Origin of the sequence: Psychrobacillus sp. PGGUH221 (assembly GCF_042055255.1) — a bacterium.
Lineage (GTDB): Bacteria > Bacillota > Bacilli > Bacillales_A > Planococcaceae > Psychrobacillus.
Genome location: NZ_JAQMHQ010000009.1, coordinates 173015 through 267335, shown reverse-complemented (window position 1 = coordinate 267335; position 94321 = coordinate 173015). Strand labels below are relative to the sequence as shown.

Annotated in this window: 97 protein-coding genes, 16 tRNA genes, 2 rRNA genes, 1 pseudogene and 1 other annotated feature (1 of these 117 only partly in view); of the genes and pseudogenes, 84 read left to right on the top strand and 32 right to left on the bottom strand. The window is 35.8% G+C overall.

What is annotated here, in order from left to right:
• The 18 genes from PGC35_RS16680 to PGC35_RS16595 form a co-directional block, all read left to right on the top strand.
• Window positions 1-86, top strand: a 23S ribosomal RNA gene (locus PGC35_RS16680); the annotation flags it as partial.
• A 123-nt stretch (window positions 87-209) separates the two neighbouring features.
• Window positions 210-325 (top strand): 5S ribosomal RNA (gene rrf, locus PGC35_RS16675).
• 10 nt (window positions 326-335) lie between these two features.
• A tRNA-Asn gene (locus PGC35_RS16670) sits at window positions 336-410 on the top strand.
• 5 nt (window positions 411-415) lie between these two features.
• Window positions 416-507: transfer RNA gene (locus PGC35_RS16665), tRNA-Ser, on the top strand.
• 27 nt (window positions 508-534) lie between these two features.
• Window positions 535-609: transfer RNA gene (locus PGC35_RS16660), tRNA-Glu, on the top strand.
• Window positions 610-633: 24 nt separating this feature from the next.
• A tRNA-Val gene (locus PGC35_RS16655) sits at window positions 634-709 on the top strand.
• Between the two features lie 18 nt (window positions 710-727).
• Window positions 728-804, top strand: a tRNA-Met gene (locus tag PGC35_RS16650).
• Window positions 805-807: 3 nt separating this feature from the next.
• Window positions 808-883 (top strand) — tRNA-Asp (locus PGC35_RS16645).
• Window positions 884-1026: 143 nt separating this feature from the next.
• Window positions 1027-1102, top strand: a tRNA-Phe gene (locus PGC35_RS16640).
• An 8-nt stretch (window positions 1103-1110) separates the two neighbouring features.
• Window positions 1111-1186, top strand: a tRNA-Thr gene (locus PGC35_RS16635).
• A gap of 8 nt (window positions 1187-1194) precedes the next feature.
• Window positions 1195-1278: transfer RNA gene (locus PGC35_RS16630), tRNA-Tyr, on the top strand.
• Window positions 1279-1288: 10 nt separating this feature from the next.
• Window positions 1289-1362 (top strand) — tRNA-Trp (locus PGC35_RS16625).
• A 25-nt stretch (window positions 1363-1387) separates the two neighbouring features.
• Window positions 1388-1463, top strand: a tRNA-His gene (locus PGC35_RS16620).
• A gap of 38 nt (window positions 1464-1501) precedes the next feature.
• A tRNA-His gene (locus PGC35_RS16615) sits at window positions 1502-1577 on the top strand.
• 1 nt (window position 1578) lies between these two features.
• Window positions 1579-1650 (top strand) — tRNA-Gln (locus PGC35_RS16610).
• 6 nt (window positions 1651-1656) lie between these two features.
• Window positions 1657-1731 (top strand) — tRNA-Gly (locus tag PGC35_RS16605).
• Window positions 1732-1741: 10 nt separating this feature from the next.
• Window positions 1742-1815, top strand: a tRNA-Cys gene (locus PGC35_RS16600).
• Between the two features lie 32 nt (window positions 1816-1847).
• Window positions 1848-1929, top strand: a tRNA-Leu gene (locus PGC35_RS16595).
• Between the two features lie 564 nt (window positions 1930-2493).
• Here the strand turns inward: PGC35_RS16595 and PGC35_RS16590 are convergent.
• The 3 genes from PGC35_RS16590 to PGC35_RS16580 form a co-directional block, all read right to left on the bottom strand.
• Window positions 2494-3975: an alkaline phosphatase family protein gene (locus PGC35_RS16590; protein ID WP_375219966.1), complete on the bottom strand. Its 1482-nt coding sequence runs from the start codon at window positions 3973-3975 to the stop codon at window positions 2494-2496.
• A gap of 584 nt (window positions 3976-4559) precedes the next feature.
• Entirely contained in the window at window positions 4560-5024 is a 465-nt protein-coding gene (locus PGC35_RS16585) for an ImmA/IrrE family metallo-endopeptidase (protein ID WP_053588293.1), read from the bottom strand.
• Window positions 5025-5038: 14 nt separating this feature from the next.
• Window positions 5039-5374, bottom strand: a complete 336-nt coding sequence (locus PGC35_RS16580; protein ID WP_275783431.1) for a helix-turn-helix domain-containing protein — start codon at window positions 5372-5374, stop codon at window positions 5039-5041.
• Between the two features lie 294 nt (window positions 5375-5668).
• Between PGC35_RS16580 and PGC35_RS16575 the strand changes: the two genes are divergently transcribed.
• The 7 genes from PGC35_RS16575 to PGC35_RS16545 all read left to right on the top strand — a co-directional run bounded on the left by PGC35_RS16575 (window position 5669) and on the right by PGC35_RS16545 (window position 11484).
• Complete coding sequence (locus PGC35_RS16575) at window positions 5669-5929, top strand: phage holin (RefSeq protein ID WP_053588295.1); 261 nt, start codon at window positions 5669-5671, stop codon at window positions 5927-5929.
• Window positions 5930-6031: 102 nt separating this feature from the next.
• Complete coding sequence (locus PGC35_RS16570) at window positions 6032-6721, top strand: N-acetylmuramoyl-L-alanine amidase family protein (RefSeq protein WP_056833464.1); 690 nt, start codon at window positions 6032-6034, stop codon at window positions 6719-6721.
• 187 nt (window positions 6722-6908) lie between these two features.
• Entirely contained in the window at window positions 6909-7055 is a 147-nt protein-coding gene (locus PGC35_RS16565) for a hypothetical protein (protein ID WP_375219965.1), read from the top strand.
• A 201-nt stretch (window positions 7056-7256) separates the two neighbouring features.
• Window positions 7257-8249, top strand: coding sequence for an LLM class flavin-dependent oxidoreductase (locus PGC35_RS16560; protein WP_375219964.1), 993 nt, complete (start codon window positions 7257-7259; stop codon window positions 8247-8249).
• 42 nt (window positions 8250-8291) lie between these two features.
• Window positions 8292-8509: a binding site (T-box leader), on the top strand.
• A gap of 46 nt (window positions 8510-8555) precedes the next feature.
• On the top strand, window positions 8556-9992 hold the full coding sequence (proS, locus tag PGC35_RS16555) for a proline--tRNA ligase (protein ID WP_053588298.1): 1437 nt from the start codon (window positions 8556-8558) through the stop codon (window positions 9990-9992).
• A gap of 117 nt (window positions 9993-10109) precedes the next feature.
• Complete coding sequence (locus PGC35_RS16550) at window positions 10110-10622, top strand: RNA polymerase sigma factor (protein WP_375219963.1); 513 nt, start codon at window positions 10110-10112, stop codon at window positions 10620-10622.
• Complete coding sequence (locus PGC35_RS16545; RefSeq protein ID WP_375219962.1) at window positions 10609-11484, top strand: hypothetical protein; 876 nt, start codon at window positions 10609-10611, stop codon at window positions 11482-11484. The genes PGC35_RS16550 and PGC35_RS16545 overlap by 14 nt, the downstream gene beginning before the upstream one ends.
• A 474-nt stretch (window positions 11485-11958) precedes the next feature.
• Here the strand turns inward: PGC35_RS16545 and PGC35_RS16540 are convergent, their stop codons facing one another.
• Together PGC35_RS16540 and PGC35_RS16535 are read right to left on the bottom strand one after the other, a co-directional pair.
• Window positions 11959-12477 (bottom strand): hypothetical protein, encoded by a 519-nt coding sequence (locus PGC35_RS16540; RefSeq protein WP_053588301.1) that lies wholly within the window; start codon window positions 12475-12477, stop codon window positions 11959-11961.
• Window positions 12478-12479: 2 nt separating this feature from the next.
• The gene (locus tag PGC35_RS16535) at window positions 12480-13169 is read right to left on the bottom strand and encodes a B3/B4 domain-containing protein (RefSeq protein WP_375219961.1); all 690 of its coding nucleotides are present in this window, start codon (window positions 13167-13169) and stop codon (window positions 12480-12482) included.
• Between the two features lie 55 nt (window positions 13170-13224).
• On the opposite strand from PGC35_RS16535, the gene queG reads away from it, so the two are divergent.
• From queG to PGC35_RS16510, 5 genes are all read left to right on the top strand, one after another.
• On the top strand, window positions 13225-14364 hold the full coding sequence (gene queG / locus PGC35_RS16530) for a tRNA epoxyqueuosine(34) reductase QueG (RefSeq protein WP_375219960.1): 1140 nt from the start codon (window positions 13225-13227) through the stop codon (window positions 14362-14364).
• Window positions 14365-14376: 12 nt separating this feature from the next.
• Window positions 14377-14850 (top strand): tRNA (uridine(34)/cytosine(34)/5-carboxymethylaminomethyluridine(34)-2'-O)-methyltransferase TrmL, encoded by a 474-nt coding sequence (gene trmL / locus PGC35_RS16525; RefSeq protein ID WP_275783464.1) that lies wholly within the window; start codon window positions 14377-14379, stop codon window positions 14848-14850.
• 316 nt (window positions 14851-15166) lie between these two features.
• Window positions 15167-15349 carry a hypothetical protein gene (locus PGC35_RS16520; RefSeq protein ID WP_053588305.1) on the top strand — a complete coding sequence of 61 codons (183 nt, stop codon included), beginning with the start codon at window positions 15167-15169 and terminating at the stop codon, window positions 15347-15349.
• Between the two features lie 39 nt (window positions 15350-15388).
• Window positions 15389-16222 (top strand): aldo/keto reductase, encoded by an 834-nt coding sequence (locus PGC35_RS16515; protein ID WP_375219959.1) that lies wholly within the window; start codon window positions 15389-15391, stop codon window positions 16220-16222.
• 318 nt (window positions 16223-16540) lie between these two features.
• Complete coding sequence (locus PGC35_RS16510; protein ID WP_375219958.1) at window positions 16541-17182, top strand: VC0807 family protein; 642 nt, start codon at window positions 16541-16543, stop codon at window positions 17180-17182.
• 73 nt (window positions 17183-17255) lie between these two features.
• On the opposite strand, the gene PGC35_RS16505 is transcribed toward PGC35_RS16510, so the two are convergent.
• From PGC35_RS16505 to PGC35_RS16485, 5 genes are all read right to left on the bottom strand, one after another.
• A complete protein-coding gene (locus PGC35_RS16505) occupies window positions 17256-17735 on the bottom strand; it encodes a hypothetical protein (protein WP_253278940.1) in 480 nt (159 codons plus the stop codon).
• A gap of 264 nt (window positions 17736-17999) precedes the next feature.
• Complete coding sequence (locus tag PGC35_RS16500; protein ID WP_375219957.1) at window positions 18000-18293, bottom strand: HIT family protein; 294 nt, start codon at window positions 18291-18293, stop codon at window positions 18000-18002.
• Between the two features lie 57 nt (window positions 18294-18350).
• Window positions 18351-19202: an RluA family pseudouridine synthase gene (locus PGC35_RS16495; RefSeq protein ID WP_375219956.1), complete on the bottom strand. Its 852-nt coding sequence runs from the start codon at window positions 19200-19202 to the stop codon at window positions 18351-18353.
• 102 nt (window positions 19203-19304) lie between these two features.
• Window positions 19305-19775 (bottom strand): thioredoxin family protein, encoded by a 471-nt coding sequence (locus tag PGC35_RS16490; protein ID WP_056832417.1) that lies wholly within the window; start codon window positions 19773-19775, stop codon window positions 19305-19307.
• A complete protein-coding gene (locus tag PGC35_RS16485; RefSeq protein ID WP_056832419.1) occupies window positions 19772-20203 on the bottom strand; it encodes a disulfide oxidoreductase in 432 nt (143 codons plus the stop codon). The genes PGC35_RS16490 and PGC35_RS16485 overlap by 4 nt, the downstream gene beginning before the upstream one ends.
• Before the next feature lie 131 nt (window positions 20204-20334).
• On the opposite strand from PGC35_RS16485, the gene PGC35_RS16480 reads away from it, so the two are divergent.
• The 4 genes from PGC35_RS16480 to PGC35_RS16465 all read left to right on the top strand — a co-directional run bounded on the left by PGC35_RS16480 (window position 20335) and on the right by PGC35_RS16465 (window position 26379).
• Window positions 20335-21876 (top strand): carbon-nitrogen hydrolase family protein, encoded by a 1542-nt coding sequence (locus PGC35_RS16480; RefSeq protein WP_056832421.1) that lies wholly within the window; start codon window positions 20335-20337, stop codon window positions 21874-21876.
• Window positions 21877-21895: 19 nt separating this feature from the next.
• Entirely contained in the window at window positions 21896-23614 is a 1719-nt protein-coding gene (locus PGC35_RS16475) for a phospho-sugar mutase (RefSeq protein WP_375219955.1), read from the top strand.
• 989 nt (window positions 23615-24603) lie between these two features.
• Window positions 24604-25719 (top strand): GAF domain-containing sensor histidine kinase, encoded by a 1116-nt coding sequence (locus PGC35_RS16470; protein WP_375219954.1) that lies wholly within the window; start codon window positions 24604-24606, stop codon window positions 25717-25719.
• Window positions 25720-25731: 12 nt separating this feature from the next.
• Entirely contained in the window at window positions 25732-26379 is a 648-nt protein-coding gene (locus PGC35_RS16465; protein ID WP_375219953.1) for a response regulator, read from the top strand.
• A gap of 100 nt (window positions 26380-26479) precedes the next feature.
• Here PGC35_RS16465 and PGC35_RS16460 read toward each other — a convergent pair whose 3' ends face one another.
• Entirely contained in the window at window positions 26480-27364 is an 885-nt protein-coding gene (locus PGC35_RS16460; RefSeq protein WP_053588316.1) for a cation diffusion facilitator family transporter, read from the bottom strand.
• Between the two features lie 258 nt (window positions 27365-27622).
• Window positions 27623-28975: a hemolysin family protein gene (locus tag PGC35_RS16455; protein WP_231687510.1), complete on the bottom strand. Its 1353-nt coding sequence runs from the start codon at window positions 28973-28975 to the stop codon at window positions 27623-27625.
• Window positions 28976-29206: 231 nt separating this feature from the next.
• Here PGC35_RS16455 and chrA point away from each other — a divergent pair, with 231 nt between their 5' ends.
• The 4 genes from chrA (at window position 29207) to PGC35_RS16435 (ending at window position 35583) form a co-directional block, all read left to right on the top strand.
• Window positions 29207-30364: a chromate efflux transporter gene (gene chrA / locus PGC35_RS16450; RefSeq protein WP_375219952.1), complete on the top strand. Its 1158-nt coding sequence runs from the start codon at window positions 29207-29209 to the stop codon at window positions 30362-30364.
• Between the two features lie 395 nt (window positions 30365-30759).
• A complete protein-coding gene (locus tag PGC35_RS16445) occupies window positions 30760-32502 on the top strand; it encodes an ABC transporter ATP-binding protein (RefSeq protein WP_375219951.1) in 1743 nt (580 codons plus the stop codon).
• Window positions 32499-34238, top strand: a complete 1740-nt coding sequence (locus PGC35_RS16440; RefSeq protein ID WP_275783372.1) for an ABC transporter ATP-binding protein — start codon at window positions 32499-32501, stop codon at window positions 34236-34238. The genes PGC35_RS16445 and PGC35_RS16440 overlap by 4 nt, the downstream gene beginning before the upstream one ends.
• Window positions 34239-34332: 94 nt before the next feature.
• Window positions 34333-35583, top strand: coding sequence for an MFS transporter (locus tag PGC35_RS16435; protein ID WP_156350822.1), 1251 nt, complete (start codon window positions 34333-34335; stop codon window positions 35581-35583).
• Window positions 35584-35788: 205 nt separating this feature from the next.
• Here PGC35_RS16435 and PGC35_RS16430 read toward each other — a convergent pair whose 3' ends face one another.
• Window positions 35789-35992, bottom strand: a complete 204-nt coding sequence (locus PGC35_RS16430) for a YheE family protein (protein WP_053588321.1) — start codon at window positions 35990-35992, stop codon at window positions 35789-35791.
• Between the two features lie 72 nt (window positions 35993-36064).
• On the opposite strand from PGC35_RS16430, the gene PGC35_RS16425 reads away from it, so the two are divergent.
• The 4 genes from PGC35_RS16425 (at window position 36065) to PGC35_RS16410 (ending at window position 39488) form a co-directional block, all read left to right on the top strand.
• Window positions 36065-36454, top strand: a complete 390-nt coding sequence (locus tag PGC35_RS16425) for a ferritin-like domain-containing protein (protein ID WP_275783364.1) — start codon at window positions 36065-36067, stop codon at window positions 36452-36454.
• A 65-nt stretch (window positions 36455-36519) separates the two neighbouring features.
• Window positions 36520-37662: a DUF445 domain-containing protein gene (locus tag PGC35_RS16420; RefSeq protein ID WP_375219950.1), complete on the top strand. Its 1143-nt coding sequence runs from the start codon at window positions 36520-36522 to the stop codon at window positions 37660-37662.
• Between the two features lie 19 nt (window positions 37663-37681).
• A complete protein-coding gene (locus PGC35_RS16415) occupies window positions 37682-38026 on the top strand; it encodes a YlbF/YmcA family competence regulator (RefSeq protein WP_053588324.1) in 345 nt (114 codons plus the stop codon).
• A 682-nt stretch (window positions 38027-38708) separates the two neighbouring features.
• The gene (locus PGC35_RS16410; RefSeq protein ID WP_375219949.1) at window positions 38709-39488 is read left to right on the top strand and encodes an enoyl-CoA hydratase; all 780 of its coding nucleotides are present in this window, start codon (window positions 38709-38711) and stop codon (window positions 39486-39488) included.
• 153 nt (window positions 39489-39641) lie between these two features.
• On the opposite strand, the gene PGC35_RS16405 is transcribed toward PGC35_RS16410, so the two are convergent.
• Complete coding sequence (locus tag PGC35_RS16405) at window positions 39642-39827, bottom strand: YhzD family protein (RefSeq protein WP_053588328.1); 186 nt, start codon at window positions 39825-39827, stop codon at window positions 39642-39644.
• Window positions 39828-39973: 146 nt separating this feature from the next.
• Here PGC35_RS16405 and PGC35_RS16400 point away from each other — a divergent pair, with 146 nt between their 5' ends.
• From PGC35_RS16400 to yhaM, 6 genes are all read left to right on the top strand, one after another.
• Window positions 39974-40174: a helix-turn-helix transcriptional regulator gene (locus tag PGC35_RS16400; RefSeq protein WP_375219948.1), complete on the top strand. Its 201-nt coding sequence runs from the start codon at window positions 39974-39976 to the stop codon at window positions 40172-40174.
• A gap of 1 nt (window position 40175) precedes the next feature.
• Window positions 40176-40487, top strand: a complete 312-nt coding sequence (locus tag PGC35_RS16395; RefSeq protein WP_056832434.1) for a DUF2178 domain-containing protein — start codon at window positions 40176-40178, stop codon at window positions 40485-40487.
• Window positions 40488-40507: 20 nt separating this feature from the next.
• The gene (locus tag PGC35_RS16390; protein ID WP_053588331.1) at window positions 40508-40705 is read left to right on the top strand and encodes a hypothetical protein; all 198 of its coding nucleotides are present in this window, start codon (window positions 40508-40510) and stop codon (window positions 40703-40705) included.
• Window positions 40706-40798: 93 nt separating this feature from the next.
• Complete coding sequence (locus tag PGC35_RS16385; RefSeq protein WP_375219947.1) at window positions 40799-42007, top strand: metallophosphoesterase family protein; 1209 nt, start codon at window positions 40799-40801, stop codon at window positions 42005-42007.
• Window positions 42008-42009: 2 nt separating this feature from the next.
• A complete protein-coding gene (locus PGC35_RS16380; RefSeq protein ID WP_375219946.1) occupies window positions 42010-44718 on the top strand; it encodes an ATP-binding protein in 2709 nt (902 codons plus the stop codon).
• Window positions 44715-45653, top strand: a complete 939-nt coding sequence (yhaM, locus tag PGC35_RS16375; protein ID WP_053588334.1) for a 3'-5' exoribonuclease YhaM — start codon at window positions 44715-44717, stop codon at window positions 45651-45653. Before PGC35_RS16380 ends, yhaM begins: the two co-directional genes overlap by 4 nt.
• Before the next feature lie 161 nt (window positions 45654-45814).
• On the opposite strand, the gene PGC35_RS16370 is transcribed toward yhaM, so the two are convergent.
• Entirely contained in the window at window positions 45815-46747 is a 933-nt protein-coding gene (locus tag PGC35_RS16370) for a peptidylprolyl isomerase (RefSeq protein ID WP_375219945.1), read from the bottom strand.
• Between the two features lie 137 nt (window positions 46748-46884).
• Here PGC35_RS16370 and PGC35_RS16365 point away from each other — a divergent pair, with 137 nt between their 5' ends.
• A complete protein-coding gene (locus PGC35_RS16365) occupies window positions 46885-46989 on the top strand; it encodes a YjcZ family sporulation protein (protein ID WP_082355134.1) in 105 nt (34 codons plus the stop codon).
• Between the two features lie 259 nt (window positions 46990-47248).
• Here PGC35_RS16365 and PGC35_RS16360 read toward each other — a convergent pair whose 3' ends face one another.
• From PGC35_RS16360 to PGC35_RS16335, 6 genes are all read right to left on the bottom strand, one after another.
• The gene (locus PGC35_RS16360) at window positions 47249-47434 is read right to left on the bottom strand and encodes a hypothetical protein (protein ID WP_053588336.1); all 186 of its coding nucleotides are present in this window, start codon (window positions 47432-47434) and stop codon (window positions 47249-47251) included.
• A gap of 69 nt (window positions 47435-47503) precedes the next feature.
• Complete coding sequence (locus PGC35_RS16355; protein WP_053588337.1) at window positions 47504-48049, bottom strand: DUF3267 domain-containing protein; 546 nt, start codon at window positions 48047-48049, stop codon at window positions 47504-47506.
• Between the two features lie 91 nt (window positions 48050-48140).
• Window positions 48141-48701 (bottom strand): HTH-type transcriptional regulator Hpr, encoded by a 561-nt coding sequence (locus PGC35_RS16350; RefSeq protein WP_375219944.1) that lies wholly within the window; start codon window positions 48699-48701, stop codon window positions 48141-48143.
• A 149-nt stretch (window positions 48702-48850) separates the two neighbouring features.
• Window positions 48851-49225, bottom strand: coding sequence for a YtxH domain-containing protein (locus tag PGC35_RS16345; RefSeq protein WP_375219943.1), 375 nt, complete (start codon window positions 49223-49225; stop codon window positions 48851-48853).
• Window positions 49226-49330: 105 nt separating this feature from the next.
• Window positions 49331-49855 carry a tryptophan transporter gene (locus PGC35_RS16340; RefSeq protein WP_375219942.1) on the bottom strand — a complete coding sequence of 175 codons (525 nt, stop codon included), beginning with the start codon at window positions 49853-49855 and terminating at the stop codon, window positions 49331-49333.
• A 118-nt stretch (window positions 49856-49973) separates the two neighbouring features.
• A complete protein-coding gene (locus PGC35_RS16335; RefSeq protein WP_375219941.1) occupies window positions 49974-50399 on the bottom strand; it encodes an HIT family protein in 426 nt (141 codons plus the stop codon).
• Window positions 50400-50519: 120 nt separating this feature from the next.
• On the opposite strand from PGC35_RS16335, the gene PGC35_RS16330 reads away from it, so the two are divergent.
• Both PGC35_RS16330 and PGC35_RS16325 read left to right on the top strand, forming a co-directional pair.
• Complete coding sequence (locus PGC35_RS16330) at window positions 50520-51269, top strand: ABC transporter ATP-binding protein (protein ID WP_053588342.1); 750 nt, start codon at window positions 50520-50522, stop codon at window positions 51267-51269.
• Window positions 51253-52449: an ABC transporter permease gene (locus tag PGC35_RS16325; RefSeq protein WP_375219940.1), complete on the top strand. Its 1197-nt coding sequence runs from the start codon at window positions 51253-51255 to the stop codon at window positions 52447-52449. The genes PGC35_RS16330 and PGC35_RS16325 overlap by 17 nt, the downstream gene beginning before the upstream one ends.
• Before the next feature lie 32 nt (window positions 52450-52481).
• Here PGC35_RS16325 and PGC35_RS16320 read toward each other — a convergent pair whose 3' ends face one another.
• The gene (locus tag PGC35_RS16320) at window positions 52482-53648 is read right to left on the bottom strand and encodes a M20 metallopeptidase family protein (protein ID WP_375219939.1); all 1167 of its coding nucleotides are present in this window, start codon (window positions 53646-53648) and stop codon (window positions 52482-52484) included.
• Between the two features lie 61 nt (window positions 53649-53709).
• Window positions 53710-54198 (bottom strand): antibiotic biosynthesis monooxygenase family protein, encoded by a 489-nt coding sequence (locus tag PGC35_RS16315; protein WP_375219938.1) that lies wholly within the window; start codon window positions 54196-54198, stop codon window positions 53710-53712.
• Between the two features lie 202 nt (window positions 54199-54400).
• Here PGC35_RS16315 and hemE point away from each other — a divergent pair, with 202 nt between their 5' ends.
• Window positions 54401-55453, top strand: coding sequence for a uroporphyrinogen decarboxylase (gene hemE / locus PGC35_RS16310; protein WP_053588347.1), 1053 nt, complete (start codon window positions 54401-54403; stop codon window positions 55451-55453).
• A 20-nt stretch (window positions 55454-55473) separates the two neighbouring features.
• Entirely contained in the window at window positions 55474-56403 is a 930-nt protein-coding gene (gene hemH, locus PGC35_RS16305; protein ID WP_056832458.1) for a ferrochelatase, read from the top strand.
• Between the two features lie 285 nt (window positions 56404-56688).
• Here hemH and PGC35_RS16300 read toward each other — a convergent pair whose 3' ends face one another.
• A complete protein-coding gene (locus PGC35_RS16300; protein ID WP_375219937.1) occupies window positions 56689-57666 on the bottom strand; it encodes a nuclease-related domain-containing protein in 978 nt (325 codons plus the stop codon).
• Window positions 57667-57773: 107 nt separating this feature from the next.
• Here PGC35_RS16300 and PGC35_RS16295 point away from each other — a divergent pair, with 107 nt between their 5' ends.
• The 6 genes from PGC35_RS16295 to PGC35_RS16270 all read left to right on the top strand — a co-directional run bounded on the left by PGC35_RS16295 (window position 57774) and on the right by PGC35_RS16270 (window position 64149).
• Entirely contained in the window at window positions 57774-58718 is a 945-nt protein-coding gene (locus PGC35_RS16295) for a YncE family protein (protein WP_375219936.1), read from the top strand.
• The gene (locus tag PGC35_RS16290) at window positions 58715-59389 is read left to right on the top strand and encodes a response regulator transcription factor (RefSeq protein ID WP_375219935.1); all 675 of its coding nucleotides are present in this window, start codon (window positions 58715-58717) and stop codon (window positions 59387-59389) included. Before PGC35_RS16295 ends, PGC35_RS16290 begins: the two co-directional genes overlap by 4 nt.
• Window positions 59386-60780, top strand: coding sequence for a sensor histidine kinase (locus PGC35_RS16285; RefSeq protein ID WP_375219934.1), 1395 nt, complete (start codon window positions 59386-59388; stop codon window positions 60778-60780). Before PGC35_RS16290 ends, PGC35_RS16285 begins: the two co-directional genes overlap by 4 nt.
• Window positions 60777-61235: a FixH family protein gene (locus tag PGC35_RS16280; RefSeq protein ID WP_375219933.1), complete on the top strand. Its 459-nt coding sequence runs from the start codon at window positions 60777-60779 to the stop codon at window positions 61233-61235. Before PGC35_RS16285 ends, PGC35_RS16280 begins: the two co-directional genes overlap by 4 nt.
• Window positions 61236-61323: 88 nt before the next feature.
• Window positions 61324-61893 carry a TetR/AcrR family transcriptional regulator gene (locus PGC35_RS16275; RefSeq protein WP_375219932.1) on the top strand — a complete coding sequence of 190 codons (570 nt, stop codon included), beginning with the start codon at window positions 61324-61326 and terminating at the stop codon, window positions 61891-61893.
• A 66-nt stretch (window positions 61894-61959) separates the two neighbouring features.
• The gene (locus PGC35_RS16270; RefSeq protein WP_375219931.1) at window positions 61960-64149 is read left to right on the top strand and encodes a YhgE/Pip family protein; all 2190 of its coding nucleotides are present in this window, start codon (window positions 61960-61962) and stop codon (window positions 64147-64149) included.
• A 462-nt stretch (window positions 64150-64611) separates the two neighbouring features.
• On the opposite strand, the gene yhfH is transcribed toward PGC35_RS16270, so the two are convergent.
• Window positions 64612-64737 carry a protein YhfH gene (gene yhfH, locus PGC35_RS16265; protein WP_082355136.1) on the bottom strand — a complete coding sequence of 42 codons (126 nt, stop codon included), beginning with the start codon at window positions 64735-64737 and terminating at the stop codon, window positions 64612-64614.
• Window positions 64738-64859: 122 nt separating this feature from the next.
• Here yhfH and lplA point away from each other — a divergent pair, with 122 nt between their 5' ends.
• The 7 genes from lplA to PGC35_RS16230 all read left to right on the top strand — a co-directional run bounded on the left by lplA (window position 64860) and on the right by PGC35_RS16230 (window position 74700).
• Window positions 64860-65852, top strand: a complete 993-nt coding sequence (gene lplA / locus PGC35_RS16260) for a lipoate--protein ligase (protein WP_375219930.1) — start codon at window positions 64860-64862, stop codon at window positions 65850-65852.
• Window positions 65853-66523: 671 nt separating this feature from the next.
• Complete coding sequence (locus tag PGC35_RS16255; RefSeq protein WP_375219929.1) at window positions 66524-67228, top strand: response regulator; 705 nt, start codon at window positions 66524-66526, stop codon at window positions 67226-67228.
• Window position 67229: 1 nt separating this feature from the next.
• Window positions 67230-68276, top strand: coding sequence for a sensor histidine kinase (locus PGC35_RS16250; RefSeq protein ID WP_375219928.1), 1047 nt, complete (start codon window positions 67230-67232; stop codon window positions 68274-68276).
• A complete protein-coding gene (locus PGC35_RS16245) occupies window positions 68236-69009 on the top strand; it encodes an ABC transporter ATP-binding protein (protein WP_375219927.1) in 774 nt (257 codons plus the stop codon). The genes PGC35_RS16250 and PGC35_RS16245 overlap by 41 nt, the downstream gene beginning before the upstream one ends.
• Window positions 68981-70918 (top strand): FtsX-like permease family protein, encoded by a 1938-nt coding sequence (locus PGC35_RS16240; RefSeq protein WP_375219926.1) that lies wholly within the window; start codon window positions 68981-68983, stop codon window positions 70916-70918. The genes PGC35_RS16245 and PGC35_RS16240 overlap by 29 nt, the downstream gene beginning before the upstream one ends.
• Window positions 70919-71059: 141 nt before the next feature.
• Complete coding sequence (locus PGC35_RS16235; protein ID WP_375219925.1) at window positions 71060-72610, top strand: fatty acid--CoA ligase family protein; 1551 nt, start codon at window positions 71060-71062, stop codon at window positions 72608-72610.
• Between the two features lie 113 nt (window positions 72611-72723).
• The gene (locus PGC35_RS16230; protein WP_375219924.1) at window positions 72724-74700 is read left to right on the top strand and encodes a S9 family peptidase; all 1977 of its coding nucleotides are present in this window, start codon (window positions 72724-72726) and stop codon (window positions 74698-74700) included.
• Between the two features lie 425 nt (window positions 74701-75125).
• Here PGC35_RS16230 and PGC35_RS16225 read toward each other — a convergent pair whose 3' ends face one another.
• Window positions 75126-76481: an amino acid permease gene (locus PGC35_RS16225; RefSeq protein ID WP_375219923.1), complete on the bottom strand. Its 1356-nt coding sequence runs from the start codon at window positions 76479-76481 to the stop codon at window positions 75126-75128.
• Window positions 76482-76608: 127 nt separating this feature from the next.
• Between PGC35_RS16225 and PGC35_RS16220 the strand changes: the two genes are divergently transcribed.
• Genes PGC35_RS16220 through PGC35_RS16210 form a run of 3 tightly spaced genes read left to right on the top strand, consistent with a single transcriptional unit; the run spans window position 76609 to window position 78276 of the window.
• Window positions 76609-77154, top strand: coding sequence for a GNAT family N-acetyltransferase (locus tag PGC35_RS16220; protein WP_375219922.1), 546 nt, complete (start codon window positions 76609-76611; stop codon window positions 77152-77154).
• Window positions 77138-77476 (top strand): ATP-binding cassette domain-containing protein, encoded by a 339-nt coding sequence (locus PGC35_RS16215; RefSeq protein WP_375219921.1) that lies wholly within the window; start codon window positions 77138-77140, stop codon window positions 77474-77476. Before PGC35_RS16220 ends, PGC35_RS16215 begins: the two co-directional genes overlap by 17 nt.
• A gap of 47 nt (window positions 77477-77523) precedes the next feature.
• Window positions 77524-78276 carry a hypothetical protein gene (locus tag PGC35_RS16210; protein ID WP_375219920.1) on the top strand — a complete coding sequence of 251 codons (753 nt, stop codon included), beginning with the start codon at window positions 77524-77526 and terminating at the stop codon, window positions 78274-78276.
• A gap of 34 nt (window positions 78277-78310) precedes the next feature.
• Here PGC35_RS16210 and PGC35_RS16205 read toward each other — a convergent pair whose 3' ends face one another.
• On the bottom strand, window positions 78311-78871 hold the full coding sequence (locus PGC35_RS16205) for an HAD-IIIA family hydrolase (RefSeq protein ID WP_375219919.1): 561 nt from the start codon (window positions 78869-78871) through the stop codon (window positions 78311-78313).
• Window positions 78859-79860: a S66 family peptidase gene (locus PGC35_RS16200; protein ID WP_375219918.1), complete on the bottom strand. Its 1002-nt coding sequence runs from the start codon at window positions 79858-79860 to the stop codon at window positions 78859-78861. The genes PGC35_RS16205 and PGC35_RS16200 overlap by 13 nt, the downstream gene beginning before the upstream one ends.
• 171 nt (window positions 79861-80031) lie before the next feature.
• On the opposite strand from PGC35_RS16200, the gene PGC35_RS16195 reads away from it, so the two are divergent.
• Entirely contained in the window at window positions 80032-80529 is a 498-nt protein-coding gene (locus PGC35_RS16195; RefSeq protein WP_375219917.1) for a GNAT family N-acetyltransferase, read from the top strand.
• 49 nt (window positions 80530-80578) lie between these two features.
• Here PGC35_RS16195 and PGC35_RS16190 read toward each other — a convergent pair whose 3' ends face one another.
• On the bottom strand, window positions 80579-80821 hold the full coding sequence (locus tag PGC35_RS16190) for a hypothetical protein (RefSeq protein WP_375219916.1): 243 nt from the start codon (window positions 80819-80821) through the stop codon (window positions 80579-80581).
• Between the two features lie 142 nt (window positions 80822-80963).
• On the opposite strand from PGC35_RS16190, the pseudogene PGC35_RS16180 reads away from it, so the two are divergent.
• The 7 genes and pseudogenes from PGC35_RS16180 (at window position 80964) to PGC35_RS16150 (ending at window position 87509) form a co-directional block, all read left to right on the top strand.
• Window positions 80964-82807: pseudogene (locus PGC35_RS16180) on the top strand (SLC13 family permease).
• A 138-nt stretch (window positions 82808-82945) separates the two neighbouring features.
• Window positions 82946-83584, top strand: coding sequence for a class I SAM-dependent DNA methyltransferase (locus tag PGC35_RS16175; protein ID WP_375219913.1), 639 nt, complete (start codon window positions 82946-82948; stop codon window positions 83582-83584).
• A 13-nt stretch (window positions 83585-83597) separates the two neighbouring features.
• On the top strand, window positions 83598-84068 hold the full coding sequence (locus PGC35_RS16170) for an S-ribosylhomocysteine lyase (RefSeq protein ID WP_375219912.1): 471 nt from the start codon (window positions 83598-83600) through the stop codon (window positions 84066-84068).
• The gene (gene cysK / locus PGC35_RS16165) at window positions 84068-85000 is read left to right on the top strand and encodes a cysteine synthase A (RefSeq protein ID WP_375219911.1); all 933 of its coding nucleotides are present in this window, start codon (window positions 84068-84070) and stop codon (window positions 84998-85000) included. The genes PGC35_RS16170 and cysK overlap by 1 nt, the downstream gene beginning before the upstream one ends.
• Before the next feature lie 3 nt (window positions 85001-85003).
• On the top strand, window positions 85004-86137 hold the full coding sequence (locus tag PGC35_RS16160) for a bifunctional cystathionine gamma-lyase/homocysteine desulfhydrase (RefSeq protein ID WP_375219910.1): 1134 nt from the start codon (window positions 85004-85006) through the stop codon (window positions 86135-86137).
• A gap of 233 nt (window positions 86138-86370) precedes the next feature.
• Window positions 86371-87060 (top strand): hypothetical protein, encoded by a 690-nt coding sequence (locus PGC35_RS16155; protein WP_375219909.1) that lies wholly within the window; start codon window positions 86371-86373, stop codon window positions 87058-87060.
• A gap of 89 nt (window positions 87061-87149) precedes the next feature.
• Window positions 87150-87509, top strand: a complete 360-nt coding sequence (locus tag PGC35_RS16150) for a hypothetical protein (RefSeq protein ID WP_375219908.1) — start codon at window positions 87150-87152, stop codon at window positions 87507-87509.
• A 150-nt stretch (window positions 87510-87659) separates the two neighbouring features.
• Here the strand turns inward: PGC35_RS16150 and PGC35_RS16145 are convergent, their stop codons facing one another.
• Window positions 87660-87908 carry a hypothetical protein gene (locus tag PGC35_RS16145; RefSeq protein ID WP_053588377.1) on the bottom strand — a complete coding sequence of 83 codons (249 nt, stop codon included), beginning with the start codon at window positions 87906-87908 and terminating at the stop codon, window positions 87660-87662.
• Between the two features lie 193 nt (window positions 87909-88101).
• Here PGC35_RS16145 and PGC35_RS16140 point away from each other — a divergent pair, with 193 nt between their 5' ends.
• On the top strand, window positions 88102-88941 hold the full coding sequence (locus PGC35_RS16140; protein WP_056832516.1) for a DUF2268 domain-containing putative Zn-dependent protease: 840 nt from the start codon (window positions 88102-88104) through the stop codon (window positions 88939-88941).
• Window positions 88942-88969: 28 nt separating this feature from the next.
• On the opposite strand, the gene PGC35_RS16135 is transcribed toward PGC35_RS16140, so the two are convergent.
• The gene (locus PGC35_RS16135) at window positions 88970-89677 is read right to left on the bottom strand and encodes a class I SAM-dependent methyltransferase (protein WP_375219907.1); all 708 of its coding nucleotides are present in this window, start codon (window positions 89675-89677) and stop codon (window positions 88970-88972) included.
• A 229-nt stretch (window positions 89678-89906) separates the two neighbouring features.
• On the opposite strand from PGC35_RS16135, the gene PGC35_RS16130 reads away from it, so the two are divergent.
• The 4 genes from PGC35_RS16130 (at window position 89907) to PGC35_RS16115 (ending at window position 91618) form a co-directional block, all read left to right on the top strand.
• Window positions 89907-90137: a hypothetical protein gene (locus PGC35_RS16130; protein WP_375219971.1), complete on the top strand. Its 231-nt coding sequence runs from the start codon at window positions 89907-89909 to the stop codon at window positions 90135-90137.
• Window positions 90058-90318: a GNAT family N-acetyltransferase gene (locus PGC35_RS16125; protein WP_375219906.1), complete on the top strand. Its 261-nt coding sequence runs from the start codon at window positions 90058-90060 to the stop codon at window positions 90316-90318. Before PGC35_RS16130 ends, PGC35_RS16125 begins: the two co-directional genes overlap by 80 nt.
• Window positions 90319-90516: 198 nt before the next feature.
• Window positions 90517-91053 carry a DinB family protein gene (locus PGC35_RS16120; protein WP_053588381.1) on the top strand — a complete coding sequence of 179 codons (537 nt, stop codon included), beginning with the start codon at window positions 90517-90519 and terminating at the stop codon, window positions 91051-91053.
• A gap of 43 nt (window positions 91054-91096) precedes the next feature.
• Entirely contained in the window at window positions 91097-91618 is a 522-nt protein-coding gene (locus PGC35_RS16115) for a GNAT family N-acetyltransferase (protein ID WP_375219905.1), read from the top strand.
• 118 nt (window positions 91619-91736) lie between these two features.
• Here PGC35_RS16115 and PGC35_RS16110 read toward each other — a convergent pair whose 3' ends face one another.
• Entirely contained in the window at window positions 91737-92357 is a 621-nt protein-coding gene (locus PGC35_RS16110) for a GntR family transcriptional regulator (protein ID WP_275783240.1), read from the bottom strand.
• 242 nt (window positions 92358-92599) lie between these two features.
• On the opposite strand from PGC35_RS16110, the gene garR reads away from it, so the two are divergent.
• Together garR and PGC35_RS16100 are read left to right on the top strand one after the other, a co-directional pair.
• Window positions 92600-93493, top strand: a complete 894-nt coding sequence (garR, locus tag PGC35_RS16105; protein WP_053588384.1) for a 2-hydroxy-3-oxopropionate reductase — start codon at window positions 92600-92602, stop codon at window positions 93491-93493.
• Window positions 93494-93496: 3 nt separating this feature from the next.
• Window positions 93497-94321, top strand: partial view of a four-carbon acid sugar kinase family protein gene (locus PGC35_RS16100; protein WP_375219904.1) — the 5' portion only. The gene runs 621 nt beyond the window's last position; the window shows 825 of its 1446 coding nt (coding positions 1-825); the start codon lies at window positions 93497-93499; its stop codon lies beyond the right edge, outside the window.

Sequence of the window (94321 nt, the reverse complement as noted above, 5' to 3'; positions counted from 1 at the left end):
CAAAGACGATGAGGTAGATAGGTTCGGGGTGGAAGCGTGGCGACACGTGCAGCTGACGAATACTAATCGATCGAGGACTTAACCAAATATGAATTTGCGAGCATCAATGTCTTTTATCCAGTTTTGAAAGAATATAGAAATTTTATCAAAAAACTATTGAAATAATCTCTAGTTATGGTACAATTAATATTGTCTTTCAAATTAATATGTCTAGTGATGATGGCGAAGAGGCCACACCCGTTCCCATACCGAACACGGAAGTTAAGCTCTTCAGCGCCGATGGTAGTTGGGGGTCTCCCCCTGTGAGAGTAGGACGTCGCTTGGCATAATAATATTCCGAAGTAGCTCAGTGGTAGAGCAATCGGCTGTTAACCGATCGGTCGTAGGTTCGAGTCCTACCTTCGGAGCCATTTCTGGAGAGCTGTCCGAGTGGCCGAAGGAGCACGATTGGAAATCGTGTAGGCGGGTAACCCTGTCTCAAGGGTTCAAATCCCTTGCTCTCCGCCAGATAATTTTCTCTCTACATAATATAATGGCCCCTTGGTCAAGCGGTTAAGACACCGCCCTTTCACGGCGGTAACACGGGTTCGAATCCCGTAGGGGTCACCATTTAAATAATTAACCAGTGTTTTTGGAGGATTAGCTCAGCTGGGAGAGCATCTGCCTTACAAGCAGAGGGTCGGCGGTTCGAGCCCGTCATCCTCCACCATATAAATTATATAGTTGTCGCGGGGTGGAGCAGTTCGGTAGCTCGTCGGGCTCATAACCCGAAGGTCACAGGTTCAAATCCTGTCCCCGCAACCAAATGGTCCCGTGGTGTAGCGGTTAACATGCCTGCCTGTCACGCAGGAGATCGCCGGTTCGATCCCGGTCGGGACCGCCATTTATCAATTAATAAATTAGAGATTTAGGATAAGCAAGCAAATCGAGGAAGCAATCGAACGAAAGAAGGAGCGTACTAAAGTACGTGACTGAATGAGTGAGTGCAGCTGACAAAGAGTTGCGCAGCTTAGCGTAAATCGAAGAGGCTCAGTAGCTCAGTCGGTAGAGCAAAGGACTGAAAATCCTTGTGTCGGCGGTTCGATTCCGTCCTGAGCCACCATTTAAAATGCCGGAATAGCTCAATTGGTAGAGCAACTGACTTGTAATCAGTAGGTTGGGGGTTCAAGTCCTCTTTCCGGCACCACTAATAGTGGAGGGGTAGCGAAGTGGCTAAACGCGGCGGACTGTAAATCCGCTCCTTAGGGTTCGGCGGTTCGAATCCGTCCCCCTCCACCAGTTTTTATATAGGGGCATAGTTTAACGGTAGAATAGAGGTCTCCAAAACCTTTGATGTGGGTTCGATTCCTACTGCCCCTGCCAATTTATAAGTTAACTTTGAATAATGGCGGTTGTGGCGAAGTGGTTAACGCATCGGATTGTGATTCCGACATTCGTGGGTTCAATTCCCATCAGTCGCCCCATATTCCTTTTGAGTTAGCTCTTTTTTTATTTAATAATGGCGATTGTGGCGAAGTGGTTAACGCACCGGATTGTGATTCCGGCATTCGTGGGTTCAATTCCCATCAGTCGCCCCATTGGGGTATAGCCAAGCGGTAAGGCAACGGATTTTGATTCCGTCATGCCCTGGTTCGAATCCAGGTACCCCAGTTTTTTGCGGAAGTAGTTCAGTGGTAGAACACCACCTTGCCAAGGTGGGGGTCGCGAGTTCGAACCTCGTCTTCCGCTCCAACTATAATTCGGCGGCATAGCCAAGTGGTAAGGCACAGGTCTGCAACACCTTTATCACCGGTTCAAATCCGGTTGCCGCCTCCAATTTTTAATTTAACATTTGAAACACTTTATTTGCCGGTGTGGCGGAATTGGCAGACGCGCGGGACTCAAAATCCCGTTCTTTCGAGAGTGTCGGTTCGACCCCGACCACCGGTATCATTAATTAAATTTTGATTTGTTTTAATAAAAATAAAATCCTCGTAAATGTTATTAAATTAACATTTACGAGGATTTTTTTGTTTTTGAGAAAAGGATATTTGTTTTGTTGCTAGAAAGAATAAGTTCCCATTTACATGTTGTATGTAGATAGCATTATTCCTTCTTTTTTATCGATGTTTATCTACAAGAATTTGATTCCCATCTGGATCTTCAATTGTAAAATGTTCCACATTTATTGTTAGATACATACTTATCACCTCGAAGATTAGTATGAAATGTAGAATCGATTTTGTACATAGTTATTTAAGCACTAGTGTACATATTTAAATTATCATTTGTAAATTTGGCTTCCATGTTCATCTTATTCATGCAACAGAAGAACATATCTATATGGCTCATGAAAATAGAAACGAAAAGGAATACATTGTTTCTTAAAGAGGATGTTCAAAAAGTCCGGTAAGAATGACACATCGAATTTGCTTACTATCAAGGGCCAGCCTGGTCTGACCCTTGAATATTTCATCGGTTAACTGGTACTGCATCCATGTCCCTAGTCATCCCTTACTCACCACGTTGTTCGGAGCATAACCGAAGTATAAATTCTTTCATATCGACAACACGTGGGAATGTTGGTCTTGCGGTGGTTCCTGCAATCAATAATGGTACAAGTGTTTCTTGTTTGTGTAATGAACCGTGCGCTGCCCCACTAAGGTGGAATGGTGTGGATTGGGCTTTAAAATCACAACCTGGTTTAGCGTTAACGACAATGAAACGACCCGAATGGGAGTGTAATGCACTATAAATCCTAGCTAACGCATCTGGATAATTCCCGTAAGATAACTCTTTTTCATTTTTTATATGCAAATCCAGAAGTTCGATGTTTCCCTCTATACTCCATGTTTGATTATATTCATCCTTGTATTTACCAGTTGGACAGAAACGCAATATTCCTTGTCTCATGCCAGATGTAATGTTTATATAGTTATTATCCTTCCAGGCAATTATATCGATTCGTCTATCATTCATTAGACGTTCTGCAATAACAGATAGTGGCAGGTTCTTATCCAATATGTAAATATAAGCCATACGCTGATTTACACATAGGACAAGCTGGTCTTTTTTGCGTACGCTGCTCTCAAGTCTGGATATGCGATATTTTTTTAGTATTTTACGTAAATCAATAATAAATTTCCGGTAGTTGGAACCGGTTGGAGAATGGCCGTTATCTCCCATCACCATCCATACATTCCTATTGAGAGCTTCCTCCCAGCTTGGATACATATTCAACGTTTTTTTGATTTCTCGGTCAATTTTTGTAATTCCTTTTAAATCTTTCGGACCCTTGAAATGAAGGCGGGTGTCCATATCTTGAAATATGCAGAATGTAAATCCTGGGAGTTTGTCCTTACGTATTAAATATCTGAGCTCCCGGGCTGTAAATTTATAATTTCCAGCAGCTATTTGCGTTGTGAATCCCCACGGTCGCAATTTAGAAAAGAGACCTAAAGAGAAAATGGATGTGGCGTTGGTTGTCCATTCACCGTCCTTGAAGCGGGTCAGTGTACTGAGTAATCGAGGTACGTGTAACCGATGGGGGGTATTTCCGCGATAGACAAAAGAATTAATAGAAGCGGAAGGAATTCCCTTGTTGGCCAAATCCTCATAAATTGTAGAAACCTCACTACTTAAATGCTCATTATTCAGTCGGTAAAGCATGTTATAGGCGGTACTACGCATTCCTAACCTAAACGTTTCGCGAAAACCAGTCCCGTAGTTAATAATCTCCATTCTGGAATCATCGTACCAAGTTAAGCCAGGAACATGGTGTTCATCAGCATATGTACCTGTCAAGAGAGTGCTATCAATAGTGACAGACATTGTCGGAAATGAACTCACCATATTGGGAATATAACTGCCGTTTTCCATTAGAAATTTTAAGGCAGGAGCTTGTCCGGTTTGGATGGCAATTTCTAGCGGTTCGGGCATCAAAGAATCAATGTTTAGCAAAATTACTGGTTTTAGCGTTTGTGGGTCTTGCTTCATATGGTTTCATCCTCACTACCATTTACTTTTGGAAAGTACACTATTTTATATCTTTTGATTTTTAGAATTTATTATACTACCCACTTTTTTCCTGTAGAGATGAAAAATTGTAAAACGTGCTGGTCCTTCATTTGTTTCATCTGCTTCAGACAGCATTTTGGTTCCTTTTGCTTTAAGCGTAAATGGGAACTTATACTTTCTAGCAACATGACAAATATCCTTTTCTCAAAAACAAAAAATCCTCGTAAATGTTAATTTAACAACATTTACAAGGATTTTATTTTTATTAAAGCAATTCAAAATTTAATTAATGATACCGGTGGACCGAATCCTACTTTATACACACAAACTTTTTGGAAAAGAATTATCTAAGTTAGCTCCGTTATACTAACAGTCTCAATTCCATCAATAATAAATTTGATCTAAGTATAAATGAGGACCATGAAATATACCAACATAATGATAGTAGAACTTTTGAATGCCTGTGAATTTTTATAACTTAATTACATTCATTATCAATTTAAGTATAGAGTTTATATTTTCTTTTTTATCAATAGAAAAACGCCATTGATAATGGCGTGTATTTAAAACTTTATGGTATCTATGGGTTTAATATTCAGCGGATCAAAAGTGATTTCATATCCTTTGTAAACTTTTTTCAGTCCGTATTTATCGACATAATAATCAATCGATTTTTTTAAGTAATCTGCAGTTATTTCGATATGAACACAAACATCCTCTAAGGTAATTTTCCTCAGCTCATAACATTCTATCAGCTTTTCGAGTGATACAACTTTTTCATATCCCCATCTTCTAGCAACGAGTTCTAATTTTTGATTTTGGACTAGATTTAAATCGGTAATGTCCCCGTATGTCGTTTCGTAATGTCCCAATTCTTCTGCAAGAATACCATGTTTTTCATAACTATTTTTTAGCTTATTTATATATATCCTTTTATCTATATATATACCACCGAGACCTTTAGGCATTGTTGGATCTTCAATAATCTTTATATGCGGGTATTCAATTATCAATCGTTCATAATCCACACATTACACCTCATTTAATCTCGTTTGAATTTAATATAGTTAATGTAGTTTTTAATTGCTTCCATTTCTTCATCTGTAACATCATCATCGATGTGGGCAGCAAGGGTTTCAATTTTTGAATAAGACTGTTTAGTGTCTAATCCAAGTATTCTATCCATAGAGACATTAAAGGTTTCTGCAATAGCTCGTAACATCCTTGTTTTAGGTTCAGTAGTATCTGATTCCCATTTGGATACCATACCCTTTGTAATTGAAAGACCTGCTTTTCTATTTATTCTTTCCGCAAATTCTTCCTGAGATAACTTTTCTTCATCTCTAATTTTTTTTAACTCTTTGCCTATTGAATACATCGTTACTACCCCCTATTAATTAATGTAAGTATAATCTAAAGTTTCACTTATGACAACTTATTTTAAAATTTTTATTAAAAAGTTGTTGACTATGAAACTTTTACCTGTTAAAGTCATCTTATAAGTTTCACGAATGAAACTTTAATTCTTAGATTTGAAAGGAGATTAACATTATGAAATATATAATAAGTTAATATTGCTACAAATTTATTATTTTTTTAGCAAAAAAAGTTTCATAAATGAAACTTTGTCTTTTGTAATCTATCCAGAGAAGAAATGGAAGGTGGAACAATTATGAATATTAACTGGAAAGTACGTTTTAAAAACAAGCTCTGGGTGTCGAGTTTTGTTGCCCAATTATTTATTTTAATTGAGTTACTTTTAATTGGTGCCCATGCTATTGGTTGGACGAGTTTTCAGTTAACTGAAGAGATTCAAGATTGGGTATTCGCGGTAGTAAATGTCGTATTTGGATTGTTTGCTACAATCGGAAATATTCAAGATCCAACTACAGAGAATTTTGCTGATAGTCAAAGAGCTATGAACTACAACTAACTAAGTAATTCTTTAAGGAGGTGGTGGTAATGTAGGTAATGTGATAAAACAGAGGTAAGAAGTTGTACATCGTAATACAAAACTAAAATGGGGTGATTAATTATGGTAAAAGTATTTATTGATGCAGGTCATGGTGGGACGGATTCAGGCGCAGTGGGGAATGGGTTACAGGAAAAAAATCTAACATTGCAAATTTCAACTAGAATTAAAGATATTCTGCTTGCTGAGTACAACAATGTAAGTGTGTTAATGAGTCGAACAGGAGATCAATCTTTAACTTTGACGCAGCGTACAAATGCAGCTAACTCATGGGCAGCTGACTTTCTCCTTTCTGTTCACATTAATGCCGGTGGTGGAACAGGCTATGAGGATTATGTTTATCCTGGAGTAGGTGCACCTACTACTACTTATCAGAATACTATTCATGAAGAAATATTAAAGCTTGTAAACTATACTGATCGTGGAAAGAAACAGGAAAACTTCCACATGTTACGTGAATCTAATATGCCAGCCCTTTTGACTGAGAATGGATTTATTGATAATACAAATGATGCTGCTAAGTTGAAAACAGCTTCCTTCATTGAATCTTTAGCTCGAGGTCACGTGAACGGCATAGCTAAATGCTTCAATCTTCCAAAGAAAACTACAGCTGTTTATCATACGGTTGTGAGTGGTGATACTGTATATTCATTAAGTCAAACATATGGTAGCACAGTGCAACAGATTAAAGATTGGAATGGGCTTGATGCGAATTACACTATTTATGTAGGACAAGTGTTAAGAGTGAAATAAAAATGCTCTTTCTATAAAATCTATCAAAAATTTGTCGAAACCTATCTAAGCCCTATTCACTTAAATTGTGTAGGGCTTTTTTATGACTATTTCTAATAGAGCTATTATATTTAAAAGTTTATTTAATAATAATGCGGGTAAATAATAATAAACAAATAATTGGATGATCTGAAGGAGGAAATATAGAATGATAAAAAAATATAATTTTATTATTGAAGGAAAAATTATCGATGTATATGCGAAATCAAAAACAGAAGCACAAGAAAAAGCAAAGAAAATTTATGATGAAATAAGAATAGAAGACAGATCCCATCAAAAGTTACATTGGGTATAAAGGGCTTTTCCATAAGTAATATTCATAACGATAAGCATATAAATGTTGAATTATTAGCATTTATAAGCTTTTTTATTTTGGTTTATATGTCTGATTTAAGAAACGGAAGTATGCTGGTAGTTAGGCATAAAAATTTACATGGAGGTTATTGAAAGTTATCGTAATACATAAGGAACGGTTGAAGTGAAAGGAAGTATTACGATGAGATTAAGCGTACTAGATCAAGCTCCTATAACAAAAGGTAATACAGCAGAAGGAGCCCTAAAAAAAGCAGAAGAGTTAGCTATATTGGCGGATAAGCTAGGATATTATCGAATGTGGATGGCAGAGCATCATGGAACAAAAGCTTTTGCTAGTTCATCACCTGAGATAACAGCCACTCATCTTGCTGCCAAAACGAAAAATATCCGCATTGGAACCGGTGGAGTAATGATGATGCATTATTCTCCGTTAAAACTTGCAGAAGTATTTAAAACGCTAAGTGCTTTTTCACCTGGCCGAATTGATTTTGGAGTTGGCCGAGCTCCAGGTGGGGATAACTATTCTATTTATGCTTTATCTGAGGGGCGCCAGCCGATGTTGAATAATATGTATGAGAAATTTAAAACAGCTCTAAAGCTAATGAACGATGAAGTGCCGGAAGATAGCCTATATAATAAAACAATCGCGACACCTTATAACATAATGTTACCGGAGGCATGGTTACTTGGGTCCAGTGGTAATAGTGCAATTCAGGCAGGACGTATGGGTGTTGGATATTCGTTTGCACAGTTTTTCAATGGTGGAATGAGTAAGGAAATTTTAGAAGCATATAGAAAGAACTTTCAAGCTTCAGCTTTTATGGAGAAACCAGAGATTTCTGTGACTTACTTAGCTACAGTAGCTGAAACAAAAGAAGAAGCAGAGTTTCAAGCACTTCCTCAAGATATTTCTAGACTTTCTTTAATGAGAGGGTCGATAATGCAAACGATGACACCAGAAGAAGCACAAGAGTATCCATTAACTGAAATGGATCGAATGATGATTCAAGAAAATCGTAAGATACATTTAGTTGGAAGTGCAAAAGAAGTTGCAACGATTTTACAAGATGAACAAGAAATGTATGGCTTTGACGAAGCAATGATCTGTAGTATCCCACATTCGCAAGAGAAGCGTTTAGATGTGTATCGATTGTTAGCGGCTGAATTGTTTTAAGTCTCATTGTATTAATTGCGAGTATTTGGTATATTATTAGTAATACAGTCTACGATGTGACCAAGTAAATGAGAATTGTGAAACAGAAAATATAGCAATTGCTGAGAGCTATATCACCGCTTCTTGTTGAAACCTACCACGGAGATGTTATGCAAACATAACCGGTTCGTTGTCGTTAACCAACGTTTGAGATAGTTCGCTAAATTTGCGAACTAATTAAAGGTGGTACCGTGTCTATCCAGTGTAAAGACGCCCTTTTTATAGGGGAGTTTTTACACTTTTTTTATTTTAAAGGAGGAAAAGTAGATGTCTACACAACAGAATGATTTTACAAAATGGTATATTGAAACGATTCAGAAAGCAGATTTAATGGATTACACGCCTGTTCGCGGATGCATCGCATTCAAACCAGATGGCTTTGAAATTTGGGAGCACATTCAAGAAGAAATGAACAAACGTTTTAAAGAAACTGGACATCGTAATGCTTATTTCCCAATGCTGATTCCAGAATCGTTTTTCCAAAAAGAAAAAGATCACATCGAAGGATTTTCTCCAGAGCTTCCATGGGTAACGGAAGCTGCTGGTGAACAATTAGAAGAACGTTTAGCACTTCGTCCAACTTCAGAAACGATGATCGGACACTTATATTCCGATTGGATCAAAAGTTATCGTGATCTTCCAGTGTTAATAAACCAATGGGCAAACGTATTCCGTTGGGAAAAGAAAACTCTTCCTTTCATCCGTACGTCCGAATTTTTATGGCAAGAAGGGCACACTGCACATGTAGATGAGGAAGAAGCTCGTAAAGAAACGATGCAAATGCTAAACATTTATAAAGAGGTTGTTGAAGAACTTTTGGCTATTCCAGTATATGATGGACAAAAGACACCTTCAGAACGATTTGCAGGAGCTGTGGATACGTATTCTATCGAAGCAATGATGAAGGATGGAAAAGCAGTTCAGGCAGGTACATCTCATTACCTTGGAACAAAGTTTGCTGAAGCATTTGATATTAAATATTTAAATAAAGAAAACAAACATGAACATGTTCATACAACTTCATGGGGAACTTCTACTCGTTTAATCGGTTCTGTAATAATGGTGCATGGGGATGAGCAAGGATTAGTCTTACCACCACGTGTTGCTCCAACCCAAGTTGTATTGATACCAGTGGGACCTTGGAAGAAGAATCCTGCAATTATGGAAAAACTGGATGAACTATTTGTAGCATTAAAAACAAAAGGTATTCGTGTGCGCCTAGATGATTCCGATCAATCTCCAGGCTATAAATTCAATGAATGGGAACTAAAAGGTGTTCCAGTTCGTGTTGAATTAGGACCTCGTGATTTAGAAAACAATCAAGCGTTAATGAAAGCACGTGATGAGGCAGATAAATTCTCAGTGGACCTTGCTAATTTAGTGGAGCGTATTGAGGAAGAACTAAACACAATGCAAACACGTTTACTAGAAAAAGCACGTGCATTCCGTGATCAAAATTCACATACACATGTAAATTCACTGGAGGAGTTAAAACACCATCTTTCGAACTCTACTGAAAATGGGGAAATTCCTGGCTGGATTCTTGCTGGTTGGTGTGGAGATGATGCTTGTGAAGAGCATGTAAAAGAAGAAACTAAATTCACAACACGTAACATTCCATTCAATCCACCTGCTGAAAAGTCTACATGTATCAACTGTGGAAAAGAATCAAAACATACTGTATGGTTCGGTCGCGCATATTAATTTAATCTTACAATCTAAACAACCATTGCATAGACAATGGTTGTTTTTTTATTTCATAAAAAATGTGTAAGATTAAAGCAAGAAATTCGTCTAATAATTAGAGGGAGGAGGAATTCTTTGGAGAAGCATCTAATAGAAGAATGGTTTGAGTTATATGAAAAGGATGTTACTAGTTATCTAATATATTATACGGGATCAATAGACGTAGAAGATCTCGTCCAAGAAACCTTTCTTAGGGCTATGAAAAAAATGACGGTCTATAAGAAAAATGGGCACCCTAAAACGTGGCTAGTATCGATAGCAAGAAATATGGTGATTGACCAATATCGAAAAAGTAATGTTTGGAATAAAATAAGACATCTATTTATAAAAGAACAAGATATTCTTATAAATGTGGAACAAAACATAATGATAAACCAAGATAATAGCGTTTTATATCATACAATAAACCAACTGCCAGCTCATTATAAAGAAATAATTATTTTAAAAGGGATTATGGAAATGTCATCCAAGGAAGTCGGTTTAGTGATCAGAAGTAACGAGAATAACGTAAATGTTCTGTACCACCGTTCCTTAAAAAAATTGAAAGAATTGCTGGAAAAGGAGGGGTTTGAACATGGAAGAATATAAGAGTCTTGAAGAAAAATTAAAAAACTTCCCCCAATATTCATTAGAAATTGATAAAAGGAATAAAATACTTTATTTATTGAAATCAAAGACAACTACTCAAAAATATTGGACTTCTTTAAAACCAATCATGTCTTTTTTAAGCCTAGCTATCATTCTATTATTTCTTTTTTTAACTAGTAGCCTCTTTAATAACTATAATGTGCAACATGGAGCGATTTTTACATTACCTGATAGAAATCAGCAGGTTATTGGAGTAGAAGGGAAAATAGGAATACTTGTATCTAAAGAGCAATTTGTTGCGGAAGACAGAAGACGAGGGGCAAAGCTCATGCTTTACTTTTGGGGAGATGTCGAAAAGCTTGTAGGAAAGAATTATCGAGTAGAAGCGGAAGGTATGAATGGTAAAAATATTGAATTGACTAAAGGGATTCTATCTAGTGGTTTAAATAGTGAGGATGCTCATGCATTAACTAGCTTTATTCCATTCCCAACAGAGGGGGGCTGGCAGTTATCCTTTTACGTGGAGGATCGTTTGTATGAATCATTTACTATTAATGTGTTACCACCATTTCCGAAAACAAAGCATTATACATTACTGAATTCACCAAAGGAGATTCCTGTTGGTAAAGAAAGTGAATTGAATATAGAAAGTACCATTGGTGATAAAGATAAAATAGAAGTAAAGCTAATCGATGAAAAAGGAAACGTAAAGGAAACTTCTATGTTTCAACTTGATAGTTCCGCAATAGATGCTAATACCAATCAGACAATTTATCATTATTCAGGTGAAATTACATGGGGGGAACATGGCTCATGGAGACTACTTATTGATGGGGAGGAGACGGGATTATTTGAGAACTAGACAAAGAAACTTTGTCTTTATAATGTAGTTGTCTCATTATAAATAAATAATGTCGGTCGATAAATAAGAAAATCGTTGAAACGGCTCCCTTTCCTCGGGTGTTGCCTTAGCCTCCTCGCTGCGCTGCTGGACAGAGCGTAGCGAAATTAATTTTTGCGACGAGCTTGCGCAGGAGCATTGTTTTTTTGCGACGAGCTTTGCGCAGAAGCAAGGGAAGCGGCTGAAGCCATGCCGGCGGAACGCGTCCGCCTGAAACGGAAATTAACGGGTACAAAATCTAAAACGCTCCTACCACAATAGTGGAAGGAGCGTTTTTCATAGTAGGAAATCCAGAGAAACTAATTGAGTTAACGTTTGCGATAGTTAGTCATTAGTCACTGGTAACATGGTGAAAAGTTACACGTCATTGGTTTGCCGGTAGGGTTAAATGATTTCCTAACTATGCCTTGGCAAGGAGTCTCACCTTACCAAGGATTATGCATACTTTTCGTCGTCGAAGTTAAGGCTTATTGCATAGTTTTTAGCATTAATGAGTCCTGAAAGTTTATTTGCCTCTTTTTCATATTGTAGAGCATTTAAACGATATTCTTCTGGATTGAATAACGCAATTTGAATATATGTAGCTCCTTCGCCTCCATATCCGTATTGCACTCTTTCTTTTTCAGCAGCCCCTAGCTGTTTATAAATTCGAGCTTGGGCTCTCATTTGTGTTGCTAATTCAATTGCCTCCACAATGGTATATGCTTTGTCTTTAAACATAACAGTGTTGTTAATATTTGCTTCATAGATGAGTCGATCAAGTGTACGGATGTCTTTACGTGTTTCGGTAATTTCATTGTCCACTACTGAAACTGTTCGTGGTCCAACTTCTGGAACAGTGTCTTTTTCTATAATTTTATAAGCAACACGCATAATTTCTTCTTCCAGTTCATGAACTCTTTTCATTAATAAACTCTTTAGTTTAACTGCTTCTGCTAATGATATATTCGGCATATCTATATTCCCCTTTCTATTTGGTCATCGTGTAAAACAGTAGAGTACGCTTCTCCTCCATGGATTTGGGTAAACATAGTTCCCATGGACTCAACTAATTGAAGAGCGTCTACTTCACCCATTGATGGCCGGAGAAAAACAATTTGAACAGCATTTTTTGTGTTCTCCGTTACAGCAGTTCTTTTAGAATCAACAAATGGACTTCCGAATGGACCATATGTATCTTGTAAAGTAAGGATGTTATTCAATTTATTTTCACGTCCATTTAGCCCTTCGTAAACCGTTTCTTCATTACCAAGAGATATTGTAATATCTCCTTGAATCTTATCTACATCATAAATTCCCATCGGTATTTCATAACGCATCGAGAAAAAGTTATTTAGATCAACAGCAGAATGCATAGGTGTGATATAATTTTGTTTTGCAATCCGTCTATATAGTGCTTCAACTGATGGTCGGTATCGATTTGGGTCAGCCCCGAATTTTTTCCATAAAATACGCCATTCTTTTATTCCAGCGAATTCAGTTATCGCTTTGTCCTCCATTTCAAAAAACAGCTGTTCTTGAAATAATTGGAGGCGTCCTTTAAGCATTTGAGGGGAAGAAGTTACAACAATTTTGGTATAATGTATAATGCCTATTTTAAAGGTAGGGTCTATTTGTAATAAAGAATTATCCATTTTTACAAGCATAATAACCATCCTTACACATATTTTCTTTAGTTTACCATAAGAAAGGAGAACAATTGTGAATATAAACCAATTTCAACAAGAACTAATTGAATATGCTGCTTCTATTGGGATTGATAAGATAGGATTTACTTCTGCTTCTCCTTTCCATGAATTAAAAAATAGATTGATTCGCCAACAAGAGCTAGAATTTGCTTCTGGTTTTGAAGAGCCTGATATAGAGAAAAGAACTCAGCCAGATCTCTTGCTTCCGGAAGCAGAGAGTATTATATCTATTGCCATTGCGTATCCATCAAAAATGAAAGATGCGCCTTTAAGTGTAAAAGGGGCGAGACGTGGTATTTTTGCAAGAGCTTCATGGGGGATAGATTATCATACTGTGCTACGTGAGAAACTAGCACTTTTAGAGTTTTATATATTAACGCATATACCAAATGCAAGGTTGCGTTCCATGGTAGACACAGGAGAACTTTCTGATCGCGCAGTTGCAGAGAGAGCTGGTATTGGTTGGAGCGCAAAAAATTGTTCCATTATTACGCCGGAGTTCGGCTCCTATGTTTACTTAGGTGAGATGATTACATCTATTCAATTCTCTCCGAGCGAACAAATGGAGGAACAATGTGGTGATTGTAGGCTTTGCTTAGATATTTGTCCAACTGGAGCTCTAATAGAAGGAGGACGATTAAATGCTCAGCGATGTATTGCATTTATAACCCAAACAAAAACCATGGTTCCGGATGAATTTCGTGCAAAGATTGGAAACAGAATCTATGGCTGTGACACATGCCAAACTATTTGCCCCAAAAATAAAGGAAAAGCTAATTTGCATCAACCAGCTTTTCAGCCAGATCCCGAACTCGTGAAGCCACTACTTATGCCAATGTTAGAAATGACTAATCGAACCTTCAAAGAAACATATGGACATATGTCTGGTGCTTGGAGAGGAAAAAATCCAATACAGCGAAATGCAATTATAGCATTAGCGCATTTTAAAGAAGTAGCCGCAGTACCAAAACTGATAGAATTGCTTGAAAATGATGCACGACCTGTAATTCGAGGAACAGCTGCATGGGCAATTGGTAAAATAAACACAGAAGATGGACTAGTAGCACTGAAGAAAGCAGAACAAAAAGAAGAAAACAATGAAGTACTAGAAGAAATTCGTAAAGGGCTTCAATTCTATACTATAGAGAAATAGGAAGTGGAAATGTTGAGCATTAATGTAGTGTTATATCAACCAGAAATTCCAGCTAATACTGGAAATATCGCAAGAACATGCGCAGGAACAGGAGCGAAATTACATTTAATACGTCCTCTAGGATTTTCTACAGACGATAAAATGTTAAAGCGTGCAGGTCTTGATTATTGGGAACATGTAGATATTACGTATTATGATGGTTTAGAAGAATTTTTTGATGCGTATCCTGAAGGGCTATTTTATTTAATTACTAAATTTGGGGCAAAACCTCATACTACCTATGATTTTAGTGATGGAGAAAAGGATCATTTCTTTATTTTTGGGCGTGAAACGAAAGGGTTGCCACGAGAGATTATTGATGCCCACCCCGATCGTTGCTTACGTATTCCAATGAACGACAATATCCGTTCTTTAAATTTATCTAATACTGCAGCTATTCTTATTTATGAAGCATTAAGACAGCAAAATTATCCTGGTCTTCATTAATAGAAGCACTAGTCATAAAAAAACGGACGTAGTCTTTTGAGACTCGTCCGTTTTTAATATTTATTACTTCTCAGATGCACCTGGTTTGTCATCGTAACCTGCTTTAAAAATAGCAGTAAGGAATGATACACAAACGCCAAGAATAAGGATAAGTTTCATATCGAGTGCCTCCTCTATATATTCTGAACTAAGTATACCCTACTTTGTTTGAAAAAGAAATATTGCGAAAAAGTGTAATTATGTCTAAAATGTTTCTTTTGAAAGTTGCAACCTTCTAATTATTCATCTACCATAAAGAAAAGGAGTGATTTTTTAAATGAGTAATTTGAAAAATGGTCCAGAAAACGGTTCGATGGCAACGAATATGGAAGAAGTGAAGTTACTAGGTAAACAGATGGATAGGCTGAGAGACAATAACGAGCTGGAGCAAGATAATCGTGTATCAGACCCAGCCCAGTCGGATGATGTTAGTAAGATGAAGAAAAGAGAAAACGACTGATTCAATCAGTCGTTTTCCTTATAAGAAAGGATGAGGACAATGGAATTACATATAAACTCGACGAAACAACTTGCAAACGGTGTAGAAATGCCACGAATTGGTTTAGGTGTATATAAAATGACGGAACCGGATATCGCACTTCAAGCAATTACAGCAGCACTTGATGTAGGTTATCGTCATATTGATACAGCTTCCCTTTACGCGAATGAGAAAGAAGTCGGAGAAGCTGTACGCAATTCATCTGTTTCCCGTGAAGATATTTTCGTAACAACTAAAGTTTGGAACACGGACCAAGGATATGATCAAACCTTAAAAGCATTTGAGAAGTCTTTAGATTTATTAGGACTAGATTACATAGATTTATATTTAACACATTGGCCAGTAAAAGATACTTTTGTAGACACGTACCGTGCGATTGAACGCTTATATGAAGAAAAGCTGATTCGTGCAACGGGTGTTTCAAACCACCATCAGCACCATTTGGAAGCAATTGCAGCAAAGGCAAATGTTAAGCCAATGGTCAATCAAATCGAATGTCATCCTCGCTTGACACAATTTGATCTTCGTGAATATTGTGCGGAGCAGGGTATTGCGGTAACTTCATGGTCCCCTCTAGCAAGAGGCGGATTACTAAACGAACCTAGTCTACAAAGAATTAGTGAAAAATATGGTAAATCACCAGCTCAAACGATTATACGCTGGCACTTACAGCATGACTTAATTGTAATTCCTAAATCAGTAACACCAACTAGAATAGAAGATAATATAAATGTATTTGATTTTGAATTATCGTTTGAAGACATGAAAAACATAGATTCACTCAATCTGAATGAACGCACAGGTGCAGACCCAGATAATTTTAATTTTAATTAAACACTAATAACACTTATTCTATTAAATACATAGAGTAAGTGTTTTTCTATTTTTTGGTTATTTTTAACTTTATTGTTGTTAAGTAAAAATTTGAAAAGGTATAGCATACGCGCTGGCAACTGTCAGTATTAAGAATGTGCGCCTTAAAAGTGGCAAGTGCGAGAAGAATGAATGACAAGGCTAACATCCTAAACAAGACACAATAAATAACAGAGACTATTTTCTAAATATTGAAACTAAATCGTCTATTCAATCGTATGTTGTACTAAACTAAGTGGAGAGTTGAAGCCACAAATTAAAAGGCGGATGATAAATTAAATGAATAAAAATATGATATGGTTGGATATTTTATTTTATATTATTCTCCCTTTTATCATTTGGAGCTATGGACGGGAGAGTCTAGGCGATTATTGGGCTATGTTATTGTCAACCTCACCAGGCTTCATATACACAGTCTTTCGATTCGTGATAGATCGTCAATTCAATATAACGGGAACTTTTATATTGATAAGTCTATTGATTGGTACGTTGGTAGATTTACTGTCTGGGTCAGCTGAACGAATGTTATGGAATCAAGTTATTGTCGGTTTAGCTTTTAGTTTAATTTATCTTGGCTCGCTTACATTAAAAAAACCACTTGCTTTATACTTTTTCGTTGATCTAGCCTATCTACAAGGCTATGCACGAGAGAATAGCAAAAAATTATTTTTTAGAAGAGAGCTATTAATATGGTTTCAGTTACTAACCTTGCTATTTGTCGTGAGGGGGGTAACTTTAGCCGGGTTAAAGTCTTGGCTTATCTATAAGTATGGTGTGGATGCTTATAGTTCTATGCTTCTTTATATGAGAGTTATAGGAGGGTCCTTTTCTGTTCTTATGGCAATCGGGTATGTCTTTATAGGTATTAAGATAAAACAAGTAACAACAACGTTAGAAGGCAAAGTGGAGGTTAAAGTATAAGAATGGATCCCGTTACCTTTGGCCAGAACAATACCCCTCATCGATAAAAACGAGGGATATTGCTCTTATATATTCACTTCTCTTTTTCTTTCTCCATTTCTATTTTTTTCATACTTTCTTGATATTCTTCTTCTACATCTGAAGTTGACGGGATAAAGGGCTCATCGTTGTAATCAGTTCGTTTTCCATATCGGCATATCTCATAAATGATCATTCCATTATTAGGCATTCCATTTATTGTTTTCATGGGCACGATATCGAATAGAACAAAGTAAAATGTATAAAAAATAAAACGTTCCAAAAATGTTTGGTATTCCTGTAAGTATCCGTTTGCTAATAGCGCATTAATAATTAGTGCTACTAGTAGATTAATGAGAATCGGGCCAGCGTAAATGCAAATATACGCTGGCTTACTTTTTCTCTTTATAGAATCATAAGAATACCAACTGTATAGATGATAATATTTTCGCACATCAAAAATTCCTATTTTAAAAATCCGAGGACCAGATCCAATGGTAAGCCTAGGATTTTGAACTCCAAAAATTTTACTCACAATTAAGTATCCTGTTTCTCTCAAAAATACTACTACGGGCAAGATAATAAATGCTGAAATGATTAATGAAAGTAAATCTGAAAAACCAAAGATTTTATCACTTCCCTTAAATTGATATTATCAACACTATTATCTTAAATACCCTAATAAACGAAGAAGAATCTTGTAATAAACTCCTAAAAAACAGAAAAAGTATCGGTAAAAGGAACCGATACTTTTTAGAAGAGAATTATTTTATGTTTCCACGTTTGTTTTTAGGATTCTTTACCAGTATCTAATTCCTTTACCTGCATAAGGCTCATCTTTGAAACTTGGAATAACGTGAAGGTGTGCATGCATTATATGTTGTCCAGCATAAGAACTGCTATTCCAACCTATGTTGTATCCATCTGGACTTAGGTTTTCATCTAGTAGAGCTTTCACTTCTTTAAACAGTGAAAATGTAGTATTCCATTCATCCTCTGTTAAGTCGAATACATTTTCACGATGGCTAATTGGGACAATAAGACCTGAACCAATTAATACATCGTGGAATTTGAATGAACATACACTTTTCATTTTGTAAAATAACTTCTTGATCTTTAATCATTTCCAAGTGACAAAATGGTCAATTTTTCATTGCTTTTTATCTTCCACGACAATTACTTCGCCTGTAATTGGATGAACGAATTGAACTTTGAATGCATGAAGCTCATAAGTTTTTGTCGGTGTTTTTTTCGCTCCATATAAATCATCACCAACAATCGGATGACCTAAGTGAGCAAAATGTACACGAATTTGGTGTGTGCGTCCTGTTTCTAATATTGCGTGTACCTTGGTGAAATTCGGATGTCTACCAACTACTTCATAATGTGTAATAGCTAGTTGGCCGGAAGGTGAAACTCGTCTTCTTGTAGGATGATGACGATCACTTCCGATTGCAGCTCGAATCGTACCATGATTATTTTTCACTTGCCCCTCGACTACAGCTTCATATGTGCGAACAATTTCTTTGTTTTCAAGCATTCGATCTAGCATGCCTTTAACAATTGGATTTTTCGCTATAACGACTAACCCTTTTGTCCCCTCATCAATTCGATGGACATGTTCCCCATACTTTTGGCCATTGTTTGCTAAATAGTTCTGCACCGTATTCATGAATGTATGGTTTTGTCCTGATTCATTTGGATGAGTAGACACTCCACGTGGTTTAGATGCAATTAGTAAATATTCGTCTTCATATGCAACATAAAGTGGGATTTGATCAGAAAGAAGATAGTTCGAAGCATCCCCTTCCCATTTGAAAACTAGGATGTCTCCTTTTGAAAGAGTAGATTTCCATTGCAGAAGCTCTCCGTTTACATCACTAACTGCCTTTTGCATGCGCAAATCATGGATAAGTTTTTTCCCAAGCTTCCACTTTTGTTGTAAAATCGTTTCAATTGTTAATCCATCTTCTAATACTGTATAACGGAATGTATGGTTCATGATCGTGTCTCCTTTTAAAAAAAGGTCATGCCTGTTGGGTCATGACCTTTCTGCTTATCAAATATAACGAATGCTTGTCTCTTTGGGAATATTCCACTTTTATTATTTCAATACTACTTGATCGAAAAAGGCTTGTATGTTTTCGTTAGGTACTGCACCTTCTACTCGCTCAACTTCTTTCCCATTATCAAAATAAACTAAAGTTGGTGTTGCTGTGATTTGATAGTCATCCCAGCCTTGCTCATATTCAAGGATATTATATTTTACAATATCTACACCGTTTTCCTCTGCAAGAGGGGTTAATCTAGGCGTCAATTCTTTACAGTGTACACATTCTGGACTAAAGAAGTAGGCAGTTACTGGTTCACCGCTTTCAATTTTTGCTTGTAACTCATCAGGATTGATAATATTTTGGTAGTTTTCATCATCAATTAAATCAATTGTGGATTGGCTTAAATCCTCTTTGTCATAGGGACTGTCAGCTAATTTCGATTTATTAGCTTGGTTTGTTAAGACGATGATTAATACAAATACAACAACGATTATTCCGCCGAAAATGGCTAATTTTTTCATCCTTTTTTTTCCTCCTTAATGCTTCTTAAAATTAATACACTGCTAATTGCGATTAAAATAAATGCAATAAGTGCTAAAAATGGTATTGTAATAAATCCTAAATAGTTTATATACTCTCCAGTACATGGAACTCTACCACACGTTGGAGCAGTTTCTTGCATAAAACTTAGTTTTTGAATGCTATAGTGATATGCTGATATACAACCACCAATTACTGAAAAAATGAGAGAAGTAAGTGCTATTTTTGCATTTTTTTGCGCGTAAGCGACTCCTAAAATAATGACGAGTGGATACATGAGAATACGTTGATACCAACATAATTCACAGGGCTCGTACCCTCGGATTTCAGAAAAATATAAGGAACCAATTGTAGCAGTTAAAGCCACTGACCACATAAATAACAAGATATTTTCAATTTTTTTTGTCATAGGTTGCTCCTTTAAAATACTTTGAACTCAAATCAAAGTATAAGGGTTATTTTAAGGTATGTAAATTATTTTATCTGTTTAGGAAAGAGAGCTATAATATAAAATAGTTAATAAAAAGAGGAGCGTTCAGAATGTCAGAAGAATTCGATTTATCACAGTTTGAAAAAATTATGATTATAAGACAAATGTCTTTTTCAGATATAGATTCCATCTTAGAAATCTCACGCCTATGTTTCCCTGGAATGGAGCCATGGGATGTTGCACATTTACGAAGTCATTTAACTATTTTTCCGGAAGGGCAATTGGTTGCAGAACTAGACGGAAAAGTAATTGGATCTTGCTCCAGCTTAATTATTAACTTCGATGAGTATGATGACCGACATTCCTGGTCAGACGTTACAGATTCAGGATATATAACGAATCATAATCCAGACGGATATAACTTATATGGAATTGAAGTGATGGTGCATCCGGATTATCGTAGAATGAAGGTGGGCCAGCGTTTATATGAAGGTCGAAAAGACGTTGCGAGACAGTTCAATTTAAAGTCCATTATTATTGGTGGGCGGATTCCTAATTATCATAAACACGCTAATGAAATGTCACCAAGAGAATACGTTACAGCAGTATCACGACATAAAATATATGACCCAGTCCTAACATTTCAGTTAATGAACGGATTTACGCTTATGCGTATTAATCCTAATTATCTTCCTGATGATCGGGCTTCTGCAAAATACGCTACGTTGATGGAATGGAATAATGTAGATTATATTCCTTTGTCCAAGAGACATTTTAAAACGAGCTACCCAGTACGTATTTGTGCAGTACAATATATGATGCGTAAAATTAATTCCTTTGAAGAGTTTGCACATCAATGCGAGTACTTTGTGGATGTAGCATCCGATGCACAATCGGATTTTGTTGTATTTCCAGAAATATTCACAACACAATTAATGTCAATTTTAGACGAGCCTTCACCTAGCCAGGCCGTTCGCAAGTTAACTGAATATACACCGCAGTATATGGAATTATTTGCAGATTTATCTGTTCGCTACAATATTAATATTATTGCTGGATCTCATTTTGTAGAGGAAGAAAATGAGGAAATCTATAATATTGCGTATTTATTCCACAGAGACGGCGCAATCGATAAACAGTATAAAATCCACATTACGCCGAATGAACGGAAATGGTGGGGAATTAGTTCTGGAGATACTGTTCAAGTATTTGACACTGATTGTGGTAAAATTGCCATTCAAATTTGTTATGATATTGAGTTTCCTGAGCTTGCTAGGATTGCGACAGATATGGGTGCAAATATTATTTTTGCACCGTTTTGTACAGAGGATCGTCAAGGATATTTACGTGTTCGTTATTGTGCGCAAGCTCGCGCAGTAGAAAATCAAATATATACTGTTATCTCAGGTACTGTAGGAAACTTACCTCAAACAGAAAATATGGATATCCAGTATGCCCAGTCTGCTATCTTTGCACCTTCCGATTTTGAATTTGCAAGAGATGGAATTGTAGGAGAAACAGAGCCAAATGTTGAAATGGTCTTAATAGGGGATGTCGATTTAGAAATTCTAAGACGTCAAAGACAAGATGGTACGGTAAAGCATTTAAAAGACCGCCGTCATGACGTCTATGGTATTGATTATAAAAAATGAGGAATGGGAGTTTCGCAATATGTCCTATAAACAATTATTTGACCAATGGAATAGTTTTTCCAATTTAGAAGCTATTTGGAAAGAAGATCTTCAGTTACTGATTAAAGATGATAAACGAATGGAAGATGCTTTTTACCGTGACCTAGAGTTTGGTACAGGTGGAATGCGTGGAGAAATTGGAGCCGGGACGAATCGTATGAATACATATACGATTCGCAAGGCTACTACTGGACTTGCTGAATATATAAAAGCGGCTGGATCAGAAGCAATGAATCGTGGAGTGGTTATTGCTTATGATAGCCGTAGATATTCTCCTGAGTTTGCACAGGAAACTGCTAATACACTAGCGTCCAATGGCATTAAAGCCTATTTATATAGTGAGCCTAGAACAACTCCTCAGCTTTCCTATTCTGTTCGCAAACTACAAGCATTTATGGGAGTCGTTATTACCGCTAGTCATAATCCACCTGAGTATAATGGTTACAAAGTATACGGGGAAGATGGGGCTCAGCTGAACTTAAGTGATGCAGATGCAGTCATTGCTTATGTTAATGAAGCAGGAGATGCACTCCAAATAAAACAAAAATCTTTAAATGAAAACCTAATTGTCCGGTTAGATGAGGACATAGACAATGCATATATAAATGAATTAAAAACAGTACAAGAAAATCCAACAATTGCGAATAATTCTAATTTAAAAGTAGTATTTACACCTCTTCACGGTGCATCAGGAAAAACTGTGAAGAGGATATTAAACGAAGTAGGATACAGACATATCCATTATGTAAAAGAACAAATGGAACCACACGGTGATTTCCCTACAGTAAAATCCCCAAATCCTGAAGAAGAGAGTGCTTTTGAATATGCTATTCAATATGGCAACGAAGTAGATGCTGATATATTAATTGCGGTAGATCCAGATGGAGATCGAGTTGGACTAGCAGTTAAAACGAGCGAAGGTTATAAGTTATTAACGGGCAATCAAACAGGTGCGATATTAATAGAGTATTTATTGACACAAAGAAAAGAAAAAGGTGAAATGCCTGCTAATGGACGTGTCTTTAAAACAATTGTGACCTCTGATTTTGGACGTGTTATTGCTGAATATCATGGAGCAAGTTCGGAAGATGTGTTAACAGGTTTTAAATTTATTGGTGAGAAAATTAAACAATATGAAGAAACGAAACAATTCGAGTTTTTATTTGGTTACGAAGAGAGCTATGGTTATTTAGTGAAAAGTTTTGCAAGAGATAAGGATGCCATCCAAAGTGTTCTAGCTATAGTAGAAGCAGCTGCTTACTATAAAGAGCAAGGAATGACCTTAGTGGAACTTTTACATGCATTATACGATAGACATGGTTATTACTTAGAAGGTCTCATTTCAGTCACGAAAAAAGGTGTTACTGGGGCAAATTCAATTAGAAATTTACTGGAACAATTACGATTAAATACCTTGGCAGAAGTGGCTGGAATAGCAGTCCTTTCACAAGAAGATTATTTAACTTCTTTGAGAACATTTGCAGACGGTCGAGAAGAGGAGCAATTGTTATTACCAAAATCAAATGTTATTAAATATTTTCTAACGGACGGTTCTTGGGTATGTGTTAGACCGAGTGGAACAGAGCCAAAGATAAAGTATTATTTTGGTGTGACAAGCGCTTCAGAAACTGAAAGTATGGAGAAATTAGAAGCAATTAAACATGCATTTACAACAGAAATGAATAAGTTCTTGAACTGAATGAGACAATCCGAGTAAATAAAATACTCGGATTTAGATTAGACAAACAACTCGAATTTATATAGGAATTCAGTTTTTCCGAAGCTTATCGCTCGCTTTCTGCGGGCGAGCGTCGAGCCGCTTGGGCCAACACGATGTTGGTTATGAAGGCGTTGCCTCAGAACGAGGCATTCTTAGCCTTCCTACCTTACGCTGAGGGCACTGTAATGTCGTCCAATAAATAAGAAAATCGTTGAAACGGCTCCCTTTCCGCAGGCGTTGCCTTAGCCTCCTCGCTGTGCTGCGGGGTCTTCGGCTAACGCTATTCCCGCAGGAGTGTCGCCTTTTTCAACGATTTTCAAAAAATACTAATTGAAAAAATTTAAGTGATAAAAACTTGCTCTATTAATGGCATGATGGTTTTCTAATTGAAAAGCGAATAATAGTTGATTGGAGTGGAAGGTGGCGACTCCAGCCGGAATAGCAAATGTTTTCTGCACCGAAAGCGAAGAGTCAGGTGCATGAGCTGAAGACCCTGGACTGAGCGCAGAGAGGGAAGCGGCTGAAGCCATGCCGGCGGAAAGCGTCCGCCTGGAACGGAAATCAACGGTGCCCAAACAAAAGCGATTCCTTGTTATTTAGTAAAGTCAAATTCTATAGATTTTTTCACTGCCCTCTCTACGCTCCACCAGGATCTCGTCTGTCTCGCTTTCCCGCAGGTATCGAGCGGACGCTTCTTCAAACCAATAAATGTTACCTTAATATTTTCTTTATTTCTCAGGAATAATCTTGAGTATTTAAATAGTTACAACATAAAATCTAAATAATGAATGAGACCAAGTAGCCAACTGGCTTTAGTCTTCAATCTGAATCCGAGTAAATTATATACTCGGATTTTTTTCATTTGAATGTAATAGTTTCAGTCAAAAGTATGATGTCTTGTTTTTACAATCATCGAACATAAAATGATAAGATGGGAATAGGAAATTACGGAATACGGAGGAGTTTACATGCAATCCAATGAACTCTCAAACATAGAATTATTGAAAGAAATAGCTGAGTTTTTAAATGAAGAAACCGAAATGGAACAGATGCTGCAAGGGGCACTACAAAAACTTTTAGAAGGAACAATTTTTGAAACCGGATGGATATTTTTTATCAATAAAAAAGGAAAGCAACAGCTCATTACTCATGAAAAGTTGCCAAGAGCACTTCAAGAAAATGAATGCAAACATTTACAAAAAGGTGGATGTTGGTGTGTTACAAGATTTCAAAAAGGTGATTTAAACAAAGCTTCTAATATTATTGAGTGTAAACGAATCGTCAATGCAAGAAATACGAATCGTGAAGATCACGGTGGCATAACGCATCATGCAACAGTCCCTCTACAATCGGGACAAGAGCAATTTGGGCTATTAAATGTAGCAACGCCAAATACAATTCGATTTGAAGAAGGGGAGCTTGCTCTTCTTGAATCTGTTGCCTTTCAAATCGGTTCAGCTATAAAACGAATTTATTTAACGAAACAGGAGCAACAAGTTGCACTTGTACAGGAAAGAAATAGACTCGCGCGTGATTTACATGATTCAGTTAACCAATTACTTTTTTCGGTGACGTTGACAGCACGTGGCGGAGTTGAAATGACCGACCAAAAAGAAATAAAAGAAACGTTTAAAGAAATTCAATATTTAACGCAAGATGCACTAACCGAAATGAGAGCACTTATATGGCAGCTACGTCCAAAAGGCTTAGAGTCTGGCATCATTGAGGGCATAAAAGGGTATGGAGAGATTCTAGGATTAACACTTACTGTTAAAGTCAAAGGGGTTGTTAATTTGCCAGCGAGTATTGAAGAGACTCTGTTTCGAATTGCTCAGGAAGCGCTTAACAACGTTCGAAAGCATTCAGGTGTACTAAAAGCAGAGCTCTACTTAACGGTTACTCCGACAGATATTCTATTAGTTGTTAAAGATGAAGGTAGAGGCTTTCATATGAATGAATTGAAGAGTTTACCTTCTATTGGTTTACAGAGTATGAGAGATCGAGCACGTGCAGTTGGTGGAACAGTAGATTGGGTGACAGAATGGAATAAAGGTACGGAAATTTTAGTACGTTTACCTTATTAGGAGGGAGTAAGCATGATACGAGTATTGATTGCAGATGACCATCATGTTGTTAGAAGAGGCTTAATGTTCTTTTTAAAAACGCAAAAGGATATGGATATTATCGGAGAAGCAACGAATGGAAGAGAAGCGATAGAGTTGACAGCTTCTTTACATCCAGACGTTATACTTATGGACCTAGTTATGCCTGAAATGGATGGAATTCAAGCAACTAAGCGAATAAAAGAAAAGTTTCCAGATATTCAAATTTTAATGCTTACTAGCTTTTCGGATAGAGATCATGTTATTCCAGCATTAAAGGCAGGAGCAGCAGGATACCAATTAAAAGATATTGAACCCGATGATCTGGCAGAAGCTATTCGAAAATTAATGCGTGGGGAACATACGATACATCCTGAAGCAACGACGCAGTTAGAAAGAGAAAATGAACTAGCCGAAATAAGTCCACATGAAGAACACCCTTTAACACCAAGAGAACAAGATGTATTGTCAGAGCTAACAAAAGGGAAAAGCAATCGAGAAATTGCTTCTTCACTGTTTGTAACGGAAAAAACAGTAAAAACACATATATCCAATATTTTCGCAAAGCTTCATGTTCAAGATCGTACACAGGCAGCATTGTATGCAGTGAAACACGGACTGACAGAGCCAAGCGGACAATAAAAAACCGATGTATCCTTGCGATACATCGGTTTTTTAGTTAAAAATCTGGGTTCGCTCAATCTTTTGGGAGAGTCGCTCGATCTTTGAGGCAAATTATCGCTCAATCCATTAATAACTCTTCTAAATGAGGTTCTATATGTACAAGAACGACGGAAAAGGGTTTTACTTTCATGATGCGTTGCTCTATCTCTTCTGTAATTCGATGGCTGTCCACTACGTTGAGATTAGGATCAACTGTAACTGTTAAATCAACAAACATTAAATTACCATGCATTCTTCCTTTAAAGCTTTTTAAAGTTTTAACCCCATTCACAAGCTTTACAACTGTTGAAAGGGCTTCAGCTTCATCCACATTAAAACCATCCGAGAGTGTATAAGCTGCTTCATGAAAAATAGTATACGCGGTATACATGATTATAATCCCTACAATTAAAGCTGTTATGCCATCTAATATAGGAAAACCTAAAATGGATCCAACTATACCTATTGTAGCTCCGATACTTACTAATGCATCCGAGCGATTATCATACGCTGCTGCTTTAAGGGCTGCACTATTAATACGAGTACCTAATTTTAGATTGTATCTATAGACAATATACATGACCACTGCACTGATAAAACCTACAATCGCAGTTAATGTAGAAGGAACTTCTTCTACTGGATTTGCTAGATGTTGAACAGCTTGAAGTATAACTTGAATACCTATTGCAGCCATAATGAAGGCAGCAACTAAGGATGCTATCGTTTCTGCACGTAGATGTCCATATTGATGATGATCATCAGGTGGTTTTTGAGAGATTCTAAGCCCAATTAGTATTGCGATAGATGCAATAATATCCGTAAAGTTATTTAGTCCATCCGCTTTTAATGCTTCGGAAGAACCAAGGAAACCGACAGTTAGTTTAAATGCACTTAATACTAAATAAATACAAATACTAACCCAAGCGCCTTTTTCCCCTTCGCGTAAGTTTGTGTATAGTTCCAAAGTGTTTCCTCTTTTCAACATTTTTAGGCATAGTAAAACGACTCTCTTTTAGGAGAGTCGTTAAGGATGTAGACAAAGTCATTTTTTGTAGGGATTATCTCAGACTGTCTTGAAAACGCTTGTCATTCGAGGCGCGCAAGCACGAGGCGGAAGCGAATAGAACTTAAGTTCATGAGCTTACAACGAAGTGCAAGTAACGAAGAATGCGAGCGTTTGTCAACAGTCTGAACGACTCTCTTTTTGGGAGAGTCGTTGCTATTATTGTTCTGTTTGAATGTCTTCTTCTATATCTTCTTTTTCTTCTTCGAAAGGAGGTGTTTTGATAATCTCTAAATATTGAATATGATGTCCGTCAATATCTTTTATCATAAACTCAAAGCCCTGTTCAAATATTTTTTCGCCTTTAACGGCATCGAAGCTTTTTGACATAAACCATCCGCCAATTGTATCGATATCTTCCTCATCAATATCAATGCCAAGTAAATCATTGACATTTTCAATCAACATTTTAGCATCAACAATATAGTGGTTATCTCCGACCTTTTGAACTTCTGGAAGTTCATCTGTATCGAATTCATCACGGATGTCTCCGACAATCTCTTCGATTATATCTTCTATTGTAACAAGTCCAGAGGTACCACCGTATTCGTCCATTAAAATAGCCATGTGAATTCGTTCTCGCTGAATTTTAAGTAATAGATCCGCTATTGGCATCGTTTCAATAACACGAATAATTGGTTGCATATAGTCACTAACTGGAGTTGTGGCATTTTCAGGGTTTTTAATATATGCAGTTAATAAATTTTTCATATTCACAAGTCCGATAATATGGTCTTTGTCACCATCTGTTACGGGATATCTTGTATATTGCTCTACTCCGATTAACTCAAAGACTTCTTTTAACGTTAAATCTTTATCAATGGAAATGATTTCTGTACGAGGTACCATAATTTCTTTAGCGATACGGTCATCAAATTCAAAAATTTTGTTCACATATTTATATTCAGCTTGGTTAATTTCTCCGCCCTTAAAACTTTCGGAAAGAATCATACGAAGTTCTTCCTCTGAATGGGCAACTTCTGATTCAGAAACAGCATCTAAGCCAAATACTCGTGTAGCTAAGAATCGTGCTGAACCATTCATCCCGTGAATGACCGGGTACATAAGCTTGTCAAATATAAGTAGCGGTTTTGCAACTGCTAGTGTTATTGCTTCTGCTCTTTGAATGGCAAAAGTTTTTGGAGTTAATTCTCCAACTACTACATGTATATATGTTACAAGGGAGAATGCAATAACAAATGAAAGTAAAGAAGAAACACTTTCGGGAAGTTCAAAATAATCAAATGCCGGATGTAATATTGCCTCAATTGTCGGTTCTCCAAGCCAACCTAAACCTAATGCGGTTATCGTGATTCCGAGCTGACAGGCAGATAAATATTCATCCAAATTAGACACTATTTTTTTGGCATTTAACGCGCTCTTATTTCCTTCAGCAACGAGCTGATCAATTCTTGTCGATCTTACTTTTACTATTGCAAATTCACTTGCAACAAAAAATGCAGTGAATGCGATTAAGACAGCAAAAGCTGTCAATCGTATGGCTATGTCCAAATAATTACTTTGTCCCTAACCCAAATGAGGGGTAGAACAAAGTGTACACCTCCTGTTTTCTAAAAAATAGTTTATAGTTTTAATAATAAAATAATGTCATGTAAATTACAAATCTTTCTACTTAACAGATTAAGCCTATATCTTTTCACTCAAAGAAAATTTACATAAACTTATCATTAAAAGTGCTGAATTTATAAGATAATAATAGAAAGATAGAATGGGGGTTCTACATTGAAAAATACATATATCGAAATTTTGAAAGCATCTACAAAACTTGGATTAACATCATTTGGTGGACCTTCTGCACATATAGGATATTTTCGTGAAGAGTATGTTCAGAAAAGAAAATGGTTGGATGACAAATTATACGCTGACATTGTAGCGTTATGTCAATTTTTACCTGGTCCTGCATCTTCTCAAGTAGGAATATCTATAGGTTTACTTCGTGGAGGAATAGCTGGCGGTATTATTTCTTGGTTAGGATTTACTATGCCATCAGTTATTCTTCTAATGTTATTTGCTATGTTTGTTTCGGCTACAGGTTCTTTTGATAGTGGATGGATACATGGTTTGAAAATAGTGGCGGTAGCGGTAGTTGCTCATGCTCTTTTAGGAATGCAAAAGTCACTTGCCCCAGATCGTATAAGAATTTCTATTGCAGTAGCTTGTGCTATATTGACATTACTTATTCCAACCGCTATCGGTCAAATTTGTATAATCATTGCAGCAGGAGTTTTTGGATATATTTTATATAAAAATGAGGAAGTGGAGCATGCTCCAGAAATTTCACTTTCTTTTGGGAAAAGAATAGGATTCTTAAGTTGGACTATATTTTTTGTTTTATTGATTTTATTGCCATTATTAAAACCATTATTTAACTCTGTTTATTATTCTATGTTTGATGCTTATTATCGAGTTGGTTCCATCGTTTTTGGTGGAGGGCATGTTGTTTTACCAATGCTTCAAAGAGAAGTAGAGGTTTCACCAGATGTTTTCCTTGCTGGGTATGGTGCAGCTCAAGCTGTTCCGGGGCCACTATTTACATTAGCTGGTTATTTAGGGCAGGTAACTGCAGGGGTTCCAGGTGCGCTGATAGCTGTCTTTGCAATGTTTTTACCTTCTTTTTTATTAGTTATTGGGACCTTACCCTTTTGGACAGTTATTCGTTCCAAAAGAGGTATACAAGCGGCATTAAAAGGAGTAAATGCCGCAGTAGTTGGGATCCTGCTTGCTGCATTATATAATCCTGTTTTTACTAGTGCAGTGAATAGTACGATGGATTTTGTTATCGTTCTTATTACTTTTACGTTGCTTTCTGTGTATAAATGGCCGCCAATTTACGTAGTATTATTTAGTGCAATTTTTGGAGCCATTATGCATATAATTTAATTAGTCCCTTTTTTTAGAAAAGTGTTGACATTGGAAATTTTTATATGCTAATGTTAAGGGACACTAAATAAAAAAAGAGAAATGGAGGTATGAAAAATGATTCGTTTAATTGATATAAAAAACAACTTAATAATTTTTTCATGCCTACCATCGAACGATAAATGATTTTATAATAGACATTTTTTAGGTTTACTTTGTCTATTTAAAAGCACATTACCGTAATATGGGTAATGTGCTTTTTTGTGTTCATTTATTTCCATTTTTTAGTGAAAATGTAAGAAAGGAAGGGTTTGGATATGACTATTCAACGGACAAAACAAATTTTATTAAAGGAATCTCTAGAAGGTGGCTAGCTTGTTTTATTTAAGAGAGAGAAGAAATGAGGGGATTAAATAATGTTTTCGGTTTTATTTAAATTAAAGTGGTTTTTTAGTGATCATTGGAAGCGATATACAGTCGCTGTTAGCTTGCTCATAGTAGCAAGTGCATTTGAAGTAATACCTCCATGGTTGGTCGGAGAGGCAATAGACACCATTACAACAGGTAATATGACTCCTGACTTATTAACGATGTATGTGTTCTACTTTATCGGAATAATTATCATTGGATATGTGCTAAATTTTGTTTGGCAATATCAATTGTTTGGTGGCTCTATTACGATAGAGCGGATTTTAAGAACCAAATTAAATAGAAAATTTTTAAGTATGACACCAACATTTTATGAAAAAAATCGTACGGGTGATTTAATGGCTCGTGCAACAAATGATTTAAATGCGGTTGCAACTACAGCTGGTTTTGGAATTATGACATTGATCGATTCAACGATGTATATGGCAGCACTCATCCTAGCGATGGGGTTCATTATTTCATGGAAGCTTACATTTTTTGCAATATTACCGATTCCGATTTTAGCTTTTATCATGCAATATTTAGGGAAAATAATTCATGAAAAATATATGACTGCACAAGATGCATTTGGCGATTTAAATGACCGAGTTCTTGAATCTGTTGCTGGTGTTCGTGTTATTCGTGCATATGTCCAAGAAAGAGCAGACGAAAAGAAGTTTGCAGACATGAGTGAAGAAGTATACCAAAAAAATATGGTCGTTGAACGAATTGATGCACTATTTGGTCCAATTACAAAAGTAGGTACAGGTATCAGTTATGTAGTTGCTTTAGGTTACGGTGCATATCTCGTTTCACAAAATGAAATGACAGTTGGGAATTTAATCACATTTAACGTTTACTTAGGGATGGCAATATGGCCAATGTTTGCAATTGGAGAATTAATCAATGTTATGCAACGTGGGAATGCTTCCTTAGATCGTGTGCAAGAAACGCTGGACTATGAAGCTGATGTAAAAGATCCATTGAGTCCTGTGAAACTATATGATGTGAATTCCATCGGATTTGAAGATGTTGGTTTCCAATATCCAATGTCACAGGTGAAAAATCTTCAAAATATCCGAGTAAACCTTCAAAAAGGGCAAACACTTGGTATTGTCGGAAAAACAGGATCAGGAAAAACAACCTTTATGAAACAACTTTTAAAGGAATATCCTATTGGAGCTGGACAGCTAACAATTGGAGATATAGCAATTTCTGAGCAAACAAAAGAGCAAGTTCTAGAATGGATTGGATACGTTCCGCAGGATCATGTTCTATTCTCACGGACAATTCGTCAAAACATTCTTTTTGGTAAAGAAGATGCAACGGAAGAAGAGCTAGAAGAAGCAATTCGATTAGCGCATTTCCAACGTGATTTGATGAACTTGCCGATGGGTCTTGAAACATTGGTAGGAGAAAAGGGTGTCTCTTTATCAGGTGGTCAAAAACAACGGGTATCTATTGCAAGAGCACTTATTAAAAATCCAGAGATTTTACTATTAGATGATTCGCTTTCCGCAGTGGATGCGAAAACAGAAGCAAAAATTATTGAAAATATACAAAATGAACGTAGTGGGAAGACAACAATTATTACGACGCATCGATTGTCAGGTATTCAACATGCAGACCATATTATCGTTTTAGACGAAGGAATGGTTGTAGAAGAAGGTACTCATGAGGAACTTCTTCAGCAAAATGGTTGGTATAAAGAGCAATACGATCGTCAACAGCTTGAGGGGGTGTCGTCATGAGTACAGGAAAACGACTCTACCATTATGCGTTATTTTATAAAAAGCCAATTTTACTTGGTTTAATCTTTTTAACAATTGCAGTGTTTGCAGACTTAACCGGTCCATTCATCGCAAAGAAAATTATCGACGACCATATTACAGAAGGGGCTATTGATCTTCAGCCTATATTAATGCTATTAGCTGTATTCTTTGGTTTATCGATTGTAACAGCAGTTTTTAGATACTTTATGTTTATTAATCTTCAGATTGGGGCTAACCGTGTTGTACAAAAGCTGAGAAATGATGTATTTCAGCATATACAAACATTGCCAATACAGTATTTTGATAACTTGCCTGCTGGAAAGGTAGTTGCACGTGTTACAAATGATACAGAAGCTATTCGTAATCTATATGTGCAGGTACTATCTCAGTTTGCAACAAGTATTATTTCAATCGCAGGTGTTTATGTAGCTTTATTTATCCTAAATGTAAAAATGGCTGCAATGGCGCTTTTTGTTGTACCAATCGTTTATGTATGGATGATCGGATATCGAAAATATGCTTCTAAATATAATCATATTGTTCGTACGAAGATTGCCGATTTGAATGCAATGCTGAACGAATCAATTCAAGGTATGTCCATTATTCAAGCTTTTAAACGAGAGAAGCAAATGGAACGTGAATTTGAAGAGATGAATGGAGAGCATTACCGCTATCAAAATAAATTGCTTACACTTGATTCGGCAACTTCATTTAACTTAGTTAGTGTTTTACGATCCTTAATGTTTATTATGTTTATTTGGTATTTTGGTAGCCAGTCCATGGAACCAAATACAATCATTTCAGCAGGTATGCTTTATGCATTTGTTGATTATACGACAAGACTATTTAATCCGATTACAGGAATTGTGAATCAATTTTCGCAATTGGAGAGATCTCTTGTTGCAGGTAATCGTGTGTTCCGTTTACTTGATGAATCAGGAGAAAAAGTGGAAGATCAACGTATGGAACGATATGAAGGAAATGTTGAGTTTCAAAATGTATCTTTTGCATATAAAGAGAAGGATTATGTATTAAAAAATTTAAACTTTGTAGCCAATAAAGGGGAAACGGTAGCACTTGTTGGGCATACTGGATCAGGAAAAAGCTCGATTATGAACTTATTGTTCCGTTTCTATGATCCATCAAAAGGAAAGATTCTCATTGATGGTGTTGATATAACATCGTTACCAAGGCAAACAATAAGAGATCATATGGGTATCGTTTTGCAGGATCCTTATTTATTTTCAGGAACAATCGAGTCAAACGTAAGCTTAAATGATCCTCGTATTTCCCGTAAGACAGTGGAGGCTGCATTGGAAGCAGTTGGGGGAGAGCGAGTATTAAAGAATCTTGAAAAAGGTTTAGATGAACCTGTAATTGAAAAGGGTAGTACACTATCCTCTGGACAAAGACAGCTAGTTTCATTCGCTCGAGCACTTGCTTTCGACCCTGCCATTCTAATATTGGATGAGGCAACTTCAAATATTGATACAGAAACGGAAGAAATAATACAGCATGCAATGGATGTATTGAAAAAAGGAAGAACAACTTTTATCATTGCACACCGACTTTCTACTATTAAGAATGCAGATCGAATTTTAGTATTAGATCGTGGTGAAATTGTAGAGAGTGGAACGCATGATGAGTTGCTACAGCTACAAGGACGCTATGAACAAATGTATAAATTACAAGCAGGAGTATCACAGCACGTATAATACGTGCGGGGATATTCCCTTTTTTATGTATTGAAGTTTTCTATCGAAAATCGTATATTTAGTGAGACGAAATAAAAAGCAAGAGAGGTATCTTATGATCCTGTGGCTAAAAGATTGGAAAACAAAAATATCTTCATTCAATAGGAATATACGGTTATTCATGATGGCAAATATTCTTATACAAGTAGGTATGGGAGTTTTTTCTGTCATGTATAATTTATATTTAAAGGAGCTGGGATTTCCTGAAACCGTAAATGGTAAAGTGATTACGATGACTTCTCTTGCATCGGCAATCATGTTAATACCTGCTGGCTTTTTAAGCGATCGTTTTGGACGAAAATGGATGATTATTGTTGGTTCGATGGTGACAGTGTTAACATTATTTTATAGAAGCGTAATGGTGGAAGAACAATCGTTAATTTATGCCGCATTTTTAACTGGACTATTCATGGCGCTTGTCCAAGTTTCAGGTGTCCCTTTCTTAGCAGAAAACTCGAATGCTAGTGAACGTATGCATTTGTTTAGTATCCATTTCTCTTTAGTGACCATTGCAAGTGTCATTGGAAGTTTCGGTGGAGGTGTATTAGCTGATGCACTACACTTGTATGCTGCTATGCCTATTCAGGAATCGATAAAATGGGTTTTAATAGTAGGTACCATTGTATTCGCACTAGGCTTAATCCCTTTATTTAAATTAAAACCAATAGCAAGACAAGAAAATAAAACTGCTAAAACAAGTGAGAAGGAATTACCAAGTTCTTTCAAAAGAAATATTATAATCATTGTATTGTTTGGTTTTTCCAACTTGTTAATCGGTACAGGATCAGGTTTAGTTATTCCTTATTTGAACTTATACTTTGCTAACCGTTTTGATGCATCTAATTCATATATTGGTTTGATATTATCATTAGGCTCAGGAATGACGGCTATTGCAATGCTTATTGGCCCAGCACTTGTAAAAAGAGTAGGGCAGGTTCGTGCACTTGTAATTTTTCAATTACTATCAATCCCTTTTTTATTTATCACTGGTTATACCAATTCCTTGCTAGTAGCATCAATCGGATTTTTGCTACGTCAAGCACTTATGAATGCTGGAAATCCAATACAAAGTGCTATTGCAATGGATTTAGTTCATGATAAATATAAGGGGCTTGCCAATTCAGTAAACCAGATGGTATTCAATATTGGATGGGCTAGCACTGGAGCTATCTCTACAGGATTGGTAATGACATATGGAGCATATTGGGGATATGCTTATACCTTCACAATAACAGGAGTTCTTTATATCATAGCTTCCACTTATTTTTATGTTTTATTTGGCCGGAAAAAAATTGGTACAATGTAAAACGAAGTGATTATCATAATCTATAAAACTATTACACGTGCCGAGTTTAAGATGAGAATGAAGTTTAGTAGAGGGAGAACCAATGAGATGTGTTTGATGAAAGACAACAGGAAAAGTGTTTCTAGGATCTGTATTTGATTATTTAGAAGACAAATAAAATACTAAACTGCATGTGTTTTTTTAAGCACATGCAGTTTTTATGTTGTTAATCGTAAACGTGAAACAGCATTAGCTCATGAATCATTTTTTTTATAGTTTCTTCATCAGCTGGTACGATTCCATTCCAATTGATTGTGCCATCCGGTTCGTATTCACCTGTATATCGTACTTGTTTATAGAAGAATGAGATAGACCAGCCCGGTAATTGCTTATTTTCATATAGTGGTTTAAAGCTAAAATGCTGTAACAAAATAATCATCCTTTCATGTGACATAATTTCCATGCATACACTAGTAGAAATGACTAGTGAAGGAGCATCTACTTGTTTATTGAAAAATTACAACTTGCGATTCAAAATGAATACGCAGATTACCATTTCTATAAAGATATGTATAAATTGACGAACGATCCATATTGGCAAGGGTTTATTCAACATGCTTATGAAGATGAAAAAAGCCACTATGAAATGTTTCAACAACTCTATTATATGCTGACAGGGACTTATGTTCAAAGTCTGAAAAAAAAGCCACCTTGCATAGACTTAAAAACTTGTGCAAAGAATGCGATTAAAGATGAGTTAGAAGGAGCTGAAATGTATAAAGAAATGCTGCTCCAAATACCTGTTCAGCAAGCATATGCGCCACTATTTGTGGCAATGCATGATGAAACGGAGCATGCTATACGTTTTTCGACAATGTTCAACGCATTGTAATTCTTTTAGTGTTTGTCCTTCCTCTGCTATAATAAATTATATGCTAGAGGAAAAAGGTGAAATAGATGGATTTATTTTGGACGATTTTATTCATGGCAGCAGTCGGAGCAGCGATAGGGGCAGTAACAAATCACTTTGCTATTCAAATGCTTTTTCGACCACATGAGGCAAAATATATTGGATCTTGGCGAATCCCGTTCACACCTGGTTTAATTCCAAAGAGACGAGATGAACTTGCCAAACAACTAGGAAATACAGTAATCAATCACTTATTGACCCCAGATATTTTCAAAAGAAAATATTTTAATGAAGAAATGCAAGACAAGACTACGAAGTTAATCGTTCGACAATTAAATGAGAAAATTCTACTTTCTGATAAAACGATTGAAGATTGGTTAAAGCTAAGTGGCATTGAAAATATTGTAACAATAGCTAATACGAAAATAGATGAGCAAGTGGATATACAATTTAATCGTTTAAAAAACCGTTTTGAAAAGGAGACGATTAGACAGTTAGCTCCGGAAGATTGGCAGTTTAAAGCAGATAGTAAAATAGGAGAAATTGTGTCATACATCCTTTTTAAAGGAGAAGAATTTTTTCAGTCTGAAGAAGGTAAACGTACTGTAAAAAATTTAATTGATGATTTCCTATCTACTAAAGGAACGCTTGGAAGCATGATTCAAATGTTTGTTGGTGAATCTTCCTCTCTTGCAGGAAAAGTGCAACCAGAAATATTAAAGTTTTTAAAAGCACCAGGTACCAAAAATATGCTAGAAAATATTGTTCGTAATGAGTGGGAAAAGCTTAAAGACCGACCAATTGTGGAAATAATGGACGGCTTTGATTTTGAACCAGTCGTAAAAAATGTAAAAAGTTATTTGAAGAAGGAACTAGCAATCGAAGAGCGTTTAAGTCATAGTTTAGTTCATTATTTCCCAGAGGCAACAGAATGGACGCAAACTACGCTTGTCCCAAAATTGACTTCCTTTGCATTCATGGAAGCGGAAGCTAAGCTAGAAGAAGTATTGCGTAAAATGAAATTAGAAGATATGGTAAAAGAGCAAGTCGATTCTTTCCCAGTAGCACGTTTAGAGGAAATCGTTTTAGGTATATCGAAACGTGAGTTTAAAATGATTACAGTACTTGGTGGATTCTTAGGTGGTCTTATAGGGATCATACAGGGACTAATCGTCTTTATTACAAGCTAAATAAAAGGAGCTAATAAAAATGGTCAATATTTACGATGATATTAATAAATTGGAAGCAACACTACGTAAAACCGATGAATTTGCTAAGGTAAAAGCAGCGGTGGAATCTGTTAAAGCAGATCCTGAGGCACTTGCATTATTTCAAAGCTTTCGTAAGATTCAACTTTCCCTTCAAGAAAAGCAAATGAAGGGGGAAGAAATTTCTGGTGAAGAGCTAGAATATGCACAAAAAACTGCACAGCTTGCTCAAGGAAATGAAAAAATCTTTCAAATGCTCCAAGCAGAAATGAGTTTAAGTCAGTTAATTGAAGAAGTAAACAGAGTTTTAATTAAACCAGTACAAGAATTATACGAAGGTATTTAATGCTAAGGATCTCCTAAAATAGGAGATCCTTTTTTAATTTAAAGACCATTATTAAGTCAACGTGGGATCTAGTATTTTATATCTTAAATATATTTTAAACAACATAGAATACTAGAAACACTGATGCGCGCTTGCCGCAAGCTACGCAAGAGCCACCGTAGGATAAAAACTAGAAACACGGATGTGCGCTTGCTGCACGCTACGCATGAGCCTCCGCAGGATGAGTCGCTCCTTCGTCGCTCGCACATCCTATTGACCACTGTTTATGAAAATTTCACTTTTTATAAATCATTGCACATTTTAATATAAAACCTATTATAAAACCTTTTATTTGTAATGGCTGACACCTGCATTCGCGCCTTCCCAGCCGCATGACGTGCCGTATGAGACAGATGGATGCGTCTAGCGCATGCAGCGGCTCATGCGGACGTGCGGCCAGCACGAATGCATATAGATAAGTAGTATTCCTTGGAACTTAAAGTCTAATTTATTTGCTCTTTTAAGACTCCGATATACGCTTGCCACACGCTACGCATGAGTCTAGGCATGAGCAATAACTGCCCCTGATATTTAAACACATAAAAATGAAGTTTAACAGAGCTGAAAATAATAGAAGGAATAATTTATTAGATGTCGAATTATTAATAAATGAATAACCATTCACTTATAAAGGGGAATTGCTATGTATAAGACTTTATTGTTAGAAAAAGAAGGAAGAATTGCTACGCTAACATTAAATAGACCACAAGCCATGAATTCAATGGATGATGTGATGATGAAAGAGCTAGCGGAATGTTTTGAGTCTCTTAAAGAAGATCGCTCCGTACAAGTGTTGATTATAAAAGGAGAGGGGCGTGCGTTTTCTGCTGGAGGAGACATAAAGGCAATGCTGGATACAGAGAATCCTTTTAATATTGAAGAAGTCATGGTGTATCTTGGGCGACTCGCAAAAACATTATATACATTACCTCAAATTACAATTGCCTCTGTTCACGGTGCCGCAGCAGGTTTAGGCTTCAGTATGGTACTGGGCTGCGATATTATTATCGCGGAAGAAAATAGTAAGCTCGCTATGAACTTTATTGGCATAGGGCTAATACCAGATGGAGGCGGGCATTTCTTCTTAAAAGAAAGAGTGGGAATCCCAAAGGCGAAACAACTTATGTGGAGTGGGCAACTGTTTTCAGGAAAGGAAGCGCAAAAAATCGGCTTAGTGGATGAAGTGGCTTCTGATGGTTTAGGTTATACAACAGCAAATTCCTATGCACAGAAACTTCTCCAGTCGCCAATAGCGGCTATGATTGCGTCGAAAGAAATATTACACGCTACAAAAGTAGATGAACTAGCAGCAGTAGTAGAAAAAGAAGCTATAGCTCAGACTGCTTTGCGTAAAACTGCTGACCATCTAGAAGGCATTCAAGCTTTTGTTGAAAAACGCAAGCCTACTTTCAAAGGGGAATAAAAGAATGGAAGTAAAAATAGAGGTTGTTAAATCATGGGCACGTACTTTTCATGAGGATGAAGCCTGACTAACCTCGATAACCTAAAAATTGCAGAAGCTTCAATGGGTATAAAAAAAGGACATAACCTCTTTGGGGGTTATGTCCTTTTCAAATTACACGTGAAATAAAACCAGTTTTCCAGCGTTGTTCACTAAACGATGAGTCGTTTTAGTAAAGCCTTTTTCTTCAATAAATTGCTCGCCTTTTTTCTTCGCGTCTTCGTCGTTATCGAAATTCCATGTTTCTTCTACAATAAGCTTTCCTGTTGGTTCAAATGCAGTAAATTTATATGTTTTCAAGAATCAACACCCCTTTGTTCTTCTTATACCTAATATTATACAACAAAAAAACTTTAAAAGAAAAATGTAAAGTTAACTTGACAAACGAAAACGGAGTAAAGTATACTTTACGTAAAGTTAGCTTTACAAAAAAGGTAGGAGTATACATGGAAAATTTAGTTAGAGATAAACGAATGGCATTAGGGATGACACAGGATGAGCTATCAGAAATGCTTAATGTTTCCAGACAAACAATTATTTCGTTAGAAAAGGGAAGATATAATCCATCCATCACATTAGCTTTTAAGCTTTCTGAATTGTTCAATTGTACGATCGAAGACATATTTATTTATGAGGAGGAAGATTAGTATGTATGAGAAATTTGATTTAGTGTCATTTATGTTAGGTTTGCCTCTTGCAATTGTAGTTATGGCTATTGTTTTATTAATCAATAGAAAAATAGGTAAGAAAAAACGGTGGTTCGATGAAAGATATACGAGAATACATGAAAAAGCAAGATCCATTTCTTGGATGACAACTACTGTTGTTATATTAATCGTATGGATGATAATCCTGACTATTGAAGGTCCAGGTCTTTACTTTTTCTTAATGACTGCTATTTGGGTAATTCATATGACTTCTTATTTAATAGGTGCTGTAATAGCTAGTAAAGATAACTAAAAATCGGAGGGGTTTTTTTAATGAAAAAAAATACTAAATTTGCTCTACTCGTTTCCTTATTTGTACTAATCGGAATCCCTCTATTTTTTCTTTTGATCTCACTGCTAACAAATGAACGGAATTATTTTTTATATAGTATTTTTCCTTCCTTTGCAGCTGGATTTACCGGACTAATAATCAGTGTTCAACAAATAAAAAAAGAACGAAAAAGTTTGTAAACTTTTTATTAAAGATTGTACACATTTCACTGTATACAATCTTTTCTTTATGATAAAATAAGAACAAATATTCGATTTTGTGAGGTGTGGTAAATGACTGGAGTTCGTTTTCTACATATAGCTGATTTACACTTAGATAGTCCATTTAAAGGGCTTACCTCTATTCCGCAAAATAAATTGCAAGATATACGTGAAAGTACATTTAAAGCTTTTACAAATATTATTAATTATGCAAAAGCAAGTAAGCCTGATTTTATTTTAATTGTTGGTGATATTTATGATGGAGAAAATAGAAGTTTACGTGCTCAGCATCTATTTCAAAAAGGGATGGAAGAGCTTTCTTCTGTAGGTATCCCTGTTTTTATTTGCTATGGAAACCATGATCATTTGAGTGGCAATTGGGTGAGATTCCAACTACCTGATAATGTAGACGTGTTTGAGGAAGAAGTAGACACAAAAACACTTGAAGTGGAAGGTAATAAAGTCCATATATCAGGATTTAGTTATAAGGAGAGGCATATTCGTGATGCCATGCATGTCCATTATCCAATAGCGAATGGATTAGATTACCACATTGGAATGCTACATGGAAGTATCGAAGGAAACGAAGAACATGATGTATATGCGCCTTTTCGACAAGCGGATTTAATAAGTAAAGGATATGATTATTGGGCACTTGGTCATATTCACAAGCGGCAAATTTTATCTGATGACCCTCCTATCGTCTACCCTGGTAATACACAAAGTAGACACCGAAACGAAAAGGGTTTGAAAGGATTCTATGAGGTCTCCTTAACAAAAGGACAAGCTAACCTTCAATTTATCCATTCTTCTGCATTTATTTATGACGAGGTAGCAGTGTCTTGTGATGGAATAATTCATGCAAATGAATTGATTGCCCGCATAGAAGTAACCCTTCGTGATTATATAGAATCAAATGGAAGTGCAATTGTTGATGTAATGTTAACTGATATTACGGAAGATACGGAAGAACTTTTACAATCTTCTACAAATGAAGAATGGCTCCAAATAATACAAGAAAGTATACGTGGAGAGGAAAATTTTATCGTTGTTCAAAAGCTCCGAATACAAATGCCGAAGGAGATATGGAGTGAATCCTCTGCTATTGTTCAGTCTATAGAACAATGGAACAATGCCGACTGGAAATATGCATTAAAGGAATTATATCAGCACCCAAAAGGTAGTAGATATCTGGAGACAATTAGTTCAGAGTTTGTGAAGGAAACGATAAATGAAGTTGAACAGCTGCTTTCAAACGTTTTAGCAAAGAGGAGTGAATAACGATGAAAATTGAAAAACTCCATATTTATGGCTTTGGAAAGCACGAAAATGTACAAATAGACTTTCAATCTGGATTAAACGTACTATTTGGTGAAAATGAAGCTGGAAAATCGTCCATTCAGCAATTCATTTTGCATATACTTTTTGGCTTTCCACAAAAAAATGCACAACTATTAAGATATGAACCGAAAAGTGGCGCAATGTATGGTGGAAAGATTCAATTTTACGATGAACAAAAGGGACGTGTGGTAATTGAAAGGATTAAAGGAAAAGCAAGCGGTGACGTCATAGTTTACTTTGAGAATGGAGACCGTGGAGGAGAAAAAGAATTAGCATCCCTCTTACATTCATATAATCGTTCTGATTTTGAGGCGATTTTTTCATTTTCACTTCTTCAATTACAGGGTTTTGAAAAATTGACTGAAGAAGAGTTAACCCGAACTTTGCTTGCTTCCGGAACGACTGGTATGGACACATTATCAAAGGTGGAAGCTCAATTTGTCAAAGAAATGGGTGATTTATTTAAACCAAGTGGCAAAAAACCTCTCATAAATCAAAAAATAGATGAACTACGTGTATTAGAAGAAGAGTGGAAGCTATATCTAGAAAAAGTAAATGAGTACGAGCCATCTATTAATCGTTTGAGGGAAATAGACTCCCTTCTAGTCCAATCATCTGAACAAGAAAAACAAGCCCAATCACAATTACAACTTTATATGCAATGGAAGCAATTAAAACCATTAAAAGAAAAGCAGTTAGAGCATGAAGAATCTTATGAAAAAGTCAAAGAGCAGATTTTTCCTGCAGATGGTATCAGACGTTATGAAATGATAAAAGACAAAAGAATGAGCGTTCATATTGCGAATGAACAGTTAAGAGACAATCTCAAAGAGTTAAAGAATAATAATGAAATATTGTCATTAGAAGAATTGGAAAGATTGAAAGCCTTCTTAGCATACGAAACAGAATGGCATCAGCTCAAAGCAAAACGAATACAAATAGAAGAAGAACAAACGAAAACCTTACAAAATCAAATGCAGCAATTATCTCTTGTAGGAATAGATTGGGAGAAGAACTTAAGCAACATTACAGAAGCAGATGTATCTATTCAACAAGAAGAAAAGCTAATAACTCTTTTAAAAGAACGAGAAAAGTTAGAAAGTGAACTGCTTCAGGAAAAACGTATATTACAAATGAAAAAGGAAGATCTTCACCATCAGAAAACACGTATTTCAGAAGTGAGGCATACTAAAAAAGAGGAAAGTAAAGCAGATGGAATTAGCTTAACACTTAGCGGTGCCATCCTTCTTTTGGGAATTATTTTTAGTTTTGTCCTATCCAATTGGATGTTTGGATTAGCTTCACTAATAGTCAGTGTCATTGTTTTTGTTGGTTTTAATTATTTGAAAAAAATGATGACTCAAACAGAAGATGTACAAACATATGAAAAACTATTATTAAAAGAAGAGGACGCTCTATTTCAGCAAATTAATCAGCTGGAGAATAAAATAAATGATTTAGAGCAACGTGAGCATTCTATTAATCAGCATGTACAATTATTTCTAAATAATTATTATTTAAATAACCAACTTTCACCGAGTTTATTAAAAGAGCTATTTAATAGATTACGTTTAATTCAAGAGCAACAAATCCACCTCGATCAAATGGAAATAAAATTAAATGAAATAAACATAAGAATGAAAGAACTATTGGAGCAGTCCAAAATAGTAGCAGATATTTTCTTAATTGATGACATGTTATTCCATCAGCTTCGTGAGCACTATCTTTCAGAGAAAAAGAAATTTGAAGAAAATGAATCTATTCGAGATAAAATAAATGAGATTGTAACTAAGCAAAAAGAAAATACTTCATTGCTTGATGTGTATGCAGAAAGCATTCAAACGCTATTTCAAGAAGCAAATGCAAAGTCCGAAAGTGATTTTTATGAGGCTCATCGATTATTTGAACAAAAAGTATTTTTAGAAAAAGAATTACATCAGTTACAAATGCAATTAGGGAATCTAGAAATAGACATAGAGGACTTTGAAGAAGAGTTTGAACGGGAAACCAAGGAACAATTAACTAATATCCAGAAGAATCGTAATGAATTGATTCAAGAGAGAGCATCTTTAGATTATAAGACTAACATACTGCTCCACGATGAAAAGCAAAGTGATATGTTACAAAAACTAGAACAAAAAAAAGCAGAGCTGCAAGAATATGTGAAGCAATGGGCAGCATTAAAAGCTGTTGTTGTAGCTATAAAACAAATGATGGTGCAACTAAAAGAGGAACGTCTACCCGAAGTGCTAGACTTGGCTCAAAGCTATTTTCAAAGGCTTACTAGTCAATCATACGAACAATTGATATTAACACCAGAAGGAATCTTTGAGGCTGTCAAATATAACGGACAGCGTTTTAAAATTGCAGAACTAAGTCAAGCAACAAAAGAGCAGGCGTATATCTCACTACGTATTGCATTAGCTATATCATTAAAAATGAAAGCACCTTTTCCAATTATTATGGATGATCCTTTTGTACATTTCGATCGTTTCCGATTACAACAAGTGGTACAATTAATGGAGGAGCTACAAAAAGAGCATCAACTACTGTATTTTACATGTCATGAAAATATGCAATATGTCTGGAAGGATGTAAATGTCATACGAGTAGCGACATTATTAGCTGGAAGTGGAGGGATTGTGAAATGAAAGGTATTACACAATTACGAGTAGGGGATCCAGTAGATCATTTCTTACTAATCAAACAATCGACAAAAGGAATTACAACTGTTGGGAAACCATTTATGTCGCTTTTATTGCAAGATAAAAGTGGCGATATAGAAGCTAAATTATGGGATACAAACGAAGAGCATGAAAAGCTATTTGCAGCAAGTCAAATAGTTCGTGTCGGTGGTGAAATACAAGATTACCGTGGGAAATTTCAACTTCGTGTAAAAAGTATTCGACCTGCAAAAGCAGATGAACCGATTACAATAAATGATTTGGTTCCATCTGCTGCAAAATCTAAAGAAGAATTGATGGAAGAGCTCATGCAATTTTTCTTTGAGATGAAAAATCCTTTAATACAGAGAATTACTCGACATTTATTAAAAAAGCATCAAAATGAGTTTATGACGTTTCCAGCAGCTACAAAAAATCATCATGATTATGCATCTGGTTTGATTGATCATGTCGTATCCATGTTGAAGCTAGGAAAAGCTTTATGTGATCTTTATCCAACACTTAACAAAGACTTGCTATTCGCAGGAATTATTTTGCACGATATAGGAAAGGTACTAGAGCTGTCTGGACCTGTAGCAACTACGTATACAATTGAAGGTAATTTACTTGGTCACATTACAATTATGGTGAACGAGATATCGAAGGCCGCAGAAGAGCTTCAAATTGAAGGAGAAGAGGTAATGCTCCTTCAACATATGGTACTTAGTCATCATGGTAAAGAAGAATGGGGAAGCCCAAAACGTCCAATGGTTCGCGAAGCCGAAATCTTGCATTATATTGACAATATTGATGCGAAGATGAACATGTTAAATCGGGCTTTAGATAAAACGAATCCAGGTGAATTTACAGAGCGCTTATTCCCACTTGAAAACCGTTCATTTTATAAACCTACATTTGAATAATAAAAAAAACGTAAAAGCTCTATGCTTTTACGTTTTTTTCTGATCAGATGAGAAAAAAAGGGGAGAGTGACCCAGTCACTTTCCCCTTTTCAATAATATTCTAGATAATAGTGTAGACGAGGTATAGTCCAAAGTGTCCGCCAAAAAAGACATTGGGCTAATTATTTTTCACTATCAGTAGTTGTATCTGCTTCTTCTTCAGTTGTACCTTCTTCAGCAGGTGCGTCTGAAGCATTTAAAAATTGATCTAACGCAGTTTTTAAGTCTTCATCTTTAATTTTGATATCAGCGTCTTTCATCATCTTCGAAACTTTAGTCAACAATGTAGAAGTATCTGCTTTTTCAAGCTTTAATTGTTTCTCAAGTTCTGCTTTTTTATCTTCATATGATTCTTCGATTGTACGCTTGTCCGTTACTTCAATAATGTGGAAACCATGTTGTGATTGGACTGGATCACTAATTACATTTTTTTCTAATGCAAATGCAGCTTCTTCAAATTCTGGTACCATTGCACCTTTACCAAACCAACCTAATTCTCCACCAGATTGTTGAGCTGCCGGTTCAGTAGAATATTCTTTTGCTACTTCAGCAAAGTCTTTGCCTGATTCTAGTTCACTTTTTACTTTTTTAGCAGTTGCTTCATCTGCAACTAAAACGTGGCGAGCGTTAATTTCGTTTTTAATATTTTCATATTCTGCCTTAACTTCTTCTTCTGTAACGTCTACATCTTCAATTAGAGCTTTTTCTTGCAGTAAGTTAAGTTCTAAGTACTTTTTATATGATTCTTCTGTATAACCTTGTTGTGCGATCATAGCTTCGAAGTTTTCGCCTAATTGCTCTTTGTCAGCTTTCAATTGAGCGTCTACTTCTTTTTTAGTCACATCATACTTAGAATCAAGTACTTTTTCGATCATAAGAAGTTGAAATGCTTGGTCTCCAATAGATGATTTCATTTCTTCATATAGATCGTTTTGCGTGATATCTCCAACTTTTGAAGTAGCAATTACTTCACTGTTATCTGCAGAATCATTGCTACATGCTCCTAATGCAAGGACTGACGCTGCAAGTGTAAATGACAATACTGTTTTTTTCATTTTTTTCTCTCCTAACTTCTTCGTGTTGCAGTAGTTACTATAACATAAACGAAATAAAAACAAAAATAGTTCCCATTCATTTGCCTACCGATTTTTTTCAAAATCGCATAGGATACATTGAAAAGGAGGTGTTCAAAATGGGAGGACAATATAATGGTGGTTACAACAGTGGCTCTGGCTTTGCTTTGATTGTTGTGTTATTTATTCTTTTAATCATTGTAGGCGCAGCGTTCATCTACTAATGAAAGGGCGGACTAAGATCGTTAAAAACGATCTTGGTTCTTCTTTTCATCCTTTTTTTTTATTAAAAGAAATGACCCAGTATCATTTACATGATTTGGGTCAATTTTTTCTTATTCAAATAAGAAAGTATTAAATGTTTTACAAAGTAAATGTCCAGTTGCAGTCGCCGTTAGCTCGATGTCAAATGCCAGTTTGCTCCTGCAGAAAGCTCGTCGCAGAAACAGTCATTTGATTGTCGCTGGCTTCTTTCACTTTTTCTTATACTGTATAAACTAATTCCACATAGAAGCTTACAAGAAGTATCGTAATCAATATATTAATGGTACGAAAAATCTTTGGGTGTTTTTCTTCTGGAATTTCTTTTGACATTACTAAAGCGAATGTCATTCGATTGATTTGTATTAAGTAAAATGCTGAGAATAGAATCAACGTAAATATAATCATGTCTAGTCTCCCTTCATATACTAGTAAGCATATCAAAGAAGGAACATAGTTTACAAGTAGTAGATATTGTTAAGGTTGGGCTGGAGCCACTAATATCTCATAACCAGCATCTGTTTCTTCAATAAGTGCTGTTTTAGGTGACTTACTTAAATTTTTTACATAAATTAAATCTATTAAACAAATTCCACAATGATAAGCTAATAACATAGTAAAGTAATGAGCAAACATAGGAACTAATAAAGCAGCGATGACTAAGGATAGATTAAGAAATATAAACGGTGCTAACAATGAAAAAATAAATCTATTCTTATTAATTGGTTCAATCACACGCAAATTAACGATTGGCAAAAAGCCATATTGCTTAATAATTAAAAATTTTACTTTTTCTCTATAACGAAAGAGAGGGATATAGTGTAAAAGTTTATGAATTGGATAGATACTTAAAAATGTAAGTAAGAATACCCAAAAGTAATCATCGGATTTGGTGGAATCATTAATAATTCCTAACAAAACATATGCGACAGAAAAAACAGTTATAACGAGCAAAGAAGATAAAAGAAAGAGACGATCTAAGCCGTATTGTTTTTTCACATTAATTGTTTTCCAGCAATGCAAGTGTATGCATCTCCTATACGTAAGTGAATATCTTTCAGATACATACAATACGATGTTTCCATGTAAAAAGCAATAGGGAATATATTAAAATTTATATAGCGCTTTCATCCCTTGATGCAATTACATTGTTTGTGAATGTTTCATCAATATTTTTAATAGAACGCTCGAATATTTCCATAAAGTCATCCCCATATATATTACGAATGACAGCCATCACATCCATAAATTCAGGGAATTTGCCATACAGCTCCTTCATCGGTACAGAACCTTCGATTACAGAGTGGGGTGTATCATGATAATTGTGATACATTTCTTCTAATAATGTTTTTCCTTTTGGAGTCACATCTACATATGTGTTTCGTTTGTCTGTATCTCTCTTAGAAAAGGAAAGAAGTCCTCGTTCTTCTAGTTTTTTTGAGAAGTTAAAAGCGGTAGAAACATGCATTACTCCAAATTTTGCTACGTCCGAAATAGTCGCTCCTTCTAAATGATACGATATCCATAGAATATGATGTTCATTAATATTTAAGTCATAGGGTTTTATCCATATTTGCCAATCTTTTTCTACAGCTTTCCAAAGTGCTTTGGAAAGCTGAGCAATTCGTTGACTATAAAGCATTGCTTCTTTCATCGTATAAAACTGTTCTGTCATGTCCAACCCTTCTTTCTCGATTCTTTTCTTTTGAACATTATAGCAAGAAAGTATGTATGTGGAAATATAATATTATTCAAAATATAATAATTTTATAAAAAAGAGAAATGCGTTTAATCATGAAGTTGACTAAATGCATTCCTCTTTTTTTAATTTACTACCTTCTCTTTCGGTTTTGGAAGTGTTCTTTCTAATTCTTCAATTGCTTGTTGGATGGAACTAATTTCTGCTTGGAGTTGATGCTGAAGTGGAGTGGTTTCGCGCTTCCATTCAGTGATATCCTTTTTAAGCCCCTGGATTGTTTCAGGCACTATTTCCTTTGACTCTTTACTTAACCGGCTTATTGAACTTTTTAAATCTTGTAATTTTGTTTTAACTTCCGCAAGCTTGTCCTTATAATCCAGTGAAGTTGTTTTAATGGAAGATCGAAGCTGACTACCTGATTGTGGAGTCGAAAGAAGCACGGAAACCGAACCTGCGATTGCACCAGTAGCAATTCCTATTAAAAATTGTGAAACTTTCAATTCATCACCCCTTTATATGTATTATTCCTTTCCTTACAATAATTAAAACATAATTTACTGTACAAAAAAAGCTTTCCTATTAAAAGGAAAGCTAGTAATAGTAATTTAAGCTGTTAAGGCAGTTTCAAATTTTGAGCGTTTTATTAACTTTCCAATTATCGGATAAATAATGAAGAATGCAACCGCATTTATAGCCACTGCAGGGAGTACAACTGCTACTAATAAGCCCATAAATGGTACATCTGCTCCAATAAGGAAAATAGCACTTGATAAGAAAACTACGCCAGATATTAATGTGCCTATACATGTTAGCACTATAGCAACAGGTAATTTTTTGACGTATTTATTGATTAATAGTACTAAACCGAAGAAAACAAACGCTGTTACGCTTTTATCAATCACGTTTGGAATAAATCCTCCTGGAAATGTAGAAAACAATCCCGAAATAATTCCAGTAGAAATTCCAAGTAAGAAAACACTTTTAATCTCTGGAAATAGCAATATACCGATAAACATCATTGTTAACATGAAATCTGGTTTCATCCCACCATTAAACCCTGGGATAACAATATAAAGAACTGCACCTACACCTACTAATAGGGACATTAATACTAAATTTTTTGTATTCAATTCTCATCTCTCCTCAGCTTTTCTAAGCTCTATTTGTAAGATTCCCCTAACGTATCCTCTTGACCGCTAGCAAGAAACTTACCTAGATTGTAATTCTTTTAGAATCTAAATGCAACAACTAATTGTTTATCTTTTTATATACCTCTTTTGCTAAATCTTGGATAATTTCAGGAGTATATGTTTTTTCTTTTGTATTCCATGTTGCACGGAACCCGTCTGTTTGGTCGTATCTAGGAATGAAGTGTAAATGGAAATGAAATACACTTTGTCCTGCTGGTGCACCATTATTGTTTAGTAGGTTCATTCCTACTGGGCCATATGCATCTTTTAAAGCAGAAGCGATTTTAGGAACTACTTTAAATAGATTACTTGCTTCTTCTTCTGATAAATCATACACATTTTCTTTATGGTTTTTTGGTATTGCAAGTGCATGGCCTTTTGTCAAAGGCATAATATCCATAAAGGCGTAAACATGCTCATCTTCATAAATTTTTGCGCTAGGAATAGAACCATCAATTATTTTGCAAAAAATACATTCACTCATGAAAAAACCTCCTATTCATTCTTACGATGAGTTTACCATATAATATATAGATTGGGGTGGATGAAAGAAGATTTTTCCTATTAGCTTTGGTAAACTATTTATTAGAGATGAGGTGCAGAAATGACAGTATTAGAAGTAAATAATGTGACAGGCGGCTATACAAGGAAGCCGGTTTTACATGATCTAACTTTTTCGATTGGTAAAGGAGAATTAGTTGGATTAATTGGATTGAATGGAGCAGGGAAGAGTACAACTATTAAGCATATCATTGGAACAATGAACGCTGCACAAGGTGAAATTCGATTAAACGGAAAAACGATGAAAGAAGACCCAGAAATATACCGTTCTTCTTTTTCTTATATTCCAGAAACACCTGTGCTATACGATGAACTAACATTAATGGAGCATTTGCAATTGACAGCTATGGCTTACAACTTAGAACCATCTGTATTTGAGGCACGAAAGGAATCTTTGTTAAAAGAGTTTCGTATGGAAAAAAGGCTTAACTGGTTTCCTTCCCATTTCTCTAAAGGAATGCGTCAAAAAGTTATGATAATGTGTGCTTTTTTAGTGAGTCCATCATTATATATTATCGATGAACCATTTGTGGGACTAGACCCATTAGGAATACAATCACTCCTAGATCAAATGAAAGCAAGAAAAGATGAGGGAGCATCCGTACTTATGTCGACGCATATATTATCTACTGCAGAAAGATATTGTGATCGAATTTTACTTTTACACAACGGGAAAATTAGAGCACAGGGGACAATGGATGATTTGCGGGCTGTTTTTAATATGCCATATGCGACATTAGATGATTTATATATCGAAATGACGAAGGAACAAAACGATGAAAAACTTGCGTGAAGTATGGAATAAACGGTTTGTTTTTTATATAAATGAGTTGCAGAAATACTTAAAGTTTATAGCAACTGGTCATATTGCGGTTGTCTTTGTTTTTGCAATTGGAGCAGCAGGATATGCCTATAGTGAATGGTTAAAAACAGCCCCAACCGATTTCCCGGCTTTTTTACTCGTATCTTTTGTATTGAGTTTGTTTTTAGTGATAAGTCCCCCTGTCACATTAATGAAACATGCCGATGGAGTTTATTTTCTTCCTTTGGAGACAAAACTACCCGATTATTTAAAGCTTGCTTTAAGATGGACATACTTTTCAAGTGTCTTTGTTTCTATCGCAGTTTATGTTGTTTCAATTCCTTTGCTAACTAAAATAGGCGGTTTATCTAAAAATGAGATTTTCATTTTATTTTTAATTTTACTAGTACTAAAAAACTGGAGCATTCAAGTGGAATTTAATTACCGATGGGCTTCAAATGGTAAGTACGTTTGGATAGATCGTTTTGTAAGATTTCTTTTAATATTCTCCGTATTTTACTTTCTCATGAGTGGTTATTATATAGTTTCTATTGGAGCAGTTGTAATTGGGGTGATATACCTCATAGTTTGGCAAAAGAAAAAGAAAGAGATTGCATATCCATTTGATCATTTTATAGAAGTGGAACAATCCCGAATGATGCGTTTTTATCGATTTGCCAATATGTTTACTGATGTCCCACATATTAGAGGTAAAAAGAAAAGAAGAAAATGGCTGGATGGCTTTAATAAACTTGCACCATTTGCACAAAAAAATGCTCAGTTATATTTAGTGTTGCGTACGTTTATTCGAACAGATGATTATTTTTATTTATGGGTTCGATTGACCTTTTTATCTGTAGTAGGCGCTATTTTTATTCCTTTCCCAATCGTTGCGATTATTTTCACTGGTGCTTTAGCATTTGCCTCGGTCATTCAGTTAAAACATGCACTTCTTTCAGGACATGAATTTCGAATGGATTTACTATTTCCAATAGATTCGAATGCTAGAAAAATAGCTGTAAATAAGTTGCTTCGCATCATACAATTTGTACAGGCATTATTTGTCTTGTTAGCAATCTTAATTTTTTCAGAATACACTAACCTCATGCTATTAGTGCCACTAGCGATATATGTAATATCTGAAATAACACTTCGAATGAGTAAGCAATAAAAAGAAGGCTGTCGTCACGGACAGCCTTCTTTTTATTTTTGATAATTTATTGCAGCGGTTCCTAACGTTTTAGCTGCGATTAGCATGGCACGTTCATCAAAGTCAAACTTTGGACTATGATGTGGGAAGACTTCACCTTGAGGCATAGCCCCCGTGAAGAAAAATGTTCCAGGAATGTTTTCTAAATAATAGCCAAAATCTTCGCCAATCATGAGGAGCTCAGATTCTTGAACCTTTTCAACTCCGGGAATTTCATTTGCTATAGATGCTAGAAATTCTGTTTCTGATTTATGGTTAATAACTGGTGGATACCCTCTATCGAAGTTAAATGAGTATGTACAGTCGGCTGTCAGACATGTTCCCTTAATAACACGTTCTAGTTCATTTTCCATCAAATCACGAACTTCTGCATTAAAAGTACGCACTGTACCAGCAAGTTTAACAGAATCTGCAATAATATTGAATGCATTTTCGGCTACAAAAGAACCAACTGATAGAACAGCAGCTTCTGTTGGATTTACTCTTCTAGAAACTAGCTGTTGCAAGTTTACAACTAACTGAGAAGCAACTAAGATTGCATCCTTCGCTTGATGAGGATTGGCACCATGACCACCTCTACCTTGAATAGTTATATGAAAACGGTCGGCAGCTGCCATAATAGGTCCGGATTTATATTCAATTGTGCCAAGGGGGGTTAGTGACCATAAATGCGTACCGAAAATAACGTCGACACCTTCTAAACAGCCTGCATCAATCATCGGTTTAGCTCCACCAGGCGCATATTCTTCCGCATGTTGATGGATAAAAACAAATTCACCAGATAATTGGTCCTTCAATTCATTGATTGATCGAGCGAGAATAAGTAGTGTGGCAGTATGTCCATCATGTCCGCAAGCATGCATTACTCCGGCAACTGTTGATTTGTATGGGACATCCTTTTCATCTTGTATTGGAAGTGCATCAAAGTCAGCGCGTAGTGCAACTGTTTTACCAGGAAGTGCACATTTAACTCTTGCTACAACTCCATTCCCACCAACATTTGCTTGAAAAGGAATTCCTAATTCTGTGTAAAAGTCTTGAATATATTTTGCTGTTTTTGTTTCTTGAAAGGATACCTCAGGATGCATATGTAAGTAACGGCGAATTGAAACCATATCGTTAAAAGAGTTCTCTAATTTGCTTAATAATTCTTCTGTCAAAATCCTCGCCCCCGTTAATTTCTTTTTGTTATATTATAACAGAAAAAAAGAAGCTTTCATCTCAAGCTTCTTTAGGCAATGATTTATAGGTAGATACATAAGGGGCACTTGTGAAAATCTTTTGCTTATCTGCTACATGGTCAAAATTTAATGGATTTGATTTTTTCCATACTTCAAAACTGTTTGGTCCAGACCATTCTGTTAAAATAATATACGTGTCAGACTTCAAGGGCTTAAGTACACGGAGAGCGATAAAACCAGGCTCTTTTTCAACTGTTTCAGTTAATTTGGTATACTGATATTCAAATATAGGACGTCCTTCATCAGAAAGAGGTATGTGTTGCAAAACGAAATACCCTTTTTCGGAAAACCTACCATAAGACTCTAGAATTTCATATTTACGTGGTACTTGGAAAACAGACTTGCCAGATGTTTCATGAATCAGAACAGAGTTACCTACACCATGCAAAAGAAACAAATCTTCGTTTGGATGCTTCTTTTTAATTGAATCCATAAATTCGGGTGTTCCAGATGTTATATAAAAGTTCATATAATTAACCTCCACTTCTTTATTGATAATACTTTTCCCCTTAAAGTCAAATTAAAAACTCTATTTCAAAATAAAGACTGGAAATGCAGGACAAATTTATGACAATTGCATTATATTTATATACAATAAGCAAGAGAACGTCTATAGTTGAGACGTATATTGAACAGGGTACAGTTATATAGAAGAAAGGTAGGAAAAGGGAATGTCAACTTTTAATGATACAATACTACGTGCAGCTCGTGGAGAAGCAGTAGATCACACACCAGTATGGTATATGAGGCAGGCTGGCCGTTCACAACCAGAGTATAGAAAAATTAAAGAAAAATACTCGTTAGAACAGATTACGCATGAGCCTGAATTATGTGCCTATGTAACACGTCTTCCAGTAGAAAATTACAATGTGGATGCAGCTATACTATATAAAGATATCGTAACTCCTCTAACTGGAATTGGAGTAGATGTAAAAATAAAAGCGGGTGTTGGCCCTGTCATTTCGAATCCGATTCGAACTGTGCAAGATGTGTATAATCTTGGGGACCTATCACCAGAAGATGATGTACCTTTTGTTTTAGAAACGATTAAACTTCTAACAACGGAACAATTAAATGTTCCACTAATCGGATTTGCAGGTGCACCTTTTACATTGGCAAGTTACATGATTGAGGGTGGCCCTTCGAAAAGTTATAACAAAACGAAAGCATTTATGGTTTCTGAATCTCAAGCATGGTTTGCTCTAATGGACAAGCTAGCTGATATGATCATTGTTTATATCAAAGCACAAGTCAAAGCCGGAGCTAAAATGATACAAATTTTTGACTCTTGGGTTGGAGCTTTAAACGTAGCAGATTATCGTATTTTCATTAAACCAGTAATGACACGTATTTTCAATGAGCTTCGTGAGACAGGTGTTCCTTTAATAACGTTTGGTGTTGGAGCTAGTCACTTAGCAATGGAATGGCATGATTTGTCGGTGGATGTAGTCGGAATCGACTGGCGTTTATCTATTGAGGAAGCGCGTGCTAAAGGATTAACAAAAACGCTTATGGGGAACCTAGATCCTTCTTATCTGATTGGTAATTGGGAAGAAATCGAAAAACGTGCAAAAGTTATTGTAGAACAAGGAGTAGCAAATCCAGGACATATCTTTAATCTTGGACATGGTGTATTTCCAGAAGTAGATCCGGACACGCTGAAGCGCTTAACTACATTAGTACATGAATATAGTAAAGAATTGATTGCAGCAAAATCTAACTAAACTATCTTGAGGTGATACGAATGAAAAAAACAATGGGATTACTAGTAATGGCATATGGAACACCATATGAGGAAGCAGATATAGAACGCTACTATACACATATCCGTCATGGACGTAAACCAAGTGAAGAGCAATTGGCCGATTTAACTGGTCGCTACAAAGCAATCGGAGGAATTTCTCCACTTGCTAAAATTACAGAAAACCAAGCGAAAGGTCTTTGTGAACGTTTAAATGAAATTCAAGATGAAATTGAATTTAAATTATACATTGGATTAAAGCATATTGAACCTTACCTAGAAGATGCTGTGTCTGAAATGCACAAAGATGGTATTACAGAAGCAGTTTCCATGGTATTGGCTCCTCACTTCTCAACATTCTCGATTAAATCGTATAACGGTCGAATTAAAGAAGAGGCAGAAAAACTTGGCAACTTAAAAATTACCTCCGTTGAAAGCTGGTATGACGAGCCTAAATTCATTCAATATTGGACCGAAAAAGTTGGCGAAGCATTTGCGGCGATGTCTGAAGAGCAACGTGAGAAAGCTTGCTTAATCGTTTCAGCGCATTCTTTACCAGAAAAAATTAAAGAGCTAGGCGATCCATACCCAGATCAATTGAAAGAAACTGCTGACTTAATCGCAAAAGCAGCTGGTGTGAAAAACTATGCTGTTGGATGGCAAAGTGCGGGACAAACTCCAGAACCATGGATTGGTCCAGATGTACAAGACTTAACACGTGAATTACATGAAGAAAAAGGCTTCACAACATTCGTTTACACTCCAGTTGGATTTGTAGCAGAGCACTTAGAAGTGCTATACGATAATGACTACGAATGTAAAGTAGTTTGTGACGAAATCGGCGCAACCTATGTTCGTCCAGCTATGCCAAATGCACAACCTCTTTTTATCGATGCAATGGCAGACGTCGTATTAAAACACTTAAAAGCTTAATCAAAGAAAGCCTCTAGCATAGTTCTCGCTAGAGGTTTTTTATTGTTCGAAAAAAAGTATCTCAGAAAATCTCTGGGAATCTCAGAAAATCCAGGGAGTATCTCAGAAAATCTCGAATTATCTCAGAAAATCTCTAGGTATCTCAGAAAATCTCGAAGTATCTCGGAAAATCTCGAAGTATCTTGGAAAATCTCGAGGGATCTCAGAAAATCTCATACGAATCTCGGAAAATCTCCAAAGTATCTCAGAAAATCTCTGAGTATCTCAGAAAAACCCGGGCCAATCTCAGAAAATCCCACTTTTCTTCCGATATACTGTTTTTCTTCCATGATTGATGCTCTGTAAATTGCACTTCTTCAACATATAGTATGCTTCATGTGAAGAAGATAAACCGAAAAAGTCTTTGCATTCGGCAGTGGTGATAGAATCTTTGATTAATAAAAAATAATCATCCATATTATGTGCAATAGGATTACGATCAACAGCTTTACAATTGGTGCATTTCCATGTTTTATTAGTTATTTTACATAAGGATTTCCCACAGTTTTTGCATAGCAATCCTCTAATGAGAGTTTCAGGATGTATATTCCATCTTTCACAAAGAGGTTTTTGTTGAAACGTACTTCGCCTCAATTGTATTTTCTTAATTACTTCCTCAAATTGAGAAGTGTTTATGCGGTCCTCTATATTATTAAGATTTTGAATATATAGAGGGAGATTTTTACGAAAGAAAATAGGCTCGCCTGGGGGTACATTTTCTAAAATGACACGATTAGAAGAATAAACAATTGCTTTAAATATAGGGAGAGGCAATTGCATTTGCCCAATAGCGTGTATGTGTCTATTGATTTGTGTAATTGGGCATTCGAAGGGTGTTCTTACTCCATCTAGGTTCCGTATAACCTGTCCTTTATGTGGTTGAAAAGTAATCGTTCCAACCATATTTTTCACTTCAATAATGAGTAAGTATTTTTTGGTAACAATAAGCGTATCTAACTGAATGTAAAGATAATCATGGATTTTCAACTGAAGGTCAGTAAAAATGTACAGGTCTTTTGGGAAACTTACTTCCAAAATACTGCGGTCTACTAGTTGTTCTCCAGCAAAACCTGCTTCTATTTTATTTAATTGTTCGCATATTTCATTTGTCTTTGGATGTGAGGTGTGAAGTCTAATGAGAAGTCGATTTGATGCTATGTGGGATTGCGGAGGATTTCGAGAAATAATTGATATCAGCCCCTTTTTTATTAGCGTATCAGACAAATAAATTATCTCCTAATTGCGACTATTCCATTTTTGATTGATTTTTCGATGTATTTCAATCTTTTTTCACAGATTTCGGCTAGAATGGTTAAAAAGGAGGCGAATTCTTGAGAAAAATAATCGGTTTATTCTTTTTATGTGGAATGCTGTCGGCCTGTTCGGATAAAACATTTCCACCCATTGATTCGTCTACGGATTTTGTAGCAAGCTTAAACACATTGGAGCCATCCATTCAATTTATTTCAAAAAATCTAGAATTAATAGAAACTTGGGAGTTGGATAAGCCATATACGGGATTTACACATGTCTCAGATGATTACATATTTTTGTATGGTAACACATTAGAAGATGCAGAACTTTTTCAAATTTCTACGGGAAAACTTATTGCAACTTACCCTGTCCATGAAGGAGCTACCTTTGCATATGCAGTTAAAGAAACTATATATGTTGCAAATGGGAAGGAAAATACGGTTACTTCATATGATGTAAAAGGGAATGAAATTGCTAAAGCTGATACTGGTCGCTATCCGATGTCGATGATTGCAGATCATAACAATTTGTACGTTATTAATTTCAAAGACACGATATTGTCTGTCTACGATATAAATGATTTAAAATTAGTTACTACTTGGGAAATACCTACATCCTCCCACGGTCTACATTTGGTTGATAACGAGCTTTGGGTTGGTGGACATGGTGCAGGAAGCCAGGCAAATAAAGTTATTAGTAAGTACAATATACAGAGTGGAGAACTGCAGGGAGAAATGGAAGCCCCGATGATGCCTATAGATTTTGCGGATGCGTCAGATGGATTCGTTTATGCTGTTAGTCATGGTAATAATTATGTTTATAAATTCACTAAAGGAGGAGAACTGGTTTCTTCTATTAAAGTTGGAGCCAATCCTTTCTCCATTACATCTTTTGGCGAAAGCCTTGTAGTAGCAGGTTATGACGATCATCAAGTTTACTTCTTACAAAATGGAGAAGTAATAAAGAAGGTTTCAGTTGGTAAAGGGCCTTTTCAACTGATTAAGAGGGAGGCAAATAAATGACGACTATATTAGTTGTAGATGACGAACAGGATATGCGAAAACTAGTTGAAATGCATTTACAAAAGGCTGGCCTCCAAGTAATCCAAGCTGAAAACGGGAATCAAGCAATCGAACTTCTACAAAGTACAGAAATCGATCTTATTCTCTTAGATGTTATGATGTCCGAAAAGGATGGGTTTGCTGTTTGTGAAGAGATTCGTCAGTTTTCTGAAGTTCCTATTATTTTCTTAACAGCGCTTGATGCAAAGAGCGATTTAGTAAAAGGATTACAGCTTGGTGGAGATGATTATGTTGTAAAGCCATTCACGGCAATGGAGTTAACTGCTAGAATCAATGCAATACTTAGAAGAACTGGATATTCCTCGAATAATGATATTATAACAAAGGGAATATTAGTAAATGACATTGTGGGGAGACAACTCAAGAGAGATGGTTTTAAAATTGTCCTTACCTTGAAAGAATATGAACTCATCTATTTATTCATGGAGAATGAAGGAAAAGTTTTCTCTAGGGAGCAGTTGCTAGAATTGCTTTGGGGTATACAGTATGAAGGTGGTACACGCACTGTTGATACGCATATAAAAACTCTTCGTCTGAAACTTGGTGAAGTTGCTGGGAAATACATTGATACAGTTTGGGGAATAGGATATCGTTTTGAGGTTAAAGAATGAAAAAGTTATCCTTTAAAATTTGGATGCTGTTGCTTGTCTTTATTGCTACTACCATTGTTTTCTTAGTCGTATTTACAAATTTTTTATATGAGGAGCTGTATGTGCAACATACGGAGAACTCTATGAAAGAGGTTGCAGAAAATTTACATCGTACATATGATGGTGGAGTTGTCTCAGACGAATTTATTAAACAAACAGAAGAGTATAATCGTTTTTCGAATATAGAAGCTTTTACTGTTCGAAATCCGAGGGAATTGAGTGCATGCGTTCCTTTCGATATCGATTATGACAGTTTAATAGGAGCAGAGGAGAGAGCAGAACTGCTTGCCGGTAATTCAGTTACGAAAAGAGGGTTTGAAAGTAGATTTGATCGAGAAGTTGTATCGGTTATTTACCCTCTTGTCGATGAAAATCGGTTAGAAGGAATTATTTATTTATATGTACCATTAACAAAAATAACCGAAATGGCTTCTAAAGATGTTGTCTTTTTAATTGGGATTGTTTCTTTACTGTTAATAGGAATGGCTTATATTAGCCTAAAAAGTCTACAGAAAGTGTTAACACCATTGGCAAGGTTAAAAGAAGCAGCTCTTTCGATGGCAGGCGGAAATTATACTACTCGAGTGAATGTGGAGTCTCAAGATGAGATTGGTGAGCTCGCTCAAACCTTTAACCAAATGGCAGCTTCTATACAGGAGGAAGATGAAAAAAAACGAGATTTCCTTTCAATTGTTTCGCATGAATTAAGAACACCAATTAGTTATATAAAAGGTTATGGAGAGGCTTTTGAACAAAAGCTTATACCAGAAGAGAAACAAGAAGAAATTTATAAACTAATCGTTCGAGAGGCAGATCGCATGCAAAAGTTAACGAATGATTTGCTAACCGTTGCTAGAGCAGAAAACGATGAAGATGTCGAGACTGGACCGATTGTTTTAGCGGAAGCCATTCGCGAAGTAATTCAGCTCGTACAATCTAACGCTTCTGAAAAAGAAATTTCATTTATTGTAACGGTTGATGAAGATACCATATTAAATGTGGATGAACCGAAAACAAAACAAATCTTGATAAATGTTTTGGAAAATGCGATTCACTATTCTCCAAATCGGTCCAGTATAAGCATTAGCAATAAAACGACAAAAAAGGATACGACAATCGAAATAAAGGATGAAGGATGTGGTATGGAAAAAGAGCATTTAGCTCATATTACAGAGCGTTTTTACCGCGTGAATAAAGCAAGAAGTCGTTCAGACGGGGGCACAGGATTAGGTCTTTCCATTGCCTCCCAATTAGTTGCTATTCAAAAAGGAAAGCTAGAATTTACTAGTGAAGTTGGAAAAGGAACGACTGTATACATTACATTACCTATTTGGGAGGATTCATTCGAATGAAACATATTTTAGCTATACTTGCATTAGTAACTTTAGCGTTAGTAGGTTGTTCTTCTAAAGATACAACACATGACGAAGGTTCACATAATGAAGGTACTTTAGAAGAGATTGTAGTAGATATTCAAACAGAAGAGACATTACCTGTTGGAGAGGAAATCACACTTTCAGCAAAAGTTACTCAAGGCGAGGAAGCTGTTAACGATGCGGATAAGGTGGAGTTTGAAGTATGGGAGTCTGGGATGCGCGACCAAAGTGAAATGTTAGAAGGTACTTTCACGAAAGACGGTGTTTACGAAGCTAATTATACTTTTGATCATGATGGTGTCTATTATATGTTTGCCCATACAACAGCACGTGGCCTTCATGTTATGCCCAAACAAGAATTAAAGGTCGGAAATCCTGACATGAGTAAAGTGAAACCAGACGACAGTGATGATTCTATGCATCACGAATAAATACTTGCTAAAAAAACAAAATGAGTGTATTATATTGACTAGATGACCGATTTGGTTTTCTAGTCATTTTTCTTTAGGAGTGAAATCGATGGATCGGAAGCAGGAAATACTAACAGCAGCAACGAAATCTTTTTCGCTTTTCGGTTATAAAGCTACAACAATGGATCAAATCGCCAAAATTGCAAACGTTGGAAAAGGAACTATTTATACATTTTTCGAAAACAAAGAAGTCCTTTTTCAAGAAATTGTCCTTCAAATGATAGCTGAAATGAAACATGAGGCTACGAAAGCGATTAAAGAGGATGGTTCGTTTCAGAAAAATGCTCACGCGGCATTGATGAAGATGTTGGAGTTTAGAGAAACACATCAGCTATTTGTAAAAATAATAGATGAAGAAAAAGAATTACGAACACCTACCGTTCAACAAGTAGTCCAACAAGTGGAACAAGCAATAGTTTCGTTTGTGAAAGAAAAGATTGATAAATATATAGAAAGAGGAGAAATTCGACAAGTTAATAGTGAACTTGTAGCATATTTACTATTAAAAACGTATCTTGCTCTCGTGAATGATTGGAACATAACTCATGACCAATCTTTATCGGAAGATGAAATTTCAACTATTATTCAAGACACTATCTTTCGTAGTCTCTTAATTTGAGACTCCTTTTTTTGAAGAAAAATGACCAAATGAATATTATGGTCAATTAGTTTTGGAGGGAAAAAAATGATAAAAGCAGAATGGAAAGCAATCTTTAAAAACCGGAAAGTATTGGTTTCAATTATTGCGGTGTTATTTATACCAGTTTTGTATGCGGGCATGTTTTTATGGGCATTTTGGGATCCTTATGCAAAATTGAGCGATCTACCAGTGGCTATTATCAATAGCGATGAAGGGGCAGATTATAACGGGACGAAACTGGCTCTAGGAGAAACATTAACGGATAAACTAATAGATAGTGAACAGTTTAATTTTGAATCTGTCTCCAAGAAGGAAGCAGAACAAGGATTATTAGATCAAGATTATTATTTACTAATTGAAATACCAAGTAATTTTTCACAGCATGCAACAACATTATTAGAGGAACAACCAGAAAAAATGGTTATTACGTATAAAGCGAATGAAGGATATAACTTTTTAGCATCACAAATTGGTAACTCTGCAATGGAACAAATTCGTGCACAAGTGAATGAAGAAGTTACGACTACTTATGCGGAGCAACTTTTTTCTTCTATTAACAAACTAGGTGATGGATTCGCTGAAGCATCAGACGGTGCAGGTCAAATAAAAGACGGTGCATCTGAACTTAACGATGGAGCAAGTGATTTAAAAGGTTATTTAGAGCAACTTGCAAGCAGTACAATAGAGCTTCGTGACGGAACTACTACAGTTAATTCAGGAATACAAACTGCTGCCGAAGGTTCTACCCAATTAAATACTGGTCTCTCTCAATTGTCTGATGGCTCAACACAACTTACAGATGGGGCAAGTCAAGCTGCAACAGGAGCTGGGTCATTACAAACAGGTATTCAGCAGTACACAGAAGGAGTAGCAAAGCTAAATGAAAGTTATCAATTATTAAGTGAGAAAGACAAAACTTTGTTAGCATCATTAGCCCAACTACAAAATAGTTCTGCAAATTTAAATGATAGTGCTACCCAATTAGCACAAGGGTCGACAAATGTAACAGCTGGGATACAAGCATTATCCAAACAACTGGAACAACTAAGTGCCGCATTACCAGAAGAACAGACAACTGCATTAAAGGAATCACTGAAACAGCTGGAGACTGGTAGTTCAACTGTATCAGCAGGGTTAGAAAAATTAACTAGTGGTACAGCCGCTTTGGAGAGTGGAACAGCTAAAGTGCATGATGGAGCTGAACAACTAAGTGCTGGTTATTCACAGGCACAACAAGGTATATCAAAACTAAATGATTCTTCTTCTGCGTTAGTTGAAGGCTCAAATAGTCTAGCCACAGGTACAAGTACGTTAGCAGCAAAAATGAAAGAGCTTCAATCCGGAATACAACAAGCCTATACTGGTTCAAATAGTTTGGTTAGTGGCTTAAATCAATTAGCAGCTGGGTCCACACAACTACAAACTGGAACCGGAACACTTGCGGAAAAATCTGGTGAACTAGCAGCTGGATCTACAAAACTAGCAGATGGAACAAAAGCTTTGGTCGATGGTACAAATACACTGCAATCTAGCCTTAAAGACGCTAGTAAAGAAGTGGGAGACGTAAGTGCCACAGATGATACATTCAATATGGTTGCCGCTCCTGTTGAAGTAAAAACAGAAGAAGTGAATGCAGTTCCAAACTATGGAACAGGATTTACACCATATTTCTTATCACTTGGTTTATTTGTTGGTGCGTTACTTATCTCCATTGTATTCCCATTCGTACAACCTGCTATTACGCCTTCTAGTGGAGCGAAATGGTTTACAAGTAAGGTTACCGTTCTTGCCGCTGTTGGAATTATCCAATCGCTTATTGTTGTTCTAATTGCATTATTTGCATTAAAACTAGAAACTCAAAGCATAGGGATGTTCATTTTAACTGCAATCATCACTAGCTTTACTTTCTTAGCAATGATTCAATTGTTCGTTTCTGTATTCAGTGATCCAGGAAGATTTTTAGCGATAATTGTGTTAATTCTTCAGTTAACAACTAGCGCTGGAACATTCCCATTAGAGTTACTTCCTGAGCCATTACAATTTTTCAACAAATTATTACCAATGACTTATTCAGTTCAAGCATTTAAAGCGTCTATTTCTTCAGGCGATGTTAGTCAAATTTGGTTTAATAATAGTGTGTTAATTGGTTTCATGGTTGCTTGCTTAGCATTAACATTTGGTTATTTCATGTTATTGTTTTCAAAACGACACTCCAAACAAACAGCTGAAGCATAATAATCAATGCCTATCCAACATAAGGATAGGCATTCAGACTTAGACAAACTCAATTGTGGGTGTATAGAGTTGTATAATAAATTCGGCAAGGACCCCCACTTCGCTTTCCGTGGGCTTGACTTCAGCCTCCTAGGCCAACACGATGTTGGTCATGCAATCGTTGCCGCAGGATGCGGCGAACTTAGATTGCCTTCCTCTCAACTGCGGGGTCTTCTGCTCAAGCTGTTCCCACAGGAGTCTTCGTGGGGGTCCCTGCCTTATAAATAATTCCTTATAGATATCTACTATCTATAATTTTAATTGGATAAAGCAACCTCTTTAGGATGATTTATTATTATTTATAACTGCATAAAAATACTTTTGTCGTTAAGCTACAATGCCTATCCATCATAAGGATAGGCATTTTTGCACGAAAAAAAGCCAGCTAGAATGGGGAATAATCTAGCTGGCATTTCAAAAAAATTAAATGGAATTACAATTATCACATTGATTACCATAGCACTCATGCTGCTCTTCAATTGTTTCACCGCATGTAGCACATTTTTTCTCAGGCAGGTTACGGAAAAATTCAATTACGTTTTCTAACATAGTTGTTCCACCTCCATCTGTTATATAACTGTTTAAGTTAAAATGATTGTAATATAACACAGAATCATTTGTCAACACATTCCGCAGTTTTTTGTTAAAATAGGTCTAAAGGAGAGATGAACATGTATTTTATTGATAACAAAGGAATAACAGACCCACGAATTAACCTTGCAATTGAAGAGTATGCTTTAAAAACAATGGATGTTGAAAAGGATTCTTTTCTTCTGTTTTACATAAATAAGCCTTCCATTATCATTGGGAGAAATCAAAATACAGTGGAAGAAATTAATACAGACTTTGTAGAGAAAAATGGAATTATACCTGTTCGCAGACTTTCGGGTGGCGGTGCAGTGTATCATGACCTAGGGAATCTAAACTATAGTTTTCTAACAAAAGATGACGGGGATAGCTTCCGCAATTTCAAAAAATTTACACAACCAGTTATAGATGCACTTGGTAAAATGGGTGTGACTGCTGAGCTTTCTGGAAGAAATGATATTTTGGCAGAAGGGAAAAAAATATCTGGTAATGCACAGTATTCTACGCGTGGAAGAATGTTCAGCCATGGTACTTTAATGTTCGATACAGAGATTGATGCAGTTGTATCAGCGTTAAAGGTGAGTAAAGAAAAAATTGAGTCTAAAGGAATCAAATCAATTCGTAGCCGCGTAACAAACATTTCTGATTTAATGGAAAACCCGATGACAATTGAACAGTTTCGATCAGAAATTCTTGCCTCTATTTTTGGTGGAGCAGAGAATGTACAATATTGGGAACTTACAGAAGAAGATTGGAAAAACATTCATAAGCTTTCGGAAGAACGCTATCAACAATGGGATTGGAATTACGGTAAATCACCTAAATTTAATATAAAACACTCCCACCGTTTCCCTGCTGGTGGTGTAGATGTTCGATTAGAAGTGAATAAAGGAATAATCGAAGAAGTGAAAATCTATGGTGATTTCTTTGGTGTCGGTGATATGGAAGAAGTAGAAAAACTATTAGTCGGTAAACTATATAGTAAACAAGCTATAGAAGAGGCACTTGAACCAATTGACGTACCAAAGTACTTTGGCGGTATTTCAAAAGAAGAATTAGTACAGCTCATCTATTAATAATATTTGAAGAGTCTAACATATTAATTATGTTAGGCTTTTTACATTTTAATTTGGCTTACTTCATCATATGAAAGATAACAACACTAATCTAATGCATTTGCGTAGGTAGCACCAATGCATGTGGCCCGTCATGCTTATTTTAGACCCGTTAATTTCCGTTCCAGGCGGACGCGTTCCGCCGGCATGGCTTCAGCCGCTTCCCTCAGTCCAGGGTCTTCAGCTCATGCACCTGACGCTTCGCTTTCGGTGCAGAAAACATTTGCTAATCCGGCTGGAGTTGCCTCCCTCCACTCCAATCAACTATTATCCGCTTTTCAATTAGAAAACCATCATTCCTTCCATTAATTTTTTCAATTAGTATTTATAGAAAATTGTTGAAAAAGGCGACACTCCTGCGGGAATAGCGTTAGCCGAAGACCCCGCAGCGCAGCGAGGAGGCTAAGGCAACGCCCGCGGAAAGGGAGCCGTTTCAACTATTTTCTTATTTATTGGACGACATAATTTAGTAAAGTCAAATTCTATTACTGTTAATAATCATCATTTTTAGATATCCAAGCTTACGTTTTAAACTGGAATTTATACAATTTAATTACAGTATAGTCTTCAAGCTCGCTGTCGCTTTTCTTTATGATATGATAGAGGGAGATTGCTTGTTGAGGAGGATTCAAGTGACGGTACATCGTGTTTTAGTAGTAGAGGATGATCGTAAAATTGCTGCATTACTTGCAGATACTTTACGTAAATATCATTATGAGGTACATACCATTCAAGATTTCGACAACATTATCGAGGAGTTTCAAATTTTTGATCCTCATCTTATATTATTAGACGTAAATTTACCTTCATATGATGGGTATTATTGGTGCCGACAGCTTCGCCAATATACAACTTGCCCGATCATTTTTGTTTCCGCAAGATCAGGGGAAATGGATCAGGTGTTTGCACTTGAAAATGGAGGAGATGATTTTATAACGAAACCTTTTCATTATGAAATCGTCCTTGCGAAAATACGTAGTCATTTAAGAAGAACTTATGGTGAATATGCAGCGAAGCAGGAAGAGCGAATTGTAAAAGTAGGAAAGTTGCAGCTATTTTTAGAAAGAATGGAACTGCATACTCCTTCTGAAGAAATACCTTTGCAAAAGAAGGAATGTACGATATTAGATTTGCTTATGAGAAGTTATCCAAAACTTGTAACAAGAGAAAAATTGCTTGAGGATTTATGGGATGACCAATCGTTTGTTGATGAAAACACCTTAAATGTTAATATGACTCGAGTTCGGAAAAAGCTTGCTGATTACAAGGTAACATCGACAATTGAAACGGTTCGAGGAGCGGGCTATCGATTGATAGTAAGTCCGGAGGAATCTTAAGATGTTTCGTTTATTTATGCGTGAACATTTAATCTTTCTAATCTTTCAGTTTTTATTAGTATTATTTATTATGCTCTTATATTGGCTAGATGGCTTTCGTAACGTAGATACAGCAATCTATTCAATTGTTATTAGTAGTATATTGACGATCACCTTTTTAGGGACATTATTTGTTAAAAAATATTCTTTTTATAAAAAGATTCTTTCTGTACCAACAAAGATTGAGGTTGTACTCCAAAAAGAAGCCCAATCCCCAGAGATTAAACAGGTGGAATTGTATTTGCAGCATATTTACCGATTGTATCAAAAAGAAGTGCAACTATTATATGCAAGGCAAAATAGGCATTTGCAATTTATGAATAGTTGGGTTCATCAGATGAAAACTCCTATTTCTGTTTTAGAACTTATGATACAGGAAAAAGAAGTGATAGATTCATTAAGTGTGTCGGAAGAAACAGATCGACTAAAAAGAGGGTTAGAGGCTGTTTTGATGAATGCAAGGCTTGATACTTTCGAAGAGGATATGCAAATCGAACAAGTAGATTTAAAACAATTAGTTACGCAAGTTGTGACAGAGAATAAACGCTTATTCATTGGTAATCATGTGTTTCCTGTCATTTCAATTGAGGAAAATTGCATGATTACGACGGATAGAAAATGGATTCATTTTGTTATTGCTCAGTTTTTGACGAACGCAGTGAAGTATACATTTGAGAAAAATAAGAAGGTATATTTTGAAACGACCAAAAAAGACCATAAGATTATATTCTCCGTTCGGGATGAAGGGATTGGAATACCGGCTTCAGATATAAAAAGGGTGACAAAAGCATTTTTTACTGGAGAAAATGGGAGAAAAACAGGCGAATCTACTGGAATGGGCTTATACTTGGCACAAGAAATTTGTAATCGTTTAGGACATGAAATGATAATATCTACTACAGTAGGAGAAGGCACGACTGTCTCTATCATGTTTAAACAGCAGGAACAAGAAGAACGGAGCGAGAATGATGTCGATATTATTACTGGAAGAAGTGACGAAAGTCTATGAAGGAAAGGTAGCCCATCTTGCTATCAATCAATTGAGTTTTGAAGTGGAAAAAGGAGAATTCCTTGCCGTAATGGGCCCTTCTGGTAGTGGGAAAACTACATTGCTGAATATTATCTCTACAATCGACCGTCCAACTTCAGGAAACATTTTAATCGATGGAACAGATCCTCTTCAACTTGCAAAGAATGATTTATCACTATTTAGAAGAAGACAGCTTGGTTTTGTATTTCAAGACTTTAATTTGCTTCCAGCATTAACAGTGGAAGAAAATATGGTTTTACCTTTAACACTTGACGGACAACCTGTTGAAGTGATGAAACAGAGGGTAGAGGATATTGCGAAGCACTTAGATTTATCAGGGATACTAGAAAAAAGACCTACCGAAATTTCCGGAGGACAAGCTCAGAGGACTGCTATTGGACGTGCTCTTATACATGAACCTGGCATCATCTTAGCAGATGAACCGACTGGAAATTTAGATTCAAAATCAGCAAAGGATGTACTTGAAATACTCACACAAGTAAATAAAAAAAGTAAAACAACGATTATCATGGTAACACATGATCCAATAGCAGCAAGTTATTGTGATCGTGTTCTATTTATAAAAGACGGAGAATATTTTAACGAAATATATAAAGATGACCGAAGACAAACATTTTTCCAGCGCATACTAAATATTTTGTCTTTATTGGGTGGAAATGTAAATGACCTTTCAACAATTCGCTTATCATAATGTAATTCGAAATAGTCGTGTGTATGCTGCCTTCTTTATGGCAAGTATTTTCTCCGTAATGGTGTTTTTTATTTATTCCATGTTGATGTTTCATCCGAATATTGAGGATAAATTCTTAAGAGATATTGCATTTGGTGGAATGCTTATTGCAGAAATTATCCTCATTATTTTTACATTGTTCTTTTTGTTTTATTCGATGAGTGCCTTCCTACAGGCTAGATCTAAAGAGTTCGGGCTATTATTAAATTTAGGTATGGAAAAATCACAATTAAATCGTTTAGTTTTCTTAGAAACAATGATTCTAGGAGCTATATCTATTACGGTGGGGATTTTTTGGGGTTTTGCCTTCTCGAAATTTTTCTTTATGGTTATTCGAGAATTGTTTCTTTTAGATAGTCTACCTCTTTATTTATCTTGGAAGCCATTTACACTAACAATCGTTGTTTTTTTATCCTTATTTATCATTATTTCGATCAGCGGTGTTGTTTTCATTCGTAAAAAAGAAATTATTCAATTGCTTAAAGGATATTGGAAAGCTGATGAGCAAGTAGCGTATGCAAAGTGGAAAGCGATTTTGGGATTAGTTTTGCTGCTTACTGCCTATAGTCTAGTTCTACTTTCTCTCTTTAAGATGACCTTTTGGATTACGTTTGTCATCATTATCCTTGCAATTGTAGGTACTTACTTGTTTTTCACTGATAGTATGTTGTATATAATTAAGCAAATTCGCAAAAGAAAATCCTTTTACTGGCGTCCTTTTCATTTAATTGTTTTTGCGGATGGATCGATTAAAATTCGAGAAAATGCACGTATGTTTTTTGTCGTAACAATCGTATCAACTATCGCTTTTTTGTCAGTGGGAGTTGTTACATCTTTTACTTCCTTTACTGCACAATATCGTGAATTAAATCCGATTAGTATTTTTTACTCCAGTGATTGGGATAATCCTTTTGAGAAAGAACATATTATGAAGCTATCCCAAGAGCTTCAAAGAGAAAGCTTATCGTATGAGCTAGTGAAATTTAATGTGAAGGAGCAAACTTCTTCCAGTTCACAAGAAGTAGTGAATGTGATAAAAGAATCAGAAGTAAATAGCTTGGCGCTTTCATTAAAAATACCTTTAGTTGATTTGACTCAAGGGGAAGCGATATTAGTACCAAATACTCAGGAGGACATAGGAAATCTTAGCCCCCAAGAGGAACAAACTGTGCTAGAAGAGAGCAGTGTACCTATTCATATAATAGGGGAATTCGAACATTATATATTCCCTTCATTAGCAATCAATCAGCGAACAATAATTATCAGCGATGAAGATTTTCAGTTAGTGACAGAGCCTCTGTCTGGCTATGGACTGAAAGAATCTAGGACAACCTTTTATGCCTTTCATGTTCCAGAATGGCTAAGAACAAAGGAAGTAGGAGCAGATATTGATAGAATAATGGTGGAGTCAATGGGTACTTCAAAGGTAAATCCAAATCCATTTTATTTTGTTAATCCAGGTTTAAATTATTCCATCATACGTGCAACATTTTCATTGTTACTATTTACGGGATTACTTGTAGCAGCAGTACTGTTACTTGCTGCAGGAAGCTTTGTGTATTTTAAATTGTATACCGATTTAGAGAGAGATAAGAAACAGTATGATGTCCTTCGAAGAATGGGTGTAACCGATCATGAACTAGTAAAAATCGTTAATAGACAATTGATTCCACAATTCTTTTTACCTTGGGGACTTGCCATGGTGCATAGTACATTTTCGTTTATTTACCTACAGGCAGTGTGGGTAGATTTAGCAGCAGTTTCTATCGCGAAAGAAATGCTTTTCGTTTTAATCGCATTCACTGTGATTCAAGTAGCTTATTTTTACTTAATTCGATGGAGATATATATCCCATATTCAAGCGTATTGACCAAAAAGCATCATGCTACTATGATGCTTTTTTTATATTTGTTGTTCTTTAATTTTTATTGAATTATCAAAACTTTTTTTATATAATAAATAAAGGGATAATGAATGAATATTCATTCAAATTAATGAGGGGGACGAGAATATGAGTTTAGTTTCACGTGTTCAACAAATTGCTACACAGCATCCTGAAAAAATTGCGTATCATTTTATGGGGTCTGATACGACTTATGCGGAATTTGAACATTCGATAGAACGATTTGCTACTGCACTCCGCTCACTAGGAATTGAAAAAGGAGATCATGTTGGTTTTTTACTTGGAAACTCACCACATTTTCTCATTTCTCTTTATGCTACGATGCGGTTAGGGGCAACTGCGGTACCAATCAATCCTATTTATACGCCTGATGAAATCAGTTATATTGTCAAAAATAGTGATGCAAAAGCAATTATTGCTTTAGATGCATTACTCCCTTTAGTTGAAAGAGCAGCAGGTATTTTTACTTCTGTTGAAAATTATGTTATTTGTGAGACTCAAGCGGATACAGTAGAGAAACTAGCTACATTACCGGATTCTTTAAAAGCAAAAGTGAAATCGTTTTCATTTTTAATTAAGTCTACTACACCTGATGTTACACCTGTAGAAGTTTCAGAAGAGGATACTGCTGTAATTTTATATACTTCAGGTACAACAGGTCATCCAAAAGGGGCAATGCTTACATATAAAAATATTTATTCTAATGCACGAGATGTAGCGGAGTATTTAAGTATTAATACGGATGACCGTGTCATTACAACTCTTCCTGTATTCCATGTATTTGCGCTTACAGTTGTCGTTAATGCTCCATTATTAGTTGGAGCAACATTATTATTAGTACCTAAATTTAGTCCACAAGATGTATTTAAAATTGCCAAAGAGCATAAGGCTACAATCTTTGCTGGAGTTCCGACAATGTTCAATTTCTTGTATCAATATCCAGAAGGAGATGTAGAAGATTTTTCAACGATTCGTTTAGCAATTTCTGGTGGTTCTTCATTACCAGTTGCATTACTACACAACTTCGAGGAAAAATTTAACGTACGTATTTCAGAAGGCTACGGATTATCGGAGGCTTCCCCAGTAACATGCTTCAATCCGATTGACCGTGAACGTAAGCCAGGATCCATTGGAACAAATATTGTCAATGTGGAGAATAAAGTAGTAAACGAGCTTGGAGAAGAGGTACCTGTTGGAGAAGTAGGTGAACTAATCGTTAGAGGTCCAAACGTTATGAAGGGCTATTATAAAATGCCTGAAGAAACGGAAAACGCTATTCGAAATGGTTGGTTGTATACAGGAGACCTTGCAAGACAAGACGAAGAAGGTTACTTCTACATTGTCGATCGTAAGAAAGATATGATTATAGTAGGAGGATACAATGTTTACCCACGTGAAGTGGAGGAAGTTTTGTTTGGACATCCAGGTATTGTGGAAGCTGCTGTAGTTGGTATTCCTGACCTTAACTTTGGGGAAGAGGTATTGGCATTTGTTGTGAAAAAAGATACGTCTTTAACTGAAGAGCAGCTATATGAATATTGTACTGAAAAGCTTGCAAAGTACAAAATACCTAAGAAGTTTGAGTTTTTAGAGGAACTTCCAAAAAATACGACAGGTAAAATATTACGTCGTTCATTAAAAGAACAAACTGTTCAATAGAATAATTAACTGCTCCTTTTATAAGGTGCAGTTTTTTTTATATGATTTAGAAGGGAAATGATTTCGAGTGTCGAAATAAATGAGAGTAAGAAATTGAAAGTGGGGATATAGAGATGGCAAAAAGAAATTTAGAAGCAAAGGATTTATTTAAACTTCATTCTATAACAAGTCCAGTACTATCACCTAGTGGGAAAGAAGCGGTATTTATACGGACACAAATGGATGAAAAGGACAATAAATATTATGCTCATTTATATCATTTAAATTTAAACACAGAAGAAATTACTCAGTGGACACATAAGAAAGAACGAGTATCCTCCCCTAAGTGGTCTAGGGACGGAAAGTATATTGCTTTCTTATCTAATCGTGAAGAAAAGAGTCAAATTTATATTCTACCTTCTTCTGGAGGAGAAGCGAAGCAACTTACAACTATGGAAAAAGGAATTTCTAGCTATCTATGGTCACCCTGTGGAAAGAAAATATGGTTCACGTCTCCTTTAAAAGAAGGGAAATCATGGACAGATGAACCAGAAAAGGATGAAAAAAAGCTACCAGAGGCGTATGTAGTAGATAAAATGAAATACCATGCAGATGGTGCTGGACTATTGCCAGTAGATGTTTACAAACAAATTGGCTCGATTGACATAGAGACTGCTGTAATTACTCCATTCACGGAAGGCAACTATCAATATAATTTGCAGGCGGTTTCTCATGATGGGAAGAAGCTTGTTATAGGTGTGAATCGGGAGGAAAATCAAGATTTTTCATTTACCCAACCAATGTATCTTGTCGATATTGATACGAAGGAAGAAACAGAAATAATAAATGAGGATGGTTATTTTGGAGGTGCCGCATTTTCAAAGGATGACCAGTATCTTGCATTTGTTGGTATGCCTCGTACTTACCAAAATGCAACCCATGCAGAAGTATATGTATATGAAGTAAATTCTGGCATACGACAAATAATAACTGAAGGCTTTGATGCACCAGTTGGCGACTATGCGGCTGCAGACTTCCAACAAGGGGCAAGTGCACCAGATGTAGTATGGACAGATGACAATCACTTGTACTTCCAAGTGTCCACAATGGGAGATATACGTCTTTATTTTGCATCTTTAGAAGGTGAATTGTATCCTGCTACAGGAGAAGATGAGCATGTGTATGGGTATGATGTAGATACAACAGGGACGTTTGCGCTAGTTACAGTTAGCAACCCAATATTTCCCGGGGAATTATTTAGACAGAATTTGGCGACTGGTGAAAGAAAAGTACTTACACAATTTAACAAGGATTATCTAAATGACGTGGAACTTGTCGAACCAGAGGCTATTGTCTTTAAGGGAGCAAAAGATTGGGATGTGCACGGATGGTTGATGAAGCCAGTAGGATATGAAGAAGGCAATAAGTATCCACTTATTGTAGAAATACATGGTGGACCTCATGCAATGTATGGCAACACGTTCTTTCACGAGCTGCAGTTGTTAGCAGCAGAAGGATATGGAGTGTTATATGTAAATCCTCGCGGAAGTCATAGTTATAGTCAAAACTTCGTAGACGCAGTTCGTGGTGACTATGGTGGAGGAGACTATGAGGATATCATGTCGGGACTTGATTATGTATTAAAGGAAAATGACTGGATAGATGATTCACGACTTGGCGTTACTGGAGGAAGCTATGGTGGATTTATGACGAATTGGATAGTAGGACATACGAATCGCTTTAAAGCTGCGGTTACTCAACGTTCCATTTCGAACTGGGTAAGCTTTTTTGGGGTATCAGATATCGGTTATTACTTTACTCCATGGCAAATTGGTGCAGATATGACAGATATCGATAAGCTATGGGATGCATCTCCATTGAAATATGCCGCTAATGTGGAAACTCCATTACTTATATTGCACAGTGAAAATGACTACCGTTGCCCAATTGAACAAGGACAGCAATTGTATATAACACTAAAGGCAATGGGAAAAGAAACGAGCTTTGTCCGCTTCCCAAAAGCAGATCATAATCTATCCAGAGTTGGCTTGCCTAATTTAAGATTGACTCGATTGGAACAAATTACAGGATGGTTCAAGAAATATATATAAGAATAGAGAAAAGCCCTTCATTTCCTGTGTAGAAAAATGAAGGGCTTTTTGATAATCGGATAATAACTACTCAGAATCGGATAATGAACACTTAGAATGGGATAATGAACACTTAGAATCGGATTATAACTACTCAGAATCGGATAATGAACACTTAGAATGGGATTATAACTACTCAGAATCGAATAATGAACACTTAGAATGGGATAATAACTACTCAGAATCGGATAAGAAACACTCAGAATCGGATACTAACTACTCAGAATCGGATAATGAACACTTAGAATCGGATACTAACTACTCAGAATCGGATAATAATCACTTAGATATGGATAAAAACCACTCAGAGTCGGATAAACCATATTTATACCTGACTGAAACTTGACCATTCTAGATAAGAACAATCTAATAAATTATCATTCAAGTTAGCTCTTATTAAATCCATTTTTAAAATACATAAACACCAATCCTATAATCCATATAGGCCCGACGATTAATGCGATACGTGTATCAGGGAAGTATGCCATCAGTCCGAGCACTAACACTAAAAATGCGAGCGCTATATAAGAACCAAAAGGAAAGAATATTGCTTTATACGTTAATCTAGAAACCTCTCCTTTAGAAAGGGTTTTACGGAATTTTAATTGGGACAACAAAATAATTCCCCATGTCCAAACAGCTCCGAATGTTGAAATACTTGTGACCCAAATAAACACTTTCTCAGGCACAAGGTAGTTCAGTATGACACCTACTAATAGTAAGGTTGCGGAGAATACGATTGCCTTAGAAGGAACACCAGTCCTACTAATCTTTTTAAAAGAAGCCGACGCTTGCCTTTGTTCAGCTAAGTTAAATAACATACGTCCTGTACTAAAGATTCCACTATTACAACTAGAAAGTGCGGCAGTTAATACAACGAAATTTATAATGCCCGCTGCCGGTCCAATGCCGATTTGTTCAAACATTAACACAAATGGACTTCCATTACTGCCTATTTCATCCCATGGATAAATGGACATAATGACAAATAAAGCACCAACATAGAATAATAAAATACGCCAAAAAACCGTATCAATTGCTCGAGGAATGACTGTTTTTGGATTTTTTGCTTCTCCAGCAGTAACCCCAATCATCTCCACACCTAAGTATGCAAACATGACCATTTGTAGAGACATAAAGATACCAGTGATCCCATTTGGTGCAAATCCACCATTCGACCATAAGTTACTAATACCAACAGCAACTCCACCATTACCAATTCCAAAAATAATCACACCTAGTCCCACAAAAATCATAGCAAGGATTGCCACAATTTTTATAAGGGCGAACCAAAACTCAAATTCACCATAAGCTTTTACAGTGATTAAATTTACCATCGTCATGATAACGAGTGCTGCTAATGCCCAAATCCAGCTAGGTGTGTCCGGATACCACATTTGCATATAAACACCAACAGCAGTAATCTCTGCCATACATGTTACAACCCATAAAAACCAATAATTCCATCCGGTAATATAACCGGCAAGCGGTCCTAAATAATCCTTTGCATACCTACTAAAAGAACCTGCAACCGGATTATGTACTGCCATCTCACCGAGGGCACGCATAATTATTAAGATAGCGATACCACCAACTATGTATGAAATAAGAATTGCTGGCCCTGCCAATTTGATAGCAGTAGCTGAACCTAAAAATAATCCTACTCCTATTGCTGCACCTAACGACATTAAGGTGATATGACGTTGTTCTAATCCACGTTGTAATTTCTGATTGTCACCCAATGGTATGTCACTCCTTTAAATAGATCTTACTTATGTTATATAACACTAATCATAATAAAGCATTGAGAGAGCACAGTCTATATTATTTGAAATGTGGTAAAATTATGTATATGTATTGAATGAGGTGATGAAATTGAGTCAGGTGACTATTCGACCTATAGTTGAGGATGAATTATCTAAATTATGGGAACTATGTGCGAAAGAAGAGGCGCCAGAATGGAAAAAGTGGGATGCTCCTTACTTTCCATATGAACCGAAAACATTTGAACAGTTTTTAGAGAAAAAACATCATTATATAAATCAGGAAGACTTTTGGGGAATCTATGTAGATGATTTACTAGTAGGATCTTTATGCTATTATTGGGAGCATGAAGAATCTCTTTGGCTTGAAATGGGAATTGTTATCTATGACCCTATCTACTGGAATGGTGGTATCGGTACAGAAGCTTTGCGACTGTGGACCACCCATTTATTTCGTGAATTACCCCTCGTGCGCGTGGGCTATACGACTTGGTCGGGCAACGAGCGGATGATTAAAGTTGGAGAGAAGCTAGGAATGACAATGGAAGCACGTCTTCGTAAATGCCGTTTTTATAATGGAGTTTACTATGATTCTATTAGAATGGGAATATTAAGAGATGAATGGGAAAAAGAGTATGACAGCTTTGCTTGAAATTAAAAATATAACTAAAAATTATTGGGAAATGAAAGAGGCAAAGTGCCGCCTTCATTTATTTGAGAATATTACCGTAGTTCTTCAAAAAGCGGAGCGTATTGCTTTACTAGGTAAATCAGGAGAAGGGAAAAGTACACTACTACGGACACTTGCTTTATTTGAAACACTTGATAAAGGTGAAATTTATTTTAAAGGTGATTCAGCAAAAGAACTGGATACACGAAAATGGCGTATGAATATAGCATATGTTGCTTTGCAATCAATAATGCTCCCAGGAACAATCGAGGATAAGTATGAAATTAAGTATGCTTGGTTATAAACATTTATTTACAAAGGACTTGCAATTGAAGGATTGGAGAGAATAAAGTGAAGCCGATAGTCATTGAACAAGCTCCTACTCGAGTAACAGTTAAATATGATCCGACGCCTTTTCATCTACCGAAAAGCATCCAAGAGCGACATCAGTTATTTTGGGAACAGCTAAAAAAGAATAACAAACAGTTTCGGAATGGAGAAGTATTCACCATTACTGATATAAATAAAACTAGTGATGAACTTCAAATGAGAGTTGTAAAAACAGACTACAAACATTTTTTATATACACTTCATCACGCAGATTGTACATACCCTTGTAGAGTCATTTTTACATGTATGGCGGTTATTACGAATGATCATCACATTGCTTTTGGGCGAATGAATCAACATACATCGACTCCGGGAAGATTACAATTTACAGGTGGAGGACTGGACGAGACTGACTTAGATGGATTTGTATTTAATTTGGAGAGAAGTATAGCAAAAGAGTTAGAAGAAGAAATGGGATTACGTGTTGATTCTCCATTTTCCAAATCATTCAAACCTAAGTTTATTAAGAATAAGGGGACATATGATTTTTGGGCTATTATGTTCGAGTTGAAAGTGGATTATTCTATGAAGGAACTTCAAGCCTTATTTCGACATCACAATGAGAGTCTTCTAGAAAAAGGCGAGCAACCAGAGTTTGATGAGTTTCTATTTATCAATTTAAATAAAGAGAGCGTGCAGTCCTTTATTCAGAACGATCCATCTTTAAAGGAAGATTATTTAGGGCCAATTTTGTTAAAGTACATTGAAGATTAGATTATCAGGAGAACCCGCAAAAACCCCAGAGAGATTAATTTCTCACTGGGGTTTTTTGTGGGATTTTTAACAGCCATTGGACCGCTTCCAACAAATTTTGTGCAATATGATCTGGTTCTATATCTTTCCAGATCTCTCGATGTTGATGTAAGGAGCTTTTTCCCCAACCAGTTAGGACTAATATTTTCAACGCACCAACAGCATGAGCAGCTAGCATATCTGTTGATCCAACATCCCCGATTACGACACAATTTTTTAGCTCTAAATTATGTTTCCTAGCGGCTTCTATTAACAAACCAGGTTTAGGTTTATGACACATACAAGCATCGTCTTCACTATGTGGACAAATAAATGCATCATGGAAGCCGAATGAAAGAAACTCTTCTTGAAACTCTGTGATTGATGCTTCTTTTCTGCTAATTCTATGTTGATTTGTGAATGCAAACATTCGAATGCCATGCTCTTTCAGTAGTTTAAATGCATCGTTACTGAATTCATAAGGCTTAAAGTGCTTTGGATGAATAAAATGACCAGTGCCACCAATTGTTCCATCACGATCAATGAATATTGCTTCTATGTTTTTTATTTGATCCATTGTTCGATAATGGTTACTTTTTTATTAGTTGCATCTAATCTTATATTTCTTCCAATGGGCATCGTGAGCATGGGATGAGTATGGCAACAATCAAATTCAGTAAGAATAGGGATGGACGGTTGTCCAATTGTTTCTAGTAAGATATCAGATGGTGTTCTTCCCGTTCCTTGATTATCAAACAGCTCGTGTTTTCCTAAAATGATTCCACCTACACGATCAAATACACCGTTCAGTTTTAACAGGTTAAAATTCTTTTCCACAACGGAAGCTGTTTTCATCGTGTCTTCTATTAAGAGAATATCTCCTTCTTTAATCTCAGGCATATAGGGGCTTCCCCAAAAACCATACATAGCATTTAAATTACCACCAATTAATCTTCCTTGTGCGGTACCTCCATTTAAGCAAACCCACTCATTGCTTCTGTTTTCTTTTTCTTCTGTTTTCTCCTCCCAATTAAGTGGCTCATCTGTCCAATAAGGAGGAGTTGGAATAGTAAACGGAGTTTGCTGTTGTTCGATTAACATTTCATTGAAATAATCGAATGTATAATGCACAAAAGGCTCAAATTCTCCAAAAGAAGGGACCAAAGCTGGACCGTAAAAAGTTGGAACTCCAGTTTGTGCATAAATTCCTAACAAAATAGCAGTTGCATCGGAGTAGCCAATCATTATTTTAGGATTCTTCTTAAATGCTTCGTAGTCGATATAAGGCAAAATTGCATTCGAATTAGTTCCACCAATTGTTGACATAATACATTTGATGTCCGGGTCTCGAATGAGTTCATTCAATTCATTTGCCCGTTCCAGTATACTTCCAGAACGATAATAATCACGCTTGCCAGTTAGATTCCCTTCAACAATCTGTAACCCTTTGGATTCTAAAAAAGACTTTGCTCTTTTATATCTCTTAGGGGATGAATAAGTGACGGGGGAGGATGGGGAATATATCCCAATCTTATCTCCTTGCTTTAGTCGGTTTAATAGTGTCATAAAATATATTCTCCTCAGTTAATTTATGTCATGGTTAAGAAAAATACAAAGAGGTAAGTATTTACAATTATAGCCTAAGTAAGTTAAAGTGAAAATATAATATTCTGAAATATTACTGTTTTAATGAAGAGTATTTAAGATAAGAAGTGAGTTACATTTGGGGGTAAGAAAATGTTGATAAAAGAACAGACAGAGTTGTTATGTAGAGATGGATATTATATTAGTACCGATAAAAGTTTGTTGGATGTAGAAGTCATCTATAATTTTCTTAGTAAAGAATCTTATTGGCTTGAAGGTACGTCAAAAGCTTTGGTTATAGCATCTATCGAAAATTCAACAATTTGTTATGGTATTTATGATGGAGATCCAACTAAGGGGGCACCAAAGCAAATAGGTTTTGCCCGTGTTCTATCTGACCTAGTTAGATATTCTTGGCTGGCGGATGTGTTCGTACTTCCTGAATTTAGAGGAAAGGGTCTAAGTAAATGGTTGATGACCGTTATCACGGAGAATCCAAAATTAAAAGGAACGAATTTTCACTTAGGCACTAGAGATGCTCATTCCCTGTATGCACAATTTGGTTTTAAGCCTTTAGAGCGAACTGAAAACAGTATGGCAAGACCACTTGATTGGGATGCTATAAATTCAATATATAAGGTAGATAAATAAAAAAGAAAGAAGTAACTGCACCGCATGCTGTTTATTAAGAGCGGAGGGGTTACTTCTTTTTATGTGCTAATTCATATTTTATGCGCATTTTCCAAGTGCTGAAGTTTGAAACTAAATAATAAATACTTAAGTAAATCAAACTAAAACTTGTTACTTCTACTAAAAAACGAAGTATGGTGAGCATACTGAAATTGTCCATTAATTTATACTGAAAAAAATTCATTTTAAAAATTGTATTATCTGCAATTATCTTAGTAAGAATGTAAGAAAAAAATGCTTTCCAAAATGTCATCTATCCACCTCCGTAGTAGGTATTTATTATCTCACATTTCCAAATATTATGCGATTATAATAGTTAAGCATAGATGCAAGACATTTTAACGGCTTCTTATATAATGAAGGTAGATTTTCTAATGGAAAGGAATCCGAATAAGATGCAGCTTGTTATAACTTTTAGTATTTTAGCGATTAGTATCGTTTTATTTATTAGTAATCGAGTACGTGCAGATTTAGTAGCACTGCTGGCATTATTAGCATTTGTCATAACCGGCGTTTTGGAACCAACAGAAGCCCTTGCCGGTTTTTCTAATTCGGTTGTTATTATGATTGCTGGATTGTTTGTAGTTGGGGCAGGGCTGCTAAGTACAGGTCTTGCGCATACAGGTGAAACTTGCTACTAAGATTGTCGGGAAAAAGTGAAAAAAAGTTATTCGTATTATTACTAATCATTACAGGTAGCGTTGGGGCGTTCATGAGTAATACAGGAACGGTTGCTTTAATGCTTCCGATTGTTATTAGTATTGCAATTAGTATTAATAGCAGCCCTTCCAAGTATTTAATTCCACTTTCTTATATTAGTAGCTTGTCTGGTCTGTTAACTCTTATTGCGACACCTGCTAATTTGCTTATTAGTCAAGTACTTGTTGACAATGGCTATGAGAAGCTAGGATTCTTTGAAATTACTCCTGTAGGCATTATTGCTATTATAGTTGGGATTCTATATTTCGTCGTTGCACGAAATATTGTACTTCCAAATGGTAAAAATAAAAAAGCGATAAAAGATGAGCATAAGCTTTCACCAAAGCAATTGGCGATTGATTATGAACTCGGTGGTAATTTGCATCGCCTTAAAGTACCTGATGATTCACCAATGATAGGGAAGCAACTTGCACAATTAAAGCTTCCAGCTAAGTATCATCTAGTTATTTTGAAAATTGATCGTAAATCGACGGAAGGTATTCATATATTACCTATTACGTATCAAGAAATGGCCGGACCGACGAGCATAATACAGGCAAAGGATATTTTATATATTCAAGGCACTTTTGATAGCATAGAGAAACTCGCCGAAGATTATTTGTTAATAATTGATGCAGAGGAATCTGAAGCAGATGTACTTGTAACAAAACAATTAGGAATTGCTGAGGTGCTCTTAACTCCTCATTCTAGTTTAATAAATGAGACTGTAGGCAGCATTGGCTTCCGTGAAAAATATAATTTAAATATTTTAGGTATTAATCGAAAAGGAGAGTATGTACTAAGTAATATGGCTGGCGTTCGCCTTCGTTTCGGAGATGCTCTTTTAGTACAAGGTGCATGGGAAGAAATTGAATTACTCTCAAGAGCGATGCAGGATGTTGTAGTTGTTGGACAACCGAAAGAACATGCTAGTACGGCTGCTGCAAGTGGTAAAGCTCCAATTGCAGGGGCAATTATGTTGTTCATGATAGTATTAATGATTTTAGAAGTTTTTCCAGCTGTTATTTCTGTATTGATTGGTGCTTTACTTATGATTATTACAGGTTGTCTTCGAAATATGGATGATGCTTATGGAAAAATGAACTGGGAAAGTATTGTTTTGATTGCAGCAATGCTTCCAATGGCAACAGCTCTTGAAAAAACAGGTGGAATGGTTATACTTTCAAAAGGAATTATCGATCTTCTAGGTGGATTTGGAGCAATGGGAGTTTTGGCAGGCATTTATTTTATTACGATGTTATTTGGTCAATTTATTAGTAACACCGCAACGGCCGTTTTATTTGCGCCGATTGCAATGAGTGCAGCTATTACGATGGATGCAAATCCATATACGTTCTTAATCGCAATTGCAGTTTCTTCCAGCATGGCTTTTGCGACACCTGTTGCATCTCCGACAAATGCTTTAGTAATGACAGCGGGGGGATATAAGTTTATGAACTTTGTGAAAGCTGGTATTCCTCTACAAATTGTTATGTTTATCGTAATGATGATTGTCATTCCAATTTTCTTCCCGTTGTGATAAATAATGAAGGGTCTTTCGTTTTAGGGGAGGCTCTTTTTTATTTGACATTTTTACTCAATATGATATAACTATAAATGTTAGGCCTAAAGCAAAGTAATCAACTAGGAATAATATATTTTATAAAGGGGCTAGATGATGGGAAGAGAATTTGTCGATATCTTTGATGGATGGGCACACTCTTATGACGCTTCGGTTTCTGGTGAAGATCCAGAATATCGTGATGTATTTGAAGGCTATGAAACTATTTTAAGAGAAGTTGCAAATCGTGTTTCTGGGACAGTGATCGAATTTGGAACCGGTACTGGTAATTTAACAGCAAAGCTAATAGAGGAAGGAATTTCGGTTATTGGTATCGAACCTAATACGAAGATGCGAGAATTAACTGCAAAACGATTTCCCTCTATTAAGGTCATAGATGGAGATTTACTTCAATTTAATAGTGAAAGTGAACGTATAGATGCAATTGTCAGCACGTATGTATTTCATCATTTAACGGATGAGGAAAAGGGAGTAGCTTTAAAGAAATATGCAGAGCTTCTTTCAAAAGAGGGAAAGATTGTTTTTGCTGATACTGTTTTTATTACTGAAGAAGCTAAACAAGACCAAATTGAAAAGGAAAGAAACCGTGGTTTTAATAATGTGGCAGACGATTTAGTACGAGAATATTATACTACGATTCCAATACTAACAAAATTGTTTGAAGAAGCTGGATTTCAAGTTAGTTTCACAAAAATGAATGATTATGTTTGGTTGATGGATGCGACTAAAAGATAAGGAGCTAGTTCATATGAAAAAAATGAATGTAGAAAGTTTTAATTTAGATCACACAAAAGTAGCAGCACCATTTGTACGTTTAGCAGGTACTAAAACGGGAGTTCATGGTGATGAAATTTTAAAATACGATATTCGTTTTAAACAACCAAATAAAGAACATATGAAGATGCCGGGATTGCATTCCTTAGAGCATTTAATGGCAGAAAATATCCGAAATCATACAGAACAAGTAGTAGATATTAGTCCAATGGGATGTCAAACTGGGTTTTATTTATCTGTTATTAATCATGATAACTATGATGAAGTTTTAGAAATTATTGAAAAGACGTTGAAGGATGTATTGGAAGCAACTGAAGTCCCAGCATGTAATGAAGTTCAATGTGGTTGGGCAGCAAGCCATAGTTTAGAAGGGGCAAAAGAAATTGCTTTTGAGATGCTTGCTAAAAAAGATGAATGGCGACAAATTTATAATGAGGAAGCGTAATGAAAGTATTTAGTAGTGTTCATGAATTGATAGGCAATACACCGGTTGTAGAAATAAAACATATTCCTATTCCAAATAATTGCCGGATTTTTGCAAAGCTTGAATATTTAAATCCAGGAGGAAGTGTAAAGGATCGTCTCGGTGTTTCGTTGATTGAAGATGCGGAGCAATCAGGAAAACTTTTGCCAGGGGGAACTATTATTGAGCCAACTGCAGGAAATACGGGAATTGGAATTGCACTTGCTGCAGTAGGAAAAGGGTACAAAGTTATCTTTGTTGTCCCTGAAAAATTTAGTGTTGAAAAACAAACACTAATGCGTGCGCTTGGTGCAGAGATTATAAATACAGATACTGCGCTTGGAATGAAAGGTGCTATTGATAAAGCAAGCGAATTAGTAAATAAGATTCCGAATGCTTTTTCACCATCTCAATTTTCAAACCCAGCTAATCCTGCTACGTATACAAAAACACTTGGTCCTGAAATATGGCGTGATTTAGATGGTCAAATTGATGTATTTGTCGCTGGTGCAGGTTCAGGTGGAACGTTTATGGGAACATCAAATTTTTTAAAGTCGCAAAAAGCTGACATTAAAACAGTAATTGTGGAGCCGGAGGGTTCCATATTAAACGGTGGAGAAGCAGGAACCCATTTGACCGAAGGAATCGGAATGGAATTTTTACCGAACTTTATGGACCGTTCGTTTTTTGATGCAATACACACAATTAGTGACCAAAATGCATTTAACCAATTGCAGGCGTTGTCCAAAGAAGAGGGACTTTTAGTAGGGAGCTCTTCAGGAGCAGCTTTTTATGCTGCACTTAAGGAAGCAGAAGTTGCGAAACAAGGAAGTCATATTGTCACGATTTTTCCTGATTCTAGTGAACGCTATTTAAGTCAGAGAGTATACGAATTGTTCAAGGAGGAGAAATAATAGATGCGCGCAAAAACGAAGCTTATTCATGCTGGAATTGTTGGGGACGAAGCAACTGGAGCAGTGTCCACACCAATTTACCAAGTGAGTACCTACAAACAAGAGGCAGTTGGAAAATTTAAAGGGTATGAATATTCACGTACAGGTAACCCTACTCGACATGCTCTAGAGGTCTTAATCAGTGATTTAGAGAGTGGCGTTGCCGGATTCGCTTTTGCTTCTGGTATGGCTGCTACAAGCTCTGTTATGATGCTTTTCAGTAAAGGTGATCACGTTATTTTAACAGATGATGTATACGGTGGTACATACCGTGTCATTTCTAAAGTATTGAACCGTTTCGGGATCGAGGCAACTTTTGTAGATACAAGTGATATATCCAAAGTGGAAGCAGCAATTTTAGAAAATACAAAAGCTATTTTCCTAGAAACACCAACTAATCCTTTATTGAAAATTACAGATATTGAAGCAATTGCTAAGCTTGCAAAGGACAAAGGATTGCTCACTATTGTGGATAACACATTTATGACACCTTATTTCCAACAACCAATTGAGCTTGGTGCAGACATTGTTGTGCATAGTGCAACGAAATATATTGGTGGACATAGTGATGTTGTAGCTGGGCTAGTTGTAGTAAATTCTGAGCTGCTTGCTACTGATTTGCACTTTGTACAAAATTCAGTAGGGGCAGTACTAGGACCACAAGACTCCTGGTTATTAATGCGTGGTATTAAAACGCTTGGTCTTCGGATGGAAGAACATCACTTGAATGCTCAGCGAATTGCAGAGTTTTTAAATAATCACGATGGTGTTAAAAAGGTATATTATCCTGGTTTAGTGAACCATACTGGGCACGAACTGATGAAGAAGCAAACAACTGGATTCGGAGGGATGATTTCTTTTGATGTGGGTAGTGGAGAAAAAGCAGATGAGTTATTAGCGAAGCTTCGTTACTTTACATTAGCAGAAAGTTTAGGAGCAGTAGAAAGCTTGATTTCTGTTCCAGCAAGAATGACCCATGCATCGATTCCATCTGAACGACGTCAAGAATTAGGCATTACGGACGGCCTCGTTAGAATTTCTGTAGGGATTGAAGATGTAGAAGACTTGTTAGAAGATTTAACACAAGCATTAGCTTAATGATTATATTGGTACACCACTTAATTGTGGTGTACTTTTTTTATGTCCTGGTAATGAGATAGTTGAAAAAAACAACAACTTAGTTGGAAAATTTAGAGGGTTAGTTGGAAAAAACAACAATTTAGTTTTGAATATAGAGAGTTCAAGTTGGAAAAACATATATTTTAGCATCGTATTGTAACTAATTTATTTCTGAAAACGACTTATAGATAAACGGTGGCAAGGAGAATCAGATGAAAAAAATATGCATATTGCTTATCTGCAGTCTTATTATGGTATCTTGTAATTCTATTTCACAGCCTTTTTCGCATACTATTATTGACTGGGTTGATTTTGTAAAGATTAATGGCAAGGAATATGAAGCACTTTATAGTGTAATTATTGCCGATCCAAAAAATATAGGGGAAAAAATAGGAGAAGTAAAATTTAAAGTTTCCGATAATGTTTCGAACCCTAGTTATCGTACGAAAGATGGAGATGCTGCATTTTGGAATAAGGGAACTGAAATATTTAGTGTGATAGACAGAGAGGACCTTATCGCTATTCAGGATAAAAATAGTATAAATGGTTACAGGATTTATTATTCACGTTCAGAGGATAGTAATTTTAATTATCATTACAAAGATATAAATTTAGAAACCATCAATAAAATTGAATTATACGATGGTAATACAATACTCATTAATACTTTAAAAAATGAGACAGAAATAAATGATTTATTATCTATTCTAAATGAAGGTACAGTAAGTGCCTCGTTTTCACCAAACACAACTCACGGAGATCCAGCAACCTATCAAATAGTTCTTTACGGCGAAGAAAAAATTGGATATTACTATTCGTTATTTTTTGACGGCAATGTTTGGTTTTGGCATCCTTGGGATACATCTATAATTTCCAATGAGATAGAGCTTTATTTTAATTGAGTACCGATTTAGGTGCTCTCTTTTTATTGAAATAGAAAAGGAAAAAATACTTTTTTAGAGAATATATTATAGTTAGAGGAGTGAAAATCGTGAGCAAGCATTTATTATCAGTATCAATTGTTTTATTGAGTATAGCAATTTGTTTCTTGGCATATCAAATTGGAAATATCCACACTCCTAACGAGGTGAGTGAACCAGTACATAATATTGAAATTTCTGAGAGGGGATTACTTACATCAGAAGAAGTAGCAGTATATTTAAGTATGGATGTAGAGCAGTTTAAGAAATTAATAAAGCAGCAAAACTTGAAAAGAGCGCAACTTTCGAGCTACGATACGTATACTTTTATTCCTTATATTCAAATGAATGGAGAACAGTATTTCACTAAACAACAAGTAGATGAATGGATAAATTACAACATAATGAATGGAGAAAATATTCACTTTTGAAAGAAATAGTGGCTTTTCGTTGCTATCGGACTTTCATGAGGTTAACTCAGTAAACTAGAAATAACGAAAAAAAGGGAAATAAGGTATCTATGATGACCTATTCCCTTTTACTATAAAAACTTTTATGGATATTCAGCAATTAAACATGTTTTACCAAAAAAATGCTGAAGCAAGTACGACTCCGGTAATTGCACCTAGAGCGATACCAAATCCAAACCCAAATCCTTCTCCAAAAAATCCTAATCCATAGCCACCCAAATTGTCATCAGGTCGTATCCAGACCGTATTTCTACTTACTCTCGTTACTTCTCCCACATGAACACTACCATCTCGGCAAGTAATTCGCACCCTTTTTCCATAATATCTACAACAAAGATTGAAAACATCAGAATTGTTCATTTTTCTCCTCCTCTCATAACAAAATTTACATACAAGTATGTTCTATAATTTATGCCATTGATAATGTTACATAATAGACAAGTGTCTATAGAAGGAAGAGAGATCGCTTAGTAATTTCATGTTCTATAAAACAATAAGAGAACTCAAAACATATGATATAAGACAAATAAATAAAAAGGATGAGATACGATACATGCCGGTTATTCAAACACAGAATTGGCTTAATAAATTTGTGGATGTATGTGAGGAGCGGTCTGGAAAAGGTTCATCATACATCCAACAAGAGATAATTTGTAATCCTATCATGAAATTACTTCCTAAAATAAGTCCAGAAGTATGGCAATATGAACTCTTAAGACATGGATTGTTTGAGCCTAATGAGTGGATGAACATTGAAAACACAGTAAAAGAATTGGAAGCACAGAACGTATGGGAAATTGTAAAGCAAGAATATCAATTTCTAAAAAAATTATGGAATGGTCCAAAGGTTTCCATCTATATTTTTCCTATAAAAAGAGCAAGTCTAAAATCAGGAGAACAAATACCTAAAAAAAATGGAGTAGCATATAAAGGATTATTGTTTTTATTTATGTCTACTGAGCTTTCAAAAGAAGAAATAAAAGCATTATTTGCGCATGAGTATAACCATGCTTGTAGACTAAACTTTTTAGATTTGACTCCTGATAAAATTCCTTTGAAGGATTCTCTGATCATTGAGGGATTAGGGGAGTATGCAGTTAAAGATCTATATGGTGAGCAGTGGCTAGCTCCTTGGACTAATCTGTATTCACCTGAAGAGGTTATGGATTTATGGAAAAGCCAGTTTGTACCTTCGTTAAATGTTAGAGGGCTAAAAAATCATCAGCTTTTCTTATACGGTAAAGCAAGAAGCCGATTTCCTAAATGGATTGGATATTATTTAGGTTATCAAATTGTCGATACATTTCAAAAGATGCAAGGTCCTTTTCAAAAAAACGAGTTATATACAAAGTCATCCAAAGAAATAATAGCTGGTTCAAAATTTCCGATTTAACAGGTTAATAATCTAATTAAACAAGAAATTAAGAGAGATGACATATAAATGCACGAAAGCCGATAATATGACGGTTTTGAATTAAAAAGTGGTTATGTTCATCCCATAAATCAAAGAAATCTGTATTTATGTTAGCTGATTGATTAATGTCATCTATTTCACTTTGAATCAGACCCGAGGGGGTATTGATAATATTAATTTGAGTGAATCCAGCTTGCTGCAAATGAGCGATCCACTCAGCTTCATTTAAAATTGTATAGATGCCATATAGGCTACATATTCTTTCTTGCAATTCTTCTGATAAACACTGCTCAGCTGTCATTTCAATCAAAATCAACTTCCCCTCACTTTTTAAAACTCTTGAAAGTTCATTTAACGTCTTTGTTATGTCAGTAAAAACGATAACAGATTCGGCTATAATTAAATCAAAGGAGTCATCCACAAAATCCAAGTTTTGTGCGTCTCCTTTCCTTACTTTTAATTTGCTTTCATTTGAAATTAATCGCTCCCTAGCTTTTTCTATCATAATGGGGTGATTATCTATCGCAGTCACGTTACAATCAAATTTTTTTGCTATATAAGCTGCAGTTTGTCCCGTTCCACAACCTATATCAAGAACAGATCCAGTTGGAAGAATTTTCTCATCTTCCAATATAGATTGGGTTAAAGCAAAACCTCCCGGATGCGCACCACCAATTCCAAAATAAGCTAATAAATCTAAATAAGCATTAGACATAAGACATCCTCCTATTTATTAATATATCTAGTGTATGCTTTCAAGCTATTAAGTACCTGTATAGCACTGATGTGCTTTTAATGAACTTAACAACTTTGCTTTTATATTCTCTACTTTTTATTGGATTTTAAAAGGGAAAAATACTAGTTTTGTAGAATATTTGTGAAAAGGGTTTGGATACAAGGGAGAAAATGCTAAATAAAAAATATTTTTTTGGAAGCGAAGTTATATGAGACAATTAAATGAGAAAATTGATTTTCGAGCATATGTAGAAGATGATTTTGAAAGTATTCATCTATTAAATATACAGGAAGAATGGAATAATCTTGTTGCTAAAAAGGAAGATACAAAAAATGCATGGAGTCATTCAAATGTAGCATTTGTTGAAATCTGCCAATGGTCGTATAATTGGCTATATAAGAGGAATAACAGATGGTTATATTTCACTTTTAGTTTGTGAACTAGTAATTGATCAAAATTACCGTGGATTAGGAATTGGAACAGATTTATTAAAATATGTACATAATCTTTTTCCAAAAACACGAATGGAGTTACTTGCTTCTAGTTCCTCCCGCACATATTATGAGGGTCAAGATTTTAGGAATTTCTACGGGTATCGAAAAACGTTCGAAGAATGGTGATATTTTATATGAGAGAAAAGAGAAAAAAGAGTGAGGTTGGTTTATTTAAAAGCATTATGATTGAGATTAGAGATTCCATATTATTTGAAGTAATTTGGAACATAATCGCCTTCTTACCTAGAGTGATGTTTAGATTATGGAAGAATTTTTATTAGTAGTATTCGATTTCTTAAATATATAATTTAAAGGAGAAAACATATGAAAAAATTAATAGAAAAAAATGAGTATGCACCATATTATTCACCTTATGTGGATTTAGTTTCAGAAGGGAATATTATTGAAATTTTAGAGAAACAAATAGAAGAAACTAGTACCTTTTTAAAAAATATTTCTGATCAACAAGCTCTATTCCGATATGCTCCTGAGAAATGGAGTATAAAAGAAGTGATTGGACATATGGCAGATACAGAGCGAATAATGGCATATCGACTTCTTTCCTTTGCACGAGGTGAAACCAACTCTCTACCTGGTTTTAGTGAAATGGAATATGTTCAACATGCATTTTTTGATAAGCAGTCAATCGATGATCTTATCGAAAATTTGATAGTAGTCCGCCAATCAACTATCCAACTTGTTAAGAGTCTATCTAATGAAGAGTTACAACGTCGTGGGATAGCAAATAATCATGAAATAACAGTTCGGGCTCTTATTGTCATTATCGCAGGGCACGAACTTCATCATGGAAACATATTAAATGAACGATACATTAGTTCCGATTCCTATCCAAGAAAATAGTAACTATTGGGATGGTAGTAAACGAAAGGTTGTTTTTGTATAAATGGATATATTAATTGAGTTATTAAAAGAGATAGATGCTGAAGATTTATTAAAATTTGAACTTGAAAACAGAGCTTTTTTCGAAGAGATGGTACCTTCTCGTGGCGATGATTATTATTATCCTCAGATATTTAAAGAAAGACATAAAGATTTATTAGAAGAACAGGAACAAGGGGTTTCTTATTTTTATTTAATAAAGAATCTAGAGGGTTCTATTCTTGGTAGGATAAATTTAGTGGATATCGATAAATCACTCAAAGAGGCTCATCTCGGTTATCGAGTGGGACAAGTAAACACTGGAAAAGGTATTGCCAACAAAGCATTGAAATTATTAATAGATAGTTTGAAGGAAAAAAACATCAAAACAATTATAGCTAAGACTACTACTAATAACATAGCATCCCAAAGAGTTTTAGAGAAAAATGGATTTCTGGAATTTGTGAATGGAGAGCATGAAAAACAAGATGACAAATTAAAATTTCTCTATTATTCTTGGACAATTAATAAAGAACGTTCATACTAAAGGAACGTTTTTTTTTACTAATCTATTTTCAACTGAATTTAAAAATAAAAAGTGTCTTTTTCTACAAATAGTGTAGAAAGAGACACTTTTTATTTTGGTAATTTAATCGTTTCTTGAACTATTTAATTATATGCAAACAGAAGTCTAAATCAGCTTGTAAGTGTGTTTCCATCAGTTTTTTAGCTTTTTCTCCATCTCTTGATTTGATAGCTTCATATATTTCCTCGTGTTCATCGATAAGATGTGGTCTTTTATAAAGAACTACCGTTTTTCGAAACAGATAAATAATTGATTTCATTCGATCGATTGTTTCTATCATAAGTGAGTTACCACTTGCTCTTACAATTATCTCGTGAAAAAGCTCATTTGCCTCCATAATCTCTTCTGTTTTTCCTTCTCTTCCAATTTTAATGCAGCTTGAAAGAGCTTGTAGATCATCTTCTGGTAAATACATTGCTGCTGATTTTGCAGAGAATCCTTCGAGCAGTATTCTTACTTGAAATAAGTTGCGTAAGTCTTTCTCGGTCGGTTGTACTACTTTTTTATTGACGATAAGGCCTTCATTGCTTAGTTGACGAAGAGACTCTCGAATTGGCGTACGGCTAATTCCTAATTCTGCTGCAAGTTTTTCTTCTACAACTTTTGTTCCACCTGGTAAATCACCATTTAAGATTCGGTCCCGAATAACTTCATATGCTTGTTGATAGGCAGAGCGAGAATTTGTATTGTGTTGGTTCATATTTTTCACTCCTAATTGTTTCAACCTAATACTATAAACTTATCAAAAAGTGATTAATAAAGAAAGGTTAGTTATTAGTATCACCTATTTTGTATACAAGTACTATTAAAATGTATACAAAAATTAAATTATAGTATACAATAACTTTTGTGCAGTTCTTTTGCAAACGGTTTCATTTTACAACAATTGATAGCATTGATAGAGCAATAAAGGGAATATTAATCGAATTAGGAGGAATTTACATGGGTAAAAAAGTTGGTTTTATTGGTTTAGGAATAATGGGTAAACCTATGGCGTTAAACTTGTTAGCAAAAGGATACGAATTAATCGTAAACGACTTAAATAAAGAAGCGGTACAGACATTAGTAAATGCTGGGGCGACATTTGGAGAATCAGCGAAAGTAATCGGAGAAAATAGTGATGTAATTATTACTATGCTACCTGCTTCACATCATGTGAAACAAGTAGTTTTAGGTGAAAATGGAGTGCTTAGTGGAGCGAAAAAAGGTTCGGTCATAATGGATATGAGTTCTATTTCACCTGTTGTATCTAAAGAAATTGCTGCTGAAGCAGAACAAAAAGGAGTAGAAATGATTGACGCTCCTGTTAGTGGTGGGGAACCAAAAGCAATTGACGGAACGCTTGCAATTATGGTCGGTGGTAAAGAAGAAGTGTTTGAACAAGTAAAAGATATTTTACACGCTATGGGTGCAGAAGTGACTTTAGTTGGAAGTAATGGTAGTGGGACAACTGCTAAATTGGCTAACCAAGTAATCGTTAACTTAAATATTGCAGCTATGTCAGAAGCTTTAGTTTTAGCTTCAAAAGCAGGAATAGATGTTGAAAAAATGTACCAAGCGATTCGTGGAGGTCTTGCAGGAAGTTCGGTACTAGATGCTAAAGTTCCATTAATCTTAGATCGCAATTTTGTTGCAGGTGGAAGAATAGACATTAACATGAAGGATATAACGAATGTTATGGAAACTGCGCATAATTTGGATGTTCCAATGCCATTATCTAGCCAGTTGCTTGAAATTTTCCATGCATTAAAAGCAGATGGAAAAGCTGCGGATGATCACGGTGGAATCGTTCAATATTATGAAAAACTTGCAAATATCCAAGTTGGGAGAGTTTAAGAAATGACCACAATCGATAGCACTCAAAAGCGATTGGCTCAAGAGGTCCTAGGTAACATAAAGGAAGTAAATGCATCAACAGTTAAAGAAATGCTTATAAATGGACTTCGTGATTTAAACAAAAAAATTATTGTGTTAGATGATGATCCAACAGGAGTTCAAACCGTACATGGTATTTCAGTATATACCGATTGGTCAGTTGAAAGTATTGAAAAAGGTTTTCTAGAAGAAAATTCGATGTTTTTCTTATTAACTAATTCTAGAGGTTTTACTGCAGCTGAATCAGATAAAGCACATACAGAAATTGCTAACAATATTGTGCAAGTAGCAAAGAAAGTGGACAAAGAGTTTATCGTAATCAGCCGAGGAGATTCTACACTGAGAGGTCATTACCCGCTAGAAACGGAAGTCTTAAAATCGACAATCGAGGCATCATCAGACATTCACTATGATGGGGAAGTGATTCTACCGTTTTTTAAAGAGGGCGGACGTTTCACAGTAGACAATATACATTACGTACAGTATGAAGAGAGCTTAGTGCCCGCTGGAGAAACTGAGTTTGCAAAAGACAGAACATTCGGCTATACCAAATCTCATCTAGGAGAATGGGTGGAAGAAAAAACAGAAGGTCGGTTTAAATCTGTTAATGCAACCTATATTTCATTAAATAGCCTACGTGCCCTTGATATAGATGGAATTACAGAGCAATTGCTTCAAGTGAGTGATTTCAATAAAGTTGTCGTCAATGCAGTAGATTACGTGGATGTAGAAATTTTTGTTGTTGCACTTGTGAAAGCGATGAAAGCAGGAAAGCAATTCTTGTTCCGA

What these genes read in the sequence shown, in the direction of transcription:
- PGC35_RS16590 (WP_375219966.1), bottom strand. Translation starts at nt 3,975, where the DNA reads ATGAAGCAAGACCCACAAACGCTAAAACCAGTAATTTTGCTAAACATT.
- PGC35_RS16580 (WP_275783431.1), bottom strand. Translation starts at nt 5,374, where the DNA reads ATGTATTCAATAGGCAAAGAGTTAAAAAAAATTAGAGATGAAGAAAAG.
- PGC35_RS16575 (WP_053588295.1), top strand. Translation starts at nt 5,669, where the DNA reads ATGAATATTAACTGGAAAGTACGTTTTAAAAACAAGCTCTGGGTGTCG.
- PGC35_RS16570 (WP_056833464.1), top strand. Translation starts at nt 6,032, where the DNA reads ATGGTAAAAGTATTTATTGATGCAGGTCATGGTGGGACGGATTCAGGC.
- PGC35_RS16565 (WP_375219965.1), top strand. Translation starts at nt 6,909, where the DNA reads ATGATAAAAAAATATAATTTTATTATTGAAGGAAAAATTATCGATGTA.
- PGC35_RS16560 (WP_375219964.1), top strand. Translation starts at nt 7,257, where the DNA reads ATGAGATTAAGCGTACTAGATCAAGCTCCTATAACAAAAGGTAATACA.
- proS (WP_053588298.1), top strand. Translation starts at nt 8,556, where the DNA reads ATGTCTACACAACAGAATGATTTTACAAAATGGTATATTGAAACGATT.
- PGC35_RS16545 (WP_375219962.1), top strand. Translation starts at nt 10,609, where the DNA reads ATGGAAGAATATAAGAGTCTTGAAGAAAAATTAAAAAACTTCCCCCAA.
- PGC35_RS16540 (WP_053588301.1), bottom strand. Translation starts at nt 12,477, where the DNA reads ATGCCGAATATATCATTAGCAGAAGCAGTTAAACTAAAGAGTTTATTA.
- PGC35_RS16535 (WP_375219961.1), bottom strand. Translation starts at nt 13,169, where the DNA reads ATGCTTGTAAAAATGGATAATTCTTTATTACAAATAGACCCTACCTTT.
- PGC35_RS16520 (WP_053588305.1), top strand. Translation starts at nt 15,167, where the DNA reads ATGAGTAATTTGAAAAATGGTCCAGAAAACGGTTCGATGGCAACGAAT.
- PGC35_RS16515 (WP_375219959.1), top strand. Translation starts at nt 15,389, where the DNA reads ATGGAATTACATATAAACTCGACGAAACAACTTGCAAACGGTGTAGAA.
- PGC35_RS16510 (WP_375219958.1), top strand. Translation starts at nt 16,541, where the DNA reads ATGAATAAAAATATGATATGGTTGGATATTTTATTTTATATTATTCTC.
- PGC35_RS16500 (WP_375219957.1), bottom strand. Translation starts at nt 18,293, where the DNA reads ATGAAAAGTGTATGTTCATTCAAATTCCACGATGTATTAATTGGTTCA.
- PGC35_RS16495 (WP_375219956.1), bottom strand. Translation starts at nt 19,202, where the DNA reads ATGAACCATACATTCCGTTATACAGTATTAGAAGATGGATTAACAATT.
- PGC35_RS16490 (WP_056832417.1), bottom strand. Translation starts at nt 19,775, where the DNA reads ATGAAAAAATTAGCCATTTTCGGCGGAATAATCGTTGTTGTATTTGTA.
- PGC35_RS16485 (WP_056832419.1), bottom strand. Translation starts at nt 20,203, where the DNA reads ATGACAAAAAAAATTGAAAATATCTTGTTATTTATGTGGTCAGTGGCT.
- PGC35_RS16480 (WP_056832421.1), top strand. Translation starts at nt 20,335, where the DNA reads ATGTCAGAAGAATTCGATTTATCACAGTTTGAAAAAATTATGATTATA.
- PGC35_RS16475 (WP_375219955.1), top strand. Translation starts at nt 21,896, where the DNA reads ATGTCCTATAAACAATTATTTGACCAATGGAATAGTTTTTCCAATTTA.
- PGC35_RS16470 (WP_375219954.1), top strand. Translation starts at nt 24,604, where the DNA reads ATGCAATCCAATGAACTCTCAAACATAGAATTATTGAAAGAAATAGCT.
- PGC35_RS16465 (WP_375219953.1), top strand. Translation starts at nt 25,732, where the DNA reads ATGATACGAGTATTGATTGCAGATGACCATCATGTTGTTAGAAGAGGC.
- PGC35_RS16445 (WP_375219951.1), top strand. Translation starts at nt 30,760, where the DNA reads ATGTTTTCGGTTTTATTTAAATTAAAGTGGTTTTTTAGTGATCATTGG.
- PGC35_RS16440 (WP_275783372.1), top strand. Translation starts at nt 32,499, where the DNA reads ATGAGTACAGGAAAACGACTCTACCATTATGCGTTATTTTATAAAAAG.
- PGC35_RS16435 (WP_156350822.1), top strand. Translation starts at nt 34,333, where the DNA reads ATGATCCTGTGGCTAAAAGATTGGAAAACAAAAATATCTTCATTCAAT.
- PGC35_RS16420 (WP_375219950.1), top strand. Translation starts at nt 36,520, where the DNA reads ATGGATTTATTTTGGACGATTTTATTCATGGCAGCAGTCGGAGCAGCG.
- PGC35_RS16415 (WP_053588324.1), top strand. Translation starts at nt 37,682, where the DNA reads ATGGTCAATATTTACGATGATATTAATAAATTGGAAGCAACACTACGT.
- PGC35_RS16410 (WP_375219949.1), top strand. Translation starts at nt 38,709, where the DNA reads ATGTATAAGACTTTATTGTTAGAAAAAGAAGGAAGAATTGCTACGCTA.
- PGC35_RS16400 (WP_375219948.1), top strand. Translation starts at nt 39,974, where the DNA reads ATGGAAAATTTAGTTAGAGATAAACGAATGGCATTAGGGATGACACAG.
- PGC35_RS16395 (WP_056832434.1), top strand. Translation starts at nt 40,176, where the DNA reads ATGTATGAGAAATTTGATTTAGTGTCATTTATGTTAGGTTTGCCTCTT.
- PGC35_RS16390 (WP_053588331.1), top strand. Translation starts at nt 40,508, where the DNA reads ATGAAAAAAAATACTAAATTTGCTCTACTCGTTTCCTTATTTGTACTA.
- PGC35_RS16385 (WP_375219947.1), top strand. Translation starts at nt 40,799, where the DNA reads ATGACTGGAGTTCGTTTTCTACATATAGCTGATTTACACTTAGATAGT.
- PGC35_RS16380 (WP_375219946.1), top strand. Translation starts at nt 42,010, where the DNA reads ATGAAAATTGAAAAACTCCATATTTATGGCTTTGGAAAGCACGAAAAT.
- yhaM (WP_053588334.1), top strand. Translation starts at nt 44,715, where the DNA reads ATGAAAGGTATTACACAATTACGAGTAGGGGATCCAGTAGATCATTTC.
- PGC35_RS16370 (WP_375219945.1), bottom strand. Translation starts at nt 46,747, where the DNA reads ATGAAAAAAACAGTATTGTCATTTACACTTGCAGCGTCAGTCCTTGCA.
- PGC35_RS16365 (WP_082355134.1), top strand. Translation starts at nt 46,885, where the DNA reads ATGGGAGGACAATATAATGGTGGTTACAACAGTGGCTCTGGCTTTGCT.
- PGC35_RS16360 (WP_053588336.1), bottom strand. Translation starts at nt 47,434, where the DNA reads ATGATTATATTTACGTTGATTCTATTCTCAGCATTTTACTTAATACAA.
- PGC35_RS16350 (WP_375219944.1), bottom strand. Translation starts at nt 48,701, where the DNA reads ATGACAGAACAGTTTTATACGATGAAAGAAGCAATGCTTTATAGTCAA.
- PGC35_RS16335 (WP_375219941.1), bottom strand. Translation starts at nt 50,399, where the DNA reads ATGAGTGAATGTATTTTTTGCAAAATAATTGATGGTTCTATTCCTAGC.
- PGC35_RS16330 (WP_053588342.1), top strand. Translation starts at nt 50,520, where the DNA reads ATGACAGTATTAGAAGTAAATAATGTGACAGGCGGCTATACAAGGAAG.
- PGC35_RS16325 (WP_375219940.1), top strand. Translation starts at nt 51,253, where the DNA reads ATGAAAAACTTGCGTGAAGTATGGAATAAACGGTTTGTTTTTTATATA.
- PGC35_RS16315 (WP_375219938.1), bottom strand. Translation starts at nt 54,198, where the DNA reads ATGAACTTTTATATAACATCTGGAACACCCGAATTTATGGATTCAATT.
- hemE (WP_053588347.1), top strand. Translation starts at nt 54,401, where the DNA reads ATGTCAACTTTTAATGATACAATACTACGTGCAGCTCGTGGAGAAGCA.
- hemH (WP_056832458.1), top strand. Translation starts at nt 55,474, where the DNA reads ATGAAAAAAACAATGGGATTACTAGTAATGGCATATGGAACACCATAT.
- PGC35_RS16290 (WP_375219935.1), top strand. Translation starts at nt 58,715, where the DNA reads ATGACGACTATATTAGTTGTAGATGACGAACAGGATATGCGAAAACTA.
- PGC35_RS16285 (WP_375219934.1), top strand. Translation starts at nt 59,386, where the DNA reads ATGAAAAAGTTATCCTTTAAAATTTGGATGCTGTTGCTTGTCTTTATT.
- PGC35_RS16280 (WP_375219933.1), top strand. Translation starts at nt 60,777, where the DNA reads ATGAAACATATTTTAGCTATACTTGCATTAGTAACTTTAGCGTTAGTA.
- PGC35_RS16275 (WP_375219932.1), top strand. Translation starts at nt 61,324, where the DNA reads ATGGATCGGAAGCAGGAAATACTAACAGCAGCAACGAAATCTTTTTCG.
- PGC35_RS16270 (WP_375219931.1), top strand. Translation starts at nt 61,960, where the DNA reads ATGATAAAAGCAGAATGGAAAGCAATCTTTAAAAACCGGAAAGTATTG.
- yhfH (WP_082355136.1), bottom strand. Translation starts at nt 64,737, where the DNA reads ATGTTAGAAAACGTAATTGAATTTTTCCGTAACCTGCCTGAGAAAAAA.
- lplA (WP_375219930.1), top strand. Translation starts at nt 64,860, where the DNA reads ATGTATTTTATTGATAACAAAGGAATAACAGACCCACGAATTAACCTT.
- PGC35_RS16250 (WP_375219928.1), top strand. Translation starts at nt 67,230, where the DNA reads ATGTTTCGTTTATTTATGCGTGAACATTTAATCTTTCTAATCTTTCAG.
- PGC35_RS16245 (WP_375219927.1), top strand. Translation starts at nt 68,236, where the DNA reads ATGTCGATATTATTACTGGAAGAAGTGACGAAAGTCTATGAAGGAAAG.
- PGC35_RS16240 (WP_375219926.1), top strand. Translation starts at nt 68,981, where the DNA reads ATGACCTTTCAACAATTCGCTTATCATAATGTAATTCGAAATAGTCGT.
- PGC35_RS16235 (WP_375219925.1), top strand. Translation starts at nt 71,060, where the DNA reads ATGAGTTTAGTTTCACGTGTTCAACAAATTGCTACACAGCATCCTGAA.
- PGC35_RS16230 (WP_375219924.1), top strand. Translation starts at nt 72,724, where the DNA reads ATGGCAAAAAGAAATTTAGAAGCAAAGGATTTATTTAAACTTCATTCT.
- PGC35_RS16220 (WP_375219922.1), top strand. Translation starts at nt 76,609, where the DNA reads ATGAAATTGAGTCAGGTGACTATTCGACCTATAGTTGAGGATGAATTA.
- PGC35_RS16215 (WP_375219921.1), top strand. Translation starts at nt 77,138, where the DNA reads ATGACAGCTTTGCTTGAAATTAAAAATATAACTAAAAATTATTGGGAA.
- PGC35_RS16205 (WP_375219919.1), bottom strand. Translation starts at nt 78,871, where the DNA reads ATGGATCAAATAAAAAACATAGAAGCAATATTCATTGATCGTGATGGA.
- PGC35_RS16200 (WP_375219918.1), bottom strand. Translation starts at nt 79,860, where the DNA reads ATGACACTATTAAACCGACTAAAGCAAGGAGATAAGATTGGGATATAT.
- PGC35_RS16195 (WP_375219917.1), top strand. Translation starts at nt 80,032, where the DNA reads ATGTTGATAAAAGAACAGACAGAGTTGTTATGTAGAGATGGATATTAT.
- PGC35_RS16190 (WP_375219916.1), bottom strand. Translation starts at nt 80,821, where the DNA reads ATGACATTTTGGAAAGCATTTTTTTCTTACATTCTTACTAAGATAATT.
- PGC35_RS16175 (WP_375219913.1), top strand. Translation starts at nt 82,946, where the DNA reads ATGGGAAGAGAATTTGTCGATATCTTTGATGGATGGGCACACTCTTAT.
- PGC35_RS16170 (WP_375219912.1), top strand. Translation starts at nt 83,598, where the DNA reads ATGAAAAAAATGAATGTAGAAAGTTTTAATTTAGATCACACAAAAGTA.
- cysK (WP_375219911.1), top strand. Translation starts at nt 84,068, where the DNA reads ATGAAAGTATTTAGTAGTGTTCATGAATTGATAGGCAATACACCGGTT.
- PGC35_RS16160 (WP_375219910.1), top strand. Translation starts at nt 85,004, where the DNA reads ATGCGCGCAAAAACGAAGCTTATTCATGCTGGAATTGTTGGGGACGAA.
- PGC35_RS16155 (WP_375219909.1), top strand. Translation starts at nt 86,371, where the DNA reads ATGAAAAAAATATGCATATTGCTTATCTGCAGTCTTATTATGGTATCT.
- PGC35_RS16145 (WP_053588377.1), bottom strand. Translation starts at nt 87,908, where the DNA reads ATGAACAATTCTGATGTTTTCAATCTTTGTTGTAGATATTATGGAAAA.
- PGC35_RS16140 (WP_056832516.1), top strand. Translation starts at nt 88,102, where the DNA reads ATGCCGGTTATTCAAACACAGAATTGGCTTAATAAATTTGTGGATGTA.
- PGC35_RS16135 (WP_375219907.1), bottom strand. Translation starts at nt 89,677, where the DNA reads ATGTCTAATGCTTATTTAGATTTATTAGCTTATTTTGGAATTGGTGGT.
- PGC35_RS16130 (WP_375219971.1), top strand. Translation starts at nt 89,907, where the DNA reads ATGAGACAATTAAATGAGAAAATTGATTTTCGAGCATATGTAGAAGAT.
- PGC35_RS16120 (WP_053588381.1), top strand. Translation starts at nt 90,517, where the DNA reads ATGAAAAAATTAATAGAAAAAAATGAGTATGCACCATATTATTCACCT.
- PGC35_RS16115 (WP_375219905.1), top strand. Translation starts at nt 91,097, where the DNA reads ATGGATATATTAATTGAGTTATTAAAAGAGATAGATGCTGAAGATTTA.
- PGC35_RS16110 (WP_275783240.1), bottom strand. Translation starts at nt 92,357, where the DNA reads ATGAACCAACACAATACAAATTCTCGCTCTGCCTATCAACAAGCATAT.
- garR (WP_053588384.1), top strand. Translation starts at nt 92,600, where the DNA reads ATGGGTAAAAAAGTTGGTTTTATTGGTTTAGGAATAATGGGTAAACCT.